Below are 115,343 nucleotides of genomic sequence, written 5' to 3'. Positions count from 1 at the left end.
CTCAATCGGGAAATCACCACTCAAGCGGCCTTCATGCATCACGATGATGCGGTCACTCATTCCCAGCACTTCGGGCATCTCGGATGAAACCAATATGATGCTCAACCCTTCTTGTTTGAACTGATTGATTAATTGATAAATTTCTTTCTTCGCCCCCACATCGACACCGCGAGTAGGTTCATCAAGAATCAGAACGTTGGGACGGGTCATCAGCCCGCGAGCGATCGCGACTTTTTGCTGATTTCCCCCTGATAACAACCCGATAGGTTGTTCCATTGATGGGGTTTTAATATTGAAAAGGCGGATAAAATCACCAACCGCCTGCTGTTCTTCCGGATGCTTGAGCTGGCCGCCGCGACGGCTGAAATAGCGTAAAGCCGTCAGAGACATATTCTCTTTCACCGACATGCCCAGCACCAATCCGTCACGTTTACGATCTTCAGAGATGTAGACGATGCCGTTTGCCAGACCATCCTGGGGCTTATGGGTGACCACTTCACGGCCATCCAGTGCGACATAACCGCCAGTGCGGGGTAAGGCGCCGTAAAGAATTTTCATCAATTCGGTACGGCCCGCGCCCATCAGGCCCGCAACGCCAAGAATTTCCCCTCTGCGCACGGTAAAGCTGACGTTATCAACTCCCGGACCGGAAAGATTTTCAACCTTAAGACGTATGTCGCCCGGCGCCTGATTTAGCCGCGGATACTGCTCTTCCAGTTTACGCCCCACCATCATTTCAATTAGCGTGTCTTCCTGTAGTTCACCGACCGGGCATTCACCAATGAATTGGCCGTCGCGGAATACGGTGACGTCATCGCATATTTCAAAAATTTCTTTCAGACGATGGGAAATATAAACAATGCCGCGTCCCTGAGACTGGAGCTCTCTGATAACGCTGAATAGTGAGGCCGTTTCGGTGTCCGTCAGCGCATCGGTAGGTTCATCCATCACGATGACTTTTGATTCAAAACTCAATACCTTGGCGATTTCTACCATTTGCTGATCGCCGATCGACAGATCGCCCACAAGGCGGCGGCTGTCATAGCGCAGATTCAGACGCTTCAGCAGCTTGTCCGCTTCCGCATACATCTTATTCCAGTCAATGCGACCAAAACGGTTGGTAAATTCACGGCCCAGGAAAATGTTCTCGGCGATCGTCAATTGAGGTATCAGGTTCAATTCCTGATGAATAATGCCAATCCCGGCTTCCTGAGAAGCTTTGGGGCCGCTGAAATTCACTTCCTCGCCAAGGAAATGAATACTGCCGGCATCTTTGCTGTAGATCCCGGTCAGTACTTTCATCATGGTGGATTTACCCGCCCCATTTTCGCCCACCAGCGCCATCACTTTTCCCGGATAAACATTTAATGCGGCATTAGATAGCGCCTTAACGCCGGGGAAAGATTTCGTTATTCCTTGCAGTTGCAGTAAAGGTTGCATTGATGCCTCAGAACGTTACACCAGCACAAAAGATGACATTGGCATACGGAGAACACTCTCCGCTGCGAATAATGGCCCTGCTTTTCCCGCTTTGGATCTTAAAATCTTCATGGCTGACATAATGCAATGCAATTGAATTTCCCTGGTGTTGTTCAAGTTGCTTTAATTGATCAAGTAATGCGTCATGGAGTTTTGGATTATTTTCGATAATTTCTTCCGCCAGGATTGCGGCTTCAACCTGCATCTCACTGATTACCGCGTTAACCACCTGCAAAAAGGTGGGCACATTGTGCGTTAACGCCAGATCAATCCGGGTTGTGGTCTCAGGGATGGGCAAGCCCGCATCGCCAATAACCAACCGATCGGTATGTCCCAACCGGGAAATAACAGAAGAAACTTCAGAATTCAGTAATACCGCTTTTTTCATTGCCTTCCCCACTAGCGAAACGTTTCGCTGATAAACATTGTAGAAAGAGATAACGCGAAAAGGCAAAGAGGACATAACGAAAATGTGATCGTTATCGAAACGTTTCGCTATCACAATAAAATTGAATAACCGCTGTTGATCAAACTAGCCAGAGATAGGGTGATGACGGGAAAATAGGTTGGAAGAAACTCGTTTCGTCTTTCTTGAAGCAATCGGCCTAAGTCATCTACGTTGGGAAAGCGGGCGGCGCGTCGTCCGCCCTTCAGGATGATTAAGAGAGGTCATTACCCCTGGATTTTCTTCACCTGCTTAACATCCAGCTCGGCTGAATTGAACCCTTTATCGAGTTCTCCCTGTAACTCAACCTTGTCCTGAGGCGTAATCGTCTGTCCGTTCCAGTATTTGTCATCAATCTCGACCGTCATGGTGCCGGACTCGTCGCGGAACAAATAGTCTTCATCCCCGATGCGTTGTTCAATGGTGCCGCGCAGGGTAACCCAGCTATCATCTTTCATTTCTTTCGCTTTCGCGACAGTCGTTACGCTCCCCTGAGAGGCGACAAATCCACCAGCGGTGTTCTGACTATTGGTGTTCGGTGCTTTAGGGTCCGTAAACCCACCGGTTTGTGCGGCGAAAACCGGGGCGGTACACAATGCGGCGATAGCGAATACCGTTGCTACTTTTTTCATAGGTTATTTCCTTTTTCTTTCCATTTGCTGAACAGTAATACTGCGCGATATCTGTCTTACGTTAGGAAGTAGAACAAAATGTTCTTAACAGAATCTTAAGAATAGTTCAGATTTCCTTATAGATATGAATACTGCGAAGCACGCCGCAATTAGCCGTCTTCAGGTTGTCAGTTCTGTGCGTAAACCGTATAACATCGCTATAGGCAATGAAGGTGGACGGTAATGAGAATATTGTTAATCGAGGACGACCGCTTAATCGGTGATGGCCTCAGGGCCGGGTTAATTAAGCTTGGTTTTAGCGTTGATTGGTTCACACAAGGTAAAGAAGGCTTAGCTGCGATGGATGCCGCCCCCTATGACGCAGTTGTTCTCGATCTCAGCCTGCCGGAAATTGACGGGCTGGACATCCTGCGCCGCTGGCGTCAGGCTGGACACGATGAACCCGTATTGATCCTTACCGCACGAGATGCGCTGGAACAACGGGTTGAAGGCTTACAACTTGGCGCGGATGATTATCTGTGTAAACCTTTTGCACTGGCGGAAGTAGCCGCCCGTCTGCAAGCGTTAATCCGCCGTCGGCATGGTCAATTACAGCCAACGCTGACGCACGGCGCCGTGTCACTTGAGCCCGCTTCACGTACCGTGACATTCAACAATGAACCGCTAATCCTTAAATCCCGCGAATTGTCATTGCTGGAGCTATTTTTGATGAACCCCAACCGCGTGCTGACTCGCTCACAGTTGGAAGAAAAGCTTTATGGCTGGGACGACGACGTTTCCAGCAATGCCGTAGAAGTTCACATTCACCATTTGCGTAAAAAACTGGGCAGCGACTTTATCCGCACCGTACACGGGGTTGGCTATATTTTAGGGGATGCGGCATGACGCACCTCAGCCTGCGCTTGCGTCTGATTGCTGGCTTCATTCTACTGACACTGACCTGCTGGGGAATAGCCGGGCTGCTTTCGTGGTACCAAACTCGCCATAATGTGAACGAACTGTTTGATACCCAGCAAATGCTATTTGCCAAACGTTTGGCCACCATGAATCCAGCTGAAATCAAGCCGGAGTCACCTTCACTACCCAAAACGAAAAACCTGGTGCGCAATCATCACGGGCAACAGGAAGACGATGCGCTGGCCTTTGCCATTTTCACCCGCCGTGGTGAGATGGTGCTGAACGACGGTGAAAACGGTAAAGACTTTATTTTTAACTATTCACGCAACGGCTTTACCGACGGCAGGTTAAGGGATGACGACGACAAATGGCGACTGGTATGGCTGTCAACAGCGGACGATCGTTATGTGGTCGTTGTGGGGCAAGAATGGGAATACCGCAAGGATTTGGTGTTGGATATTGTCAAAACCAATCTGATGCCTTGGCTTTTCGCTCTCCCCATCATGCTGCTATTGCTGTTCTGGCTGATTACCCGCGAGCTGTCACCACTGCAACGCATTACCACGCAGTTGCGCCAACGGACGCCGGAAGAAGGTACGCCATTGGACATCCACAACGTCCCACAGGAAGTTCTCCCGCTGGTTAACGAACTGAATCATCTGTTTGCCCGAGTCAACGATATGCTGGTGCGTGAACGTCGATTCACCTCCGATGCGGCTCATGAACTGCGCAGTCCGTTAGCGGCGCTGAAGGTACAAACGGAAGTCGCTCAGTTGGCACATGATGATGAAGACGTCAGACGTCATGCGCTGACTAATCTGGACAAAGGGATCGATCGGGCAACCCGGTTGGTGGATCAGCTATTAACGTTGTCACGACTGGATTCTGAATCGCTATTGAACGGGCAACAAACCATTCAACTACAAGCACTCATGCGACAGGTTGTCATCGACCATTATCATCAGGCGAAAACAGCGGGAATTGAATTGACGCTGGATTTACCAGACAACCCGGTAAACCGCCAGGGTCATCCGCTGCTGCTGACGCTTTTGATTCGTAATCTGTTGGATAATGCCATCCGCTATAGCCACGCTGGCAGTATAATTCGTTTGCAACTCACGCCTCACGGTTTCCAGGTTACCGATGAAGGCCCGGGAATAAGCGATGAAGCGCTGACTCGGATTGGAGAACGCTTTTTCCGTCCTCCCGGACAGGAGAAGTCCGGCAGCGGTTTGGGCATTTCTATTGTAAACAATATCGCCAAACTGCACGGTATGCGGGTGAACTTTGCCAATCGGCCTGAAGGGGGATTGCAGGTATCAATAAATTGGTAACGGTCTGGTTTCCCAGACCGTTACGCGATTTAAATCTCTACCTGAATACCCAGCTCAATCAGCCTGTTAGGCGGTATTTCAAACTGATCCGCCGCACGCAGCGCGTTACGGCTGAGCATCATGAAGAGTTTGCCACGTAGTCGCAGATACCACGGGCGTTTCCCCATCGTCAGTGATTCATTGGACATAAAGAACGATGTCTCCATCATCTGGCAGGTTAATCCATCCTGCCAGCAGCGATGAAACACCTCTTCCACATTGGGTGTTTCGCGCCAGCCGTAATTGGCAATGACCCGCCAAAACGTGGGAGAAAGCTGTTCTACCGTCACCCGACGAGCGTTAAGTACATAGGGCGCATCTTCGGTTCGCATGGTTAACAGCACCACGCGCTCATGCAATATCTTGTTATGTTTGAGGTTATGTAAAAGTGCGAATGGAATGACATGAATCGCGCGAGACAGGTAAACCGCCGTTCCCGGTACGCGTACCGGCGGTGATTTTTCCAGTGAAGTAATCATCGCATCCAGCGAGTTGCCGTGCTCGTGCAAACGGCGCAATAACCGGAAACGTTCACTTTTCCAGGTGGTCATAATGATAAACATCACCATGCCCAACGCCAGCGGCAGCCAACCACCTGAGAATATTTTCATCACGTTGGCCAGGAACATCGGAACATCAATAAACAGCAGGCAGGTCAGTAATACCCACACCAGATAGCGGTGCCAATGCCAGTTCTTAATCGCCACCGTACAGAACAGAATACTGGTTAACACCATCGTTCCCGTTACCGCAATGCCGTATGCCGCCGCCAGATTGCTTGAATGCTCAAAGCTGACAATCACGATCACCACGGCGATATATAGCAACCCGTTAACCGCCGGGATATAGATCTGTCCGGACTCCATATCAGAGGTATGTACAATGCGCATCGGGGGCAGATACCCCAGACGAACCGCCTGACGAGTCAGAGAAAATACGCCCGAAATCACCGCCTGAGAGGCGATGATCGTCGCCAACGTCGCCAATATCAGCAGCGGAATCAGCGCCCAATCGGGAGCCAGCAAGAAAAAAGGATTCTTAATGGCCTCCGGGTTTTTCAGCAGCAACGCGCCCTGACCAAAATAGTTCAACACCAGCGATGGCAACACCACGATAAACCAGGCGAGACGAATAGGAAATTTGCCAAAATGCCCCATATCCGCGTACAACGCTTCAACCCCGGTGATGGCCAGAACCACGGCCCCCAGAGCAAAAAAAGAAACCATTCTGTATTCGGCGAAGAAGTGAACGGCACACATCGGATTCAGCGCCCGCAACACGTCGGGGTTATCAATGATACTGCGCGCACCGAGCACCCCAAGCGTAAGAAACCAAACCAGCATGACCGGGGCAAATAATTTCCCCATGCTGCCGGTACCGTGCTTTTGAATAATAAACAGCAGCGTCAGAACAATGATCGATAGCGGAACGATATAGTTGTCCATGGAAGGCGCGGCTATTTTCAACCCCTCCATGGCAGACATCACTGATATCGCTGGCGTAATCACCACCTCGCCATAGAAGAAACTGCCGCCAATCAACCCCAAAATCACCAACACCGACGTCATTCGATCCGACGTATTACGTCCGGCCAACGACATCAGGGTGAGTATCCCGCCCTCGCCAGCGTTATCCGCTCTCATCACATAGGTCAGATACTTAAGCGAGACAATAATAATCAACAGCCAAAAGATTAAGGAGAGAAAGCCAAATACTGAATCGGGTTCGACACCAAAACCGAAATGTCCGGATAAACACTCTCTCAGGGTGTAAAGCGGACTGGTCCCGATATCGCCATAGACCACGCCAATCGCCGCCAGCGTTACCGCCGGAAGCGAACGTTTATGTTCTGAGCTCATAGACCTTATCTTCTGTTATCCATTCTGTCAGCGAATAGCGAAATTCCGCTTTTGCTCGCTCAAAAACGCACATATGCATAACGCCATGTTATGCATGAAACAAAATGCATATACACAAAAAAATGTAAAAACCTATTTTTATATCGAGTACGAAACATCCTGTAAAAAGTGGTTTATTGATTAATCGGCTCAGAAGGGGGAATAATCGGTAACAACATACTAATAAAAATCTGTGATCTGCCGTTTATTATTACTATTGTCTTTGTAAAGTTCAGGCTTTCCTGAAAACGACGGTTCTCCTTCTGAACAACACCATGAGAATGATTGGTTATGCTTCAATCCGCCACGCTGGCTGAAAGAATTTCGCGTCTCAGTAATGCGCTTGAGCATGGTCTGTATGAACGGCAACATGCCATTCGTTTGTGCCTGTTGGCTGCGCTAAGCGGAGAAAGCGTCTTTTTACTGGGTCCTCCGGGCATTGCGAAAAGCATGATCGCCCGACGTCTCAAATTCGCTTTTCGACATGCGAATGCTTTCGAATACCTGATGACCCGCTTCTCCACGCCGGAAGAAGTCTTCGGCCCGCTATCGATTCAAGCGTTAAAAGATGAAGGCCGCTACCAGCGCTTGACAGAGGGCTATCTGCCGGAAGCTGAGATCGTCTTTCTGGATGAGATCTGGAAAGCGGGTCCAGCCATTCTGAATACGCTACTCACCGCCATTAACGAGCGCCGTTTTCGTAACGGCAACAGCGAAGATCGCATCCCGATGCGCCTTCTGGTCACCGCCTCCAATGAATTACCCGAAACCGACAGCAGCCTGGAAGCACTGTACGACCGCATGCTCATTCGCCTATGGCTGGATAAGGTTCAGGAAAAACATAACTTTCGCGCCCTGTTGGTTAATAGCAGCAATGACCGCGATAACCCCGTCAGCCATTCACTCAGCGTCAGCGATGAAGAATATCAACAATGGCAAGGCGAGATTGATCGGGTTTCACTGCCGGAAAACTGTTTCGAACTCATTTATCAACTGCGCCAGCAGCTGGATACCCTGGAACAGGCCCCTTATGTTTCCGACAGGCGTTGGAAGAAAGCGCTGCGCCTGCTTCAGGCCTGCGCCTTCTTCAGCGGACGGGAAAGTATCACTCCGATTGACATCATTCTGCTGAAAGATTGTCTCTGGCACGATCACGATACGCTGGTGTTGATAGAACAACAGCTTGAACAGTTGCTCACCGAGCAGGCTTACCAGCAGAAGAATTTGTTGTTCCGCCTGCAACAGCTGAACATAAAACGTCAACAGTATCAGATGCAGCAGAGCGAATTGCAGGCTTTATCGGTAGAGAAACAAGGCGCTTTTCTCGGCCGGAAATTCCACTATTCTCTGCCTGAAACGCTCACGGCGGATTCACTGAGTCTGGTTCTGCAACGGCCGTTAATCCTGAATGAAATTGAAGTCAGCCACCTGATTATTGACCGTCATGCTCTACAAAACTGGTTACAGAAAGGGGGAGAAATAAGAGGAAAACTCAATGGCATTGGCTTTACCCAACGATTGGATCTGGTGGTAGACGATCGCCTGCACCTGACTATCCGGGATATCAGCCTGCAATCTTCCATTCTTTCTCTGCCTGAAAAACGTGATTGCACATTGCCGGCAGAAATCACCGATGAATATGAAAAACTGCATATCCAATTGCGTGAGCAACGGCGGTTATTTGGTCAGCATCAGCCCTGTCTGTTCGTTCCGGGCGAATGGCTGGCCAAAATAGAAGCCAGTCTGCAACTGGTGGCCGAACAGATCCAACAGTCAGAACAGGATTAAACCAGGATGATAACGCTCGAATCACTGGAATTGTTGCTGTCGATAGACGAAAACGAGCTATTGGACGATCTGATCGTCACGCTATTGGCGACGCCACAGCTGGCCATTTTCTTTGATAAATATCCCACCCTTAAATCCGCCCTGCTTAATGAACTGCCTGACTGGAAAGAAAACCTGAAACAACGCCTGCGCAATACGCAAGCGCCACAGGAGCTGGAAACGGAATTCAATTGTTACCAACGCTCTCAGGCTGTGGATAATCAGGGATTTCAAACGCGTCTTCCCAGGATCATGAACATGCTGGATGCGGTTGAATCCCCTTTCCTCACGCAGGCGGATCGGTTGGTCAATACGCCGGAGCAGACCCTCGGACAAAAAATCAGTAGCGGATTGCACTCGCTGTTTTTACAACGCTGGCGGCTGAGCCTGACGCTGCAAACGCTTTCTCTGCATCATCAGATAATGGAACAGGAACGCGAGATTCTGTTGGATGAGCTGCAACAGCGGCTTACATTGAGCGGAAAACTTGAACCGATTCTGGCCGAGAATGAAAACGCGGCAGGACGGCTGTGGGATCTCAGCGCCGGAAAGCGCATCCATACCGACTATCAGCCGCTGTTGGATTTTGGCGCGTTCCTGCAACGACAGCCAGATTTGCAACATCTGGCAGAGCGTCTGGGACGCAGTCGCGAAACCAAATCCATCATCAGTCAGGATACCCCCAGAGAAGCCTTCAAAGTGATGGTGCGCGAACCTGCTACCGTACCGGAAGAAGTGAGCGGGATTCATCAGAGTGACGATATTCTTCGCTTATTACCGGTAGAACTGGCGGCCATGAGCATTGGCGAACTGGAATATGAGTTTTACCGCCGACTGTTGGAACACCGTTTACTGACCTATCGTTTGCAGGGCGAAAACTGGCGTGAAAAGACTACCGAACGGCCGGTTATTCATCAACAGAACGAACAACAACCGCGCGGACCCTTTATCGTCTGCGTCGATACGTCAGGTTCGATGGGCGGATTTAACGAACGCTGCGCCAAAGCATTTTGTCTGGCGCTGTTACGCATTGCGCTGGCGGATAATCGACGTTGCTACATCATGTTATTTTCAACGGGCATGGTGAGATATGAGCTAACTTCGGCCAACGGTATCGAACAGGCGATACGTTTTCTCAGCCAGTCTTTCCGCGGAGGCACCGATCTGAGCGCCTGCTTGTCGGCGCTGCTTGAAAAAATGGATGACACACTCTGGCATGATGCCGATGCCGTCGTAATTTCGGATTTTATTGCTCAGCGTTTACCGGATGAGGTGGTTAACAAGGTACGCCATCGTCAAAGACAGTTTCAGCACCGGTTTCATGCCGTAGCGATGTCCGATCACGGGAAACCCGGCATCATGCACATTTTCGACCATATCTGGCGCTTTGATACCGGGTTGAAAAGCCGCCTGATGCGCCGTTGGCAGCACAGGCTCGCGGATTGATTAAAGCAGGTCGGGAACCGACTCCCGCACCGACAGCGGCCAGACACCGCACTGAACCTGACCGATATGAGACAGTTGCAGCAACAGCATCACCAGTCGTGACTGACCGATGCCGCCGCCGATGGTCTGCGGCATTTCCCCGCGCAACAGCGCCTGGTGCCATTCCAGTTTCAAACGATCTTCATCCTGTGTCAGAGACAATTGACGCTTCAGCGTAGCGGCATCAACACGAATTCCCATGGAAGAAATTTCAAAAGCATCGTTCAGAACGGGGTTCCATACCACGATATCACCGTTCAGCCCCGCCAGCCCCTGCTCTCCCGGCGTGGTCCAGTCATCATAATCAGGCGCTCGTACATCGTGGGACTGACCGCTGGACAGCTTACCGCCAATCCCTATCAGGAATACGGCGCCCAGTTCCCTGGCAATCGCGCGCTCACGTCCTTTTGCATCCAGATCGGGGTAGCGCTCCAGCAACGTTTCAGTATGTACAAACTGAATGTTATCCGGCAGGAAAGGTTGAATGCCAAAAGCCTGATGAACGGCGGCTTCCGTTTCCTTAATTCCCTGATAGATTTGCGTAACGATCGATTTCAGGTAGTCAACATGGCGCTCGCCATCGCCCATCACGCGTTCCCAATCCCACTGATCAACATACACCGAGTGGATCGGACTGAGGCGATCTTCATCAGGGCGCAAGGCTTTCATGTGAGTATAGATCCCTTCACTCGCGCCGAAGTCGTAAGTGCCTAATGTTTTGCGCTTCCACTTAGCCAGAGAGTGAACCACTTCAAAGGAAGCATCGGGTAAGGCTTTTACTTTAACCTGTACCGCTTTTTCCGTACCGGACAGGTTATCCTGAGTACCATCACCGATGCGGCTGAGAATAGGCGCCTGAACTTCAATCAGCCCCAGCTTCTGCTCCAGCTGGCGGGAGAAAAATGATTTGACGAAGCTGATCTGCCGTTGTTTTTCAATGTACTGTTTTTTCATTGCCGTTTCTCATTGACCACTTTAGTCACTCATTAAGCAATAAAAACAACGTGCCATTCAATAATCTTATGGATAAATTGCCTTTATAGATTTAATCCATCATTTTATAGCGCTATAAAATGATAATTTGATAATTCAGGAGGCGAAAAATGGCGGAAATTTATCAGATCGATAATCTCGATCGCGGCATCCTTTCGGCACTAATGGAAAATGCACGGACACCTTATGCTGAACTGGCAAAGCAGTTTACCGTCAGTCCAGGTACGATTCACGTTCGGGTAGAAAAGATGAAACAGGCAGGAATAATTGTCGGAACGCGCGTGGACGTAAATCCAAAGCAGCTGGGTTATGACGTATGCTGTTTTATCGGTATCATTTTGAAAAGCGCCAAAGACTATCCCTCCGCGCTGGAAAAACTGAACAATCTGGAAGAAGTGGTTGAAGCCTATTACACCACAGGCCATTACAGCATCTTTATTAAAGTCATGTGTCGTTCAATCGATGCCCTGCAACATGTACTTATCAACAAGATCCAGACCATTGATGAAATCCAATCCACAGAAACGCTGATCTCCTTGCAGAACCCCATTATGCGGACCATCACGCCATAAGGCTTTTTTACTATACCCATATTATCCACAGGTAGATCCCAGACAGATCACAGCGTACAATGTCCCGTCTTTTATCTGGTGGGATGGTTATGGCAGACATTACGTTAATCAGTGGCAGTACGTTGGGTGGTGCGGAATACGTGGCTGAACATTTGGCCGAACTGCTGGAAAAAGAAGGTTTCTCCACTGAAATGCTGCATGGCCCCGAGCTGGATGAACTACCGGATAGGGGTCTCTGGCTGGTTGTGACCTCAACGCATGGCGCCGGCGAACTGCCCGACAATCTGCAACCGCTGTTTGAACAGTTGGAGCAACAAAAACCCGATCTTTCACAGGTTCGTTTTGGTGCTATCGGCATTGGCAGCAAAGAATACGATACCTTTTGCGGCGCGATCCAGACAGCGGATCGTGTACTGACCCAGTCGGGAGCAAAAAGGATCGGGGAGATATTGCAGATCGACGTTACCGAACATGAAATTCCCGAGGATCCAGCGGAAGTATGGCTGGGATCCTGGGCTGATTTACTCAAATAAGGCGAAATAATCAGCGATTGAATGTGGATAACTATGCTTTATTTAGGTGTAAAAGCAGTAGTTATCCCAATAACAACCCATGTACGTTTTTCGTCCTGTGCATAACTAGCCATTAAGATCCCAGCTTATACGTTATAGGATCACCGATCGTCCACAGCTAGTGATCCCGGATAATTAATTGATCATAAAAGTAAATAGACACTTATGCACAGGACATGTCGATCCTAATAAGAGATCTAATAAAGAGATCTTTAAATAAAAAGATCTTTCTTTAATTAACGACGATCCAACGAGCTTGGTCGTTTGAACAAAGTTGAGTAGAATCCCCCACCCCAGGCAAGCAACGATCATTCGCAACCATGCGAGGAGCAGTACCATGTTTTATCCAGATCCATTTGACGTCATCGTGATCGGTGGCGGTCATGCGGGAACCGAAGCAGCCATGGCTTCAGCCCGAATGGGACGCAAAACCCTTTTACTTACGCATAACATTGATACGCTGGGACAAATGTCTTGTAATCCGGCGGTTGGCGGCATAGGGAAAGGCCATCTGGTTAAAGAGATCGATGCCATGGGGGGACTGATGGCCCGCGCTGTCGATCAGGCCGGCATTCAGTTTAGGATACTAAACATCAGCAAAGGACCCGCGGTCAGAGCGACACGGGCTCAGGCCGATCGCGTACTGTATCGTCAGGCGGTACGTACCGCACTGGAAAATCAACCCAACCTGATGATCTTCCAGCAGGCGGTGGACGATCTGATTGTTGAAAACGATCGTGTGGTGGGTGCCGTAACCCAAATGGGGCTGAAATTCCGTGCCAGCGCCGTTGTTTTAACCGTAGGCACCTTCCTTGACGGAAAAATTCATATTGGTCTGGATAATTACAGCGGCGGACGTGCGGGCGATCCGCCATCCATCCCATTGGCGCGGCGTCTGCGTGAATTGCCTTTACGGGTAAATCGCCTTAAAACCGGGACGCCGCCGCGTATTGACGCCAGAACAATCGATTTCAGCGTATTGACCCAGCAGCATGGCGACAACCCCATGCCGGTTTTCTCTTTCCTGGGTAATGCCGGCCAGCATCCGGCGCAGATGCCATGCTATATCACGCATACCAATGAAAAAACGCATGAAGTGATCCGCAATAACCTGGATCGCAGCCCCATGTATGCCGGGATCATTGAAGGGATCGGGCCGCGCTATTGCCCGTCGATCGAAGACAAGGTGATGCGTTTTGCCGATCGTAATGCGCATCAGATCTTTCTGGAGCCAGAAGGTCTGACCAGCAATGAAATTTATCCAAACGGCATTTCGACCAGTTTACCGTTCGATGTGCAATGGCAGATTGTCCGTTCGATGAAAGGCATGGAGAACGCGCGAATTGTTCGTCCGGGTTATGCCATCGAGTACGATTTCTTCGATCCGCGAGATTTAAAACCGACTCTGGAAAATAAATTTATCCATGGGCTGTTCTTTGCTGGCCAAATCAATGGAACAACCGGTTACGAAGAAGCGGCGGCGCAGGGCATGCTGGCAGGACTTAACGCCGCCCGCCTGGCTTTCGAACAGGAAGGTTGGTCTCCGCGTCGCGATCAGGCCTATTTGGGCGTACTTGTCGATGACCTTTGCACATTGGGGACAAAAGAACCCTACCGCATGTTTACCTCGCGCGCCGAATATCGTCTGATGCTGCGTGAAGACAACGCCGACCTGCGTCTGACGGAAATTGGTCGCGAGCTGGGCATGGTGGACGACAATCGCTGGGCTCGTTTTAATGAGAAGTTGGAACGCATTGAGAAAGAGCGTCAACGTTTACGCGATATCCGGGTTCATCCGCAGTCGGAACAACGGGATCAGGTCAATTCCCTGCTTAAAACGCCGCTGTCGCGGGAATCAAATGGGGAAGAGCTGTTGCGCCGTCCGGAAGTGGATTATGCCATGCTGACCAACCTGCCGTTGTTTGCGCCAGCGTTGACCGATGAACAAGCCGCTGAACAGGTTGAAATCCAGGTTAAATACGAAGGTTATATCGCCCGCCAGCAGGACGAGATCGAAAAACAGCTGCGTAATGAAAATACCATTCTGCCAGTCGATCTGGATTATCGTCAGGTAAATGGTCTGTCCAATGAAGTTATCGCCAAGCTGAACGATCACAAACCTGCTTCCATTGGCCAGGCGTCGCGTATTTCGGGGATCACCCCTGCCGCCATCTCTATTCTGCTGGTATGGCTGAAAAAACAAGGGTTGTTGCGTCGCAGCGCCTGATTTAGCGTACACTTGTCTCTCTCAGAACAGCCGGTGATCCGGCTGTCTGTAGCGTCTATGAATATTTTCAGGGATCTTATTTGTGCACAACACTCTCGATAATCTGCTGAACCGTGCTGGGATTGTGATCTCAGATAAGCAAAAACACTTGCTGATACAGTATGTTGAGATGCTGAATAAATGGAATAAGGCCTATAACCTGACTTCCGTTCGCGATCCCAGACAAATGCTGGTCCGTCATATCATGGACAGCATCGTGGTTGAACCCTATTTGCAGGGGCAAAATTTTATTGATGTGGGGACGGGTCCGGGCTTACCGGGCGTTCCTCTGGCGATTATGCGGCCTGAATCGCATTTTACGCTGTTGGACAGCCTGGGAAAACGCATCCGCTTTTTGCGTCAGGTACAGCATGAATTAAAGCTTGAAAACATTACGCCGGTACAGAGCCGGGTGGAAGATTTTGACGCTGAACCGCCTTTTGACGGCGTAATCAGCCGCGCCTTCGCTTCTTTGCAGGATATGGTCGAGTGGTGCCGTCATTTGCCCGCCAGACCTTCTGGGCGTTTTTATGCGTTAAAAGGAATCCTGCCTGAGGATGAACTGTCTGCTCTGCCGCAAGGCGTTGAGCTGGAACAGGCGATCCGTTTGTCAGTGCCGGAATTGGCAGGTGAGCGTCATTTGGTGGTACTTAAACCAAACTAATTTTGCTTTTTATCAAAAAAATTATAACTAATTGCATTACCCGTACCGACTCATAGACGGAATAAATATGCGTTCGCCAGCTACCGGAGATCACCTAATTTTTACATATGAGGTTTTTTTCCGGCGTTTGGATTGCTTTCATATTGAATAATAACGGGCGAAAATAAATCAACGTTGTCAAAAGTTAGCTGCTTTTTTGTTAATTGAGTAAAAAAATAATATCAATAATGTCAATAGATGGTTGAAACCGCGTTTATCAGGTGTTTTGATTGTGTTTTTTTATAATCTATTGAAATTAAATAAAATAAACCCCTTTTTTTGCTAAAGACAAAAAAAAACGCAATAGGCTATAAATAGTTCGGCATGCTTTTATGTGAGTCATATCACACATTAGAAGCCTTTAGAAATGAATGCCGCCACGTTGGTGTGATGATGATAGTTAGTAAAAACGAGGCTCCAGAAAGAAATTTAAATAATTGTTCACCTTTTCGCTACTTATCGATTGAATTCGCAGGTATGACCCGTATAATTTGCTCGTTTTTTGCTGCTTGACTCAATGGTGTAAAGGCAGTTTTATACGTCATTCAGCATACCTCTGGAAGGTACGGAGAGAGCGAACGTCATGTCTGTGTCCCTTTACAGCGGAAAAACGGCTTTAAAGCTGCTGTTGTTGCAGTTAGCCACTTTTGTTCTGTTAAGCGTTGTTTTCAGCGTTAACAGTGCTGAAGCCGGTGCTTCAGCGTTGGGTGGGGGATTGGCGGCCTGGTTGCCGAATGTTTTGTTTGTTCTGTTTGCCTTGCGCCATCAGTCGCATAAACCAGCTGATGGACGCGTTGCCTGGTCATTCGCTATCGGTGAGGCACTCAAGGTATTGATCACCATTGGATTGTTGGTGGTGGCGCTGGGCGTATTCAAAGCGGCTTTTTTTCCGCTTGGCCTGACTTATTTATCGGTGCTGGTTATGCAGGTAGTGGCACCGGCCGTAATTAATCGTTACCGTAATTAACAACAAAAGGGTAAGAGACATCATGGCTGCTGGGGAAATCTCTACTCCGCAAGAGTATATCGGTCATCATCTGACGCATTTGCAGGTGGGAACGGGATTCTGGTCGATCAACATCGATTCGATGTTTTTCTCTGTCGCGCTTGGGATCCTCTTTCTGGTTATCTTCCGTCGGGTTGCGAAAAACGCGACCAGCGGCGTGCCGGGAAAATTGCAAACGGCGGTCGAATTGATTGTCGGTTTCGTTGATAGCAACGTGCGCGATATGTTCCACGGCAAGAGTAAACTGATCGCTCCTCTGGCGCTGACCATTTTCGTCTGGGTATTTCTGATGAACCTGATGGATCTGCTGCCAATCGATTTCCTGCCTTATATCGGCGAGCACGTTCTGGGATTACCTGCGCTGCGCGTGGTGCCTTCTGCCGACGTGAACATTACGCTGTCCCTGGCGCTTGGGGTATTCGCCCTCGTTCTGTTCTACAGCATCAAAATGAAAGGCGTTGGCGGTTTTGTGAAAGAACTGACCATGCAGCCGTTCAATCATCCAGTTTTTATTCCTATCAACCTGATTCTTGAAGGTGTCAGCCTGCTGTCCAAACCGATTTCTCTTGGTTTGCGACTGTTTGGCAACATGTATGCGGGTGAGTTGATCTTCATCCTGATTGCCGGCTTGCTGCCGTGGTGGTCGCAATGGTTGTTGAATGTGCCCTGGGCCATTTTCCACATTTTGATTATTACGCTTCAGGCTTTTATTTTCATGGTTCTGACGGTTGTTTATCTCTCGATGGCATCTGAAGAGCATTAATTTTCTTTCAACACAATAACGTTTTAACTGAAACAAACTGGAGACTGTCATGGAAAACCTGAGTGTGGATCTGCTGTACATGGCTGCCGCTTTGATGATGGGTTTGGCGGCTATCGGTGCTGCGATCGGTATCGGCATTCTGGGTGGTAAATTCTTGGAAGGCGCTGCTCGTCAGCCTGACCTGATTCCTCTGCTGCGTACACAGTTCTTTATCGTAATGGGCCTGGTTGACGCCATCCCGATGATTGCTGTTGGTCTGGGTCTGTATGTGATGTTTGCGGTGGCCTAAGCGGAAATGTTTTCTGCTGGGGTTGGAAACATCAACTTATTTAACTTTGAAAGAGGCATTGTGCTGTGAATATTAATGCAACAATCCTCGGCCAAGCCATTGCGTTCGTCCTGTTTGTCTGGTTCTGCATGAAGTACGTATGGCCGCCAATTATGGCTGCCATCGAGAAGCGTCAGAAAGAAATTGCTGACGGTCTGGCTTCTGCTGAACGTGCCAAAAAAGATTTGAACTTAGCGCAGGCCAATGCGACAGACCAACTGAAAAAAGCCAAAGCGGATGCACAGGTTATCATTGAGCAGGCGAACAAACGCCGCGCTCAGATCCTGGATGAAGCTAAAGTTGAAGCGGAAGCTGAACGTAACAAGATTGTGGCGCAAGCGCAGGCTGAAATTGAAGCCGAACGTAAACGTGCGCGTGAAGAGTTGCGTAAGCAAGTCGCCATGTTGGCTATTGCCGGTGCCGAGAAAATTATTGAACGTTCCGTGGATGAAGCTGCTAACAGCGACATCGTTGATAAACTGGTCGCTGAACTGTAAGGAGGGAGGGGCCGATGTCTGAATTTGTCACGGTAGCTCGCCCCTACGCCAAAGCAGCTTTTGACTTTGCGGTTGAGAATCAGGTTATTGATCGCTGGCAGACCATGCTGGCGTTTACGGCCGAAGTAACGCGTAACGATCAGATGGCCGAGTTGCTTTCTGGTGCGGTAGCACCGAGCGAACTGGCCAAAACGTTCATTGCCGTTTGTGGTGATCAACTTGATGAAGCCGGTCAGAACCTGATTAAGGTGATGGCCGAGAACGGACGTTTACTGGTGCTTCCTGAAGTACTGGAACAATTTATTCAACTGCGGGCAGCACAGGAATCGACGGTTGATGTCGAAGTCATTTCTGCCAGTGCGTTGAGTGAGCAGCAGCTATCGAAGATAGCGGCCGCGATGGAACAACGTCTGTCACGCAAAGTGAAGCTGAATTGCAAAATTGATAAGTCTGTCATCGCCGGCGTGGTTATTCGCGCGGGTGATATGGTGATAGATGGCAGCATTCGCGGTCGTCTGGATCGTCTGGCAGACGTCTTGCAGTCTTAAGGGGACTGGAGCATGCAACTGAATTCCACCGAAATCAGCGAACTGATCAAGCAGCGCATTGCTCAGTTCAATGTGGTGAGCGAAGCTCACAATGAAGGTACTATTGTTTCCGTCAGCGACGGGATCATCCGCATTCACGGTCTTGCCGATGTCATGCAGGGGGAGATGATTTCTCTGCCGGGCAACCGTTATGCGATTGCACTGAACCTGGAGCGCGACTCCGTTGGTGCGGTAGTGATGGGTCCGTATGCGGACCTGGCCGAAGGCATGAAAGTAAAATGTACCGGCCGTATTCTTGAAGTACCGGTTGGCCGTGGTTTGCTGGGGCGCGTAGTGAACACGCTGGGCGCGCCGATTGATGGTAAAGGCCCATTGGATCACGACGGTTTTTCTGCGGTTGAAGCGATTGCGCCCGGCGTTATCGAACGTCAGTCCGTCGATCAGCCGGTGCAGACGGGTTATAAATCCGTCGACGCCATGATCCCGATCGGTCGTGGTCAGCGTGAATTGATCATCGGTGACCGTCAGACGGGTAAAACCGCACTGGCTATCGATGCCATCATCAACCAGCGTGAATCCGGCATCAAATGTGTGTACGTCGCTATCGGTCAGAAAGCGTCCACCATTTCCAACGTGGTACGTAAACTGGAAGAGCATGGCGCACTGGAAAACACCATTGTGGTGGTGGCGACGGCATCTGAATCCGCCGCGCTGCAATATCTGGCGCCGTATGCCGGTTGCGCAATGGGCGAGTACTTCCGCGACCGTGGCGAAGATGCGTTGATCATTTATGATGACCTGTCCAAACAGGCCGTCGCTTATCGTCAGATTTCCCTGCTGCTGCGTCGTCCGCCAGGTCGTGAAGCTTATCCGGGTGACGTTTTCTATCTCCACTCCCGCTTGCTGGAACGTGCTGCGCGTGTAAACGTTGAGTACGTGGAAGCCTTCACCAAGGGTGAAGTGAAAGGAAAAACGGGTTCTCTGACTGCTTTGCCAATCATTGAAACCCAGGCTGGTGACGTTTCGGCGTTTGTTCCGACCAACGTCATTTCCATTACCGATGGTCAGATCTTCCTGGAATCCAATCTGTTTAACGCCGGTATCCGTCCTGCGGTTAACCCGGGGATCTCCGTATCTCGTGTGGGCGGCGCGGCACAGACCAAGATCATGAAAAAACTGTCCGGTGGTATCCGTACCGCGCTGGCACAGTATCGTGAACTGGCCGCGTTTTCTCAGTTTGCATCCGATCTTGACGATGCAACGCGTAAACAGTTAAGCCATGGTCAGAAAGTGACCGAGTTGCTGAAACAGAAACAGTATGCGCCGATGTCTGTCGCGCAGCAGTCTCTGGTTCTGTTTGCGGCGGAACGTGGTTATCTGGAAGACGTCGATCTGGCAAAAGTCGGTAGCTTTGAAGCGGCACTGCTGGCTTATGCAGATCGCGAGCATGGCGAACTTCTGCAACAAATCGACCAGACTGGCGCTTATAACGATGAGATCGAGGGCAAGTTTAAGAATATCCTCGATACTTTTAAGGCAACCCAGTCCTGGTAACGCCCGGTGGCCTGCTGTAAAGCAGGCCGCAAGGCATTGAGGAGAAGCAAAAGATGGCCGGCGCAAAAGAGATACGTAGTAAGATCGCAAGCGTCCAGAACACGCAGAAGATCACCAAAGCGATGGAAATGGTCGCCGCTTCCAAAATGCGTAAATCGCAGGATCGTATGGCGGCCAGCCGTCCTTATGCGGAAACCATACGCAAAGTGATCGGTCACCTTGCGTTAGGAAATCTGGAATATAAACACCCGTACCTGGAAGAGCGTGATGTGAAGCGCGTTGGGTATTTGGTGGTGTCTACTGACCGTGGCCTGTGCGGTGGTTTGAACATTAACCTGTTTAAAAAGCTGCTGGCTGATATGAAATCCTGGAGTGAGAAAGGCGTTGAAACCGATTTAGCGCTGATTGGCTCCAAAGCGGTCTCTTTTTTCGGTTCAGTAGGCGGTAACATTGTTGCTCAGGTCACCGGCATGGGGGATAACCCTTCCGTGTCAGAATTGATCGGTCCGGTGAAAGTTATGCTGCAAGCCTACGACGAAGGTCGTCTGGACAAGCTGTACATCGTGAGTAACAAGTTCATCAATACCATGTCTCAGGAACCGCTTGTTGTTCAGCTGTTACCGTTACCGCCTTCGGATGACGGTGAGTTGAAGAAAAAAGCCTGGGATTACCTGTATGAGCCCGATCCTAAGTCGCTGCTGGATACCCTGCTGCGCCGTTATGTGGAATCTCAGGTTTATCAGGGCGTTGTGGAAAACCTGGCCAGCGAACAGGCCGCGCGAATGGTTGCAATGAAAGCGGCGACTGACAACGGCGGTAGCCTGATCAAAGAGTTGCAGTTGGTATACAACAAAGCTCGTCAGGCCAGTATCACCCAGGAACTCACCGAAATCGTCGGGGGAGCCTCCGCGGTTTAAAGCAGGTTTACGAATTACGTATTGTCGAATTACGTAGAGGATTCAAGATGGCTACTGGAAAGATTATCCAGGTAATCGGCGCCGTGGTGGACGTCGAGTTCCCGCAAGATGCCGTACCGAAAGTGTACGATGCGCTTGAGGTAGAGAACGGTGCTGAAAAGCTGGTGCTGGAAGTGCAGCAGCAGTTGGGCGGCGGCGTTGTTCGTTGTATCGCAATGGGCTCTTCCGACGGTCTGCGTCGTGGGTTGACGGTAACCAACCTGGCCCACCCGATTGAAGTACCGGTTGGTAAAGCGACGCTGGGCCGTATCATGAACGTTCTGGGCGAACCAGTCGACATGAAAGGTCCGATCGGCGAAGAAGACCGCTGGGCGATTCACCGTCCGGCGCCAACCTATGAAGAACTGTCAAACTCACAGGAACTGCTGGAAACCGGCATCAAGGTTATCGACCTGATGTGTCCGTTTGCCAAGGGCGGTAAAGTGGGGCTGTTTGGTGGTGCGGGCGTAGGTAAAACGGTAAATATGATGGAGCTGATCCGTAACATCGCGATCGAGCACTCCGGTTACTCCGTATTTGCCGGCGTGGGTGAACGTACCCGTGAAGGTAACGACTTCTACCACGAAATGACCGATTCCAACGTTATTGATAAAGTATCACTGGTGTATGGTCAGATGAACGAGCCGCCGGGCAACCGTCTGCGCGTTGCGCTGACCGGTCTGACCATGGCGGAAAAATTCCGTGATGAAGGCCGTGACGTACTGTTGTTTGTCGATAATATCTATCGTTACACCCTGGCCGGTACCGAAGTGTCCGCACTGTTGGGCCGTATGCCTTCAGCGGTGGGTTATCAGCCGACGCTGGCGGAAGAAATGGGTGTGCTGCAAGAACGTATCACGTCCACCAAAACAGGGTCTATCACGTCCGTTCAGGCGGTTTACGTTCCTGCGGATGACTTGACTGACCCGTCGCCAGCCACCACCTTTGCCCACCTGGATGCAACCGTGGTACTGAGCCGTCAGATCGCTTCGCTGGGTATTTATCCGGCCGTTGACCCGCTGGATTCCACCAGTCGTCAGCTCGATCCGCTGGTTGTCGGTCAGGAACACTACGATGTTGCGCGTGGCGTACAGTCTGTTCTGCAACGTTATCAGGAACTGAAAGATATCATTGCGATCCTGGGGATGGACGAACTGTCGGAAGAAGACAAACTGGTCGTATCCCGTGCCCGTAAGATCCAGCGCTTCCTGTCGCAGCCGTTCTTCGTGGCGGAAGTGTTCACCGGTTCTCCGGGTAAGTATGTTTCGCTGAAAGATACCATTCGTGGTTTTAAAGGTATTATGGATGGCGAATACGACCACCTGCCGGAGCAGGCGTTCTACATGGTTGGTTCCATTGAAGAAGCAATGGAAAAAGCCAAGAAACTGTAACGCCTTGTAGGAGGGTGATATGGCTGCTATGACTTACCATCTGGATGTCGTTAGTGCGGAACAGCAAATGTTCTCCGGTCTGGTACAGAAAATCCAGGTGACGGGGAGCGAAGGCGAACTGGGTATTTATCCGGGACATGCCCCTCTGCTCACTGCCATTAAACCTGGTATGGTTCGTATTGTTAAACAGCACGGCGAAGAAGAGTATATCTACCTGTCCGGCGGCGTCCTTGAGGTGCAGCCGAATATGGTAACGGTACTGTCAGATACCGCCATCCGTGGGCAGGATCTGGATGAAGCGCGTGCGTTGGAAGCGAAACGTAAAGCTGAAGAGCATATCCGTAACTCGCATGGCGATGTGGATTATGCTCAGGCTTCCGCAGAGCTGACCAAAGCAATTGCGAAGCTGCGCGTTATCGAACTGACCAGAAAAGCGATGTAACAGATAAGCGTCTGATAAACAAAAGCCAGTCAATATCAACTGACTGGCTTTTTTTATAACGGGTGTCCTGCCCGTCACCCTGCGGGCCGCCGCAAGCGACGTTGAAAAACGTTTTTAGGCGTCAGGATGTCGCCGTGCAGCCTTCAGTGCGCGTCGCTTCTGTTTTTCCAGGAAAAACATCACCTCCAGCTTTAATCCGTCTGGATCGAGAAAATAAACCGCGTAATACCCCTCGCCGTAATCGGGATAGTCGGCTGGCGCATCCACGATCGTCACGCTTTCTTGCTGAAGAAAGGTATAAAGCGCATCAACATCCTCACGTTTCTCTACCTCGAATGCGTAATGATGATATCCCACATCACCTGTCCGGTGCTGGTGTTTACGGCCTTGCGCGTCTGCCTCGGTAATCCAGAACATAGTTTCGCCATTGTTCCAGCCGATCACGCGATCGAACTCCCACTCAATCGTGAATCCCAGGAAGCTGAGGACGCGATCATAAAAATGTTTCGACCGTTCCAAATCACTCACGCGAATGGCAAGGTGATCAATACCCACCACATTCACCATATCCGGCTCCTTTGTTATAACGTTGCGTTCGTTTCATGCCGGCGAAAGCAGGCATTCGTTAAACTTACTTATTCAGTGTTGATCTTTTCAGAAAAAACTCACGAAAAATTGTCCGCGTTATGCGCTAGTTTCGGTAAACTCTGACCCTATGGGCCGTAACGGGCTTACCTTGTCCACTCTTTTTGATTGTCTGCCAATCAGTTTTTGTCAGGATGCTTATGTCGAATAGTGCTATGAGTGTGGTTATCCTTGCTGCTGGTAAAGGAACCCGCATGTATTCCGATCTTCCCAAAGTTTTGCACCCGTTAGCGGGTAAGCCCATGGTACAGCATGTGATTGATGCCGCGATGACAACGGGTGCGCAGCATGTTCATTTGGTTTACGGGCACGGTGGCGATTTGCTGAAGCGCGAGCTATCCGATCCGGCATTAAATTGGGTATTACAGGCCGAGCAGTTGGGGACCGGTCATGCCATGCAGCAGGCTGCGCCCTACTTTGCTGACGATGAAGATATTCTGATGTTATACGGCGATGTGCCGCTGATTTCACCGCAAACGCTGGGCCGGTTGTTACAGGCAAAGCCACAGGGTGGAATTGGTTTGCTGACGGTAAAGCTGGACGATCCGACGGGTTATGGCCGTATTGTGCGTGAAAATGGTGCTGTTGTAGGGATTGTTGAACATAAGGATGCCAGCGAAGAACAACGCCGGATTAATGAAATCAACACCGGTATTCTGGTCGCTAACGGCAAAGATTTGAAACGCTGGCTTGGGCGGTTAAATAACAATAATGCGCAGGGTGAATATTACATCACCGATATCATTGCCATGGCCGCGACCGAAGGCAATCAGGTTGAAACGGTTCATCCGGCGCGTTTAAGCGAAGTTGAAGGCGTGAATAACCGTTTACAGTTGTCGGCGTTAGAGCGTGTTTATCAGCGCGAACAGGCGGAAAGGCTCCTGCTGGCGGGGGTCATGCTGCTTGATCCAATCCGGTTTGATTTGCGCGGTGATGTGGTGCACGGTCGTGATGTGACAATTGATGTCAATGTGGTGCTGGAAGGTAACGTCAGACTGGGTAACCGCGTCAAAATCGGTATGGGATGCGTAATTAAGAATTGCGCGATTGGTGATGATTGCGAAATCAGCCCATACTCAGTATTGGAAGATGCCGTTCTGGACGCTGACTGTACCGTAGGGCCATTCGCCCGTCTGCGTCCCGGTGCGGAGCTGGCGGAAGGCGCCCACGTGGGTAACTTTGTCGAACTGAAAAAAACGCGTTTAGGAAAAGGATCGAAAGCGGGTCATCTTAGCTATCTGGGTGATGCGGAGATTGGTTCTGGTGTTAATATTGGTGCAGGTACGATCACCTGTAACTATGACGGCGCCAATAAACATAAAACCATTATTGGTGATGATGTGTTTGTCGGGTCCGATACCCAACTGGTGGCGCCGGTCAATGTGGCTAGCGGTGTTACTATTGGTGCGGGCACCACCGTGACGAGCGACGTGGCAGAAAACGATTTGGTGATCAGCCGTGTGAAGCAGCAGCATATCAAAGGCTGGAAACGGCCGGTGAAGAAGGCATAATCGCTAATCCTGTGCCTCCGTGAGCGACGGAGGCCGTTTTGTCCTGTGCTTTTGCCATCCGAAAGTACAGGGAAAAACATAATAATCCCCAACTCTCTACAAGGCTCGGGGAACCCGGAAAAACCGGGACAATCAGGTCTAAGACATCTCAGGTGACACAATATGTCACTTTTATAGGAACAACAATCGATGTGTGGAATTGTAGGCGCTGTGGCGCAACGTGATATTGCAGAAATTCTGTTAGAAGGTTTACGCCGCCTGGAATATCGTGGCTATGACTCGGCGGGTCTGGCTGTGGTTGACGGTGAAGGGCGAGTTTCTCGCCTGCGTCGTTTGGGTAAAGTTCAGATGCTGGCTCAGGCTGCCGAGGAACACGAGCTGCATGGCGGTACGGGTATTGCCCATACTCGCTGGGCAACGCACGGTGAACCTTCTGAGGAAAATGCGCACCCGCATGTTTCTGAACACATAATCATCGTCCATAACGGGATTATTGAAAACCACGAACCTTTGCGTGAGCTGATGATTGAACGCGGCTATCGTTTTGTGTCGGAAACGGATACCGAAGTCGTTGCTCATTTGGTTCACTTTGAACAAAAGCAGGGCGGTTCGCTGGTTGACGTGGTTAAGCGTGTGATCCCTCAACTGCGCGGTGCTTATGGCATGGTGGTTCTGGATAGCCGTGACCCGAGCGTACTGGTTGCCGCTCGTTCCGGTAGTCCGCTGGTTATCGGTCGTGGTATGGGGGAAAACTTCATTGCTTCTGACCAACTGGCGCTGTTGCCGGTTACCCGTCGCTTTATGTTTCTGGAAGAGGGCGACGTGGCGGAAATCACCCGCCGTGACGTTCGCGTATTTGATAAATCCGGCCAGCTTGCCGTGCGCGAAGAAATCGAATCGAAAGTCAATTACGATGCCGGTGACAAAGGGGCCTACCGTCATTACATGCAGAAAGAGATTTACGAGCAGCCGATGGCTATCAAGAACACCCTTGAAGGGCGTTTCAGTCACGGTGAGGTCAATCTTTCTGAATTAGGCCCGAAAGCGGATGAACTGCTGGCGAAAGTGCAGCATGTTCAGATCATCGCCTGTGGCACATCTTACAATTCAGGTATGGTTTCCCGCTATTGGTTTGAAGCTTTGGCGGGGATTCCGTGTGATGTGGAAATCGCCTCCGAGTTCCGCTATCGCAAACCGGCGGTACGACAGAATAGCCTGATGATTACCCTGTCTCAGTCAGGTGAAACAGCAGATACGCTGGCAGCGCTGCGTTTGTCTAAAGAGCTGGGATATCTGGGCTCACTGGCCATTTGTAACGTTGCGGGATCGTCGCTGGTGCGTGAGTCCGATCTGTCACTGATGACCAAAGCCGGTGTGGAAATCGGTGTGGCTTCTACCAAAGCGTTTACTACTCAGCTCACCGTTCTGCTGATGCTGGTGGCCCGTATTGGTCGTCTGCGCGGTATGGATGCCGAAATTGAGCATGATATCGTACACGGTTTGCAGGCGCTGCCCGCTCGAATCGAGCAAATGCTGTCGCAGGATAAGCTCATCGAATCTCTGGCCGAGGGTTTCTCTGATAAACATCATGCGCTGTTCCTGGGCCGTGGCGATCAGTATCCGATCGCGATGGAAGGGGCGTTGAAGTTGAAAGAAATCTCCTATATCCATGCGGAAGCCTATGCGGCAGGCGAACTGAAACATGGTCCGCTGGCGTTGATTGATGCGGATATGCCGGTCGTGGTCGTAGCGCCTAATAACGAACTGCTGGAAAAACTGAAATCCAATATTGAAGAAGTCCGCGCGCGCGGCGGCGAGCTGTATGTGTTTGCCGACGAAGATGCCGGCTTTACCAGCAGCGAGAATATGAGAATTATTCCTCTGCCGCATATTGAAGAGGTGATTGCACCGATTTTCTATACGGTACCGCTACAGTTGCTGTCTTATCATGTTGCCCTGATCAAAGGTACTGATGTCGATCAGCCGCGTAACCTGGCCAAGTCGGTAACGGTTGAATAATTTAGGTTTTTTTTACTAAATCCGTCTTGTGGTGACTTGCTCTATGAGTTTCATAAGGCGGATTTTTTTGTCACTTAATCCTATTGGTAATACGTCTAAGTCGTTATCTTCGTTTAGTTCTTTCCCTGTTCTTTGAATCTGCATAGCAGAAACCGATGTTTTTTTGTCAACGTATATTCATTTTGTGTAAAATAGTTTAAATAATGCGTTAGTTCTTATTCATCGCATTAGGCACTGCTTCGTCACTGCAGTTTAAATGTTGATTTAATTGACAGGGATTTTATGAAAAAACATTTTATTTTCTTAGGGTTGGCGTGTGTTTTGGCTGTGACTGGCTGTGCTCGCACGGCTCCTGTGGCAAATGTAACTAAAACGATTGCAGCACAGCAAACGGCCGATCAGGTGAAAAGGGCCATTCTTCAGGCTGGTTTGGAGCGTGAATGGGTGATGGTGCCGGTGTCCCCCGGTGTTATCAATGGACACCTTGATCAACGCGGCCACATAGCAGATATCCGCATAACCTATTCGCAAACCAGCTATTCCATCAATTATGTCAGCAGTCAGAATCTGATGGCCGGAGGTGGGAAGATCCACCGTAATTATAATCGCTGGATAAACAATCTGGACCGAGAAATTCAATTAAAACTCGCAGGCCAGCAAATTAAATAATTTTAAGGGCCGAATATTTCTTCGGCCTTATTTTTTATTTGTAATCATTCGACCTCAAGGGAAACACTCGTGTCTTACGGATATGACAGAGATAACGTCAGTGCACTGGATGCTATTACCGAAGCCCAGCGTATTGCTTTTGCCCCCATGCTGTTTCAGGCCGCTCTTAATTTACGCAATCACGGTATCTTGGCTTTTCTGGACAAAAGTGGTTCCAAAGGCGCCATGCTTAATGAGATTGTTGATGTCACTTCATTGAATCGCTATGCCATTGAGCTTCTTTTGGATGTCGGACTGAGTGGGCGTATCGTCATTCAGCGTGACGAACACTATATTCTGGCCAAGGTTGGGCACTATCTTCTTCATGATCGAATGACCCGTGTCAATATGGATTTCACTCAGGATGTTTGTTATCAGGGAATGTTTTATCTTGATGAAGCATTGTCAAAAAATGAGCCTTCCGGGTTAAAAGTTTTTGGCAAGTGGTCAACGATATATCCGGCTTTAAGTCAACTACCGCAGCAGGTAAAGGACAGTTGGTTTGCATTCGACCATTTTTATTCTGATGCCGCGTTTGATGCCGTATTGCCACATGTGTTTCGACTAAAACCGAAACATATATACGATGTTGGCGGGAATACCGGTAAGTGGGCAATGCGCTGCTATGACTATGACTCAGAGGTGAAGGTCACCATTCTGGATTTACCGGAACAAATCGCACTGGCGACAGAAAATATTGCAAGATCAGGAAAACTCGATCGTATTCAGGGTACTGCTGTCGATATGTTATCTGATAGCCCATTACCTGAGGATGCGGATATATGGTGGATGAGCCAGTTTCTCGACTGTTTTAGCGAAGAGCAGATTGTGGCTATTTTGCGCAAAATAGCCAGTGCTATAAAAGTAGATGCACGGGTCTGTATTTTAGAGATTTTCTGGGATCGTCAGCAGTGGGAGGCTGGCGCCTTTAGCCTTAACGCTTCTTCACTCTATTTTACCTGCCTTGCTAATGGTTCCAGCCGTTTTTATGCGGCCAGACGATTTTTGCCGTTGTTGAGTAAAGCAGGATTTATCGTGGAACAGCAGATCGACAATATTGGTATCGGTCACACGCTGCTTATTTGTAAAAAGCAATAATAAACAATAGGCATAGACGGAATATCGAAATGATATCGCTGTGTTATGTAGCACCGGAAGAAGACTGGTATGAGATTAGCGTTTTCAATCCTTGACTGGCAGGCCAACGCACCCGGCCTCAGCTGTACCGATGATTGGTTGAATTGGGCCAGACAGTCGGCTGCGATAGATACCGCCCGGCCGCTGGATAAATGTCGTCAGTTGCCGATGATGATGGCGCGTCGCCTAAACAATGGTAGCCGTTTAGCGGTGGACTGCGGATTAGCGTTGTTGCATCGTCAGTCAGTTGACGCGATTGTGTTTACGTCTCGTCATGGTGAGTTGGAGCGCAACCTGAGCATTCTGAAAGCGTTGTCAAACAACGACAATATTTCTCCTACCGATTTTGCCATGTCAGTACACAATGCCGCGGTAGGCAGTCTGACCATCGTGGCAAAAGCACCGCTGGTTTCCGCGTCGATTGCAGCGGGAAAGGACTCTTTCCAACAAGGACTCGTTGAAGTAAAAGCCCTTCAGGCTGCTGGTTACAAGCATGTCCTGCTGGTTGATTTCGATGGCGCGATCCCAGAATTTTACCATCGGCACATCCCTATCATGATGCCTCGCTATCCTTATGCGGTTGCGTTGTTATTGGGCGATGGAGACGAGGTCTGCTGTAATCCGATGGTCGGTGGTGGTGGCAAGGACGAAGGGGTGCCGCAAAGTTTGCAATTTTTACATGCCTTTCTCGCCCGTCAGCCGATATTTCATATCACAGGCGATCGTCTTGGCTGGCAGTGGGAGAGGTGTGATGTCTGAATCGTCACTGGTGCCGCGTTCATCATCCTACATAAACCGTTTATGGCGGCTAGTGATGACGGGTTGCTGCTTCGTGATGTTTAGCGTTGGTGGCTTACTGCTGTCGCTGGTATGGTTCAATCTGTTGCTGGTTCAGCGTGACACCATGCGACGCCGCCAACAGGCGCGCCGCAGTATCTCTGCCAGCTTCCGTTTCTTTTTACGAAGTGCACGCTGCCTTGGTGTATTGGATTACCACATTGATGGTATTGATATCCTACAAGCCGATAGGGGCTGCCTGGTTGTCGCCAATCACCCGACATTGATCGATTATGTTTTGTTGGCCTCAGTGATGCCGGATGCAGACTGTTTGGTCAAAGCGGATTTACAAAAGAATCCGTTTTTCTGCGGCGTTATTCGTGCTGCAGATTATCTGCTTAACAGCCGGTCCGATGCGCTACTGCCTGACTGTCAGAAGCGGCTGGACAAGGGAGATGCGATTATTATTTTCCCTGAAGGTACGCGTACACGCTATGGAGAACCCATTGTTCTGCAACGCGGCGCAGCCAATATCGCCGTTCGTTGCGGCTGTGATTTGCGGGTGGTGCATATTCATTGTAGTCAGCAGACGCTGGGAAAACAAAGCCGCTGGTACCACATTCCACCCGAAAAACCTTATTTTACCGTTAGTGTGCGTGAACGTATTCGCAGTCAAATTTTTATGGCGCCTGAAGAGGCGCATTCTTTGGCGGCTCGCCGTTTGAACCGCCTTTTACAGCAATCTTTAACACCAGAACATTGATCATTATACGGAAATATCTATGGAAAGTTTATTTATTGAAATCAAAGAAATGATTATCGAATCTCTGAACCTTGAAGACATTGACGTTGATGACATCGAAACGGACGCACCGCTTTTTGGTGAGGGGCTCGGTCTGGATTCGATTGATGCACTTGAATTGGGGCTGGCGGTAAAAAATCGTTATGGCGTCGTTCTGTCCGCAGAAAGTGAAGAGGTGCGTCAGCACTTTTTTTCAGTTGCCACCCTTGCTGCTTTCATCAACACCCAGCGCGCTGTGAGTGCCTGATAGTGAAATAATGAGTTAATGATGAATAAAAACGAAATTTATCAGGAAATTACAGGATTACTGGTTAAGTTGTTCGAACTGGATGCGGATGAGATAAAACCGGAATCCCGTCTCTATGAAGATCTTGAGCTGGATAGCATTGATGCAGTGGATATGGTTGTCCATTTGCAAAAACGCATCGGTCGAAAAATTTCACCGGAAACCTTTAAGTCAGTGCGTACCGTACAAGATGTTGTTGATGCGGTAGAACAGCTGATCCATGAATGCTGACGATCCAGCAACGTGATGCGCATGTTGATAAGCAGTCTGAATGTGCTGGTGATGCTCACCTGGCCTTTTCTGGTCTGGTTTAGCATCACCCACCCGGATCGCCGTTGGTTGCTTCTCACGCTGGTACTGATGTTTGTTCTGCGTTTCGCTACCCTGCGCGGTGAGAGAAACTTATTCAAAGGGACGGCTTTGCTACTGGCTGTGACGGGCGCAGCGCTTTCCGTCGCTAGTTTTTTATTGCGCGAAGATCATTGGTTACTGTGGTATCCCGTTGTGGTAAATGGCGTCATGCTGCTGCTGTTTGGTTGCTCGCTTTACAGCGGTATGCCGCTGGTGGAACGCCTTGCCCGCCTTCGTGAACCGGATCTTCCAATTCAGGCGATAGCCTATACGCGTTGCGTGACGCAAATCTGGTGCCTGTTTTTCATTTTTAACGGCAGCGTTGCCGTGCTGACCTGTCTTGTCGGCGATATTCATTGGTGGACGTTATGGAATGGCATAATCAGCTATGTGCTGATGGGGCTGTTGATGGGGGGCGAATGGTTGATACGCCAGCGTTTAAGAACACACGCATGAACCGTGTCGATGTCCGTGGTATCAATGACTGGTTGACGGATAATGACGATCCGCAGCGCATTGTCGCCAGTAATGGCGTAAGTATGTTTACGCTGGACATGCTGAAACAGCAGGTTGCTGCCCTTTGTCGGCAGCTACTTGAGCGTCGTGAGCGACGTTGGGCGTTGTGCTTTGAAGATAGCTACCGTTTTATGATCGGACTTCTCGCCGCTCTGCATGCCGGAAAGGTTCCGGTGGTGCCGGGACATTGCCGTCAATCTGTATTACAAGAACAGGCGGATGAGTTTGACGGCCTGTTGACCGATGTACCGCTGAGTCTCGATTGTCCGCGATTTACCCTCACGGAAAGCGCTGAAGGTGCGTATAGCGAGTTACCCGCCATACCGGATGATGCTGTTATCGTGCTGTTTACGTCAGGCTCGACCGGTAAACCGCGTCAGGTTATCAAACCGGTACGCTGCCTGGATGAGGAATCGAACTGGCTGGCTAATCTCTGGGCTTCTCACCTGCAAGACTGTGATGTTATCGCCTCTGTTACTCATCAGCACTTGTATGGGCTTACCTTCCGTATCTGGCTACCAATGGCGCTGGGCCTATGTTTCGACAGCCGTCAGTTGCTTTATACCGAGCAACTCACTGCTCAGAATCGGCAACGGCGTTACGTGTTTATCAGCAGTCCGGCCTTTTTGCGGCGAATAGATCATGCGCTTGTGGCACCAACGTGTCAGTTGATTGTTTCTGCGGGTGGGACATTGCCTTGGACAAATGCCATTGCTGCAATGAATTGGTTTACTCAACCGATCAATGAAATTTATGGCAGCACGGAAACGGGTGTGCTTGCCTGGCGTTCTCGGGAATCAGAAGACACGCCCTGGCAGTTATTCTCTGGCGTGTCGTTGCTGCATGACGAACAAGATAACTGGTGGGCCAGGTCGGCGCTTATCCCATATCCACAAGGACACAAATTGGATGACCGGTTGGCGTTTGACGATGCAGGAAATTTTCAGCTGTGCGGCCGACACGATCGTATCGTGAAAATAGAAGATAAACGCATCTCCCTGAGTGAGATTGAGCGGCGCTTACTTGAACTTCCCGAAATTGCTGATGTGGTCGCGCTACAGGTGACGCGTCCGGAACGTAGCGGTATTGGCGTGGTTCTGGTGCTGGTCTCACCGGACATGATCGCTGATTTGCCACGCTTAAAGCGTCAATGGCGGCATGAGTTGCACAAATGGCTGGAACCTTTGGCTATGCCGCGTTTCTGGCGTGTCGTTGATGTCATTCCCCATAATAGCCAGAGTAAACGCGCCTGGCCGCAGATACAGGAACTGTTTCATGCTACCCGTTGAGCTTGCCCGGAGCGGTGTAAAAAACACAGGTGAAGAATCTCAGGTAGAGCTAACACTGCGGGTGGCTCCCGATCTGTTCTGGTTCAAGGGCCATTTCTCTGATCAGCCTTTATTGCCGGGGATCGCGCAGTTGGATTGGGTGATGCATTACGCTGTTATGCTATTGGCGACGGGCTGGCGGTTTTCGTCTGTTGAAAGTATCAAATTCCAGCAGCCGATTTTGCCCGAAAATACGCTGCGTCTGATGCTAACGTGGAATGCCAGCAAACAATGGTTGACCTTTAGCTACCATATTCTGGTCGAGGACGCTGAGCGAACCGCCAGTAGCGGAAAAATAAAACTCACGCCAGCTACGGAACATCGACTATGTCAGTAAACGGTGCTTTTTCCCCTTGCGTCGTGATCCCTTGCTATAACCATGGCGACATGATGTCTTCAGTGCTGGCGCGTTTGGCGGCGTTTTCTCTACCGATATTCATCGTTGATGATGGAAGCGATACGGTAACACAGCGGATACTGAATCAGCTGGCGGTGGAAAACAACTGTGTGACGTTGATTCGCCTGACTCATAACAGTGGAAAAGGCGCAGCGGTGATCCGTGGCGTTGAAGCGGCGGCACAAGCTGGATTTACTCACGCCTTACAGGTGGATGCCGATGGGCAGCACCAGATTGAAGATGTGCCGCGTTTGTTGGACGAAGCAAAGCATTACCCAGACAGCCTGATCTCCGGTCGGCCTCGCTACGATGCGTCTGTGCCCAAATCGCGCCTTTACGGGCGCTATATCACGCATGTTTGGGTCTGGATTGAAACGCTGTCCTTCTCGTTGAAGGACAGTATGTGCGGATTTCGAATCTACCCTATCGATGCCACGCTTTCTCTGACCGCCAGACAACCTATAGGCCGTCGCATGGATTTTGATACGGAAATCATGGTTCGGCTCTACTGGGCGGGGACGCCCAGCCGCTTTGTCGATACGGCGGTGATCTACCCTGAGAACGGTCTATCACATTTTGATGCTCTGCACGATAACCTGCGTATTTCCTGGATGCATACGCGATTGTTTTTCGGCATGTTGCCGCGTATCCCTTCACTGCTGATGCGGCGCCGTCAGCGGCACTGGGCTGGTATAAAGGAGCGCAAGGGCTTGCTGGGTATGCGGTTTATGCTGGCCGTATATCAATTTCTGGGACGTGGAGGGGTTACGCTATTTCTCTGGCCGGTGATCGCGTTCTACTGGCTGACTGGCAGTGCGTCACGTCGGGCGTCGCAGGAATGGCTGCGGCAAATTGGGGATTACGCGCGACGGCACGATATCGTATTACCTAAGCCGCTTAACAGTTATCACCATTTTCTACGCTTTGGTCAGGCGATGTTGGATAAAATCGCCAGCTGGCGCGGGGATTTGCAGTGGGGGCGCGATATTGACTTTGCGCCTGGCTCTAGAGAAGTCATTGAGCAGGGGAAGCAAAAAGGGCAGCTGATTCTGGCATCGCATCTTGGTGACATCGAGGTTTGTCGGGCACTGGCGCAGCAGGTGAGCGGAATGGTGATTAATGCGTTGGTGTTCACCGGGAATTCTCGGCGTTTCAAGCAGATATTAGAAGAGATCGCGCCGCAGGCGGGAGTGAATCTCATTCCTGTCAATGACATCGGTCCGGACACCGCCATGATGTTGCAACAAAAGCTGGAGGTGGGTGAGTGGGTTGCGATCGTGGGTGACCGCACCGCGGTGAATCGTCAGCGTGGCGGAGTGCGCCGGGTGATCTGGAGCCTATTCCTGGGACGCTCAGCGCCTTTCCCTCAGGGCCCTTTTGTACTGGCTGCGGCGCTGAGATGCCCGGTAATGCTGATGTTTGTGATACGCGAGCGCGAAAAGCTGCGCGTTTATTGCGAGCCGTTTGCCGATCCTCTTGCCTTACCGCGTGCGACCCGTCAGCAGGCATTGCAGCAGGAGGTTGATCGTTATGCCGAACGGCTGGCCCACTATGCACTGAAATCCCCCCTCGACTGGTTTAATTTTTTTGATTTCTGGAGCCTGCCTGGTGAAGAACGGCCCTCTGGGAAAAAGGAGTAACAGTGTTAAACGATCCCCGCTTAAGCCATGAGGTAGAACTAACGGTTTCTTTTCATGACTGCGATCCGATGGGCGTGGTATGGCACGGTAACTATTTTCGCTTTTTTGAAGTGGCTCGCGAGGCCCTGCTGAGCAAATTCAATTATGGCTACCGTGAGATGAAAGCGTCGGGCTATGTTTGGCCCGTGGTGGATACGCGAGTGAAGTATCGCGCAACGCTGAGCTACGAACAGCGTATCCGTGTCCGAGCTACGATCGAAGAAATTGAAAATCGTTTGCGCATCGCTTATCAGATTTTCGATGCTGAGAGCAACCAACGCACGACGACCGGTTATACGATTCAGGTAGCGGTACAGGAAGGAAGCCGCGAGCTGAGTTTTGTTTCTCCCGCCATTTTGTTTGAGCGCCTTGGAGTGACGCCATGATAAGGATGATTGCTACGGTTTTGATGTTGTTGAGTGGAGTGGTGCAGGCCGTCACGCTGGACGAACTGCAACAGAGATTCAGCAGCCAGCCGGTTGTGCGGGCTGAGTTTACCCAGTTGCGTGAAATCAAAGGAATGGCGAAACCGCTCAGATCCAGTGGACAGTTGCTGATCGCGCAGGATAAAGGATTATGGTGGCATCAGGCGACGCCATTTCCCCTGACAATGGTTCTGGACGATAAGAGAATGGTTCAGGTAATGAACGGGCAATCGCCCCAGATTGTCACCGCGGAAAACAATCCGCAGATGTTTCAATTCAATCATTTGTTGCGGGCCTTGTTTCAAGCGGATCGCCGCGTTTTGGAGCAGAACTTTGCGATCGATTTTACCGAGCGGGGAAATCAGCAGTGGCGGTTGGTGCTAACGCCGAAGACATCACCGTTGGATAAGCTGTTCAACACCATCACGCTGAATGGCGGTGAGTTTCTTGACGGTATCGACCTCGACGATCGTCAGGGAGATATGACCAGAATTACCCTTAGTAATCAACAGCTCACCCCCAGGATATTAAGTGATGATGAGCAGCAGCGTTTCGTTTTCTAACTACGTGCGTCGTGCAGCCTTTATCTGGATGGGTTGTTGTATCGCGATGATGGTGACGTTGGTATTGCTGCTGCCGAAGGCGCAGATTAACAGCAGCGTGTTGGCTCTGCTGCCCAGGCAGTCGATGGGGGCTATACCTCCTGAATTACAGCAAGGTTTCATGCAGCGTCTCGATCGGCAGATGGTGTGGTTGGTCACGTCGGGCAAGCAGGAGAACCCGGCCGTGGCTGATTGGTGGTTGAAACAATTACAAGCGCTTCCTGATTTGTATGATGTCAAAGGCCCCATTGATGCTGAGCAGCAACAGCGGTGGGGAAAATTTGTTTTTGAACACCGCAATGGACTGATCGATCCCGCCACGCGCGCGCGTATGGAAAACGGCGGTAACGCGCAGGCCGACTGGGTACTGGCGCAGCTTTACTCCGCTTTTGCCGGGGTAAGCGGCAAGGAATTGAATCATGACCCATTGATGTTGGTGCGCGGTTCCCAGTTGGCGTTGCAGCAAAATGCCAGTCAACTGGGACTATCACAAGGCTGGCTGACGGCGAAAGATACGCAGGGTCGAACCTGGTATTTCCTGCACGGCGAGCTGAATGGGAGCTCATTCGACATGGCTCGCAATCAGCAGCTTATCGATAAACTCGATGCGTTAAAGGTGTCGCTCAACGCGCAATTTCCCAATGCCGAGGTGTTGACGCGCGGAACAGTGCTGTTCAGTAATTATGCCAGCCAGCAGGCAAAGCAGGATATATCCACCCTCGGCGTAGCAACCGTAGCGGGTGTGCTGCTGCTTATTTTTTCAGTGTTCCGTTCTTTTCGACCGCTGTTGCTGTGTACGCTGTCTGTAGGGATAGGTGCATTGGCGGGGACGATCTTTACGCTACTGGTATTTGGTGAACTGCATCTGATGACGCTGGTCATGAGTATCAGTATTGTGGGTATTTCGGCGGATTACACGCTTTACTACCTGACCGAGCGTATGGTGCATGGTGGTTCTGTCTCCGCATTGGAAAGCCTTAAAAAAGTGCTGCCTGCGCTTCTTCTTGCGCTGGGGACGGCAGTCGTAGCCTATCTGATGATGGCGCTGGCGCCATTCCCCGGTCTACAGCAATTGTCGGTATTTGCCGCGACAGGGCTAACGGCCTCGTGCCTGACGGTGGTGTGCTGGTATCCTTTTCTGGTTAAGGGATTACCGGTGAGGCCCGTTCCCGCCATAGTGTTGATGGGGTGCTGGTTGGCTGCATGGCGACGTCAGCGCAGCGTCCGTCTTGGGATTCCACTGGTATTATTGGCGCTTTCCGTTGCAGGATTGCTGCGGCTGGAAGTGAATGATGATATTTCACAGTTGCAGGCGCTGCCGCAGGCTCTCCTGCAACAGGAGCGCCAGATCACGTCGTTGACGGGGCAGAGTGCCGATCAAACCTGGTTTGTTGTCTATGGCGATAGTGCTGAGGAAACGTTACAGCGATTGGAGAAGCTTGCTCCCAAATTGCATGATGCGCAGCAACGGGCATGGTTAACCACCTATCGTCTGTTACCGCTCTCGTCGTTGGCGCAGCAGCAGCGCGATGTACAGCTTATTTCTTCGGCAGCGCCCACGGTGATTGGTCGTCTTAATGAGGCGGGTGCGGAGGTTGCGTTGCCAAATACTCAAGCGATGTCAGTGACGCCTGAAATCTGGCTGAATAGCCCGATAAGCGAAGGATGGAGACTTCTGTGGCTGACGCTCCCGGCAGGACAGAGCGGTGTTTTGATACCGGTAAGCGGTGTCAGGAATAGCGCTGAGCTGGCGCGGTTGGCAAAAACATTACCCGGCGTTGAATGGGTTGATCGAAAAAACACATTCGACGAACTGTTCGGTTTTTATCGCGTCATGCTGGGTTGGTTGTTGGCAGCGGCGCTGGTGGTGATTGCACTTAGTTACGTCATACGCATGGGGTTCCGCCGCGGGCTGCTGAGCGTGGTGCCTTCCGTGTTATCCCTGGGGGGAGGACTGTCGATACTGGCGCTGAGTGGTCATTCACTGAATTTATTCTCACTGTTAGCCTTGGTCTTGGTATTGGGTATCGGCATTAACTACACGCTATTTTTCAGTAATCCGCGTGGAACGCCGATGACCTCGTTGCTGGCCGTTACGTTGGCCATGTGTGTGGCGCTGTTGACGCTCGGCATGTTGGTTTTTAGCAGTACGCAGGCGATCAGTAGCTTTGGTATTGTGCTGTGCAGCGGTATTTTTATCGCCTTTTTGCTGGCACCGCTGGCGTTGCCTGATTCAAAAGGGAAAAGAAAATGAAATACTTGCGACACGGCATTTTGTTTGTCTGCGTGCTGTTATTGAGCAGTTGTGCCAGCAAAAACCAGGATAACAATCTTCCGCAGGCATGGCTTAAGCCAGGAGTGAAAGTTACGCTGCCGGCACCGGGTATTTCGCCGTCTGTCAGTGAGCAGCAATTGTTGACGGGCACATTTAAAGGAAAGCAGCAGTCGCTGCTGGTGATGTTGAGCGCTGATGATAAGCAGCTTTCGCTTGTCGGGTTGTCTTCGATTGGTATCCGGCTGTTTCTTGTCACTTATGACGCCGAGGGTATTCATACCGAGCAGTCGATTGTCTTACCGCAGTTGCCGCCGGCCAGTCAGGTGCTGGCGGATATCATGCTAAGTCACTGGCCCATTGCCGTGTGGCAGGAACGACTACCCGCAGGTTGGACGTTGCGGGATAACGATGACAAAAGACAACTGCGCGATAACAGCGGTAGTCTGATTACTGAAATCCGTTATATGACCCGTAATCATCAGCGGGTTCCTATTAGTGTTCAGCAATTTTCATTTGGTTACCACATCGTTATTCAACATCTGGATGACTAGCATGATTTACATTAACGCCGTTGGGGCGCTTAACGCATTAGGTAATAATCTGGACGAGATGGCAGGTAATCTTGCCTGCTGCACATCGCCAGGTATGCGTCCTGACAATGGATGGCTGCTGCATGATAAGCCGTGTTGGACAGGTAATGTCGATGCCGTGCTGCCCGACATACCCGTTGAACTGACGGAGCATAATAGCCGTAATAACCGGTTGCTTCTGGCCGCGTTGCAACAGATTCAACCTCAGGTGGATGCAGCTATCGCCACGTTTGGTGCTGAACGGGTTGCGGTCATCCTCGGAACCAGTACCTCCGGTTTGGACGAAGCCGATCGCTATGTCAGTTATGCGTTGTCCACCTATTCTTATGCGCAGCAGGAACTTGGCGATCCTTCTCGTTTTCTTGCTACCTACCTGGGATTGAATGGGCCAGCCTATACGATTTCTACCGCCTGTTCCTCCAGCGCCAGAGCGCTGATTAGCGGAAAAAGATTGATTGATGCCGGGTTGGTGGATGCGGCAATCGTTGGCGGCGCGGATACGCTAAGCCGAATGCCGCTCAATGGCTTCGACAGTCTGGAGTCTCTCTCGCCGACGCGTTGTCTGCCATTCAGCGAACAGCGCAATGGCATCACAATTGGCGAAGGGGCGGCGCTTATGTTGATAAGCGCTCAGTCTGATGGTGTAGCGGTATTAGGTATCGGCGAATCCTCCGATGCGTATCATATGTCGGCGCCTCATCCTGAAGGGGAAGGCGCTGTCCGCGCGATTAGCATGGCATTAAAACATGCAGGGCTCCAGCCTGAAGATATTGGCTATATTAACTTGCACGGCACGGCTACGCGCCTGAACGATCAGATTGAAGCAAAAGTGATTCACGCTATTTTTGGTGAGCGGGTTCCTTGTAGCTCGACCAAATATCTTACCGGTCATACGCTTGGCGCGGCGGGGATTTGTGAAGCGGTTATCTGCTGGCTGTTGCTGACGCGTGATATGCCTTTACCGCCGCAGGATTTTTTACACAGTGTCAGAGATGCGTCGTTACCCTCCTGTGGTTTGCTCAACGAACCGGGTCATCTGTCTCGTCCGGTAATATTGTCTAACTCCTTTGCTTTCGGCGGTAATAATGCCTGTCTGATTTTGGGGAAGGTTAATGACTGATTATTTTACGACGGACCGTTTATCTGCGACGGACTATCAGCCAGCCGAGAGTTATCTACCCCACGAACACCCGATGGTGCTGGTGGATGAAGTGATCCACGTTGATGATGAACACGCCCATTGTCGGGTGATGGTTAAAAGCGACAGTATTTTGGCCCCGTTTCTGGATGAGAAAGGGCATTTGCCCGCCTGGTTCGGTATTGAAATCATTGCCCAAACCATCGGGGTATGGTCTGGCTGGCATCGCCGACGGCAAGGTGATCATCAAAATCATGATAAAAAACCACGGCCTGGCATGTTGCTGGGCGGTCGCGGCTACCGCTGTAAGCAGGATGTTTTTCCAGAAGGTTCGCGGCTTGATATCTATGTGACACTGCTGATGCGTGATGAAAAGATTGGTAGTTTTGACGGTGAAATCGTGATTGATGGTGAAAAGTATGCCACGGGCCGACTGAATACCTATCAGCCTGATGACAGTGAATTACAGCAACTTTTAGAACAGGGAAAACAGCAATGACGCGTTCCGTGTTAGTCACCGGTGCCAGTAAAGGTATTGGTCGAGCCATTGCATTGCGTCTGGCGGCAGATGGTTTTACGATCGTGGTGCATTATCACCGCGACAAGAAAGGCGCAGAAGAAACCTTAAATAAGATTGTTGATAATCGCGGAACAGGGCGAATTGTCGGGTTCGATATCGCCGACCGTGAAGCATGTCGCGCCGTTATCGAACAGGATATCGGGATGTACGGAGCCTATTATGGGGTGGTCAGTAATGCCGGAATTACCTGTGACGGGGCATTTCCTGCATTGGACGATAATGCCTGGGATAGCGTGATTCACACCAATCTCGATAGCTTCTATAACGTGATTCATCCTTGCGTGATGCCGATGATTGGCCTGCGTAAAGGGGGACGTATCATCACCTTGTCTTCCGTTTCCGGGATCATGGGGAATCGTGGACAGGTCAACTATAGTGCGGCAAAAGCCGGTATTATCGGTGCATCCAAGGCGTTGGCTATCGAGCTGGCAAAGCGGAAAATTACCGTCAACTGTATTGCTCCCGGATTGATTGATACTGGCATGATCCAAATGGAACCGATGGCCGTCGAAGAGGCGATGAAAATAATCCCGATGAAACGCATGGGACAGGCGGATGAAGTTGCGGGATTGGCGAGTTATCTCATGTCGGATATCGCGGGATACGTGACGCGTCAGGTGATTTCTATTAATGGAGGGATGCTGTGATGCGTCGTGTGGTCGTAACGGGAATGGGCGGCGTGACCGCGTTTGGTGAATCCTGGGAAAGCGTGTCTAACCGTCTTCGTGAGAGGCGAAATGCTATACGTAAGATGCCTGAGTGGCGGGTGTATGACGGACTAAATACGCAACTGGGTTCGCCGATTGATGATTTTACTCTGCCGGAACATTACACCCGGAAACGTATTCGATCTATGGGGCGAGTGTCGCTAATGGCGACGCGCGCGACCGAACTTGCGCTGGAGCAGGCCGGATTGCTGGGGCATCCGGTATTAACCAATGGAGAAACGGGTATCGCCTACGGCTCCTCAACGGGCAGCACCGGCCCTGTCAGCGAGTTCGCCACTATGCTGACTGAAAAGCATACCAATAACATTACCGGCACAACTTATGTTCAGATGATGTCGCACACTACGGCAGTGAATGCGGGATTGTTTTTCGGACTGCGCGGCCGTGTTATTCCCACATCCAGCGCCTGTACCTCTGGTAGTCAGGCGATTGGCTATGCCTGGGAAGCGATTCGCCACGGCTACCAGACCGTAATGGTGGCAGGTGGAGCGGAAGAGTTGTGCCCATCGGAAGCGGCGGTGTTTGATACGCTGTTTGCCACCAGCCAACGTAATGATGCCCCGGAAACCACGCCGTCGCCTTTTGATGCTAACCGCGATGGACTGGTGATTGGTGAAGGAGCAGGAACGTTGGTGCTAGAAGAACTGGAACATGCTCTGGCGCGTGGCGCGACCATCTATGCCGAGTTGGTTGGTTTTTATACTAACTGTGATGCGGCACATATTACTCAGCCACAGCGGGAAACAATGCAGATTTGTATAGAAGGTTCACTGCGCAGCGCGGGATTGCAAGCCAGCGACATTGGTTATATTAATGCTCATGGAACAGCAACCGATCGTGGCGATATCGCTGAAAGTCAGGCAACGGCCGCCGTTTTCGGTAAATCGACGCCCATCTCTTCGTTGAAAAGCTACTTTGGCCATACGCTGGGCGCTTGCGGTGCGCTGGAGGCCTGGATGAGTATTGAGATGATGCGTGAAGGCTGGTTTGCGCCAACGCTTAATCTACAGCAACCGGCGGAAGATTGCGGTGAATTGGATTACATCATGGGTGAGTTGCGCCATATTGATACTAATTACATACAGTCCAATAACTTCGCTTTTGGCGGTATCAATACATCGCTGATTTTCAGTCGTTGGCAATAAATGGTAATAACCAGGTTCACTGGTTGTAACGTCTTTCCCCAGCCGGGTTCCGACTCTGGCTGGTTTTATCCGAATTCTGCCGATTTCTATTTCCTTGTCATAAAACCGTCACATTAAGTACATTTTACTGTCACTGAATTGTCCTATTTTTCCTCCTGCAAACTACACTCTGATTAATAACGACTCTGGGTCTACACTTCCAGTATCCCACAGGAGGGATTATGAAACTGATGCGTACCACAATTGCCAGTATCGTTGCGGCAAGTTTTTCACTGACAGCGGTATCCGCTTTTGCTGCTGCCAACCTCACCGGCGCTGGTGCGACATTTCCTGCGCCAGTTTACGCTAAATGGGCTGACACCTATCAAAAGGAAACTGGTAATAAAGTTAACTATCAAGGGATTGGCTCTTCAGGTGGTGTAAAACAAATTATTGCCAAAACCGTAGATTTCGGTGCATCTGATGCTCCGCTGACTGACGACAAATTAGCTCAGGACGGTTTGTTCCAGTTCCCTACCGTTATCGGTGGTGTGGTGCTGGCAGTAAACATTCCGGGTATCAAATCTGGCGATTTAACGCTGGACGGCAAAACGCTGGGTGATATTTACCTGGGCAAAATCAAAAAATGGAACGATCCTGCTATTACGGCATTGAATCCGAATGCCAAACTACCGGATCAGGATATCGCTGTCGTTCGTCGTGCGGACGGTTCCGGTACATCTTTCGTGTTCACCAGCTATCTGGCGAAAGTTAACCCTGAATGGAAAGAGAAGATTGGCGCGGGTTCTACCGTAAACTGGCCGACTGGTCTGGGTGGCAAGGGCAACGATGGTATCGCGGCGTTCGTGCAGCGTCTGCCGGGGTCCATTGGTTATGTGGAATACGCTTACGCCAAGCAAAATAACCTGGCTTACACCAAACTGGTTTCCGCAGACGGCGACGTTGTCAGCCCGACCGGCGCCAGCTTCAGTAATGCCGCTAAAGGCGTGGATTGGAGCAAATCTTTTGCTCAGGATCTGACGAACCAGAAAGGCGCGGATGCCTGGCCAATCACTTCTACCACTTTTATCCTGGTACAAACGGCACAGGAAAAACCGGAGCAAGGGACTGAAGTGCTGAAGTTCTTCGACTGGGCTTATAATAAAGGTGGCGAGCAAGCCACGGCGCTGGATTATGCCACGCTGCCTAACGAAGTCGTTGAGCAAATTCGTGCCGCATGGAAAACGCAGGTAAAAGACAGCAGCGGTAAAGCATTATATTAAAATTATTTCTTCGATATTCTTTGCGCTGGATTGCAAGGACGTTCGCTGAAAGGTTAAAGGTTGTATCAGGGCGGGAAGGTGGCATAACCTCTCCGCCTTAAGCAGCTTCTGTGCTATCAAATGCAGTTAAATCGAGAAGAGAGACGCATGGCTGAGTATAAGCCAACTATCAAAGCCCCTGGAAAACACGGCGATATCATTTTTGGCGCGCTGGTAAAATTGGCTGCGTTGATAACGCTGTTGTTGTTAGGGGGCATTATTGTTTCCCTGATTGTGGCGTCCTGGCCCAGCATTGAAAAGTTTGGTTTTGCTTTTCTGTGGACGAAGGAGTGGGATGCGCCTGCCGAACAATTCGGGGCTCTGGTGCCGATCTACGGCACAATTGTTACCTCACTAATTGCTCTGATTATTGCGATCCCCATTAGCTTCGGGATCGCACTGTTTCTGACCGAACTGGCGCCCAACTGGCTGAAGCGTCCTCTGGGCGTTGCCATTGAGTTGCTGGCCGCCATCCCGAGTATTGTTTACGGCATGTGGGGCTTGTTCATTTTCGCTCCGTTGTTTGCCAGATATTTCCAGCAGCCGTTGGGTAATGTGCTGTCGGGTATTCCGATTTTGGGAACGCTATTCTCTGGCCCGGCTTTTGGTATCGGTATTCTGGCGGCTGGCGTGATTCTGGCCATCATGATTATTCCGTATATCGCTGCGGTGATGCGTGATGTGTTTGAACAAACCCCGGTGATGATGAAAGAGTCCGCATACGGTATTGGCTGCACCACCTGGGAAGTGATTTGGCACATTGTTCTGCCTTATACCAAAAATGGCGTGATTGGCGGCATTATGCTGGGATTGGGACGCGCGTTGGGGGAAACCATGGCGGTGACCTTCATTATCGGTAATACCTACCAGTTGGATAGCGCATCGCTGTATATGCCGGGCAACAGTATTACGTCGGCATTGGCCAATGAGTTTGCTGAAGCCGAATCAGGTCTGCATACGGCGGCGCTGATGGAACTGGGTCTGATCCTGTTTGTGATTACCTTTATTGTTCTGGCGTGTTCAAAATTGATGATTATGCGTCTGACAAAAAATGAAGGAGCGCATTGATGACTGCGTTAGGCATGGAACAAGAAGCGGAGCTGGCGCGTTCACGGCTAAAAATGCAGGCCTGGCGGCGGAATAAGAACCGTATCGCGCTGTGTTTATCGATGATCACCATGGCTTTTGGTCTGTTTTGGCTGGTTTGGATCCTGTTCTCAACCATTACCAAAGGGGTTGACGGGATGTCGCTGGCGTTATTTACCGAAATGACGCCACCGCCTAATACCGCCGGTGGCGGATTGGCGAATGCTATTGTCGGAAGCGGATTGCTGATTTTGTGGGCCACGGTGATAGGGACGCCGCTTGGTATTATGGCCGGTATCTATCTGGCGGAGTATGGTCGTAAATCCTGGATTGCTGAAGTGATCCGTTTTATTAACGACATTTTGCTCTCGGCGCCGTCAATTGTGGTCGGGCTTTTCGTCTACACGCTGGTAGTGGCAAAAATGCAACATTTCTCCGGCTGGGCCGGGGTGATTGCACTGGCGCTGTTACAGATTCCGATTGTTATCCGCACCACGGAAAACATGCTCAAGCTGGTGCCGGATAGCCTGCGTGAAGCGGCCTATGCGCTGGGTACGCCGAAGTGGAAAATGATTTCTGCCATCACGTTGAAAGCCTCGGTGTCCGGCATTATGACAGGGATTTTGCTGGCGATAGCGCGTATTGCGGGGGAGACCGCACCGCTGCTGTTCACCTCGCTGTCGAATCAGTTCTGGAGTACGGATCTGATGCACCCTATCGCTAACCTGCCGGTCACCATCTTCAAATTTGCCATGAGTCCGTTTGTGGAGTGGCAACAGTTGGCCTGGGCTGGCGTGCTGCTGATCACCCTGTGTGTTCTGCTGCTTAATATTCTGGCGCGCGTTATTTTTTCTGCCAAGAAACATTAAACAAATTCAAGGCGTTGCCTGGCAGCGCCGGTGTAAAAGAGAGAAGTCTTGATGAGTATGGCGACAAAGACATCCACCAGCAAAATCCAGGTCCGTAATCTGAATTTCTATTATGGGAAATATCACGCGTTAAAAGATATTACGCTGGATATTGCCACTAATCAGGTTACGGCATTTATCGGTCCTTCCGGCTGTGGAAAGTCCACGCTGCTGCGAACCCTGAATAAAATGTATCAGCTTTACCCGGAGCAGCGCGCCGAAGGCGATATTCTGCTGGATGGCAATAACATCCTGACGGATAAGCAGGACATCGCGCTGCTGCGTGCGAAAGTCGGTATGGTTTTCCAGAAACCGACGCCGTTCCCCATGTCGATTTACGACAATATTGCGTTTGGCGTGCGGCTGTTTGAAAAACTTTCCCGTGCAGATATGGATGAACGTGTGCAGTGGGCGCTGACCAAGGCGGCATTGTGGCATGAAACCAAGGACAAGTTGCACCAGAGCGGGTACAGCTTGTCCGGTGGTCAGCAGCAGCGTTTATGTATTGCGCGTGGTATTGCGATTCGTCCGGACGTTCTGTTGCTGGACGAACCCTGCTCTGCGCTCGACCCGATCTCCACCAGCAGAATTGAAGAGCTGATTTCTGAACTGAAAACAGATTACACCGTGGTTATTGTTACCCACAACATGCAGCAGGCGGCGCGTTGCTCGGACCATACTGCGTTTATGTATCTGGGTGAACTGATTGAATTCAGCGATACTGACACCCTGTTTACTGCACCACGGCAGAAACAGACTGAAGATTACATCACCGGCCGTTACGGTTGATTAGGAAGCATTATGGATAACCTGAATCTGAACAAACATATTTCCGGTCAGTTTAATGCGGAACTGGAACATATCCGAACCCAGGTATTGACCATGGGCGGGCTGGTGGAACAACAACTGACCGATGCCATCACCGCGATGCATAATCAGGATGGGGAACTGGCTCAGCGAGTGGTGGAAGCCGACGCCAAGGTTAACATGATGGAAGTGGCCATTGATGAAGCCTGCGTGCGGATTATCGCCAAGCGCCAACCTACCGCCAGTGATTTGCGTCTGGTTATGGCGATCATCAAGACGATTTCCGAGCTGGAACGCATTGGTGATGTGGCTGATAAAATATGCCGTACCGCGCTGGAGAAATTCTCTCATCAGCACCAGCCGCTGTTGGTTAATCTGGAATCTCTGGGACGGCACACGGTGCAAATGCTGCACGATGTACTGGATGCCTTTGCCCGTATGGATCTGGATGAAGCGATTCGCATCTACCGTGAAGATAAGAAAGTCGATAAGGAATACGAGGGCATTGTACGTCAGCTGATGACTTACATGATGGAGGACTCCCGTACCATTCCAAGCGTGCTGACGGCGTTATTCTGCGCCCGCTCCATCGAGCGTATTGGCGACCGCTGTCAGAATATCTGCGAATTTATCTTCTATTTCGTTAAAGGACAGGATTTCCGCCATCTGGGTGGCGACGCACTGGAAAAGCTGTTGATTGCAAAGGATGCGAAAGACGCGAAGGACAGTGACGGCGAATAATATTATTCGCCGTTGTTTGTTCTGAAAAACGCCCGGCAATGAACTGCGCTTTAATCAGTTGGTGTCCAACTTTTGAGGTGTGGTTCATTGCCGGGCGTTTTTCTTTTTTCAGCTCTTTATGTTAGAGAAATGCGTCGGTGTAAGATAAATACATGCTATTTTGAATGAGCTTGATAAACGCATTTTTTGTGGTAGTAAAAATATTTACTCTCCATGTTTCTTCTTTCGTTAAATCCGTTTTACGGTCTAAATATAATTTATTTTTATATTTAATCGCCCCGGTATTTTTTTCAGTGCAATAACCCGGTTTTGCTTTTATATAGTGCAACATCAACATGACATGCACTATCAGCGAACCGTGAGTAAAAAAGAAAATCTTATATTAAAAATTGAGTTTTTAATTTATTGACAAGCAGTATTCAAAAATAAAGCACGTCACGCCTGCGGTTTCTTATTTTTAGAAAGGTATCGCCTAAAATCAGTAAGGATATAAACCGTCGATTGGCTTCAGTCTTGCAATGAATACATCGTGGAGACTCAACATTTACCCTTCATCTTTCTCGTTGCAGGCGTAGCGGCAGTTTGCCACCCATCCCGGTCACTGCGTTGTCTCAACGTCCGGGGGCACGATAGCTGCCTTACTGCATCTTGAAATCTATGGGGTATCGCTATTTTATTTTTTCATTGATGGTATGGAGAATAGCATGACTCGTTCCCTGGCAAGACTGATAAAGAAATATGCTTTATCCGCGTTACTGATGGGTTTCGCATCACACAGCTATGCGGGAAAACAAAACGACACGTTAGTTTATGCCTCGGATAACGAGGTAGAGAATGTTAGCCCTTATCACAATACCCTGCGTGAAGGCGTCATTCTTTCAAATTTGGTATGGGACCGTCTGATATATCGCGATCCCAAAACCGGTGAATACGAACCTCAGTTAGCGGCTGGCTGGGAATGGGATTCGCCGGAAGTATTAGTGCTTCGTTTGCGTAAAGGCATCAAGTTCCATAATGGCGATGATTTTACCGCTGATGATGTGGTTTATACCTTTAAAAATATTGCCGGCGATAATACTGGTTCGGTGATGCCGCAGAGCGTTAACTGGATAAAAGAAACCGAGAAGGTGGATGATTACACGGTAAAGCTGCATCTGACGAAACCGTTCCCGGCGGCACTGGAGTATTTGTCCGGTCCAACGCCGATTCTTCCTGCCAAATATTTCGAACAGGTCAAACTGGCGGGTTTCAGCAAAGCGCCTATCGGTACCGGCCCGTACAAAATAACCAGCGTTACGCCGGGCCAGGGTGTCACGATGGAAAAGAATCCCGACTACTTTAAAGATAGCCCGATCGGACAACCCCAAATCGGCAATCTGAAATTTGTTGTTATCCGCGATCCGGAAACCCGGCTGGCGCAGTTGATGACCGGGCAAGTTGACTGGATCTGGCGGGTGTCTGCGGATCAAATGCCCTCACTGGAAGTGATGCCAAACGTCACGGTGAAGAGCGGCGAAACCATGCGGGTGGGCTTCCTGGCGCTGAACACCAATGCCAATGGTCCCGAAGGCGCGCCGTTGAAGGATCTGCGCGTCCGTCAGGCGATTAACTACGCCATTAACCGTAAGGGAATTGTCGATAATCTGGTGCGCGGCGGCAGTCAGCCGGTTTATTCCGCCTGTTTCCATGCTCAGACAGCCTGTAATACCAGCAACGTGATTCAGTACGATTACAACCCGGAAAAGGCTAAACAGCTGTTGGCCGAAGCGGGCTATCCCGATGGTTTTGATACTGATATCTGGGCTTATCGTGAACGTGATTATGCTGAAGCGATCATCGGTGATTTACGCAAAGTCGGTATCCGCGCCCGCCTGCATTATGTGCAATATACGGTGATGTCGGCCGATCTGATTTCCGGTAAAGCGCCAATCGGAATACGTACCTGGGGATCGTACTCTATTAACGATGCTTCCGCATTTGTCACGCCTTACTTTGGCGGTCAGGGCGATGATATCTGGAAGGACGCCGAAGTCACCGGCATGTTGGAAAAAGCCGACCAAACTATCGATCCCAAACAGCGTAATGCGCAATATGCCGACTTGTTGGGTCGTATTTCTTCTCAGGCCTATCTGGCTCCCTTGTTTTCCTATTCAACAAACTATGCGTTTACCTCCGATCTGAACTTCGATAGCTGGCCGGATGAATTGCCGCGTTTTGCATTGGCCAGCTGGAAGTAACACGTTGCCGGGGAATCAATCATCGTATTGGTTCCCGGTTTCCATAGGCATCTGGCGAGAACGAGGAACCGTTCATGATTATCTACATTTTACATCGGCTTCTGGTTGCGCTGGCGGTGCTGTTTACCGTCGCAGTAGTCAGTTTCTCTCTCTTGAACCTTTCCGGCGATCTGGCGGCGGCTATAGCAGGGCCTGATGCGTCCGCTGACGTGGTTGAAAGTATCCGGGTGCAATATGGTTTGGATCAGCCGTTAACCACGCAGTTTATGCACTGGATGTGGTCGGCGTTGCATTTCGATTTCGGGCGTTCTTTCTATTTTGAAAATACGGTCATGGAGCTGATTGGCCAAAGAATGCCGGTTACGCTCAAACTGGGCGTGGTTTCCCTGCTGCTTGCGCTGGTTGTGGCAATACCGCTTGGCGTACTGGCGGCGGTGTTTCGTGATACCTGGATCGACAGATGCTCCATTTTCATTTCGGTTATCGGTCAGGCCATGCCGAACTTCTGGTTCGCCCTGATCCTGATTCTCATCTTTGCCGTTGGGCTTAAATGGGTGCCAGTGGCAGGGAACACCAGCTGGCACAACTTTGTGTTACCGGCGGTGGCATTAGGGTATTACGCAATGCCGTCGCTGATGCGTCTGACCCGCTCCGGCATGTTGGATGTGCTGGGTTCGGATTATATCCGTACCGCACGAGCAAAAGGGCTGAGCACCTTCAAGGTGATTGTGAAACACGGTCTGCGTAATGCCATCATTCCCGTGGTGGCGCTGGCCACGGTTGAACTGGGCTTTATGTTGGGCGGCTCGGTGGTGATTGAATCCATCTTCGCGCTACAGGGATTGGGGCAACTGGCGTGGGATTCCATCTCCCGTAATGATTTCCCGGTGGTGCAGGCCATCGTATTGATTATTTCAGTGTTTTATATCGGGCTGACATTTTTGGCGGATGTCCTTAATGCGGCGTTAGATCCGCGCTTACGTACCCAATAAGGAGCTTCCATGAAAACGTCATCATCACTTTCTTCAACACTGGCAGAAAAAACGCCGGTTATCGAATCGGGGTTGGCCCCGGAACCGACCCCCATGCGGCGCTGGCTGGGAACGATTTTGGGACATCACAGCATGATGCTGGGCCTGATTATTCTTGGCGTCGTTATCGTGGCGGCGATCTTCGCTCCTTTTATCAGCCCGCACGATCCCTATGCGCAGGATGTCAGCCAGCGTCTGATCCCTCCGGTATGGCATGAAAAAGGAAGCTGGGAGTATGTATTGGGAACCGACAAGCTGGGGCGCGATTACCTGAGCCGCCTGCTGTACGGCGCGCGGGTATCGATGATTATCGGGCTGGTCGCCGTGGTGGTCTCGGGATTTATCGGCGTCACGCTGGGGGTTATGGCGGGCTACTTCGGCGGCCGGGTGGATTCTGTCGTCAGCTATATCCTGACCGTTCGCCTCTCAATGCCGGTCATTCTGGTGGCGCTGGCGACAGCCGCATTGGTGGGCGGATCGGTCAAGGTGGTCATTCTGCTGCTCGGATTACTGCTGTGGGACCGTTTTCTGATTGTTTCCCGGTCGGTTACCCGCCAACTGCGCGAGGCTGAGTTTATCGCCGCGGCCAAAACGCTGGGAGCATCGTCGTTATTTATCATGCTGCGTGAGATTCTGCCCAATCTGATTGGACCGCTGACGGTGGTGGCGACGCTGGAAATTGCACACGCCATTCTGCTGGAAGCGACGCTTTCCTTCCTTGGGCTCGGGGTTCAGCCCCCGATGCCGTCCTGGGGGCTGATGATTGCGGAAGGCAAGGCTTACATGTTCTTTCAACCCTGGGTGATCCTGATTCCGGGCATTGTGTTGGCGGTCGTGGTGTTGGGGATCAATCTGGTGGGCGATGGCCTGCGGGATATTACCGCGCTGGACGGACGTAACTGAGGAAATGGCCATGAAGAATGACATTTTGCTGGATGTAAAAAACCTGCGGGTTGATTTGCCCACCTCTCGGGGGACGCTGCACGCGGTGCGGGGCATTGATTTTGCGGTAAAGCGGGGTGAAATGCTGTGTCTGGTGGGCGAATCCGGTTGCGGTAAATCCATGACCTCGCTGGCGTTGATGGACTTGCTGCCGCGCAAAGCGGTACGCACGGCCGACAGTATGCATTTCAAGGGGATGGATATGCTCTCGATGAAAAAACGCGATATCACCGCGCTGCGCGGCGATCAGATGTCGATGATTTTTCAGGAGCCGATGACGTCACTCAATCCCTCTTTCACCCTGGGTAATCAGCTCTGTGAAACCCTGATGGCGCATCGTAAGGTATCGATGGCGGAAGCCAAAGACCGGGCCGTGTATCTGATGGAGCGGGTCGGGATCCCGATGGCGGCCGCCCGGCTGAATCAGTACCCCCACCAGCTTTCCGGCGGTTTGCGGCAGCGCATCATGATTGCGATGGCGCTAATGTGCGAACCGGATCTGATTATTGCCGATGAACCCACCACCGCGCTGGACGTGACGATTCAGGCGCAGATCCTGCGGATGCTGCGTGAGCTTCAGCAGGAACTCGGTACGGCGGTGATTTTTATTACTCACGATCTGGGCGTCGTGGCGCGTATCGCCGATCGGGTGGCGGTGATGTATGCCGGACAGATTGTAGAAACCGCGCCGGTGATGGAACTGTTTACCCAGCCACAGCACCCCTATACCCGCGCGTTGCTCGACTGTATTCCCGTGCAGGGAAAAACCGTGCCGGGGCAGCCGCTGAAGGCGATTCCCGGCGTGGTGCCCAGCCTGGTTGGGGTACAAAAGGGCTGCGCATTCAGTAATCGCTGCTCTCATTGCAGCGATGCCTGTAGTCAGGAAACACCTTATGTTCAGGTGACATCCCATCATGAAGTGCGTTGCGTCCGGGCGTTGAAGAAGGCGGAGGTGGCATGAACAGTCAAGTGAATCAATATGCTGGCATCAATTGCGAGCCGATACCCGCCGTGTTGCCGACGCATATTCCGGGTAATGATGATATTGCACTGGAGCTGTGTGCGTTGACCCGGGTGTTTCGACTGAATCGCGGCCTGTTTTCCCGCGCCGGTGAAATTCGCGCGGTGGATAACGTCTCTTTGCGCGTGCGTCGGGGCGAAACGCTCGGCCTGGTGGGGGAATCAGGATGTGGAAAAAGCACGTTGGCAAAGATGCTGCTGGGGTTGCTGGAGCCAACATCCGGCAATGTGCTGATCGAAGGACGCGAAATTGACGTCAGCCAGCGCAAGGAAATGGCCTCCCGTATCCAGCCTATTTTTCAGGATCCCTATTCGTCCCTGAATCCACGGCGGACCGTTTCCGACATTGTGGAGGTGGCTCTGAACCTTCATGGGCTCGGCACGCCGGATGAAAGAAAAACGCGCGTCAAAGAGATGCTGGACGTGGTGGGCATGCCCGCCCGTACGCACAGCCAGTATCCCGGCCAGCTTTCTGGCGGTCAACGTCAGCGCGTGGCGATTGCCCGTGCGCTGATTATGCGCCCCGACATTCTGATTTGTGATGAACCGACATCCGCGCTGGATGTTTCCGTTCAGGCGCAGATCCTCAATTTGCTGCTTGAGCTCAAACAGGAGTTTGGCCTCACTTATCTGCTCATCAGCCACAACCTGTCGGTGGTGGAACATCTGGTTGATCATGTGGCGGTGATGCAGAAAGGGGCGATTGTTGAACAGGGAACGCGTGAGCAGATTTTTCACTCACCGCAGCATCCCTATACCCGATCGCTGCTGGCTTCCGTGCTGACGCCAGAGCCGGGGTTGGGTATTCCCGATATCGAACGCCATTAATTTATAAACGCGCGATACGCATACCGTTTAAAGAAAGATTGATATCCCCGGGTTTGCCTCGGGGAGAGACCTCCCTGCGAGCGTCTCCCCCCATTATTTAGCTGAATAATGGCTTGCCGGGGGCCGAATAACAGGCGCGGTAATACGCCGGAAAGTATTGCTGAAACAGGCATGCTTGTGTTTGCTCCAGGCATACTGCGATCCATGAATATCCAGAGAAGAGGACAGACTGAATATGAAGCGTGAAGAGATGATCCAGGCAACCGTTGATTATTTTGGTTCAGGAAAATTCGAAGAGACGCTGGCGCGCCGGGTGGCATTTCGAACGGAAAGTCAGAACACTGACAGTGGGCCGCTTCTGATGTCTTATCTGACGGATGAAATGATCCCGACGTTGCAGGCTCTGTCATTTGAATGTCTGCTGGTTGAAAATCCGGTTAACGAAAGAAGCCCTTTTTTACTGGCCCGACGCATTGAGCCTCAGGCGGAATTGACGTTGTTAACCTACGGTCACGGCGATGTTGTGCGGGGATACGATGAACAGTGGCGTGAAGGTTTATCGCCCTGGGAAATGGTCAAAGACGATAATCGCTGGTATGGCCGCGGCACGGCGGACAATAAAGGTCAGCACACCATTAATCTGGCGGCGCTGGAACAGGTATTGAAAGCTCGGGGCGGCCAATTGGGCTACAACGTGAAAATCATTCTGGAAATGGGTGAGGAAGACGGTTCACCGGGGCTGGACGCGATCTGTGAGCAATACCGTGACTGGCTGGCCGCCGATCTGTTCATTGCCTCGGACGGCCCGCGGGTGTCAGCCTCCCGGCCAACGCTGTTTCTCGGGTCCCGCGGGGTGTTCAACTTCGAGCTACAGTTGAATTTACGCGAAGGCGCCCACCATTCCGGTAACTGGGGCGGCCTGTTGAGCAATCCGGGCATTCGGCTGGCGCACGCGATTGCCAGCATGGTGGATGAGCATGGCCGGATCCTGATTCCGGGTCTTCGTCCTCCTGCGCTCTCCGATAACATGCGTCAAGTGCTGTCGGATATTGAATTGGGCGGCGGGCCGACTGACCCGGTCATCGACGCCCAATGGGGTGAACCCGGTCTGACCGCCGCCGAGAAAGTCTACGGTTGGAATACGCTGGATGTACTGGCGTTCGTCACCGGCAATCCGGATAAACCGGCCCATGCTATCCCGCCGCAGGCGAAAGCGCATTGCCATATGCGCTATGTTATGGGCTGCGACGTGGCGAATTTTACCCGGCATATTCGACGCCATCTTGATGCCAACGGCTTTGAAGATGTTGAAATCATGAACGATGCCAGTCATTACAAGGCCACCCGGCTGAATCTTAACGACCCGTGGGTGGCATGGGGCATGACGTCAATTCAGCATTCGGTCGGTGCCAGGGCGGCGGTATTGCCTAACTTTGGCGGGGGGCTACCCAATGCCTGCTTTTCGGAGACGCTGGGATTGCCAACGCTGTGGGTGCCGCACTCTTACCCGGCATGTTCTCAGCATGCCCCGAACGAACATATTTTAGTCGATATGACGCTTGAGGCGCTCAAAATCATGGCCGGCCTGTTCTGGGATCTGGCGGAACAAGGGGCGGATATCGCCAGGGCACGCTTACAGATGGAGAAACCGCAGTCGGTAGCGGCGCTATAAACCAGCCGGTTGGCTGTCGGGGACGAGGCGCATGGATGCCGCCTCGCTCCGGAACGGTATTGAGCCGTTCAGCCAGAACAGATGAGTATTATTCTCCCGATCCGCATTTGTCTATGATGAGCCTATTGCGGTTGAGTCATCGTTAAACACAAGGCGGAGAGCTCATGCATAGCAACGAAATTCGTTATTTTATGGCGGTGGCGAGTAGCGGGTCACTGAGTGCGGCCAGCCAGCAGCTGTTTGTGGCCGTATCGGCGATCAGCCGGCAGATCCAGATGCTGGAAACCCGTCTGGGGGTGCCTTTGTTTGAGCGACATGCCCGCGGTATGATCCTGAACGATGCCGGGCATATTCTGGAAAATCATGTCCGCCGCAGTATCGTCGATATGGAATTGGCGATTGCCGAAATTGAGGGGCTAAAATCTTCCCGTCAAACCACGATTCGCATCGTGTGTACCGATGGTATCGCGTTCAATCTGTTGCCGACGCTGCTGGCGAAATACCGGCTACAGCATCCCGAGGTCAATTTTGTACTGACGGTTGGCAGCGCCAGACAGGTGCCCGAACTGGTTCGCCACGGTGAATGCGATGTGGCGCTGAAGTTCAGCCTGTCCCCTGAACACGGTATTAAGGTGATGTCGTCATTTTCCGCTCCGTTTATGGTGGTCATGAAGGACGATCACCCGCTGGCGTCCAGAGATTTTCAGCTGGCTGACCTTAATGCGTTCCCTGTCGTGTTGCCCGATCAGGCGGCAACGGTGCGCCAACTGTTTGATCTCTCATGTCGTATGAGCGGTGTTTTCATCGATCCCGTTTTTACCTGCAATCACTTTTCGACGCTGTATACCTTTTTGCTTAATACCCCGAATGCGATCGCCATATGCAGTCATTTCTCCGTGCTATACAGCGCCCGGCGCGATGGTTTGCAGGTGAAGTCCGTCAGTCTGGAGCAGCTGGGCCAGCGGGCTTTGCAGATCCAGACGGAGGTCAACAAACCGGTGACCGCGGTGCTGAGAAGCTTTTTTGATTTCTTACACGATGAGCTGATGTTGCAGGATGCACTGTTTCGTCAGGAGTACCAACTTCAGGCATGATGGTTCTCCGGCAAAACGGGTACATCGGCATCATGGGCGTCAGTCCGGTTCTGGTTGCGGTTTGATTGGCAGTAAGGCGGCCTGTTTCGCAGCCGGTCGTGATTTGTTCAGCGTAACGACCAGCATGCCGGCAACAATGGCGGTGACGCCCAGCACCAATCCCGGCGTTAACGATTCACCGAGAAACGCCACGGAGATAAACAGCCCGACGAGCGGGACGCACAGCATGGAGGATGCCATGCTGGTGCTGGAGATCCACTGACTTGCCGCGTTAACCGCGCAGAAACAGAACGCGGTGGCGAGCGGCCCGACAAACAGCGAAATTTCCCATAAACGCGCGGAGTTGTCCCCGGTATAAGGGCCTTCTTTGTACCAGGCGATGATAATCAAGGGGAGGGTGGCAATCAGCATTTGCCAGGGCGCGAGATGATAAGCGCTGGAGGCTCCCCGGTAATAACGCAGATGCAGAATGCAAATGGCCCAGCACAGCGAGGCGAGTAACAGCAGTACGTTGGCCCACAGCACGTTACTGTCCGTCCAGTCCAGCGTCAGAGGATTGAACAGAATGGCGACCCCGGCGATGCCCATCAACGTCCCCATCAGTTCCTGACGGGTTACTTTTTGCCGGAAAAACAGAATGGCGCCTGGCAGTACCCACAGTGGAGTGGTATAGGCAAGAATGGCGGAGCGTCCGGCGGGGATCTCGATCATGGCGATGGCGCCCAGCGCGGTAAAACTCAGCATTTGCAGCAGTCCGACGCTGAATAACAGCGGGATGTCTCGACGCCTGGGCAGCTTTAGCGTGCCGGTCACGATCTGGATAAAGAACAGGCACAATCCGCCTAATGCGAAGCGTAATGCGGAAAACCAGAGCGGAGTAATATGCTCCAGCCCAAGCTTCATGACCGGCCAATTAGTCCCCCAGACCAGAATGGCCAGGAGCAGCAGGAAAAGGCCGCCAACCTGACTGAGTGATAATCCCGCTGGCAATATTGCGGCCAATGGTTGTTTTTGCCAGATAATTTTCTTATTTCTTAACGAGGGATAAATCATTTTATATTTCCGTTCGTCATAAAATATCTTAATGGCTAACCTTCGGTTTTTGATATCTAAAACCGCGCTGATTTTCAGAACAAAAAAATAAGGTTGCCAGAAGATGGGATAAAACTAGTTTATTATTTTTCTGACGGAAGTTTTTTCTGTTATTCGCTGTGATATGTTTATTTTCAGAATGATTTTCTCGATCAACCGTTCATTGACAGTAAAGGTTTTCTTTTATGCGTAAACTGGATAAAACCGATATCAGTATCCTTAATAAATTGCAGGAAAACGCCAAGATCACACATGTTGACCTGGCCCGTGCCGTGAATCTTTCCACCACCCCTTGTTTTAACCGGGTGAAAGCGCTTGAGGAACTCGGCCTTATCCGCCAACAGGTCACGCTGCTCTCGCCCGAGCGCCTGGGGCTACAGGTTAATGTGTTTATCCATGTCAGTCTGGATCGGCAGGTGGAAGCGGTGTTGCAGCAGTTCGAACAGGCTATTTCGGCGTGTCCGGAAGTGATGGAGTGCTATCTGATGACGGGCGATGCGGATTACCTTCTTCGCGTTCTTGTTAAAAATATCAATGAGATAGAACACTTTATTCTTCATCATCTGACGCGAATTCCCGGCGTAGCCAATATTCGCTCCAGCTTTGCGCTTAAGCAGGTTCGCTACAAAACGACATTGCCTTTACCCCCGGAAGGGATGCTGCTGCCGTAGATGGATATGAGGGTGTTAATTTTATTTCGTTTTTTTTGTTTTTGTGGAAATTACTTCATTGGTAGTTGGTTTTTTATGAAATTTTTATGAAAAAATCAGAGTGATTTAGCAATTTAAATTTATTCGATTTTAGGTAATATGACCAACATGGCGTGACGGTATTTCCCTGCGAAATATTCACAACCTGCGGCTAATTCTACCCATTATTTACCGGAGCCTTATTATGAATCTGGAAAAATTCCCACGTTATCCATTAACTTTTGGCCCCTCTCCTATTACGCCAATGAAACGGCTCAGTGAATATTTAGGCGGGGATGTAGAAATATATGCCAAGCGTGAAGATTGTAATAGTGGTCTGGCATTTGGCGGAAATAAAATACGTAAACTGGAATACCTTATTCCGGAAGCATTAGAACAAGGGTGTGATACGCTGGTTTCTATTGGCGGTATTCAGTCTAACCAGACGCGACAAGTTGCCGCTGTCGCTGCGCATTTGGGAATGAAATGTATTCTGGTGCAAGAGAACTGGGTTAATTATGCCGATGCCGTTTATGATCGCGTCGGTAATATAGAATTATCCCGTATCATGGGCGCGGATGTTCGTTTGGATGCCGCCGGTTTTGATATTGGTATTCGTGAAAGTTGGAAAAACGCCATGGAAGAAGCATCACAAAATGGCGGTAACCCGTTCCCTATCCCTGCCGGTTGTTCTGAGCATCCCTATGGTGGTTTAGGTTTCGTCGGCTTTGCCGAAGAAGTGCGCCAGCAGGAAAAAGAACTGGGCTTCAAGTTTGACTATATCGTGGTGTGTTCCGTTACCGGCAGTACCCAGGCGGGTATGGTGGTCGGATTTGCCGCAGATGGCCGCTCACGGAACGTCATCGGCATTGATGCATCGGCAAAACCGGAAAAAACCAAAGCGCAGATTCTGCGTATTGCGCAGAACACCGCCAATCTGGTCGAACTGGGCCGGGAAATCACTGAAGAGGATGTCGTGCTGGATACCCGTTATGGTGGCCCTGAATACGGTCTGCCGAATGAAGGTACGCTGGAAGCCATTCGTTTGTGCGCCCGTATGGAAGGGGTGATGACCGATCCGGTGTATGAAGGCAAATCCATGCAGGGCATGATTGGGATGATCCGCAACGGTGAGTTTCCGAAGGGATCGAAAGTTCTGTATGCCCATCTGGGCGGGGCGCCGGCACTGAGCGCTTACAGCTATATTTTCCGTAATGGCTGAGTTGCAGAACAACGTCAGGCCCGGTTATCGGGCCTGAACTTTTTCAGAACGTCAGCTGCGTGGTGGAAAGCACTTCCCTTAGCCCAATAAAGGAACGGATCTGACGAACACCGGGCAGAAAGAGCAATTGTTCCGCGTGCAGGCGGTTGAAGCTCTGATTGTCTTTTGTCCTGATCATCAAAATGTAATCGAACTCGCCCGTCACCACGTGACACTCCATACAGCCGCTGATCTTCTGGACGGAAGCCTCAAAATCTTCAAATGAGCTTGGCGTCGAACGATCCAGCACCACCCCGATCAATACCACCAGACCAGCATTAAGCGCTGCCGGGTTCAGTAACGCCACAAATCCTTTTATCAGGCCAATTTGCCTGAGTCGCTCAACACGCCTCAGGCAGGCCGGCGGACTGAGATTGACTTTCTCCGCCAGCGCGACGTTGGAGATGGAAGAGTCGGCCTGCAAAATCCGCAGGATCGCGGTATCAAAACGGTCCAGCTCGTAAGACTTCTTGTCGTCTGCCGAAGGTAGGGTGCTCGGGGTTTTCTCTTTCATTCAGGACGTCCTGCTGGCGTATGGCGATGTTTGATTTTGTTATCACATCGGTTCAGATAATTAATCTACGGGTTTTTAGTCATGAGGTTAATAAAAATAAGAAAAACATCTGTCTGAACGCAATAAATCGCACAAATCGTGGCGGTGGTTTCCCGCGGTTGCCTGAAGCCTGGCGGATGAGGTTTCTGGTGCCAATAAATACGGACAGTCGTATGTTATCTGTCAGAATAATCTGCCAAAAACCCAATGTAACATAAGGTTATATTATAGCTGTTTATGTTATTTCCCGGTTTTTCTCCCTGCTGATAGCCTGCAATCAATCACTTAAACGCTCAGGGGCTGGGAATGAAAAAACGTATTGTGGCATTGGCATTGATGGCGGGATTCGCGTCTCTTTCAGGTGTGGCGCAGGCGGACAAGCTGGACGATATTCAAAAAGCCGGCGTGGTCAGGATTGCGGTTTTTGACAGCAACCCACCGTTTGGTTACGTCGATCCGCAGAGCAAAAAGCTGGTGGGGTACGATGTTGACATTGCCGAAGAGATTGGCAAGGCGCTGGGCGTGAAAGTGGAATTGCGAGCGACTAACCCAGCCAACCGTATTCCGCTGCTCAGTTCCAATAAGGTGGATCTGATCGCGGCAAACTTTACCATTACCGATGAGCGTGCCAAACAGGTTAATTTCAGCATTCCTTATTTCGCAACCGGACAGAAATTCATTGCCCGTAATGGGGTTCTGAAAACGCCGGAGGACATTAAGGCGCTGCGTATCGGTGCGGATAAAGGCACGGTGCAGGAAATTACGCTGCGGGAGCATTATCCTACCGCGAAGGTGATCTCCTATGATGACACGCCGCTGGCGTTTGCGGCGTTACGCAACGGCAACGTTCAGGCCATTACTCAGGATGATGCGAAACTGGTCGGGTTGCTGGCTAACGTGCCGGATGCGCAAAAAGCCGATTTTGAGATTTCTCCTTTTAGCATTACCAAAGAATATCAAGGTGTTGGCATTCCTAAAGACGAGGAGCGCCTGACGGATAAAGTTAACGAAACCCTGTTGAATCTGGAAAAACAGGGTGAGGCGAAAACGATTTACGATCGCTGGTTTGGACCGGCGACAAAATCAGCGCAGCCGCGTGGCGATTTCACTTTCGCCCCGCTGGATCAGCAGCCGAAAGCCTGATTTTTAGACTGACGACGTCATTTTTAGCCCTCTGCTTTGCAGGGGGCGCTTTGTTTTATGGTAATAATCGTTGTTTATGGCGTGTGATTGATAAAATTAGCGGCTTATGAAACTGACAAACACGGCACTGCAATACATTGAGGAATGGCTGCTGGCTCCTCACTATCTTGGCTGGCTCTGGCAAGGTTTTCTGATCACGCTGTGGATTTCCCTTTGTACGATCGTTCTGGCGACCTCGCTGGGCTTCATACTGGCGACGGTCAGAGATAGCCAGGTGAAGGCGCTGCGCTATGCGGTGATGGCATACAGCTCTCTTTTCCGTAATACCCCTTTATTGATACAGCTTTTTTTCTGGTATTTCGGCGCAGGCCAGCTGTTTCCCTCGGTAATGATGCAGTGGTTGAATACGCCGCATGACATCACCCTGTTCGGGATAAGCCTGGCGTGGCCATCATTTGAATTTCTGGCCGGCCTGTTTGGACTGACGCTCTATTCCAGCGCTTTTATTGCGGAAGAAATCCGTGCGGGCATTGGCGGCGTGGCGCGCGGACAAAAATATGCGGCACAGGCGCTGGGGCTCACGGTCTGGCAATCCATGCGTCATGTGGTGCTGCCACAGGCATTGAGAATCGCTTTACCGCCGCTGCTGGGGCAATACATGAATGTCATCAAGAACTCTTCTCTGGCGATGGCGATCGGCGTCGCCGAACTGTCTTACGCCTCGCGTCAGGTGGAAACCGAAACCCTGCGTACTTTTCAGGCGTTCGGCGTCGCTACCGTGCTGTACATCGCAATTATTGCGCTGATGGAAGGCTGGGGTATGTGGCGTCAGCAACGTAATCTGGCAGAGAGACACTGAGATGGATTTTACGATTATTACCGACAACCTCAGCTACCTGATGTGGGGCACCTTTCCTGACGGCCCGCTCGGCGGGGCGGGGCTGACGCTGTTGATGAGTCTGCTGGCGGGCGTCGTCTCCGCACTGCTGGGCACCCTCATGGGGATTGCGTTGGCCATGTCCCGCGGCGTGTGGGCGGCGATTCTGGCGACGATTCTTGGTTTCTTCCGCGCCATTCCGGTAATCATGCTGATTTTCTGGACCTATTTTCTACTGCCGATTCTCTTTGGCGTGGATATTCCGGAGATCACCACGGTGGTGTGCGCGCTGGCGCTGATTGCGTCGGCCTATCTGGCCCACGGGGTAAAAGCGGGGATTGTCGCGATCGGTCGCGGACAGTGGCAGGCGGGTTTATCGCTGGGATTCACGCGTTGGGAAGTCTTGTGGACTATCGTGTTGCCACAGGCGCTGCGGATGATGGTGCCGTCGTTTATCAACCAATGGATTTCCCTGATTAAAGACACGTCGCTGGCTTACATCGTTGGCGTGGGTGAGTTGACGTTCCTGGCGACGCAGGTGAATAACCGCAGCATGGTTTATCCCATGGAGGTGTTCCTGTTTGTCGCGCTGGTCTATTTTGTGTTTTGTCTGTCTCTGGAACTGCTGGCAAACGGGGTTAACAAGCGCTTTAGCCAGCAGGAAAAACAGCCAAAACGCTCGTGGTTACGGTGGCGAAACACGCCGGCCTGATGACATTACGACACGATATCCCAGCCTCTTTCCCGCCATAGCTGCGGCAATGCCTTCATGTCATCAAATGGGGTGACCAGCGCGTGGTGAATCGGCATGTTGTGCGGATCGGCGCAGTAGTAGAAAACCGGGATCCCGGCGGCGATACCGGCCTGGACGCCGGATGGCGAGTCTTCCACCAGAATACCGTGTTGAACCGGCACCTGCATTTGCTCGGCGGCATAGAATATCACGGCGGGATCGGGCTTCCATTTTTGCAGGTCATAACCGCTGTAGAGGTGATCGCCAAAGAATTGGAGCATATCGGTCAGTCCCAGCGAGTGCTGCATCTTGCTGACCGGGCCGTTGGATACTACCGCCATCGGCACCTTGATCGACTGAACCAGCTCGCGCGCCCCGTTGATCGGTCGCAGCGATTCGTCAAACAGGCGCTTAACGTCTTGCCGATAATGGCGCTCTGCCTCTTCCATGGATATCGTCAGCCCGTATTGCTGGCTGATACGGGCAATAATTTCGTGCAGCTTCACGCCCTTGTAGGTTTTTATCATCTCATCCAGAGATAACTCCACGCCATAAGGGATAAAAACATTCACATAAGCCTGACAGCACAACACTTCGCTATCTACCAGTGTGCCGTCACAGTCAAAGAATACGCACTCAATACGGGACATGAAGGATCCTTATCGATGAAATTAAAGAGTCAGTCCCTACTTTAACCAACTGGCTCAATATTGCGACTACAACCCGTCATCTTTTCAGTCTATAGATAGGTTGTTCTTATAGAATGAAAAAAAATGAGGAATCAGCGCTATATAGACTGCATTTTGTTATAGGATACGCGACGACCATCATTCCCTTCATTGGATCGTTGATAATGAATAAATCACAAACTGGTCGCGCTTCTGAGCAAGGCTTGCTGGAGCGCGTATTTAAGTTACAGCAGCATGGCACTACCGCACGAACTGAAACGATAGCGGGCTTCACCACGTTTCTGACGATGGTATACATCGTTTTTGTTAACCCGCAAATTCTGGGCGCGGCTGGCATGGATACCAAAGCGGTATTTGTCACCACCTGTCTGATTGCGGCATTCGGCAGTATCCTGATGGGCCTGCTGGCTAACCTGCCGGTGGCGCTGGCGCCGGCGATGGGGCTGAACGCCTTCTTTGCGTTTGTGGTGGTCGGCGCCATGGGGCTTTCATGGCAGGTTGCCATGGGTGCTATTTTCTGGGGCGCAATCGGTTTCCTTTTGCTGACGGTTTTCCAGATCCGTTACTGGATGATTGCCAATATTCCACTCAGTCTGCGCCTTGGTATTGCCAGTGGTATCGGCCTGTTTATCGCCATGATGGGGTTAAAAAACGCCGGCATTATCGTGCCTAACGCTGAAACGCTGGTGACTATCGGTAATCTGACGTCGCACAGCGTACTGTTGGGCGCACTGGGTTTTTTCATTATTGTGGCACTGGCGTCTCGTAATATTCACGCGGCGGTGCTGGTTTCTATCGTGGTGACCACATCAATTGGCCTGCTGCTGGGTGACGTTCAGTTTTCTGGTGTCTTCTCGATGCCGCCCAGCGTGACCTCCGTCGTGGGACAGGTTGACCTGGCCGGTGCACTGAATCTGGGTCTGTCCGGGGTGATTTTCTCTTTCATGCTGGTTAACCTGTTCGACTCTTCCGGCACCCTGATCGGCGTGACGGATAAAGCCGGTCTGGTGGATGCCCGTGGCAAGTTCCCTCGCATGAAGCAGGCGCTGTATGTGGACAGCATCAGTTCTGTCGCCGGCTCCTTTATCGGTACGTCATCGGTAACGGCTTATATCGAAAGCTCTTCCGGGGTATCCGTTGGCGGTCGTACCGGGCTGACCGCGGTTGTCGTGGGTCTCTTGTTCTTGCTGGTTATCTTTCTATCGCCGCTGGCGGGGATGGTGCCGGCTTACGCTGCGGCTGGCGCGCTGATTTACGTTGGCGTGTTGATGACATCCAGTCTGGCGCGGGTGAAATGGGATGATTTAACGGAAGCCGTACCGGCCTTTATTACGGCCGTGATGATGCCGTTCAGCTTCTCGATTACCGAAGGTATTGCATTAGGCTTTATCTCTTACTGCGTGATGAAGCTGGCAACGGGCCGCTGGCGTGAAATCAGCCCATGCGTGGTGGTTGTCGCGCTGCTGTTCCTGTTAAAAATCATTTTTATCGACGCGCATTAATTTTCTTTGACTCCGGGGATTTCCCCCCGGGGCCGTTGTTCAGACCGCGTTTTAATTTATCGCCATGTGCCGGTCCCTACAGGATAGGATGGGCGTTTTGTGTCGTGCGCTACTGAGACAAGGCGGAGGTCGCCTTTTCAATCGTGTGGCTGGTCAGTTTCATATAACGTACGGACTGACGCTGTTGGTGTACGATTTCTCCCGTCTTCTTCACTCCCGATTCCGATGCGTATTCCCACATTACCAGCCGATTTAGCGTTGGAACATGTGCGCATGCCCATGCCAGATAATCATCAATATCACTGATCACTTCAACGGCGGGCACCCTGTTTGACCGCAGTCGTCCGGATGCGGGATGCAGTTTAAGGCTTTCCGGGCGACTGCCGTTCAGGCCGGGGATTTTCATCAGGGACTGGCGAATGGTGCATAGTTGTGTGGCGGCCTCAAGGGGATCGCGTTGTGCATCAATCCAGGCTTTCTCCGCCAGTGTCTGGGCCTGCATATGCGGCGGGGTCTGGTTATTGGGCCGAACGTGCACAATTTCGATATCCATACCGACAAAACCGTCTTCGCTCAACAGAATGGCAATGGTATTGCCCGCATAGCCCAGGCTGAAGTTGGGAAGCTGGGGATCGGCAAAGTAGGGGCGGCCGTCAGGGGATGAAAGCAAAGGCGGTAATCGCGGATAGCCAAAAAAGTAGAACATCATCTCCGCCAGCAACGCCCGGCTTTTCAAATAACGCTCGCGGCGCTTGGCTGAAAAGCCCTGCGTCGATGAAATGAGTTCATCTGATAATCTTCGCAGATCGGAAAGCGCTTCCGTGCTGGTCCACCTGACAAAATGACCGGTCATTGTTCACTCCGTGATAATGATAAAAATTACGATTCGGTTGGATCTTACTCAGAGACAGATACCCGGCCTGGGTCAAACAGGGTATATCAGATGCATATTATCAGACTAATATATGAACTAAAGAAAAATAGACGGATAAATCGGCGATTATTTTTTATTAAGTGCAACGATTTTCCGGTGTCCCCCCCTTCATCCCTGTGAGTGCTCAATATCCGCGCAGAGTTTCAGAAATCGCGCCCCGGTTACCCGCCTATTTCAGGGGCTTTTATCCTCGGACCAACACCCCGGATATTTTTGTGCGCGGGAATGCCGCGGCTAAAACAGCCGGATATCCCGGTAACCTTGTGCCGAACGCCGCTGCTTCTCATACGTTCTCTGATGCAATTCATCCGATGTCACCAGCCTGAGCGCGGATGTTGGACAGACCCTGACGCAGGAAGGGCTATCAGCCACGCCGACACATAAATCGCATTTATGCGCTTCACTTTTCGTCGCCGTGGCTTGTTCACTGGTTACCACGATGTTGATGGCCCCGAAAGGACAGGCGATGACGCAGCTTTTGCAGCCGATGCAGCGTGATTGGATCACCTGAATACTGTCATGGTCGCGGACCAGCGCATCATGAGGACAAGCGCTGGCGCATGGGGCGTTCTCACACTGATGACAAAGAACGGGTACGCTGACGCTTGCGCTTTTTATCACTTTTAAGCGGGGAAAAAAGTGTGTGGATCGCAGTTTCGCGCTATTGCCGCCAGCGTGTGCCACCGCACAGGCTATTTCGCAGGTTCGACAGCCGATACACTTCTCCGCATCGGCGATAACGAATTGATTCATTACAGCGTTTCCTCTCGGGATGAGTTGAAATCGGATGCGAGCGACGTTGCCGGCATGGCTGATGGGCGGGTTTTTAATCCCATGGCTTCAATCATCCCCATTGCTGCTTTACGGCCATCGGCAATCGCGGTGACCACCAGATCGGCTCCGCGTACGGCGTCGCCTCCGGCAAAGATCTGCGGGTGATTGGTCTGGCAAGGGATACGTCCACTGGCTGGCGCGGTAATGTGTCCCCAGCTATCCAGCGCGACGTCCGCTTCTTCCAGCCAGGGCATACTGTGCGCCTGAAAGCCGAAAGCGGTAATGACGGCATCGGCAGGTTGTACAAATTCGGACCCCGGAATGGGACGGGGGCGACGACGCCCGCTGGCATCGGGTTCGCCCAGTTCGGTGCGAACCAGACTGATGCCGCAGACTTCTCCCTGTTCATTCAGGCAAATTTTCTGCGGTTGCACGTTGAACATGAATTCAACGCCTTCTTCCCGCGAGTTTTTCACCTCTTTTTTCGAGCCGGGCATATTGGCTTCATCGCGGCGATAGGCGCAGGTGACGGACACGGCCCCCTGACGGACCGAGGTGCGCAGACAGTCCATGGCGGTATCTCCACCGCCCAGCACGACAACCCGTTTTCCCTCCATAGAGATATAGGGTTCATCTTCAAGCTCGGGTAATCCCATCACGCGCTTGGTATTGGCAATCAGGAACGGCAGCGCATCGAAAACGCCGGGCGCATCTTCATTTTCAAGACCTGCCTTCATCGAACGGTAGGTTCCCACGCCGAGAAAGACCGTATCAAACTCATTCAGGAGCTGGGCGAGTGAAATATCTTTGCCCACCTCGGTATTTAATTGAAACTCGATGCCCATCGCGCTGAAAACCTCACGGCGGCGAGTCAGCACTTGTTTATCCAGTTTGAAGGGAGGAATGCCGAATGTCAGCAGGCCGCCGATTTCCGGATGACGATCGAATACTACGGCCTGAACGCCATTGCGGATCAGGACATCGGCACAGGCCAACCCTGCCGGCCCGGCGCCAATAATGGCGGCGCGTTTGCCGCTGGGCGCAACCTGCGTTGTGTCCGGAATCCAGCCCATTTCCATAGCGGTGTCGGTAATATAACGTTCAATGTTGCCGACGGTGACGGCGCCGTACTCTTTACCCAGCGTACAGGAACCTTCGCATAACCGATCTTGCGGACAAACCCGGCCACAGATTTCCGGCAGGCTGCTGGTCTGGTGAGACAGTTCGACGGCTTCCAGAATCCGCCCCTGTTTGGCCAGTTTCAGTAATTCCGGAATGTTGTTGTGCAGAGGACAGGTCCACTCACAGATGGAATGTTTCCCGCAGGCGAGGCAGCGATCTGCCTGATCCTGCGTCTGCTGAGGCGTAAAGCCGTGATAGATTTCATCAAACGTGGTTTTTCGTTGTGTCAGCGGTTTTTTTTCTGCCTCGAGCCGGGGCCAGTTTTTCCTGTGGTTCAACGGGTTGCGGGACTCGGCTTTACCGGCGGGTATGGCTCGCTGCCAATGTGCTGATGAACGCAGCGCCATGTTTTGCTGCTTTTCACGACGGCGCGCTTCCAGCGTTTGTTCGCTGACCAATTGCAGGGCTTGTGTCGGGCAGGCTTCCACACAGGCTTGTCCCTGCGGGCGATCGGCGCAGAGATCGCATTTATGTGCCGTCGTGGCGCGAGTCGCGGCGTTGGTGACAATCGACATGGCGCCAAACGGGCAGGCCAGCACACAGGTTTTGCAACCAATACACCTTTCTTTAATGAGTTGAATGCTATTGTCTTTTCTCACCAGCGCCTGAGTCGGGCAAACGCTGGCGCAGGGCGCGTCTTCGCAGTGGCGACAGGTAACCGCGGAGCGCAGTTCGTGTGTGTTGAAGGCTTTTATTCTGGGCTGGAACAGCCCGGCGCTGGTTGGGTATTGTTCATTGTTGTGTGAAATAACGCAGGCGATTTCACAGGCGCGACAACCCATACAATCCTGAGCATTGGCAATAACAAACCTATTCATAACCTCTCCCGACACAATATACCTGAAAGGAACACAGAGGCGACGAAGCCCAAACCGCCTATACCCTTCATCTTGCAAGTTGCAGATGCGACGGCCTACAAGGGGCGGGCATGGATGCCGTCAGAAATCTATTGGGTATATCTGGCGTATTTTTGCTGCGTACGAATGCGTCAAATGTAAGTAATCACTCACATCCAGAACGGCATTTTCTGCTGTTTAGCGTTCGATTTTTTGTCTGGTCACCCAGAAAGTGGTTTGGAAGGGGTTGGCAAGGATCTCGTCAGGAGAAAATACAACTATCCCCCCATTTATTACTTCCATCCTAATGATTTTGATGTGCTGTTACTTTGATGTAGCGCATGTAAAAAGCTGGTTAATGTAAAAGAATGTAATGAAAAAATAGTGAATCGATTCAGTTAGTTGTCACCCGGTTTTTACCTTTATGTTACCTTAAAGAACACCTTGATTTTTCCCCGGTTTTTACTCGAACGATCTGTTTCTGAACATAAAGTAAAAGGGCCATTTATTTGTTGGTTGAGTGACGAAATAACTGGTTACTTTTACTTACAATACTCATAATATCATGCGCTATTCAACGGCGGTATTCATCACGGAAGCTGAATAGTCATTCATGACATTTTCGTTGTAAACGAATAACAGAACAGAGCTCAGCTCAGCGTTAATGGATTTTCATCAAGGTAGATACATCATGAATAAAAAGGTTATTTTTTGTTCTTTTTTAATGACTACGGCCCTGTTAAGCGGATGTGCGACTGAGTCATCCCGTACTGTTGAAGCGCAGAAAGTCGCTTCTTACAGCACGCCTTATCAGGGGGTTCGCAGCCCTATTTCCGTCGGAAAATTTGAAAACCGTTCTAACTATATGAACGGCATTTTCTCTGATGGTGTCGATCGCCTGGGTAATCAATCTAAAACCATTCTGGTCAGTCACTTACAGCAAAGCGGCCGCTTTAATGTTCTGGACCGTACCAACATGGACGAGTTGAAAGCTGAAGCTGGAATTAAAGGGCAACAGCAGACGCTGAAAGGCGCGACCTATGTCATCACTGGCGATGTAACCGAATTCGGCCGCAAAGAAGTTGGCGATCATCAACTGTGGGGCATTCTTGGGCGTGGTAAAACTCAGGTTGCTTATGCTAAGACCACGTTAAACGTGGTGAATGTGCAAACCTCTGAAGTCGTTTATTCCGTACAGGGCGCGGGTGAATATACGTTGTCAAACCGCGAAATTATCGGTTTTGGCGGAACGGCCAGCTACGACTCTACGCTAAACGGTAAAGTGCTGGATCTGGCGATCCGTGAAGCCGTAAACAATCTGGTTAATGGTATTGAAAGTGGTGCATGGCGCCCGACTAACTAATGGAATAGGAAGATATACACATGTTATCTCATAAGAAAATTGTCCTGCTGTTGGCAGCGGCAGTGTTGACTGGCTGTGCCTCTGAACCGCAAACCATTTATCACTGGGAAAAATACCAGCCGACGCTTTATGAATATTATCAGCAGGATAAAGTCAGTCCAGAAGAGCAGATTGCTTCCCTGAAAGAATCGATAGAAAAAGCGAAGGCAAAAAACAAGCCTGTTCCACCTGGACTTTACGCTCAACTCGGCTTGCTGTACGCCAATACTGGCCACGATGTGGAAGCGCGCCAACAGTTTGAAACTGAAAAAGCGCATTTCCCGGAATCAGCACCGTTCATGGACTTTCTGTTGAGTAAAAATAAAGGAATATCAAATGAATCGTATTTTAGGATTATGTGGTCTGTTGTGTGCATTGGTGTTGACCGGGTGTGCCAAACCAGTACCTTATGACTACACTGCGTTCAAGGAAAGCAAACCCCGATCTATCCTGGTGTTACCGCCGGTCAACCACTCTCCAGATGTGAAAGCGAGTTATAGTATGCTGTCTCAGGTGACATATCCGTTGGCAGAATCTGGATACTATGTGCTGCCTGTTGCGGTGGTTGAAGAAACCTTCAGGCAAAACGGTCTGACGACAGCGCAGGATATTCAGGCTGTCAACGTATCGAAACTTCATCAAATCTTTGGTGCGGATGCCGCGTTATACCTGGATGTAAAAGAGTACGGCACCAAATATATCGTCATCAACAGTGAAACCCGTGTGACGGCTGATGCACGGCTGGTTGACCTGAGAAACGGTAAATTATTGTGGAGTGGCAGTGCGACGGCATCCAGCGATGAACAGCAGTCAAGTAACAGTGGCGGTATTATCGGTATTCTGGTGCAGGCTGCCATTGACCAAATTGCCAGTACGATGAGTGATAAAGGGCATGATATTGCGGGTATCACTAGCGGACGCCTGCTTGCAGCCGGACACCCTCGCGGTATGCTCTACGGCCCGCGCTCGTTGCAATACGGTAAAGAAACCTACTAATTGATTTTGTGGTCAGTAAAAACGCCGCCGCCTCAGTTGGGCGGCGGCGTTTTTTGTGTTTCGATAACCTGATCCCCGTTAGCGGCACTGAATCCAGTGCCGCTCCACTGACTGAACCCGGTTAAACAAGCGTCAGCGTGACGTCAATGTTGCCGCGCGTGGCGTTTGAGTAAGGACAAACGGTATGCGCCTTTTGCACCAGTGCTTCCGCTTTGGCTTTGTCAAAGCCGGGAATAGAGATTTTCAGTTCCACTTCAATGCCGAATCCGGTTGAGATCTTGCCGATGCCGACGCTGCCTTCGATAGACGTATCAGACGGCAGAGAGACTTTCTCACTGGAGGCTACGCTTTTCAGCGCCCCGAGAAAGCAGGCAGAGTAACCTGCGGCAAACAGCTGTTCAGGGTTGGTGCCCGCACCGCCGCCGCCACCTAACTCTTTTGGCACATCGAGCTTCACATCGAGATGGTTGTCTGATGAAACGGCGCGACCATCGCGCCCACCCGTCGCTTTAGCATGAGCAACATAGAGAACTTTTTCGATAGACATACTTTCTCCTGTGGTTTACGAGAACAGGTTTAAGCGTAGACCATATGGCGTGTCTCTACCCGGCGTCTTTCAGGTTACGGCTATCAGGCGGTCTGTTTTTGATGATGGCGTTCCCGCGGCGAGCTTCGTACTTATTGGGCGACGTTGTTCTGCTGAGCGGTGACGATAATATCGATATTATCCTCTATCCAGCCTGCCAGCACTCTGACTCTTTCGCTCACTTCTCTGCCCAATGGAGTCAGGCTGTACTCCACGTGCGGCGGGACGACAGGATAAGCCGTGCGCAGGATAAACCCATCGTTTTCCAGATACTGTAAGGTTTGAGCCAGCATACGTTCGCTGACCCCCCCTATTCTGCGCCGCAGCTGACTGAAACGGTGCGTGCCATCCATGAGTGCAACCAGTATCAGCACGCCCCAGCGGCTGGTGACGTGGCTGAGAACCTGGCGAGACGGGCACTTTTCAGCGAAAAGATTGCCCTTTGGCATCACGGCGACAGAAGGATCCGCATGGTTTATTTTTTCGGTCACTATACTTACCTTTATGTGCGTACTTACTTAAAGTTAGCTTTGTGGGTATTATGCCAGTCTGTGTTAATCAAAGAAAGGAACTTAACGATGATCGCAATTACGGGTGCATCCGGCCAGTTGGGCCGCCTGGTCATTGAACAACTGTTGGTTAAGGTTCCGGCGCATGAAGTTCTGGCGCTGGTGCGGGACGTGAATAAAGTTGCCGATTTAGCCGCTCGCGGCGTTCAGGTGAAAGCGGCTGACTATAATCAGCCAGAAGCGCTGTTTTCCGCACTGCAAGGTGTTGATAAGGTGCTGCTGATTTCTTCCAGCGAAGTAGGGCGGCGTGCTAGCCAGCACCGCAATGTGATTGAGGCCGCGGTAAAGGCGAAAGTACCATTATTGGCTTATACCAGCCTGCTGCATGCGGATACTTCACCACTTGCGTTAGCGGCTGAACACCGTGAAACGGAAGCGTTGTTAAAACAATCCGGCCTGCCGCATGTTGTACTGCGCAACGGTTGGTACACGGAAAACTATGCCGGCGGCATACCGGCTGCATTAGCGCACGGTGTCTTTATCGGTAGTGCGGGCGAAGGGAAGATAGCCTCCGCTACGCGCGCTGACTATGCCGCCGCTGCGGTGGCCGTTCTGACGCAGGAAAATCAGGCTGGCAAGATTTATGAGCTCGCGGGCGATGAGCCTTATACGCTGGCAGAGCTGGCGGCTGAGATCAGCAAACAGTCCGGTAAGAATATCGGTTATCAAAATCTGCCGGAAGATGAATACCAGACGGTATTGGTTGGCGCAGGCGTACCGGAAGGTTTTGCCGGTATCATTGCCGATTCCGATACCGGCGCATCCAAAGGAGCGCTGTTTGATGATAGCCATCAACTGAGCAGCCTGATTGGGCGAGCAACGACGCCTCTGGCGACGGTGGTGAAAGCGGCGCTTCAGTAGCAGCAGGTTGGGCCGCAGTCGTCCGGTTGACGGTGAGCGCTGTTTGCGTGACGCGGCGATTGCGGCTAAGATTTATCGCATCGACTGAGTGGCAACTAGGGTTCCGAACGGCGTTCAAGCGCTGTTGTCTGGTCCGAGCGTTGTAGAAACTGCGGTTTTGCCGTAGCTGCACCCGAGGGAGAAAAGCCCAGAGGAGGAGACGTCGAGTCTTCTCTATGGCTTTTTGAACCGGAGTGATTATGTCCTTTCTTACTTTTGCGCTGGTCGTTCTGGCTGCGCTTATCCATGCTATATGGAACCTGCTTGCTAAACGCGCAGCTTCGGCGGGCGCCGCTTTCGTCTTTGCCTACAGCGGCATCGCTTGTATCTGCTACACGCCTTGGGTGATCTGGCTGTTTGTTACAGATACGTTGCGATGGGATCCTTTCGTCATCGTCTGTGTGGTTTTAAGCGGTGGGTTGCATTTGGCCTACAGTCTGTTTTTGCAACGCGGATATCTGGTCGCCGATCTCTCCGTTATCTATCCCGTCGCCCGTGGTTCCGCTCCCATGCTGTCTACGATCGGGGCATTTCTTTTATTTGGAGAACAACCAACAATATCGGGTGTTGCGGGTCTCGGCGCGATCGTGGCGGGCATCGTGTTGATTTCCAGCCAGGGAAGTTTCGTCAGGTTTCGACAGCCCGCCGCACAGGCAGGGATACGCTGGGGTACGGCGACGGGGGGGATGATTGCCGGCTATACCGTCGTTGACGCATATGGTGTCAAGATGCTGGGAATCCACCCCGTAATCCTGGACTGGTGTTCGCAAACCGTTCGCCTTGTGATGATGCTGCCCTGGTTAACCACTCATCGCCATGAGGTGCTCAAACTCATGAGAGGGAAATGGATGATCGCGATTGCGGTAGGCATTCTTTCCCCCCTCTCGTATATTCTTGTGCTCGTAGCACTGCAAATGGGCGCGCCGCTTAGCGTTGTCGCTCCGGTACGTGAGATGTCGATGATGGTCGGAGTACTGCTCGGTATGTTCATCCTGCGTGAACCCGTCGGGATTTGGCGGTTGGCCGGCTGTCTGGTGTTGGTGGCCGGCGTGATGCTGCTTGGTCGCTCGTAGTCGAGAAAACAATTTGTCTTCTGGCTGTGTATTTGTGGTCGAACCATTAACGGGGATTTTCATTGCGTTCAGGCTACATGATAAGTTTGTACAAAAAGACGGCGCAGCCAGCCAACAGTACCATTTCATGACGAAGGAGAGTCCGATGAACAGTAAAATCCAGATAACGATATTTCAGGGGGCGGTAGGCGATCGTAACGATCTGGCGAGGCCCGGCGCGATGGCGATCGGCAAATTGCTGGCGGAAAGATTAAGCATAACGCCTGAAATTGTCGGTGCATCGGGAGGGATGAGTCACCGTGAAGGATGGCGGGACGCGCTGGAAGCCGCCAGACCTTCGTTGAATGCCTTGTCTGCGCGCCTCGATCATCTTTTCACCGCAAAGCGTAAACCCCTTACGGCATCCAGCCGTTGCGCGACATCACTGGCAACATTGCCGGTGGTTGCCCGTCATCATCCCGACGCTTGCGTAGTCTGGCTTGATGCCCATGCCGATCTGAATACGCCAAGCACCTCTGCGACGGGCTATCTCGGCGGTTTTTCCATCGCGGGGCCGGTTGGTTTATGGGATTCAGGTTTAGGCAGCGGTTTGGATTTATCGGCGGTGATATTGGTGGGCGCGCGAGATATCGACCCGCCGGAGCAAAAGCTGATCGATGACGGGAAATTACAATGGGTGCCGGCAGGTGACGGGTTGGTTGAAAGATTACGTTGCGCTATCAATGGCCGGGCGGTTTATATCCATCTGGATTGTGATGTCCTGAACCCCGGTATCGTACCTACGGAATATGAGGTTACGGGAGGATTGTCACTGGATGACCTTTATCATCTCTGTCAGGTCATGGCGGAAAATGACCTCATCGGTGCAGAACTCGCTGAGTTTCAGATCTCTCAGACTGAAAACGGTACTCCGGTTTCTCCTGCTTCACTGCTTGATGCCTTGAGTCCGATGATTAATGGATTGAATAAGTAGGCAGCAGCACGCCGCATAATGTCCCCGGCACTGTTGCCGTGCCGTTTGCTCCTGCGGGAATGATGTTTTCAGGCTGCGCGAACGCTGTTACGCTCTTGGTGGCACATTCTCCTGACATCAATCGCCCTGGTTGTTTTCGCCAACATTCTGATTTTTCTGCTCGGTCGCTATCCCGGTCTGGGCACACAAAATAGAGAGGCCCTGCCATGACTATATCCCGTGATGCCGTATTCCCTGCCGGGCGACAAGCCCTGTACGAACGCAACCGCTATTCACCGGCCGTCCGCTCGAACGGTTTTCTTTTCGTCTCGGGCCAAGTCGGCAGCCGGGATGATGGCTCGCCGGAGCCAGAACTGGAAGCGCAGATCCGGCGAGCCTTCGATAACCTGAACTCGGTGCTTGAGGCTGGCGGTTGCACTTTCGATGACGTAGTCGATGTCACCGTGTTTCTTGTCGATCCTCAGTCCACGCTCGACACCGTCTGGAAGGTGCTGCCGGAGTACTGGGGCGATGCGCCATACCCAGCTCTGACGGGGGTTGGCGTCACATGGCTTTATGGCTTCCAATTCGAGATCAAGGTGGTCGCACGCCTGCCTGAAGGTACGAAATAAGCCAGACTGACCTTCCTGTGCTACTTAAAGGTCTTCAGGAGCGACTGCGGGATGTGGTCCTCCTCCATCACCGCACTCATTTATCGATCCAATTCCACCGAATACGCAATGTCCTTCTGCGCGTCGAGAGCCGCGAGCCGCTGCTGGAGCGCGGTATGGATATTGTCGAAAGCGGATGCTCCGAGCGTCAGACGCAACGGCGTCGTACCCCTATCGATCATTTCGATCATCCGATCGACCACTTTGTCCGCATCGCCGGTGACGGCGAACGCGCCCGAATCAATGCCGCGCTGCACGTCGCCGGCAGGCGTGCCGTCGTAGACCGGCGGCATGGCGGGACGAACCAGGCCGGCCTTGAAATTGGTGGCGGTCGGCCCCGGCTCCACGAGGGTGAAGGTGATGCCGAAGGGTTCCAGCTCCTTGGCCATCGTCTCGACGAAGCCTTCGATCCCCCATTTGGTGGCGTGGTAGAGGCTGAACCCTGGATAGGCGATCTGTCCCCCTTCCGAGGAGATTTGTAGCACGCGCCCGCCGCCCTGATTGCGCAAGTGCGCGATCGCGGCGCGGATGAGCGTGATGGAGCCGATGAGGTTCGTATCGATGATCTGGCGGATTTGTTCATCAGGCACGGCTTCCGCCGGACCGAGGATGCCATAACCGGCATTGGACACAATGACATCGATGCGGCCGAGAGCGGCAAAGGCACGATCGGTCACGGTACGCACCGCGTCCGCATCGGTCACGTCGAGCCTGGCGACCCACAGCCTGTCACCGTAAGTCGCGACGAGATCGTCGAGTGTATCAGGGCGACGCACCGTGGCAGCCACTCGATCGCCGCGGGCGAGCAGACGTTCGGTGAGAAGGCGGCCGAGACCGGCCGATGTTCCGGTAATGAACCAGGTTTTACTCATGACAGACTCCAAATGAGAAAAAAGATGGGTGACAGGATTAGATCATAGGGTCATATCATTGTTACGATAAGAGTGAATTAACCACATGGGTTGGTGTATAAAAACGACCAATGAGCAAACCGACGCTAGCTGATCTCAAAGCCTTCATGGCGGTCGCCGAGCACCGCAGCTTTCGGCGTGCTGCCGATTTGCTGGGGATCGCCCGCCCCTCAGTGAGCCATACCATTCAGGGCCTGGAAAACAGCCTGGGAGTCCGCCTGTTTCACCGGACGACGCGCAGCGTGTCCCTGACTGAAGCAGGGAAGCGCCTGCTAGGCCGCCTCGATCCGCTGATGCGCGATCTCGATGCGGCGTTGGAAGAGGTCACCGGCGAACAAGGGAATCTGCAAGGCCAACTGCGCATCAATGGTAATGATGCCGCGATCAGGTTGCTGCTGCGGACGGTGGTGCCGGAATTTCTGGCGCGCTATCCCAGCGTCGAGTTGGATCTCGTCGCCGAGGGGCGCCTGGTGGACATTGTTGAGCAGGGGTTCGACGCGGGCATCCGCTTGCGTGAAGCCGTGCCCAAGGACATGGTGGCGATCCCCCTCGGGCCGGACATCCGCTTTCTGGCGGTGGCCTCGCCACGCTACCTGGCCGCACGGCCCGCACCGGAAGTGCCGGATGCGCTTACCCAGCACCAGTGCATCCGGCAGCGTTTGCCCAGCGGCAAGCGCTACCGCTGGGAGTTCAGCAAGCGGGGACAGGTGGTGGAGATCGACGTGCCCGGTACGCTGACGCTCGACAGCAGCCCGTTGATGCTGGAAGCCGCCATCAAGGGTCTTGGCATCGCCTACATGCCCGAACCCTATGCCCGCGCCGCGCTGGAGGATGGGCGTCTGGTGAGCGTACTGGAAGATTGGTGTCCCCGGATACCGGGGCTGTCGCTGTATTTTCCCGGCCATCGCCACGTTCCGGCGACCCTGCGGGCCTTGATCGATACGATCCAGGCGCTGCGCCATCAATTCGACGATCTGGCTCCATCGACGCCTCTGCGCAAATCCCCGCCCGCCGTCCAGCCACGCTGAGACGCAACCGCGGCATCGCTCACCATCAGCCTCCTCGCTGGCGGTATCCGCAGTTGAGTGCGGAACTCGAGGGGGGTCATGGTTGTAACTGCTTTGAAGCGTGGACGATAGGAAGCTGGAAATCGTGGATATCTGATTGATTTGCAATTGTATTTGTTGTCGTATTTTTGTGTGGTGGGCAAATTATGGACACAAAACGGAAATTGCTTATAACACAATGATTTCTTGCGGATTAATACCCTGCTTCTTTCTGATGGCGAAAGGCCAGCATATAAATACGGTCTTCTATTTTCTCGTAGCGGTACAACGCCACATAGCCGGAATCGCCGAATTCAATCATCAGTTCTCGCAATACCGGCAGTTCGGTTAAAGGGCGACCCATTTCTGGGCTATTTCCCAGTTGCTCAAAATGCGCTTCGAGCACCTGGCCGGCCCTGATGGCTACCAGCGGATTTTTATTGGTCAGAAACTCACGACAGCGAGTTAATCCCGTTGCCGCTCGTTGAGTGATGATCACTTGTGGCATTCAGGAATGTCCGTTTCCGCTTCTGTTCCCCAACCACGCAGCCAGGTTTTGATTTCATCTCCAGTCAGATGCAGGCCGGTTTCCTGATATTCACGCCAGGAATCAAGCGCTTCCTGTTTAAAGCTTTCACGCGCCTCTTCACGCTCAATGTATTGAGTGATAGCGGTAATCATCAGATAATGCGGGCTACGATCGCGTGAAGCCGCCAGTTTTTTAACACGTTCTTTAAGGCTGTCGTCGATTTTGAGTGTGGTGCTTGATGTTGACATGTGCCGGCCTCATAAGGAGTACAAGGTGTTACCTTTTACTAGTTTATCTTGCACATCGCGATAGAACAATATTTGAACAAATAATTATAGTTGATGCGGAAGATGCAGAAGCTGGAATATGGTTTTATCTATTTGATTAATAATGTTATTTATTGGTGCGCTTCTGTTTGATGGGCCAGATCAATAGCGTAAGCGCCAGACCTTACGGCCCGTGACACAGGGAAAAATGGCTATGGACACAAAAATCCCTGGCTCTCGATGGAAGCGAACAGACATCGATGGAACAAAAAATCCCGCATAACAAGGCGCTATGCGGGGTCAGTGGAAGTGAGTGGACGCTTACAGACTCAGCGTTACTTGCCGATGCAGAAGCTGGAGAAAATACGCCCCAGAAGATCGTCAGAAGTGAATTCGCCCGTGATTTCGCTCAGAGCCTGCTGAGCCAGCCGCAATTCCTCAGCCAGTAGCTCCCCCGCATAGGCGCTTACCAGTTGTTCTTTACCCTGAATCAGATGCTGGGCGGCCTGTTCCAGTGCCTGCAAGTGGCGGCGACGTGCCAGAAAGCCACCCTCAGTGTTGCTGGTGAATCCCATGCTTTGTTTGAGGTGATCGCGCAGCGTGTCGATACCTTCCCCGGTACGCGCGGAGAGGCGAATAAGTGAGTAAGTATTCACATTCTCAATGCCCAGCTTCTCGCCGGTGATATCGGCTTTGTTACGCACCACGGTAATCGGCAGGGTTGTTGGCAAGCGCGCCATGAATTCGGGCCAGATGGCGGCAGGTTCAATCGCCTGGGTGGTGGTGCCGTCGACCATAAACAGCACGCGGTCGGCCTGTTCGATTTCCTGCCAGGCGCGTTCAATACCGATGCGTTCGACTTCATCGTTGGCGTCGCGTAGGCCGGCAGTATCAATGATGTGCAGCGGCATACCGTCAATATGGATATGCTCGCGCAAGACATCGCGGGTGGTGCCGGCAATATCGGTTACGATGGCGGCTTCTCTGCCTGCTAACGCGTTGAGCAAACTTGATTTGCCGGCATTTGGACGTCCCGCTATCACGACTTTCATTCCTTCACGCAGCAGGCTGCCTTGATGCGCTTCGGTTCTGACTGCGTCCAAATCGTCCATCACATTGTTGAGCTGAGCTTCAATTTTGCCATCAGAGAGAAAATCGATTTCTTCATCCGGAAAGTCGATGGCGGCTTCAACGTAGATTCTCAGGTGCGTCAACGCTTCAACCAGATGATTAATCCGGTTGGAAAAGGCGCCTTGCAGTGAGTTCAGCGCAGAACGCGCTGCCTGTTCGGAGCTGGCATCAATCAAATCGGCGATAGCTTCGGCCTGTGCCAGATCGAGTTTGTCGTTAAGAAAGGCGCGCTCAGAGAACTCGCCGGGGCGTGCAATACGCACGTCGGGCAACGTCAGAATACGTTTCAACAACAAATCAAGAATGACGGGGCCACCGTGTCCCTGTAGTTCCAGCACGTCTTCACCGGTAAAGGAGTTCGGGCCGGGGAACCAGAGAGCAATACCCTGATCGAGCGTCGTGCCATCAGCATCCCGAAACGGTAGATAGTCGGCGTAACGCGGTTTGGGAAGTTTGCCTAAAACGGCTTCGGCTACGGCTGAAGCCGACTGCCCGGAAACGCGTAAAATACCTACCCCGCCGCGTCCCGGTGGCGTGGCTTGGGCAACGATGGTATCGGTATGACTCATGATGTTCTCTCTGTATTGGCACCTGTTGTCAGGCTATTTTACGTGTCGTTGCGGGAAACGCAGCCGATAAAAAACAAGGCGGTCAATGACCGCCTTGTTTTCGTTATTGTCGTGGCAATCCCGGAATTATTTCTTCTCGCGGCTATGCAAGCCACGTTTTTCCAAACCACGGTAGATCAGCTGCTGCTGAATGATGGTCACCAGGTTGCTGACGATATAGTACAGCACCAGACCAGACGGGAACCACAGGAAGAACACCGTGAAAATGACCGGCATGTAAGTCATGATCTTCTGCTGCATCGGGTCGGTAACGGTAGTCGGCGACATCTTCTGAATGAAGAACATCGTCACGCCCATCAGAATCGGCAGAATATAGTACGGGTCTTGCGCGGACAGGTCATGAATCCACAGGGCGAACGGCGCATGACGCAGTTCAACGGAGCCCATCAGCATGTAGTACAGCGCCAGGAAGATTGGCATCTGAATCAACAGCGGGAAACAGCCGCCCAGCGGGTTAACTTTTTCTGACTTGTACAGCGCCATCATTTCCTGACTCATGCGCTGTTTGTCGTCACCAATACGCTCACGCATCGCCTGCAATTTGGGTTGCAGCATGCGCATTTTCGCCATGGAGGTGTATTGCGCTTTGGTCAGCGGGTACATGATACCGCGCACGATAAAGGTGATGGCAATGATGGAGAAGCCCCAGTTGCCGATAAAGCCGTGCAGGAATTTCAGCAGTTTAAACAGCGGCTGAGAAATAAACCACAGCCAGCCGTAATCCACGGTCAGGTCCAGATGTGGCGCAACAGCGGCCATCTTGTCCTGAATTTCCGGGCCAACCCACAGAGTAGCGTTCAGATTTTGCTGGCTGCCTGCCGGTACGACAACCGGTGTGGATTTGAAGCCGATAGCCGCCTGTCCATTGCCCAACCGGGAGGAATAAAATGTGTTGTCGCCTGCGGTTGTCGGGATCCATGCGGTAGCAAAGTATTGTTGCAGCATGGCGACCCAGCCACCGTTGGTGGTGATGTTCAGGTTCTCATCCATGTCGCTGAAGCTATATTTCTTGTATTTATCTTCGCTGGAAGAGAACGCGGCGCCACGATAAGTATGCAGGGCAAAGTTGCTGCTGCCGGTATCGCGATGTTTGGGTAAATCGATGGATTGCTTCAACTGGCCGAACAGGGTCAGTTCCAACGGCTGTGCACTGGCGTTGTCGATGCTGTAGTCAACATTCAGTGCATAGTCACCACGTTTCAGAACAAACGTTTTGGTGTAGACAACGCCGTCCTCTGCGGTGTAGGTCATCGGAATACGCAGTTCGTTTTGACCCTCAGCCAGTTCAAAATGATCCTGGGTGACGGTAAACAATGGACGCGGACCATTCGCCGGGTTATCCGGACCGTTCTTGCCGGTCAGACCGCTTTGCGCCTGATAGACAAACTCTGGCGTGGTTTCCAGCAGCAGGAAGGGATTATCTGAACCCAACGTGTCCGGATAAGTCAGCAGATGTGCTTGCTCAATGTCACCACCGCGGGTATTGATGGTCAAAGACAGCACGTCGGTTTTCACCGTGATCAGTTGACCTTGACCGCTGGCCGGTACGCCCTGATTGGTAGCATCACCGGTTGCTGCATTCGTCGCCTGCTGTATGGCCTGCGTGGTCGCCGGCGGATTTTTGTCCGTTTCCCAGGCTTGCCAGATCATAAAGGTCACGAATAGCAGAGCGATGAGAAGAAGATTGCGTTGCGAATCCATCGTTAATGTTCTCTGTTATTGTCGGTTTTTGGCGGTACGGGATCATCACCACCAGGGTTCAAAGGGTGGCATTTTAATACGCGTTTGAGCGTCAACCAACTGCCTTTTATCATGCCGAACCTGCGTATTGCCTCAATTCCGTATTGTGAACACGTTGGCCGGAACCGGCAATGTGGTCCAAGTAACGGACTGATAACGAGTTGATAACCGCGTATCAACCCGATCAGCAGGCGAGAGCCAAACGACAGTGCCGACGCCATAGTTTTTCCAACGCTTCCGTCAGTGTTCGGTTATCCAGTTCAGACACCCCTTTTTTCGCAATGACCACAAAATCCATTGATGGCAATGAATGTTGATGCAGGCGAAAGCTTTCGCGCGTCAGGCGTTTAATCCGATTGCGTTCATGAGCACGTTTGACATGCTTTTTGGCGACGGTAAGACCGATGCGGGGATGCCCCAGCGTGTTCAGGCGGCCGAGGATAGTGATTTGCGGCGTGCCAGCCCGTTGCGGTTGCTGGAAGACGAAAGTGAAATGGCTGGGAGTTAACAAACGTAACTCCCTGGGAAAAGCGAGCTTAACCACTCGGTGGGTTAGCTTGTATTACTTAGAAACAGTCAGACGAGTACGGCCTTTCGCACGACGGCGGGCCAGAACCTGACGACCATTTTTAGTGGCCATACGAGCACGGAAACCGTGGCTACGGTTACGCTTCAATACGGACGGTTGGAAAGTGCGTTTCATGGCGATTTCTACCTAAACTTGGATAATTAACGGTCTATCCCTGCTGGTGCGGGGAATAAACACGACTTCACAGTAAACGCGTTTGGCTACTCGGCGTGACAATGACCGACGCCTCAATCGCATATAACAAAGAGGCGGGATTGTAATAATTGTACAGTCCCGAGTCAATTAACATCACACTTTACCTGCCAGCCATGCCAATTATTTTTTGGATTTCTGTCTGGCCGAGCACAGAAAACAGGCGTGGACGCGCGGGCAGGGAATTATACGGACTCTATAATAAAGCGCAAGGATCCTACGACGATCTCTCCCGCAAGATCATGATCGCGGTCACCGTAACGATCTTATCATCGGGTTTATTCTTGAGCACGTCCCGCACCGGCTGGCATAAGGTCAGCAGAATCCGATCGTTATAGTTTGTCTCACAGGCTGCTATAAGAATAGCCTGTGGATAAAAAGGATCGAAACTGTGCAGAAGGGGAGGATCTCTTCTCCGGATTAGGTTATGATCCGCCGTCCCGTTGGCGATCCTTCGTCGGGATCGTCACGGTAAACCGCTTATGGGTAACGCGGTGCGTCTGTCTTCCATTACATTGAGTGGGAGAGGGCGCCAAAATCATGAGTCACATAAATAACGTTTCTTATTCTTTTCTTTTTGATCGTTCTTGTTCGAGTGGAGTCCGCCGTGTCGCTTTCGCTTTGGCAGCAGTGTCTTGCCCGTTTGCAGGATGAGTTACCTGCCACAGAATTCAGTATGTGGATACGCCCGTTACAGGCGGAGCTGAGTGATAACACTCTGGCGCTCTACGCCCCTAATCGCTTCGTTCTGGATTGGGTTCGTGATAAATATTTGAATAACATCAATGGATTGCTCAATGATTTTTGCGGGATGGACGCCCCTTTGCTGCGTTTTGAGGTTGGGAGCAAACCTTTGGTTCAGGCCGTGAGCCAGCCGGTCAATCACCATAATAATAGTAATGTTAGTATGGCCGCCGTATCGCAGACCCGTTTGGCGCCGGTACGCCCAAGCTGGGATAATTCGCCGGTGCAGGCTGAACATACCTATCGTTCCAATGTGAACCCCAAGCATACGTTTGACAACTTTGTTGAAGGTAAGTCAAACCAGCTGGCGCGCGCCGCCGCCCGCCAGGTCGCCGATAATCCGGGCGGCGCCTACAATCCGCTGTTTTTGTATGGCGGCACCGGGCTGGGGAAAACGCACTTGTTGCATGCGGTAGGCAACGGCATTATTGCCCGCAAAGCTAACGCGAAAGTGGTTTACATGCATTCTGAACGCTTTGTTCAGGATATGGTGAAAGCGTTGCAGAACAATGCGATTGAAGAGTTCAAGCGTTATTACCGCTCTGTCGATGCGTTACTGATTGATGACATTCAGTTTTTTGCCAACAAAGAGCGTTCTCAGGAAGAGTTCTTCCATACGTTCAATGCCCTGCTGGAAGGTAATCAGCAAATCATTTTGACATCCGATCGCTATCCGAAAGAGATCAACGGCGTGGAAGATCGCCTGAAATCCCGTTTTGGATGGGGTCTGACCGTTGCCATTGAACCGCCGGAGCTGGAAACGCGCGTGGCGATTCTGATGAAGAAAGCGGATGAAAACGATATTCGTCTGCCCGGCGAAGTGGCTTTCTTTATCGCCAAACGCCTGCGCTCCAACGTGCGCGAGCTGGAAGGCGCCTTGAACCGGGTTATCGCCAATGCCAACTTTACCGGCCGTTCCATCACCATTGATTTTGTGCGTGAAGCGCTGCGCGATCTGCTGGCATTGCAGGAAAAACTGGTTACTATCGACAATATTCAGAAGACAGTGGCGGAATATTATAAAATCAAAGTTGCCGATCTGTTGTCTAAACGTCGTTCCCGTTCAGTGGCGCGCCCACGTCAGATGGCGATGGCGCTGGCCAAAGAGCTGACCAACCATAGCCTGCCGGAAATCGGCGATGCGTTTGGTGGACGTGACCATACTACGGTGTTGCATGCCTGTCGTAAAATCGAACAGCTGCGTGAGGAAAGTCACGACATCAAAGAAGATTTTTCCAATTTAATCAGAACCCTATCTTCATAACATGATGAAATTTATTGTTGAACGCGAACATCTGTTAAAGCCATTGCAGCAGGTCAGCAGCCCGTTGGGCGGCCGGCCTACGTTACCTATTCTGGGCAACCTGTTGATACAGGTGACCGAAGGGGCGTTGTCACTGACCGGTACCGATCTCGAGATGGAGATGGTGGCCAAAGTCGCGCTTACGCAACCGCATGAGCCGGGCGCGACGACGGTACCGGCCCGTAAACTGTTTGATATCTGCCGTGGTTTGCCGGACGGTGCGGAAATCACCGTCATGCTGGATGGCGATCGCATGTTGGTGCGTTCCGGCCGCAGCCGTTTTTCGCTGTCGACCCTGCCTGCGGCGGATTTTCCCAATCTGGATGACTGGCAGAGCGACGTTGAATTTTCACTGCCTCAGGCAACGCTGAAGCGTCTGATTGAGGCCACGCAGTTTTCGATGGCGCATCAGGATGTGCGTTACTACCTTAACGGTATGCTGTTTGAAACCGAAGGCGAAGAATTGCGCACCGTAGCGACCGACGGTCATCGGCTGGCCGTTTGCGCAATGCCGGTAGGACAGTCTCTGCCGTCGCATTCGGTGATTGTGCCGCGTAAAGGCGTGATGGAGCTGGTTCGTTTGCTGGATGGCGGTGATGCGCTGCTGCAACTGCAAATCGGCAGTAACAATATCCGTGCGCATGTCGGCGATTTTATCTTTACTTCCAAGCTGGTTGACGGTCGTTTCCCCGATTATCGCCGTGTTTTACCGAAAAACCCGGATAAAACGCTGGAAGCCAGCTGTGATTTGCTCAAGCAGGCGTTCTCGCGCGCCGCCATTCTGTCGAATGAGAAGTTCCGCGGCGTACGTTTGCACCTCATCCACAACCAGTTGAAGATCACCGCGAATAATCCTGAACAGGAAGAGGCGGAAGAGATTCTGGATGTGCAGTATGAGGGGACCGAGATGGAGATCGGGTTCAACGTCAGCTACGTTCTGGACGTACTGAACGCGCTGAAGAGCGAGGATGTTCGCCTGTTGCTGACCGACTCTGTTTCCAGCGTGCAGATTGAAGATGGCGCCAGCCGGGCGGCCGCCTATGTCGTTATGCCCATGCGCCTCTAGTATTATGGCGGGCTATTTTACTTGCCAGATTGGGATTGGCCGTGTTCGCTATTGCCGCGGACATGGGTTCGGCGCGGCGCCCGTTCCCACTCTGTCTGCGACAATCACGTCTTTGACCACATGAAGTAGTCGCATGGCGCTTACTCGTCTTCTGATTAAAGATTTCCGTAATATTGAAGCGGCCGATCTGGCGCTGGCTCCCGGCTTTAACTTTTTGGTCGGGGCGAACGGCAGTGGCAAAACCAGCGTGCTGGAAGCGATTTATACGCTGGGGCATGGCCGGGCGTTTCGCAGCGTGCAGGCGGCGCGCGTTATCCGCCACGATCGGGATGAATTTATATTGCACGGCCGTATCGACAGCGCGGAAAAAGAGCGATCTGTCGGGTTGAGTAAAAACCGTCAGGGCGACAGTAAAGTGCGCATTGACGGCAGCGACGGCCATAAAGTGGCTGAGCTCGCGCAGCTGTTGCCGATTCAGCTGATCACTCCCGAAGGTTTTACCCTGCTGAATGGCGGGCCGAAATTCCGCCGTGCTTTTCTCGACTGGGGCTGTTTTCATAACGAACCCGGTTTTTTCTCCGCCTGGAGCAATATGAAACGCCTGCTGCGTCAGCGTAATGCGGCGCTGCGTCAGGTGAGCCATTATGGTCAACTCAGGGCCTGGGATCAGGAATTGGCGCCTTTGGCTCAGCGTATCAGCGAATGGCGGGCGCAGTATAGTGAAGCGATTATTGAAGATATCACGGCGACCTGTATGCAATTCCTGCCTGAGTTTTCTCTCGGGTTTTCGTTCCAGCGAGGTTGGGACAAAGAGAGTGAGTATGCCGAACTGCTGGAACGTCAGTTTGAACGTGACCGGCTGTTAGGCTACACGGCGCTTGGGCCACATAAAGCCGACTTTCGCATCCGCGCCAGCGGCGTGGCCGTTGAGGATATGTTATCCCGCGGTCAGCTAAAGCTGCTGATGTGCGCATTAAGATTGGCCCAGGGTGAGTTCCTCACCCGTCAGAACGGACTGCGCTGTCTGTATCTGATCGATGATTTTGCTTCCGAACTGGATAGTACCCGCCGCCGTTTGCTGGCTGAACGGTTAAAAGCCACTCATGCACAGGTGTTTGTGAGCGCAGTCAGCGCTGAACAGATAGACGACATGGTTGGTGAAAAGGGCAAGATGTTCCGCGTGGAACAGGGTAAAATAACGGTTCAATCACAGGACTAAAATAAGCGGGAAACGTTGATGTCGAATTCTTATGACTCCTCAAGTATCAAGGTATTGAAAGGGCTGGATGCGGTACGTAAACGCCCAGGAATGTATATCGGCGATACGGATGATGGTACCGGTCTGCATCACATGGTATTCGAGGTTGTGGACAACGCTATCGACGAGGCGCTCGCTGGCTATTGTAAAGATATTGTCATCACCATCCACGCTGATAACTCCGTCTCGGTACAGGATGATGGCCGTGGTATTCCTACCGGTATTCATGAAGAAGAAGGGATATCCGCCGCGGAAGTGATCATGACGGTGCTGCATGCTGGCGGCAAGTTTGATGACAACTCCTATAAAGTCTCCGGCGGTTTGCACGGCGTCGGGGTGTCGGTCGTTAACGCCCTGTCTGAAAAACTGGAACTGGTGATTCGCCGCGAAGGCAAAGTCCATGAACAGACCTATCGCCACGGCGTCGCCCAGGCACCGCTGAAAGTGGTGGGCGATAGCGAGAAAACCGGTACGACGGTCCGTTTCTGGCCGAGCCTGGAAACCTTCACCAACGTGGTGGAATTCGAATATGAGATTCTGGCCAAGCGTCTGCGTGAACTGTCGTTCCTGAACTCCGGCGTATCGATCCGTCTGATTGACGAACGTGAAAAAGACAAGGCCGATCACTTCCACTATGAAGGCGGGATCAAAGCGTTTGTCGATTATCTCAACCGGAATAAAACGCCAATCCATCCGACCGTGTTCTATTTTTCCACGGTGAAAGACGATATCGGTGTTGAAGTGGCGCTACAGTGGAATGATGGTTTTCAGGAAAATATTTACTGTTTTACCAACAACATTCCGCAGCGTGACGGGGGGACGCACCTGGCCGGTTTCCGCGCCGCGATGACCCGTACGCTGAACACCTACATGGATAAAGAAGGCTACAGTAAAAAGGCCAAGATCAGCGCCACCGGCGACGATGCGCGCGAAGGTCTGATTGCTGTGGTATCGGTGAAAGTACCCGATCCCAAATTCTCCTCACAGACCAAAGACAAGCTGGTTTCCTCCGAGGTGAAAACCGCGGTTGAATCGTTGATGAACGAGAAGCTGGTGGACTATCTGATGGAAAACCCATCGGACGCCAAGATTGTCGTGGGCAAAATCATTGACGCCGCCCGCGCCCGTGAAGCGGCGCGCAAGGCGCGCGATATGACGCGTCGTAAGGGGGCGCTCGATCTGGCCGGTCTGCCGGGGAAACTGGCGGACTGTCAGGAACGCGACCCGGCGCTGTCCGAACTCTACCTGGTGGAAGGGGATTCGGCGGGCGGCTCTGCCAAGCAGGGACGTAACCGTAAGAATCAGGCGATTCTGCCGCTGAAAGGTAAGATCCTGAACGTTGAGAAAGCGCGTTTTGACAAGATGCTGTCTTCACAGGAAGTGGCGACGCTGATTACGGCGCTGGGTTGCGGCATTGGCCGGGATGAATACAACCCGGACAAACTGCGTTATCACAGCATCATTATCATGACCGATGCCGACGTCGATGGTTCTCACATCCGTACGCTGCTGTTGACCTTCTTCTATCGTCAACTGCCTGAAATCATTGAACGTGGTCACGTGTATATCGCGCAGCCGCCGTTGTACAAAGTGAAGAAAGGTAAGCAAGAGCAGTACATCAAAGACGATGAAGCCATGGATCAGTACCAGATTGCGCTGGCGCTGGACGGGGCGACGTTGCACGCCAATGCTCACGCCCCGGCGCTGGCTGGCGAACCGTTGGAGAAACTGGTTTTAGAGCATTACGCGGTGCAGAAAATGATTGGCCGTATGGAGCGTCGGTTCCCGCGCGCATTACTCAATTGCTTAATCTACCAGTCGACGCTGGCTGAAGCGGATTTGAGCGATCGGGCAAAAGTACAGTCGTGGATTGAAGCGCTGGCTGCCAGCCTGAATGAACAGGAAGTGCATGGCAGCGCCTATAGCTTCGTGATTCGTGAAGATCAGGAACGTCAGATTTTTGAACCGGCTTTGCGCGTACGTACCCACGGCGTGGATACCGACTATCTGCTGGGCGCAAGCTTCATCGCCGGTGGCGAGTACCGTAAGCTGAATCAGTTGGGCGAAAAACTGCGTGGCCTGATCGAAGAAGATGCTTACATTGAGCGTGGTGAGCGTCGTCAACCGGTAGCCAGCTTTGAACAGGCGCTGGATTGGCTGGTGAAAGAGTCCCGTCGCGGCTTGGCCATCCAACGTTACAAAGGTCTGGGAGAAATGAACCCGGAACAGCTGTGGGAAACCACCATGGATCCGACCAGCCGTCGTATGTTACGGGTTACGGTTAAAGATGCGATTGCGGCGGATGAGCTGTTTACCACGCTGATGGGGGATGCGGTTGAACCTCGCCGTGCGTTTATCGAAGAGAACGCGCTGAAGGCGATGAATATCGATATCTGATACACCTTTTCGTCATGTTACTGACTAAGCCGGCATCCTGCCCGACAGGATGCCGGCTTATTATTGGTGTCGATTTTGCGGCGAGATTTCTCCGCCATTCAGTAAAGACTAAAAAACCGCTTTCCCCGGCGAAAGCGGCCTGGCAAAAAAGGCTTAACGATAAACAATACCGCCATCAATCAGGATAGATTGTCCGGTGATATAGTCAGAATCCGGCCCAGCCAGATACGACACCAGACCTGCCACATCATCCGGCGTTTCTGCGCGGCCAAGTGCAATACCGTCAACATACTTTTTGTAAGTTTCGCCAAGAGGCGTTCCGGTAATTTCTGAGAAACGGCGATCGATCTCCTGCCACATGCCGGTACCGACAATCCCCGGGCAATAAGCATTCACCGTAATTCCCCGGCTGGCATATTCTTTGGCTGCGGCCTGCGTCAACGCGCGCACGGCAAATTTCGTTGCCGAATAAATACCGAGTAAGGCAAAGCCATCATGACCCGCAATGGAACAGGCATTAATGATTTTGCCGTTCTGTTTTCTGTCGATAAATTTCTTCGCCGCGGCCTGAATCCCCCAGAGCGTCCCCTGAACGTTGACCCGCATGATGCGATCGACTTCTTCCGGGGTAACGTCAGCCAGTGCCTGCACCTGCGCCATGCCTGCATTGTTGACAATAATGTCAAACCCTCCCAATTGTTGTTCGGCCAGATCGATAGACTCATAAACCTGAGCACGATCGGTAATATCAGCAACAAAGGTTGCCACTTTACGCCCCAATGCTTCCACCTCGGCGGCTACCGCATCCAGCCCGGAACGGTTAACGTCGACCAGCATCAGCGATGCGCCATCTCTGGCCATACGCAATGCGATGCTACGTCCAATACCTTGCCCGGCGCCGGTCACCAACGCTACTTTATTTCCGATAGCCATATTTTGTATCCACCTCGTACTGATTAAAAAAAACCAATGATTGCTTTACCGTTTCCCCGATAGGCAAATTTGCCGATTTTCAGCGTGCAGGCGCTCTTCAAATTCACGCATTTCGCGCATTTTGCGATAAGCCTGTAACAACGGTTGTTTATTCAGCTTCCCTCTTTCCGTCCTCAATGTTGTCCCTCGCCGGTACTGTTGACCGAGGCGTTGAACACCGGTTGCGGAAGACAATTCACTTTATAGGCGCCTGCAAACGCGGCATAACCCCTCTGGTGGGGGGGTATGGGGGGGCAAATGCGGATGGGGACAAGTTATTGCGGGTTAATCTTGGTTCCGTTTACCTCTATTGGGTACACTTAAAATACAGACTGAATAAAGAGGTATTGGCACGTATGGAGCGCTTGCCCCCAACACATTACCCGCTTGCGGCATTCGCTAATGAAGAACCTTTTCGCTTTACGCGCAAGCTCCCGCTGATCCTCACCAAACTTACACCCCCGCGCTCGCCGGGGATGTTGTTGCAGCGCGATCGCTTATTGCAACGGCTTGACGCAGCAGAGTCATGCAGCCTGACGCTGGTTTGCGCCGCCGCAGGATTTGGCAAAACCACGCTGCTTGCGCAGTGGTATCGCCGCCGCCAGCAGCAGGGCGATGCGGTCGCCTGGCTAAGCCTTGAAGACGACGACAGCGCGCCGCTGCTATTTATGCGTTATCTGCTGGAGGCGTTGCGGCCGCTGTATAACGGCTGGAGCACCGCCTTCCGGCGGTATCTGCTGGGGGATCTACCCGCTGATTTTTCGATGTTTCTGGCGGAGCTCATTAATCAATTACACCTTTGTCCGCACCCACTTTACCTGATTCTGGATGATTATCAGGATATTAGCCACCGTGAGGTACATGACGGACTGGCGTACCTCCTTAACCATGCCCCCTCTTCTTTGCACCTGATTATCGGTAGCCGTTTTCGTCCCCCGCTGGCGCTGAGCCGTTTGCAGGTTCAGGGGCAACTGGCGGAAATAGACGATAATGACCTGCGTTTCACCTGCGTGGAAGCCAACGCCTACTTTATGGATTCAGCGCCGCAGACGACGAGAAAGCAGGATATTCAGCGTCTTATCTCTCTGACCGAAGGCTGGATCGCGGGTATGAAGATTGCCACCCTGTCAGCCGGCTGGCGCATCAACGCCAGCCACTTTATGGACAGCCTGAGTGAAGGTTCACGGACTATCACCCGCTATCTGGAAGAGGTGATTTTTGAACCGTTGCCACCCGATGTGTTCGATTTCCTGCTATGTACCTCTATTCTCAATCGTCTTAATCCCGCGTTGTGCAATGCCGTGACCGGACGGAGCAACGGTGAGGCGATGTTAGCCTGGATAGAGCAGCACAATCTGTTTCTTTCCGCGCTGGACGAAGGCGGATTCTGGTTCCGTTACCATCCGCTTATGCGCGATACGTTGCTTAACCGGTTGCAACACGCTGCGCATAAAGATAGCCGGGTCTTGCATGAGCGGGCCAGTAACTGGTTTGCCGGCCAACAGCTGTGGGCTGAGGCGGTGCGTCACGCCCTGGCCGCAGGCAAAACCGGCAGTAAGCATGCCGAGGCGGGGGCGCAATCACTGGCCGAGGAAGGAGACATTGATACGCTGGTGCGCTGGATGCGCTATCTGCCCGCCAGTCCGGACCCTACCCGCATTGACCTGCAACTCAACCTGGCCTGGGCGCTGGCGCATCATTTTCGTTTTAACGATTCCCGCCAGTTGCTTGATACGTTAGACGTCTTGGTTGAAGCCAACCGCGGCGATCTGGCCCACAGCACCTGGGTTAAGTTGCGCGTGGTGCGGGCCATTTGCGAAGCCTTCGCTGAAAATATTCCTCAAAGTATCGCCATTGCCGAGCCGTTACTGCGGGAAGTGCCCTGCGGCGACATCTGGGTCGATGGCCTGGTGTGCAATATTCTCAGCTATTGTCATTTGGTGGATCTACGTCCGGAAAAGGCGCTGGATGTGCAATGCCGCATGCCCGGCACAAAAGTAGTGAACCGCAACCTGTTCGTTGAGGTTTACCGTGCTTTCGTTGTGGCTCAGGGCTATCTCCGTCAGGGCAACCTGTTGGAAGCCGAGCGTCAGGCGTCTCAGGCATTGCGTTATGCGGAACAGCATACCGGGACCCATTCCAGCAGCGGTGCAACGCTTGCGCCGATTCTGGCTGAAATCGCCTGGGAGCAAGGGGAGGTGAGCCGGATTGATGCGTTGCTCACGCTGCGGCTGGAGATGATCGATAACTTCTCTCCGCCCGATGGCCTTAGCCGGTGTTATATCATTCTGGCGCGTCAGGCACAGCTAAACGACCAGCCGGAGGAAGCAGAGCCGTTGCTGTTTCATGCTGAAAAACTGACTATTAGCCGGGGATGGTCTCGGGCGAGGGGGCCGTTGCTGGCAGAGAGGCTGACGATTCGTCTCCGGCAAGGGGATGTTGACGGCGCCAGACTCCTGCTGGGTCAGTTGCAGACGTTAGCCGGAGAAGCCGGGGCAGAGAAAGATACGCTGGGTCTGAAAGTGATTTCCCATCATCTTCGCTTAAGCCAGAGCCGTTTGCTTATTGCCGATGGCGACCCGCTGGCCGCGGCCGATATCATTCACTCGTTGGCAAGCGAGCAGGAACAATGCGGGGAATGGTTATCCGCCTTGCGTTTAAGGGTTCTGCAATCGGTCGCGTTATGGCAGGCAGGCGAGGAAGAGCAGGCGGGTGCGGTTTTCAAACCATTGTTACAACGGGCGATGCAGCAAAAACTCCAGCGTAGCCTGTTGGATGCGGGCCCGGATCTGTTGCCTCTGCTAAACCATGTCCGCAGGAAACTGGCGCCCAATGGTGAACTGGCCAACATGGCCGCGGAATTACTGCAACAGGCCGCTGACGACGTCGGACGTTCGCCGGATAAAGACGATATCGCGCAGTCTCAGTGCCGGCGCTTAACCGAACGAGAGCAACAAACGCTACAGCTAATCGCCGATGGCTATTCAAACAAAGGTATCGCCCGCTCGCTGGGCATCTCGGTCGAGACCGTAAAGTGGCACCTGAAGCAGGTATATGCAAAACTCCAGGTGAGCGGCCGCATTCAAGCGATTAATCAGGCGCGGGAATGGCGTTTGCTGAATTGATTTTTCTGGTAATGCCCGCCAACGTACTGATAGCTCCCGACCATAGCCGAGCCCGGTATCAGAGGCCTGATAGCCGATATTCTCCACTAACGGAAACGCTATTACCTTTTGTTTTGATCAGGCAATGGCGCGTTGTCTGGCGCCGCGCAGCTCCTGTCGTAGCGTGATAAGTGCGGTAATCAGCATAAAAATCACCGCCGACCAGAAAATGGCCCGCGGATAACCATGATCGAGCAACCATCCAAACAATATCGGACCGGTCGCCCCGCCGATGTTAAAGCCGGTGGAAACGATGCCGAAAACACGCCCCTCCGCACCGACGGGTGACGCGGCGCGTACCAGCATGTCGCGTGATGGCGCGATCATGCCGGACAGGAAGCCTGCGATAGCCAGCAGTGGAATCAATACCGATGCCGGCAGCGGATAAATGGCGACGATGCTGATCAGGCAGGCGGTTAATGCCAATGCGGCGGTCGCCACCAGGCCGTGACGACGGGTTTTATCCGCCAGCGCGCCGCCAGCCAATACGCCAAAAGCACTGGCAAACAGGAAAGCCGTCAGCACCACGTTGGCCTGTGATAAAGGCAAATCGTAGCCGGTGACAAAGGCGGTCACCGAGAAATTCTGAATCGAACCGGTGCTCAGGTTTAACAGCAGGAATAACACCAGCAGCGCCATGATTGGCAGGGTAAATAGCGGTATTCGCGGCTTGTCTGCCGGTTTGGCGCCCTGCGTTGCATTCGGAACGCGGGCCGGGCGATCGCTTTCGGTTAATAACAACGGAATCGTCGCCAGCCCAATGATGCCGGAAACGATAAACGCACTGTCAATGCCGCTGAAAGCGGCAATCGTCAGTAGAATACCGGGAGCAATGGCGGTGCCGAAAAAGCCGGAGAAAGTGTGAACGGAGAACGCTCTTCCCATGCGTTTCTCGTCGATACCGCGTGATAGCAGGGCATAATCCGCCGGGTGATAGACGGCGTTGGCAACGCCGGCCAGCGCCATGGACGCGATCAGCCAGGCATAGCTGTTGGAAAAACTCAGCGAAAGAAAACACAGGCTGCCGAGCGTGAGGCCGGCAATCAGGGTACGCCGGGCGCCGATGCGATCGACCACAAAGCCAATCGGGGTTTGTACGCACGCGGAAACGATGTTGAACACGCTAAGGGCGAAACCCAACTGGACGAAACTGATATCCCGCTGCTCTGACAGCAAAGGAATAAGTGCAGGCAACACCATCATGTGAAAGTGACTCACCAGATGGGCCGATGAAATTTGCGCCAGTAGCGGAAGTTTTATCAATTTCATTTTATTTATAGCGGATTAGGTTGGGTTATCGAGAGAGCAGACACAACAGCGGGGCGTCGCTCCCTGGGGCAGATAGGGAACAAGATTAGCATATTGCTCATATTATTAGCGTCCTATGCTCTAAATAATTCGAGTGGCAGCAAGACGGCAACCGAGAGCGCCTTCCCCTGACAAACGCTGTCTCCTGGTCACTTTTTTATGCGGACTCAGCGGCAGTGTCGTGCGCCGCAATGCCGCCATTTCTATACTATATCGTAGTTCGCGCCCGACACAGGGGGCTCAAACGCCAGCCCCCTATGAACCCCGGCTTCCGGCTGAATTATGCCGCTGCGCGGTGCCTTCGTCGGTAACGGCCAACCCCGTCAGCGTCCCTACATTGGTGTATAAGAGACGGCTGAAACAAAGGGGAGGCCAATGGCAACGCCCCTGACGTTGTTCGCTCTCCGGGCTGGCGGAGCCGGCCGGAGAGCGATCAGGAGAGCTTGAAGACCAGCACGGTTTGCGCGAGCCGTTTGGCCTGATCTTCCAGTGACGCCGCGGCGGCGGACGCTTCCTGTACCAGTGCGGCGTTTTGCTGGGTTACGCCATCCATTTCATGCACCGCCTGTGTGACCTGACTGATACCGCGCGACTGTTCGTCCGATGCCGAAACAATTTCATCCATGATGTCTTTTACTGACGTAATTGCTTCCAGCATTTCCTGCATCGTGGTGCCCGCGTTTTGCACCAGTGAGACCCCATTGTCCACCCGGTTGGCGGATTCGGCGATAAGTCCGGTAATCTCTTTCACGGCATCCGCGCTGCGCTGGGCAAGGTTGCGTACTTCATTGGCAACAACGGCGAAGCCGCGTCCCTGTTCACCTGCCCGGGCCGCTTCCACCGCCGCATTCAGCGCCAGAATATTGGTCTGAAAGGCAATACCGCTGATGATGCTGGTTATCTCGGCGATTTTCTTCGAACTGTCGTCAATCTCTCCCATGATGTTAACAACCTGACCCACGATCGCATCGCCTTTTTGCGCGATTTGCGCGGCGTTTTGCGCCAGATTCGTCGCGTTATGCGCATTATCCGCATTCTGTTTCACGGTCGCCGTAATCTGCTCCATGCTGGCCGCCGTTTCTTCCAGTGCCGCAGCCTGCTGTTCGGTACGTGAGGCCAGATCCGTGTTGCCCGCGGTGATTTCGGTTGCTCCGTGGCTGACGGATTCGCTGGTGGTGATCAGTTGCTCCACGATATCTCTCAGCTGCGTCTGCATGGTGTACATGGCGTAAAAAATGCTGCTCTGGTCTTTGGCCTGCACCGGGATGGTGTTGGTCAAATCGCCTTGCGCAACGGACAGCGCAATCTGTGCGGCCTGAGCGGGTTCACCGCCAATGGGACGCGCCACTTTACGAATAAAGATTACGCCCAGAATACCGGAGACAACCACAATGCTGAGTACCATCAGCAGTAAGGCCAGATTACGCTGACGCGCCGTTTCCGCCATCACCACATCCACCGGCGCTGACAGGCCGAGCATCCACGGCGTGCCGGTATTTCCAATGTGAATCGGGACATAAACGTCGAACGCCGGAGTATTTAACACCGGATTGTCTTGCTCGATATGGTATGGATTGCCGGTAGTCACGTGTTCCAGCAGCGTTGGGTCATCCGCGATTTTTTGGGTAATCCGGGTTGGATCGGGATGAGAAATGTATGCCCCGGTGTGCGACAGAAGCTGTGCATACCCGGTGCCTTGATAGGGTTTAATTTGATTTGTCAGCTGTTGCAGCGTATCCAGGGCAAAATCCGCCGTGACCGAACCATAAAACTTATTGTTTATCATGATCGGAACGGCCAAAGACGTCAGCAACACATCGACGCCGTTATAAGGGTAGCTGTACGGCTCCAGAATCACTTCTTTCTGAAGTTTTCTCGGCAACAGATAGTAATCGCCGCTGCCGGGGGTCTCATAATCAACCAGATTATGCAGGGCAATATTTCCCGCATTATCACGATCAACATAACGGACAAATCGCCCGTTAGGGTCCTGATCGGGTTGTCCGGCATAGATTTGGTCTTTCCCATCAAAGGCATCCGGTTCCCATGCCAGTGACATGGAGAGGAAATCCGGGTGACTTTTCAGTGCATTCTTCAGCAGTGTTTCTGCGATTTTTCGATCGGCATTACCCGATTCCTGCAAGCTGATGACGCTTTGAACCAGATTGCGCGAAGCGGAGATGGCCAGATCCAGCTTTTGTTGAATCAGATAGCTATTGGTGTAAGCCGTCTGCTCCAGATATTGCTGAGCGATGGTTTTTTGCTGCTGGCTGGATTGCCAGATCAGCAAACCGATAGTCAGGATGAAGCCGAGAGCGATAGTGACGATACCCGTGGATAACATCAACACCTGTGTACTGCGCTTTCTTTTTATTGAAGGAGTGTGGGTTGAAACGATGGTTTGATTGCTGTGTTCAATTGGAAATAATTTATTTGACATATGCATAATATCCCCCCGGGATATAAGCGCTTGTATGGCGCTTTTTGTTTACATAAAAATCAATCAGTTACTGTGTCCTTCAGTATTATTAGGAATTCCTTTATGTGATCTGTGTCATTTTTTTGTGATGCGAGTCACATCGATATCATCGGCCTGAAGGGCCTATGGCTTTAACTTGTTTACAAAAAAAGCGTGGAGTTTCATATATCTTTAATATGACGCGCAGGCATAAAGGCAGGATCGAATGATGAAATACGCCTGTCGGGTAGTCACGCATGGCAATGAAGGGAATTGGGGGGCTAGCGAGCCGCCGGGCCTTTACCAACCGATTCGCGAATGATCAACGATCCCTGAAATGTGGGAGAAGGCGTGGCGGTTTTACCGTCCAGCATACAAAGCAGTTTCTCAAGCGTGCATTTAATCATTTCTGCAACCGGGACATGTACGGTCGTCAAAGGCGGATGCGACCAGGACGCCATCGGCAGGTCATCGAATCCCAGCAGAGAAACATCATCCGGTATCGTGATGCCTTTTTCGCGAAAGGCTTTTGCCGCGCCAATGGCCATATCATCATTACTGGCCACCAGTGCGCTGAAGGTAACACCTCGTTGGTACAGCGTTTTCACGGCGGCGTAACCACTTTCCGGCGTCCAGTCGCCCTCAACCAGCCGTTCGTCATTGACGGCTATCCCTTGTGCCGCCAGTGCTTGCCGATAACCCGCAAGGCGGCTCTCCCCCGTGGGCGAGCCTGACGCGCCAAGGATAAACGCAATATCCCGATGTCCTTGATCAATCAGGTAAGTAACGGCGTCAAAGCAGTGCAGCTGATGGTTGGCACAGATGCCGTTTTCCTCATGATGGTTCAGTTTCCGGTTTACCACCATAATGGGCTGTTCGTGCTGCTCGATGATGCTTTCCAGTGCGGCAATGGACAGAAAACGCGGGTAGATGATGACCGCATCACAGCGTAGATCGAGCAGGAATTCGATGGCCTGCCGCTCTTCTTCCGCACTGTGTTTGCCATCAGCAAGGATTAACTGGCGTCCGTGCTGCTCGGTCATGGTTGCTGTCTGAAACAGTAATTCGTTGAAATAAGGGCCGTTGTATAGGGTGTTGGTAACCACCAGGCCAATGCTCTGGGATTTGTTGGTGGCGAGTTGACGCGCCAACAAATTTGGCCGGTATCCCATTTCTTCGATGGCCTTGAAAACCCGGTCTTTGGTGGTCTGACGGACGTAGTTATTCCCTGTCAACACGCGTGATACGGTTGCTTTTGATACGCCTGCTCTCTTGGCTACATCAAGCATGGTTATCATTTTTTATTCCTAAAAAGTGGCTACTGGCCGTAGCGTTAACATAAAACGCGCCCGACATTATAAAGAAAAATTCATCATTTTTATCATCATGGAACAATAAACGTCATCGTTTTATCACCGGGCACGTCTGTTTATGATCGTGTTCAAAGATTATGAAACTTCATATGAAACCGGTTGCATATTGTTCCCTATGTTGCTTGAATAATAAACGTCAGCTTTTGAACCAGTAAAAAAAGACAGTGAAAACCGGGGAGAGTGACTGATGGAACTTGATGAAAACACCGTCATGGAACTGATTATTTATGCCGGAGAAGCGCGTTCGGGCGCCATGGAAGCACTGCGCGCGGCCAGAGAACATGACTGGGAAAAAACAGAGCAGATGCTGAGTGCGGCATCCGTGGCGGCTCGCAAGGCTCACCATATTCAAACGGCATTGATTGGCGCGGATGAAGGCCGCGGGAAAATTCCGGTCAATCTGATTCTGGTTCATGCGCAGGACCACCTGATGAGCGCGATGCTTTGCCGCGATCTGGTGGAGGAATTGGTTTATTTGCATCGGGAATTGGCTGCTCTGAAGCAGGGCGATACCGTTCGCGGCCCATGATTTTTCAACGGCGTATGTCGATTTTCAACATAACCTAAAAAGGATATGAGATGTCTATTCAGCAATTACCGAAAGACTTTTTGTGGGGCGGCGCGGTAGCGGCGCATCAAGTTGAAGGTGGTTGGGATCAAGGCGGGAAAGGCGTCAGCATTTGTGACGTATTGTCCGGCGGCGCGCACGGCGTGGACCGCGTGATTACCGATGGCGTGCAGCCTGGATTCAGCTATCCGAATCATCAGGCGGTGGAGTTCTATTCCCACTATAAACAGGACGTTGCGCTATTTGCGGAAATGGGCTTCAAATGCTTCCGCACCTCCATCGCCTGGACCCGTATTTTCCCCAACGGAGATGAGCTGGAACCCAATGAGGCCGGACTGCAATTTTATGACGATCTGTTTGATGAACTACTGAAACACAACATTGAGCCGGTTATCACGCTTTCCCACTTCGAGATGCCATATCACCTGGTTAAACACTATGGCGGCTGGCTCAATCGTAAAGTGGTGGATTTCTTTGTGCGCTACAGCGAAGTGGTGATGAAGCGCTACCAATCCAAAGTGAAATACTGGATGACCTTTAATGAAATCAATAACCAGCGTAACTGGCGTTATCCGCTGTTTGGTTATTGTTGTTCCGGCGTGGTGTTCACCGGGCACGAGAATCCTGAACAGGCCATGTACCAGACGCTGCATCATCAGTTTGTGGCCAGCGCCAGGGTGGTGAAATTGGGGCATGACATCAATCCTGACTTCAAAATTGGCTGCATGCTGGCGCTGGTGCCGCTCTATCCGTGGTCGTGCCATCCGGATGATGTGATGTATGCGCAGGAAGCGATGCGCGAACGTCATCTGTTTGGCGACGTGCAATTACGTGGATATTACCCGGCGTATATTTTGAAAGAGTGGGCCAGAAAAGGCTATCACATTGATATGCAGGCGGAAGATGAGAAAACCTTGCGCGACGGCTGCACCGATTATCTGGGTTTCAGCTACTACATGAGTAATGCCGTACAACATGTCGCTCAACATCAGGCCGTTGATGATGCTATCGCCGGCTTTCCGGGCGCGGTGAAAAACCCGCACGTTTCCGCATCGGAATGGGGCTGGCAGATTGACCCGGTGGGCCTGCGTTACACGCTGAACAGCTTCTACGAGCGTTATCAAAAACCGATGTTCATCGTCGAGAATGGCTTTGGCGCGGTCGATAAGGTAGAAGCCGACGGACAAATCCATGACGATTACCGTATCGATTACCTTAAGGCGCACATCGAGCAGATGAAAAAAGCGGTGCTGGAAGACGGCGTCGAACTGATGGGCTATACCCCCTGGGGCTGTATCGACTGCGTTTCGTTTACCACCGGGCAGTACAGTAAGCGCTATGGTTTCATCTATGTGGATAAACATGATGATGGTACAGGGACGTTACGGCGCTCCCGTAAAAAGAGTTTTAACTGGTATAAGCAGGTGATCGCCAGCAACGGCGCGGCGCTATAGAGAAAAAACGTAACGATGACCATCCTCATTTCAGTCGCTGATGGGGATCGTTCTCGATGTAAGCCGTGCGGTCGGCACGGCTTTTTACTTGGTCTGTCATGGGAGCGCCATCATGCCGCATTTCACTGGCGACTTCATCGCTGAATCGCGTTAGCATGAAAGCAGGTTATTAATGCTGAGAAAATTATGTCTATAAAACTGATCGCAATTGATATGGATGGGACGTTGCTGACGCCGCAAAATCAAATTTCTCCCGCAGTGAAAGCGGCTATCGCCGCGGCAAGAGAGAAAGGCGTTCAGGTGGTGCTGGCGACGGGCCGTCCGTTCATTGGTGTGGAACGCTATCTGGCAGAACTGGATTTACAGCAGGAAGATTGCTTTTGCGTCACCAATAACGGCGCACTGGTGCAGCGTGCGGCAAATGGCGACTGTGTGGCGCAAACGACGCTGAGCTTTGATGATTATCTCTATTTTGAAGCGCTGTCCCGTAAGCTGAATGTTCATTTCCATGCGCTGGATTTCAATTTCGTCTATACCGCCAACAAGGACATCAGCCGTTATACCGTCCATGAGGCGCATCTGACCGGTATGCCGCTGAAATACCGTGCGGTGGAAGAGATGGACCGTAACCTGACATTCCCGAAAGTCATGATGATTGATGAGCCGCCGGTGCTGGATCGGGCAATCAGCCAAATCCCGCCGGAAGCGTTTGAGCGTTACACCATCATGAAAAGCGCCGAATATTATCTGGAAATTCTGGATAAGCGCGTCAACAAAGGCGAAGGGGTGAAAATGTTGGCGCAACACCTCGGTATTACGCGCGAAAATGTGATGACGCTGGGCGATCAGGAAAACGATCTGGCCATGCTGAAATATGCCGGGTTGGGGGTCGCGATGGGGAATGCCACCGAAGCGGTAAAAGCCATCAGTCAGTTTGTGACCAAAACCAATCAGGAAGATGGCGTGGCCTATGCGATTGAAAAATTTGTGCTTAATCCTGAATAGGGCGGAAATCCGGTAACTTATTATAATTATTTGTTTATTGCGTTAATGATGTGAATTGGAGCGTGAGTCTTGCGATATCCCTGCCGGCTTTGGCTCGCAGACTCGTCCCCCGCCCTGAGTAAACGCATTGCCAGCGCCGCTATGCCCTGTTCACCCTAGCGCCTGGCAGACAAACCCGGGCACGTAACCCGCCCTGGTCGCCGTGCAGATTTTTCAGTTCAAACTCTCCACCGTAGAGTTGGATCAGGTCCTGCACAATGGCCAGACCCAATCCCGAGCCCGGGGTGTTTTCATCCAGCCTTACTCCACGCTGTGTGACGGCTTTCAGTCGTGAAACGGCGATGCCGGGGCCATTATCTTCTATCAGGATTTCCAGCCAGTCAGGCGTCTGCGGTAGCGTTGACAGAGTGACGGCAATGCTGGAATGAGACCATTTGAAGGCATTTTCCAGCAGGTTGCCCACAATTTCCTGTAGATCCTGTTCTTCTCCGGCAAACCAGATGGGTTGAGAAGGCGCTTGCATGCTCACCTGAATCGGTTTGTCAGCGAACACGCGGTCCAGCACCCTCAGTAAACCTGACACCGTTTCCGTTACGTTGGTTTGTTGTGCGGACAAACCGTGTACGGCGGCCACCCTTGCCCGCATCAGATGCCAGTCGATATGGCGGCGTATCTGAGCGAGCTGCTCCTTGATGATTTCAGGAGGAATGCTGCCGTGGCGAGTCTGTGCCTGATCGGCCTCGTTCTCAAGAATAGTCAGCGGCGTTTTGAGCGCATGCGCCAGATTGCCGGCCTGCGTGCGGGCCCGCTGTACGGCGGTTGCATTGGCGGCGAGCACCTGATTGAAATCGTCGACCAACGGCTGCACTTCCTGTGGAAAACGGCCTGCCATCTGGGGCGCGCCATCCCGCACGGATTTAAGCGCCTGCTGTAGCGCCTTCAACGGCTTAAGGCCGATGGCGACCTGAGCCCAGGCTGACAGGGTTAATAGCAGCAGCAGGAAGATTTCGGCAAGGGCCAGCGCGCGGCCGAAACGCTCCGTGGCTTCCAGATTGAAACGCAGATTGCCAGCGACGATCAGGCGGTAGTGGCGGCCCGGCGAGTCTGGCGAGGAGACAATGCGTTGCAGAACGAGCAGCGATTCTCCCGCGGGCCCTACCGTTTCACTGACGGCCAGTTCGCCGGGAGGCGGCGTGTGGTTATCAAACGGCAAAGAGAGATTGGCATCCCATAGCGAACGAGAGCGCAGTATGCCAATGACGGGAGAACCCGCGTCAGGAAATTCATCTATCTGCCAGTAAAAGCCGGAATACTGTTTCTGTAAGCGCGGATCAAACAGCGCTGTCGCATCGACTTCCGGATGACCGGTGTCATCGAACTCGAGCGTCACCAAAAGCTGATCCAGTTGGCGCGTTAATGCTGCCTGAAACTGATTTACGACATGATCTCTGAACAGGGTCGTCAGGGCCAGACCGGAAAGCAGCAGCGCCAGCGCGATCCCTCCCACGGTGGTCCAAAACAGCCGGACCCGCAGCGATCCCGCGCGTTTGCGGTCGGGGGGCGCGTTAGTCTGGCTGTTCATTGTCGATCAGCCGATAGCCCAGTCCCCTTACGGTCTGGATGATGGAAGGATGAAGTTTTTTACGCAGGCGTCCAACAAATACCTCGATGGTGTTTGAGTCCCGATCGAAATCCTGCGCATAAATATGTTCCGTCAACTCGGTTCGTGAAATGAGCCGTCCTGGCCGATGCATCAGATATTCCAGCAGTTTATATTCATGACTGGTGAGGGCAACGGGCTTCTCTTCATAGGTAACGCTGCCGTTACGCGTATCCAGTGTGACGGCGCCACACTTCAACACCGATGATGCCAGTCCGGCGGCGCGGCGAATCAGCGCCCTTACGCGAGCCAGCAGTTCCGATGCATGAAACGGCTTGGTCAGGTAGTCATCCGCGCCGGCGTCAATACCCGCGACCTTTTCATGCCAGTTGCCCCGGGCCGTCAGCACCAGTACCGGCATATTGCGCCCGGATTCACGCCATTTTCTGAGTATGTTCAGCCCGTCCATCACCGGCAGGCCGAGATCCAGCAATACGGCGTCGAAGTCTTCCGTATCGCCGAGATAATGGACATCCTGCCCGTCGGCACTGGCCTCCACAACATAACCTGCGGTTTTGAGCATCTCGACAAGCTGCCTTTGCAGCGTCATGTCGTCTTCCGCCACCAGGATCTTCATCTGCACGCTCCCCTTATTTTTGTTCTCAATTCTTCCAGCCCTTGTTTTTCATGCGCAGGATATTGCCGGAGCGTGCGTCCATCTCCAGCTTTACGATCCGCCCGTTCGGGGTAATGGCTTTAATCTCGTAGATAAACCATTTGTTGTCATGCTTCTTTTCAGAATGCAGCTTGGCTTCCAATACCTGGCACTGGCACTCCTCCATCAGACGCGACTGCACGGTGGCAAAGGGGATCACCTGGCCTGACTGTAACGCCGAGCGAGCCAAATCCTGCTCGTGTTTGTCCCCTGCTAAAGCCGATCCGGCATGAAGGGCCGGACCAAGCATAAACAGTATTGGGTAAAGAGAGAGGTAGCGCGAAAATCCGCTTTTTTTCATATCCGTACCTGTGGCAGAGAACGCATAGGACATTTTGACAACATGAAAATGAACCTGACATGAACAGTGCTGTGGTGGCGTGTATTCGCCGCCGGGCGCCTTTTTCAGTATTCACCTGCCGTTCATTTTCGTTCATTTATTCTTTCCCCATAGCAGCGACAGCGTCGCTTTCTGCGGTAACTGTCACCGCGTTTAACAGAAGGGATATAACATGAAATCACGTTTTATTATTGGCGCCTTCATTCTGGCCATCAGCAGTTCCGCCGCCTGGGCGCAATATATCGGCCCCAATGGCTCCCCCACCTCCGTCAAAACGCTGCTTGAATATGGGCGCGACCATGACTTCGTGGTTCTGAAAGGCAATATCATCAGACGCGCGGCCTATTATGACGATCTGTATGAATTCAGCGATGGCACGGGAACGATTTTAATCAAAATCGATCACAAACGGTGGCCTATCAATCTTCGAATCGATGATAAATCAACAATTGAGATCGCTGGAAAATATGATCGGGAATTCGTTCGTTTCAACAAGATAAAGGTGATGAATATTCGGGTCGCGGACTGAGCGCTTCGGCGCTGAACGGTGAGGAGGGAAGGACATGTGCTATCGTCTTGTTCTGGCCGGATTGATGCTGCTGCGAATCTCACTGGTGCCGTTGATGCAGGCCGATCAACTGGAACTGGCTGGCCGGATGTTGCTGGCCCAATACGGCGTACTCAATAAGGTGATGGTTTCCGATGGGATGCCGCGGTGGAAAAACCGCCACGACCGCGCTGTCCGGCAAGCGATGTCATCCAGAATGATAGTATGGAAAAAAACGCATCACGATATATAAAGCGATTTGACGTCGCATCTGCCGGCATGCGTGAAATTAACGGATTCAATCCGTTTTTTGTCGCGGCCGTACCTGATTTCGTTACTCTTCCCCGCTCTGGGCCAGTTCCGCCAGCGTAATGGGTTTGATGGGGAAGCGGTTGCGTTGATAACCCACTCCCGACATATCGCGCTGTTGCGTATGAGCCAGCAGCTGCGCGGCATTTTGCGCGCACATGCGTCCCTGACACGGCCCCATCCCGCAGCGGGTAAAGGCCTTGAGCTGGTTGGCGCCGCTGCATCCCATTTTAGCCGCCAGACGAATATCACCTGCGCTGACCTGTTCGCAGCGGCAAATCATCACGTCATCCGCTGGCTGGTAAGCCGCTTGCGGTACGGGATAGCACGCGGCAAGAAAGGGCCTGATGGCCAGTTCCTTATGCAACGCCGCCTGTAAATCATGCCCCTGTTTGTCCCGTTCCTGAAAACTGATGACGCCCGCGGCTTGCAAAATGCCCAGCGCGGCGAGGTGTCCGCTCAGCGCCGACGCCGCGGCGCCGACGATACCGCTGGCGTCGCCGGCAATGTAAACCCCCCGCTGACTGGATTGTAGATACGCGTCCAGGCAGGGTTCCCAATATTGATATTGCGCGTTCCATTGCAGTCGGCACCCCATGGCATTGGCCAGTTGGGTGGCGGGCGTCACCCCAATGTGGCTCAGCACCGTGGGGGTTTCCAGCCGGTGCGTTTTACCCTTTCGGGTGAAACCGATGGCGCTCACCTGCGCTTCGCCTTCGATCGCCAGATTGCTGACTCCGGAGAAATACGGAATACGCGCCCGTTTTATTTCGCGCAGCAGCTGCCAGCCTTTGTACAGATAGCCTGACGTGTGGCGCAGGGCCGAGGGCAGAAACGGCAGGGCGCGCAGGTAATGGCGCGACGTGCTGGTGTCGAGAATCGCCTGAATACGCCCGCCTGCCCGGATAACCTGCGTGGCAAACAGCAGCAATAGCGGGCCGTTTCCCACCAGTACGCTTTGTGCCGGCGGCAACAGACCGGCGGATTTCATCAGCAATTGTGCCGCGCCGACGGTCATGGCGCCCGGCAGCGTCCAGCCCGGCATCGGGAACGTGCGCTCCTGCGCGCCGACCGCCAGCAAAATGAAGCGTGCCTGAATCTGGTAGTTGCGGGTGGTTTCGCCTTTTTCCAGCAGAAAAACCTGTTTCTCCGGCGTGATTTGCCAGACCAGCGTGTTGGGCAGATAGCGAATCCGCGGCGAAAAGGCCTGCCCGGCCAATTGACGTCCGGCACGGTAATCGGGGCCGAAAATGGCGTCTGCATGGCTGATGGGCGAGCGGGTGACGTGACGATAGATTTGTCCTCCCGGCAGCGGGTTTTCATCCGCCAGCCAGACGCTCAGCCCTGCCTGGCTGGCCTCCTGCGCCGCTTTTAACCCGGCGGGACCGGCGCCGACGATCAATAAATCGATGTTATTCCGCTTGAGGTCGGGTGCGCGGGAGGCGTCCGACTCAAAAGAATGCGTATCTGCTGTTTGCGTCATCGCGTCAGTCGTATTCATTGTACTGTTCTGGCTCCCTGTGGAAACGCAATGTGCATGCCGGCACGCACTGGCGTCATGCAGGCCTGAATGTTCGGTACGTCATCGACGGTAACCCGGCATTCGAAACAACTCCCCATCATGCAGAAAGGCCCGCGAGGCTGTGCATCAATGGCCGTTGTCCGACAGGCCGTCAAGCCATTGGCGAGCAGCGCCGCGGCGATCGTCCAGTCAGATCGAGCCGGCAATGGGTTGCCGTTAACCCAAATGGTGACAAACGTGGCGTCAACCGACGGCAGAGGGTGAAAGAATAAATCGCTGGACATTGAACGCCTCAAAAAGATGATGAAGTTTCCCGCCGAGTATCCAGTCGGGCAGGAGGGTACTGTGCAACGCCGCCAGCGTGACCCCGCTGTGACAGGTGACGGCAAACGCGCCGGGATGACTATCGGACGTGTCATAGACCGGCAGACCGTCCGGCGTCATGATGCGCAATGCTCCCCAGGTGCGAACGATACGTACATTTGCCAGCGCGGGGAATGCGGTCAGCGCCCGCTGTGCCATACCGCGTTGAATATCCGGCCGCGTACCGTTATTCAGGCCGACATGTTCATGCGAGTCGCCGATCATCACGGTGCCTTCCTGCGTTTGACGCAACATATTGCTGGGATAGTCAATCAATGGCGCCAGACGTTCGGTGACCAGCACCTGTCCGCGAACCGGTTCGATCGGAATGGGTAAACCCACCTGCATGCCGAGCCGGGTGTTTTCCAGTCCCGCCGCCAACACGATCCGCCGGGCGCGGATTTCTCCCTGTGCGGTATGCAGGCGAAAATTGTCGCCGTCGCGCTCAATGTCGTTGACCGGCGTATTGGGAAAGTAGCGGCCGCCGGCCTGTATAAACGCGTGCGACAGCGCCCGCAGCGTCAGCAGAGGATTGGCGTGTCCGTCATGGGGGGAGTAGATGGCGCCCGCCACCTGTGGTGAAATGACCGGCACATGCCGGCGTAACGCCGCAGAATCCCAAACCTGATAGCAGAATGAGGGATTGCCGCGTTGCAATTGCCGCATTGCCTGTTCAGCCTGCGCCAGCGCATCGGCGCTGATGCAGATATTCAATCCGCCGGGGCGGCGAAAGCCGCAATCGATGCCGGTTTCTGTCTGTAGGCGCCGGGCGAAATCCGGCCATTGCTGGGAGGCCAGCCGGGATAATTCATTATACGGCGGACATGTCAGCCCTTTGCCTTGCACCCAGACCAGACCGAAATTACCGCGTGAGGCGCGAAAATCACTGTCGCCGCCATCACAAATCGCTACGCTGATTTTTTTCTGGCTCAACCCATAAGCCACGGCGTGACCGACAATCCCGCCGCCGATGACCACAACATCGTAATGCCGATCGTTCATCGTGGGTTACACCGCCGGCGTTCGTTGACTAAATGCACCATTTTTCACCGCCATCATAAGCCTTAGGTTGTAATGCCGCCTGAAACCCGTTCACCAGCGTAACGGTATCGAATACCGGCAGACCGAGATGGTCATGCAGCGAGGCACTGAACGGCGCGAGATTAGTACATTCCAGCACCAGCGCGCCCGTGTTGGGAAAGCGGAGTAGCGCCTGTCTGGCCATTGCCAGCACTTCCTGTTCCAGCGTGGCATAGGAAACGCTGTCATCCCCCTGACCGATAGCGCGGACAAATTCCGAATCCGGCGGCATGCCGGACACGGCGGCCCGCGCCGGGATACCGACTTTTTCCAGATAATCGCCCCGCAGCGTCCGATCGTCAAACGTCAGAATCAACGGCTGTTTTCCCGCCGGTAATAATCGTTCCACCAGAGGATACTGAAGCAGGCTACTGGTGACGATCGGCACCGACGACCAGGCGGCCAGCTCCTGTTGGTAATAGGATAAATAACCGCAGCTGGTGGTCAGTCCGTCGACGCCTTCATCAATCAGCGATTGCGCCGCCCGTTTAAACGGCTCCAACAGATTGTGCTGATCCAGATGCCCCATCCGCTGGGGAATGGCTTCTTCCACCACGCGGTAACGTACGGGGAAGGACCAGGTTTCGGCATTGCCAATGTCACCCAGATAGCGACGGAAATGCGTTTTTACCATCAGGATCCCGATGGTCGCGGAGGTGGCGCGGTCAGGACGGGGATCGTTGCTCATCTTTTCTCTCCGGTGCGGTCTCAGTGCGGCGTGGCGTCGATCAGCGTTTCCAGTATCTGCTGCAAAATCTGCTTTGACGTGGCGAAATTGAGTCTGGCGAACGATCCGCCAGATGGAATAAAGGTTTCCCCGGCGCTGAGCGCCAGTTTGCCGTGTTGCAGATAATGGCTACCCGCCGCGGTGGGCAGCGATAATGCGCTGAAATCAAGCCAGGCAAAGTAGGTTGCCTGCGGTGCGTACAGTTTTACGGCTGGCAAGGCGTGTTGTAATGTCGCGATCGCCTGCTCGCGGCGCTCGTAGAGGTAGTGCCGTAAGCCCGTCAGCCAGGGTTGTCCGCGATCCCATGCCGCAACGGTGGCGTCAATGCCAACGCCGGAAGGGTAGCCGAGCACTTTGGCGGGAAGCCGCCGGGTGAAGCGCTGTTTTAGCTCGCCGTCGCCAAAGTACATCAGCCCGCAGCGTAATCCCGCGATATTAAAGCTTTTACTGGCCGAATTGAGCGTCACGGTGCGGGATGCCAGATCCGGGCGCAGCGAACCAAACGGAATATGCTGGTGACCCGGTAAAACCAGATCGGCATGGATTTCATTGGCGATCACCAGCAGGTCATGGGCCTCTGCCAGCGCCGCCAGTTTTTCCAGCTCTTCCCGACGAAAAGCCCGCCCGGTAGGGTTATGGGGATTGCACAGCAGGAGAATGCGCGTGCTGGCGTCGATCTGGCGTTCAAGATGGTCAAAATCGATTTCGTAACCTTGTCCGTTATCCACCAGCGAACTGGCCTGTAAGCGCCTGCCGGTTTCGCGAATGGCATCGTAAAAAGGCGGATAGCTGGGCGTTTGCAATAATACGCCGTCGCCCGGCTGGCTGAATGCCAGAATGAGCAGGTAAACCGCCTGAACCAGTTCATTTACCGCCAGCACATTTGTCGGATCGGTTTCCCAGCCAAAATCCCGCTGCATATAGCGGCTGAACGCTCGGGCCAGCGTGTGTTCGGCGCGATCGCGCTGGCGGTAAGGGTAGCCGGTATCCTGATCCTGATGCCAGTGGCGCAGAACATCGGTAATCGCCGGTGCCGGGGCATAATCCATTTCCGCGACCCAGGCGGGTAAAATATCGAGCGCATAATGTTGCCACTTCATGCTTTGCCGACGGCGCAGGACGTCCAGCGACAGGATATTTTGCTCGGCGAACTGCTGGGCCAAACGGGAATCAAAGGATGAACTCATTTTAACGGGCGTCCAGATAGGCTTCGACATTTGGCTTGACGCCAAGTGCGCTGTTCAGACGGTTGCTATAATTGAAATAGCTGGCGATGGCCGCCGCGTCCAGAATATCCCGCTCGGTCAACCCTGCCTGACGTAGGGCGTCCAGATGTTCCGGTTCGATATTTTGCGGCGCCTGGGTGATTTGCCGGGCATAGTCGGCCAATGCCCGCTCGCGTAAGGTCAGCGACGCATGACGGTAGTTGACTTCAATCTGGCCAACCCACACAGGATCGCCGCTGATCTGGCGCAGCGTGGCGGCATGGGCGAACACGCACGGAGCGCAGCGATTTTCGGCGCTGACGACGACGGCGATTAACTCTCTTTCCTGCGCGGTGAGTCCGCTGTCTTGCGGCTGATTCAATGCCCGGCTGAGCGCGTCTTGCGCAATCAGCAAATCCGGATAATGCGCCAGAATCAATTGCGCATTGCGGCGGTGGCCGACTTTGGCTGCGGTACGCTCGATAACTTCCAGCACGTCGCCGGTCAATGGTGTTTCCGCCAGTTTAAGCCATGAAAGGGAAGCCGGTTGTTCGCCAGGTTCATTACGGGGCTTACTCATGGGAAATTCCTTCTGTTTTTTGACGTTGACAAGCCAACGTCCGTTGGCTAAGTTGCAGTCAAATTAACAAATATATATTTTATATTGTATAAACTTTATCAGCTATCCATTCCCATTTATTGCATATGCCGTGTGGGATTTTCTGCGGTGAATATCCGTCAGGAATCGGGGATGCTGGCGGCATTGAGGGCGCTATGGCACAGATGAATGATTCAGAACAGGATGGCGTGGTTACGCTTCCCGCGGTAACCGTAGATCGTCGGCCGCTTACCGATCAGGTGGCGGATTATGTGCGCGATTTAATTATTCAGGACATCCTGAAGCCCGGCGATCCCATTAATGTACAGTCGATTTGTGAAACCCTGCAAATCTCCCAGACGCCGCTGCGCGAAGCGCTGAAAATGCTGGCGGCCCAGCGTCTGGTGGATATGAAGCCAAACAAACGGGTGGTTGTGGCATCGCTGGATGCGCGTGAAGTGGAAGATATGCTGGTGGTCTATACCGAAATGGAGAAGCTGGCGGGGAGGCTGGCGGCCCGGCATGCGACGCCAGCCGATATCAAGGTGTTGCAGCAGCATGAAAACGCGTTGATGGCGGCGTTCAACGCGGGCGAGTCACTGCGCTATTTTCATGCCAATCAGGCATTTCATCTGGCGCTGGTACGTGCCTCGCACAATGAGACGCTGATCGAGGTGCATGCCAACCTGAATGCCCGTCTTTACCGTATCCGTTTTAAAGGTAACCAGCTTAACGATCGCCGTGGCGACTGGAAAGTGGTGGCGGAAGAGCACGCGGAAATTCTGCGCGCCATCGTCGAGCAGGATGGCGAACGCGGTGCGGCACTGCTTTCGCAACACCTGAACGGCGCGCGTTTTTCGCTGCGCGAGCAGGCGGAGTAATAGCCTCCGCCTGTCAACAAACACCTTAGCGTTTAGGCTCCACCCACACGCCCGACAAATTCCCTTCCACGCCATCGGCGGTGAGCGAGTGATCGTGTACGCGCGGGTTGTAGATGGTGATGAACAGCGGCGATATCAGGTTGATATCCGGGGCGTCGTGCATCACGATTTTCTGGAATGCGTTAAATTGCTCGATACGTTTTGCGGGATCGTTTTCCGTCTGTGCGGCTTCCAGCAAGCGATCGACTTCCGGATTGACGTAGTGGGAAGCATTGGAGAATGGCAGTCCGATGCGGAAATTCTTCGACCAGTAAAGACGCTGTACGCCGACTGTCGGATCGTACAGATTGGCGAACATGCCAACGGCCAGTGAAAAATCGCGATCGGTATAGACGCGTTTGGTGTGGGTGGAAATATCGGATGAGCGCAGGGTTATCGCCACCCCGATTTTTGCCAATGACGAGCGGGTAAAGTCAGCAATACGGCGAAACGCGTCGTCATAGGTGTTGTAGTCGAGGGTGATAGGAAAACGGACGCCATCGGCGCCGCGCGGATAACCCGCTTCATCAAGCAGACGGTTGGCGGCATCGATATCAAACGGATAAGGCGACGGCGATGGGTCGTGGAAGGTTTTCAACCCGGGAGCGATAGGCGATGCGGTGACGACGCCTTGCCCAAAATAGGCGATTCGCAGCAGCGCATCACGATCGATCGCGTGTGAAAACGCCTGACGTACTCTGAGATCCTTAAAGTATTGATTGTCCAGATTGAATTGCAGTGACGCCACGCTGTAAGAGTAGTTGTTCCCCTTGGTTTCAAAGCCCAGTTTCCCCTCTTTTTTCAGCCGCGCGATATCACTCAGGGCGACCGGAGTCCGGTAGGCGATATCCGCTTCACCGGTTTCCAGCGCCAGCGACCGTACAACGGCATCCGGCGAGAATTTCACAATCAGCTGATCGATATAGGGTTTCGGGTTATCCCAATAGTCCGGGTTACGCTTATACACAATGTGACTGCCGCGCACCCATTCGCTGAATACGTACGGGCCGGTGCCAATCGGCGCGTTGTTGTTGGCGCTTTTCAACGGATCCGTGCCGGCAACGTCGTAAATATGTTTGGGAATTATCGGCGTTTCGCCCGCGGCAAATGCGCGAAGTAAATACGGAGCGGGATGGGAAAGTTCAAACACGGCGGTTAACGGGTCGGGCGTTTTGATATCCGTCACGTTGGCAAAAGTGCTGCTGGCGCGCGGATGCACTTTCTTCAGCAATTGAATGGAGTAAGCGACGTCCGCCGAGGTGAAGTCCTGTCCGTCATGCCATTTCACGCCTTTACGCAAATGAAACGTATACGTTTTGCCGTCCGGGCTGATTTCCCAGGACGTCGCTAACTGCGGCAGCGGGTTGAGATCGTAGTCGTATGTCAGCAAACCTTCGCTGACTTTGCCGCTGACGGCAATGGCCGGCTGCGCCACCGTTGCCAAAGAAACCAGTGAAGAGGGTTCGCTGGAGAGTATTAACGTCAGCGTGCCGCCGTGCTGCGGCGTAGCGGCCAGAGCCTGCGCCGCCGTCAGACTTAGAACCAGTAATGTATATCGTCCCCAGCGGGACAGTTGGGTGAACCATGACATAAAACCCCCTGATGAATTCTGTTCTGCCCGCCATCTTTCCGGATTTGCTGCACTTTGAAAGTGGTTGGGCGCTATTGGTATTGGCTTGTGCTTGTGAACAGAATTCAACCTAACAAATATATATTTTATATTGTATAAACTTTATGGGATAACGATTCTCAGAAACTGCAAATGCGCGCAGGCCTTGCTGTGCGGGCAGATTGAACGTGGATAGCGGGAAAAATCGCTGTCGTTACGACGGCGTGATGAGCACAAGATCGGCCCGCATAAAGGGGTAAACCGCGGGCTTAAAGCGGATGATGGGCCGGTACGGTCTGCGGATCGGTCGGTTGATTCTCTTGCTCGCGGTGTAAAACGCGTTCGCGCATCGACGTGTCATTACTCCCCAGCCGGTAATAGTCATAGGGTAGCAACAGCGTATCGGCGACGGCGGAAAACGGCAAATCAAGCACCACCAGCGGCATCATCGCCCAACTGGTATCGTCATCGCGCAGGATATTCATACTGGCGCGCGTACCGGGGTAATATCCCTGGTCTCCCCCCGTGTGCGTCATCACGCTGGAACAGCCGCTAAGCGACGCAATACCGCTGCCGGTGATGATGAAAGAGAAGAAAGCACTTTTCAGCATGGTCTTTTTTCGCATGGTAATCGTATCGTCCATCCGGGGATAGGCAGTTGTTATGCGACGGTACCTTGTCTGTCGCATTATTGAGTGTATGTGATAACACTCGATTTATGGGTGAATTTTGCATGAAAAGCACGAATTTTTCTTTTCATGCCATTGAAAGTCTGAGAGGGGTCACCATATTGATGATAAGCCTGATGAAAAGGATATGCCGTAAGGGTATCTGTTCAGGCCGTGCCTGTCCTGATGGAAGGTTGATTGTTAATCCTCGCTGAATATTTTAGGAGGCTGTTTTATGCGTAACCCTGATTTTTCTCCGCTTTACCGTTCCGCTATCGGTTTTGATCGCCTGTTTAATCTGCTGGAAAGCGGTCAGGCCCAAAGTAATGGCGGCTATCCCCCGTACAACGTCGAGTTGGTTGACGAAAACCAATACCGTATCGCCATTGCTGTCGCCGGTTTTGCCGAACAGGAACTGGATATTACCGCGCATGACAACCTGTTGATGGTGAAAGGTGCGCATGCTGGTGAACAAACGGCCCGCAACTACCTGTATCAAGGCATTGCCGAGCGCAATTTTGAACGCAAGTTCCAGTTGGCAGAGCATATCCAGGTGAAAGGCGCCAATTTGCAAAACGGTCTGCTGTATATCGATCTGGAACGTATCGTGCCGGAAACGATGAAGCCGCGTCGGATTGAAATCAAATAACCGGCGTTGACCTGCCGTCGGTGGCGGCGGCATGGCAGTAAAACAAATGAATAAACCTGTTTCGTCCGCCGAATGGGGGCGAACCCGGCCGCGCTTCGCCGCGACCGGGAGAGATTGTCTCGCTTCATAGAAGGAGTAAATATTATGCGTAACTATGATTTATCACCGCTGCTGCGTCAGTGGATTGGTTTCGACAAACTAGCCAGTTCGATGGGCGGTCAGGAACCGATTGAGTTCCCTCCGTATAACATTGAGAAAAAAGACGATAACCATTATCGCATCACACTGGCTTTAGCGGGATTCCAGCAAAGCGAACTGGATATTGAGGTAGAAGGCCCGCGCCTGACGGTGAAAGGTAGCCCGACGCCGGCAGAGAAAAAAGTGGAATACCTGCATCAGGGGCTGGTGTTGAAGCCATTCTCTCTGAGTTTTACTCTGGCGGAGCATCTGCATGTCTCCGACGCACATTTTGAACACGGCCTGTTGCACATTGATCTGGTGCGTGAAGTACCGGAAGCGCTGCAACCGCAGCGGATTGCGATTGGCGGCAGCCGGCCGGCGTTAACCCAGTCAGCCGAAGAGAGTGAATCTAACGGATAAGCCGACGGCGTTCATGATCCCGGTTTTGTTTGTTGTGCCCGCGACTTAGCTAAGCCGCGGGCATTTTTTATGGCCCGCCGTCCCCAATGCGAGGTCAAAAAACGCTCCCGGCGTTTTTTTGTGCTGCCCGCCACGTTTCCCCCCGAACCGTTCTGCCAGAATCAATGGCAGTAAAAGCCCAGACTCAGACGAGTTGTCGGCTTTTGTTTTTTTCTCAAGAGGATAAGTCCGCACAAAAAGGATACAGGGTATGAGTGATATCGCGCTTACCGTTAGTATGCTGGCGCTGGTAGCTGTTCTGGGCTTATGGATCGGTAACTGGCGGATTTACGGTGTAGGTTTAGGGATTGGCGGGGTCTTGTTCGGAGGGATCATCGTCGGGCATTTTGCCCAGAGCTATCAGTTCACGCTGAATAGCGACATGCTGCATTTTATTCAGGA

Annotated in this window: 113 protein-coding genes and 2 pseudogenes (2 of these 115 running past the window's edge); 77 read left to right on the top strand and 38 right to left on the bottom strand. The window is 52.4% G+C overall.

The genetic code is table 11. The annotated features are described in order from the left end of the window. The 3 genes from rbsA to DDT52_RS11910 form a co-directional block, all read right to left on the bottom strand. Positions 1-1,440, bottom strand: partial view of a ribose ABC transporter ATP-binding protein RbsA gene (rbsA, locus tag DDT52_RS11920; protein WP_136156544.1) — the 5' portion only. Its footprint begins 66 nt before the window's first position; 1,440 of the gene's 1,506 nt are visible here — the first part of the coding sequence; its start codon is at positions 1,438-1,440; the stop codon falls past the left edge of the window. Positions 1,441-1,447: 7 nt separating this feature from the next. Continuing rightward, positions 1,448-1,867 (bottom strand): D-ribose pyranase, encoded by a 420-nt coding sequence (gene rbsD, locus DDT52_RS11915; RefSeq protein ID WP_136156543.1) that lies wholly within the window; start codon positions 1,865-1,867, stop codon positions 1,448-1,450. Between the two features lie 284 nt (positions 1,868-2,151). Next, complete coding sequence (locus DDT52_RS11910) at positions 2,152-2,556, bottom strand: YgiW/YdeI family stress tolerance OB fold protein (protein WP_136156542.1); 405 nt, start codon at positions 2,554-2,556, stop codon at positions 2,152-2,154. A gap of 222 nt (positions 2,557-2,778) precedes the next feature. On the opposite strand from DDT52_RS11910, the gene qseB reads away from it, so the two are divergent. Further along, positions 2,779-3,441, top strand: a complete 663-nt coding sequence (gene qseB / locus DDT52_RS11905; protein ID WP_136156541.1) for a quorum sensing response regulator transcription factor QseB — start codon at positions 2,779-2,781, stop codon at positions 3,439-3,441. Further along, positions 3,438-4,787 (top strand): quorum sensing histidine kinase QseC, encoded by a 1,350-nt coding sequence (qseC, locus tag DDT52_RS11900; RefSeq protein ID WP_136156540.1) that lies wholly within the window; start codon positions 3,438-3,440, stop codon positions 4,785-4,787. Before qseB ends, qseC begins: the two co-directional genes overlap by 4 nt. 29 nt (positions 4,788-4,816) lie before the next feature. On the opposite strand, the gene kup is transcribed toward qseC, so the two are convergent. Next, positions 4,817-6,685 (bottom strand): low affinity potassium transporter Kup, encoded by a 1,869-nt coding sequence (gene kup, locus DDT52_RS11895; RefSeq protein WP_136156539.1) that lies wholly within the window; start codon positions 6,683-6,685, stop codon positions 4,817-4,819. 330 nt (positions 6,686-7,015) lie between these two features. Between kup and ravA the strand changes: the two genes are divergently transcribed. Next, positions 7,016-8,512 carry an ATPase RavA gene (gene ravA, locus DDT52_RS11890; protein ID WP_136156538.1) on the top strand — a complete coding sequence of 499 codons (1,497 nt, stop codon included), beginning with the start codon at positions 7,016-7,018 and terminating at the stop codon, positions 8,510-8,512. 6 nt (positions 8,513-8,518) lie between these two features. Beyond that, a complete protein-coding gene (gene viaA / locus DDT52_RS11885; RefSeq protein ID WP_136156537.1) occupies positions 8,519-9,997 on the top strand; it encodes an ATPase RavA stimulator ViaA in 1,479 nt (492 codons plus the stop codon). Here the strand turns inward: viaA and asnA are convergent, their stop codons facing one another. Continuing rightward, the gene (gene asnA, locus DDT52_RS11880) at positions 9,998-10,990 is read right to left on the bottom strand and encodes an aspartate--ammonia ligase (protein ID WP_136156536.1); all 993 of its coding nucleotides are present in this window, start codon (positions 10,988-10,990) and stop codon (positions 9,998-10,000) included. It abuts the gene before it with no gap. A 149-nt stretch (positions 10,991-11,139) separates the two neighbouring features. Between asnA and asnC the strand changes: the two genes are divergently transcribed. The 13 genes from asnC to DDT52_RS11815 all read left to right on the top strand — a co-directional run bounded on the left by asnC (position 11,140) and on the right by DDT52_RS11815 (position 22,627). Beyond that, complete coding sequence (asnC, locus tag DDT52_RS11875) at positions 11,140-11,601, top strand: transcriptional regulator AsnC (protein WP_109491488.1); 462 nt, start codon at positions 11,140-11,142, stop codon at positions 11,599-11,601. A gap of 89 nt (positions 11,602-11,690) precedes the next feature. Beyond that, positions 11,691-12,134: an FMN-binding protein MioC gene (gene mioC, locus DDT52_RS11870; protein WP_136156535.1), complete on the top strand. Its 444-nt coding sequence runs from the start codon at positions 11,691-11,693 to the stop codon at positions 12,132-12,134. A 376-nt stretch (positions 12,135-12,510) separates the two neighbouring features. Next, a complete protein-coding gene (gene mnmG, locus DDT52_RS11865; RefSeq protein WP_136156534.1) occupies positions 12,511-14,400 on the top strand; it encodes a tRNA uridine-5-carboxymethylaminomethyl(34) synthesis enzyme MnmG in 1,890 nt (629 codons plus the stop codon). Positions 14,401-14,482: 82 nt separating this feature from the next. Beyond that, positions 14,483-15,103 (top strand): 16S rRNA (guanine(527)-N(7))-methyltransferase RsmG, encoded by a 621-nt coding sequence (gene rsmG, locus DDT52_RS11860; RefSeq protein ID WP_136156533.1) that lies wholly within the window; start codon positions 14,483-14,485, stop codon positions 15,101-15,103. 622 nt (positions 15,104-15,725) lie between these two features. Continuing rightward, a complete protein-coding gene (gene atpI, locus DDT52_RS11855; protein WP_136156532.1) occupies positions 15,726-16,109 on the top strand; it encodes a F0F1 ATP synthase subunit I in 384 nt (127 codons plus the stop codon). Between the two features lie 22 nt (positions 16,110-16,131). Further along, a complete protein-coding gene (gene atpB / locus DDT52_RS11850) occupies positions 16,132-16,911 on the top strand; it encodes a F0F1 ATP synthase subunit A (protein WP_136156531.1) in 780 nt (259 codons plus the stop codon). 49 nt (positions 16,912-16,960) lie between these two features. Continuing rightward, the gene (gene atpE / locus DDT52_RS11845; RefSeq protein ID WP_005976545.1) at positions 16,961-17,200 is read left to right on the top strand and encodes a F0F1 ATP synthase subunit C; all 240 of its coding nucleotides are present in this window, start codon (positions 16,961-16,963) and stop codon (positions 17,198-17,200) included. A gap of 65 nt (positions 17,201-17,265) precedes the next feature. Then, a complete protein-coding gene (gene atpF, locus DDT52_RS11840) occupies positions 17,266-17,736 on the top strand; it encodes a F0F1 ATP synthase subunit B (protein ID WP_109491494.1) in 471 nt (156 codons plus the stop codon). Between the two features lie 14 nt (positions 17,737-17,750). After that, positions 17,751-18,284: a F0F1 ATP synthase subunit delta gene (gene atpH, locus DDT52_RS11835; protein WP_136156530.1), complete on the top strand. Its 534-nt coding sequence runs from the start codon at positions 17,751-17,753 to the stop codon at positions 18,282-18,284. Positions 18,285-18,296: 12 nt separating this feature from the next. Next, positions 18,297-19,838: a F0F1 ATP synthase subunit alpha gene (gene atpA / locus DDT52_RS11830; RefSeq protein WP_136156529.1), complete on the top strand. Its 1,542-nt coding sequence runs from the start codon at positions 18,297-18,299 to the stop codon at positions 19,836-19,838. Between the two features lie 53 nt (positions 19,839-19,891). Further along, entirely contained in the window at positions 19,892-20,755 is an 864-nt protein-coding gene (gene atpG / locus DDT52_RS11825; RefSeq protein WP_136156528.1) for a F0F1 ATP synthase subunit gamma, read from the top strand. A gap of 47 nt (positions 20,756-20,802) precedes the next feature. Beyond that, complete coding sequence (gene atpD, locus DDT52_RS11820; RefSeq protein ID WP_136156527.1) at positions 20,803-22,185, top strand: F0F1 ATP synthase subunit beta; 1,383 nt, start codon at positions 20,803-20,805, stop codon at positions 22,183-22,185. 28 nt (positions 22,186-22,213) lie between these two features. Continuing rightward, positions 22,214-22,627, top strand: a complete 414-nt coding sequence (locus DDT52_RS11815; protein ID WP_168709767.1) for a F0F1 ATP synthase subunit epsilon — start codon at positions 22,214-22,216, stop codon at positions 22,625-22,627. Positions 22,628-22,741: 114 nt separating this feature from the next. On the opposite strand, the gene DDT52_RS11810 is transcribed toward DDT52_RS11815, so the two are convergent. Beyond that, positions 22,742-23,194, bottom strand: coding sequence for a VOC family protein (locus tag DDT52_RS11810; RefSeq protein WP_136156526.1), 453 nt, complete (start codon positions 23,192-23,194; stop codon positions 22,742-22,744). 218 nt (positions 23,195-23,412) lie between these two features. Between DDT52_RS11810 and glmU the strand changes: the two genes are divergently transcribed. The 32 genes from glmU (at position 23,413) to DDT52_RS11650 (ending at position 55,933) form a co-directional block, all read left to right on the top strand. Next, positions 23,413-24,783: a bifunctional UDP-N-acetylglucosamine diphosphorylase/glucosamine-1-phosphate N-acetyltransferase GlmU gene (gene glmU, locus DDT52_RS11805; RefSeq protein ID WP_136156525.1), complete on the top strand. Its 1,371-nt coding sequence runs from the start codon at positions 23,413-23,415 to the stop codon at positions 24,781-24,783. Positions 24,784-24,972: 189 nt separating this feature from the next. Next, positions 24,973-26,802 carry a glutamine--fructose-6-phosphate transaminase (isomerizing) gene (glmS, locus tag DDT52_RS11800; protein WP_136156524.1) on the top strand — a complete coding sequence of 610 codons (1,830 nt, stop codon included), beginning with the start codon at positions 24,973-24,975 and terminating at the stop codon, positions 26,800-26,802. A 282-nt stretch (positions 26,803-27,084) separates the two neighbouring features. Then, positions 27,085-27,471 (top strand): hypothetical protein, encoded by a 387-nt coding sequence (locus DDT52_RS11795; RefSeq protein ID WP_136156523.1) that lies wholly within the window; start codon positions 27,085-27,087, stop codon positions 27,469-27,471. A gap of 69 nt (positions 27,472-27,540) precedes the next feature. Further along, complete coding sequence (locus tag DDT52_RS11790) at positions 27,541-28,608, top strand: methyltransferase (RefSeq protein ID WP_136156522.1); 1,068 nt, start codon at positions 27,541-27,543, stop codon at positions 28,606-28,608. Between the two features lie 69 nt (positions 28,609-28,677). Further along, positions 28,678-29,406 carry a beta-ketoacyl synthase chain length factor gene (locus DDT52_RS11785; RefSeq protein WP_136156521.1) on the top strand — a complete coding sequence of 243 codons (729 nt, stop codon included), beginning with the start codon at positions 28,678-28,680 and terminating at the stop codon, positions 29,404-29,406. Then, positions 29,399-30,187 (top strand): lysophospholipid acyltransferase family protein, encoded by a 789-nt coding sequence (locus DDT52_RS11780; protein ID WP_136156520.1) that lies wholly within the window; start codon positions 29,399-29,401, stop codon positions 30,185-30,187. The genes DDT52_RS11785 and DDT52_RS11780 overlap by 8 nt, the downstream gene beginning before the upstream one ends. 19 nt (positions 30,188-30,206) lie before the next feature. Beyond that, complete coding sequence (locus DDT52_RS11775; RefSeq protein ID WP_136156519.1) at positions 30,207-30,473, top strand: phosphopantetheine-binding protein; 267 nt, start codon at positions 30,207-30,209, stop codon at positions 30,471-30,473. An 18-nt stretch (positions 30,474-30,491) separates the two neighbouring features. After that, the gene (locus DDT52_RS11770; protein ID WP_136156518.1) at positions 30,492-30,743 is read left to right on the top strand and encodes an acyl carrier protein; all 252 of its coding nucleotides are present in this window, start codon (positions 30,492-30,494) and stop codon (positions 30,741-30,743) included. Between the two features lie 15 nt (positions 30,744-30,758). Continuing rightward, positions 30,759-31,319 (top strand): COG4648 family protein, encoded by a 561-nt coding sequence (locus DDT52_RS11765; protein WP_210732705.1) that lies wholly within the window; start codon positions 30,759-30,761, stop codon positions 31,317-31,319. After that, complete coding sequence (locus DDT52_RS11760) at positions 31,316-32,668, top strand: AMP-binding protein (RefSeq protein WP_136156516.1); 1,353 nt, start codon at positions 31,316-31,318, stop codon at positions 32,666-32,668. Before DDT52_RS11765 ends, DDT52_RS11760 begins: the two co-directional genes overlap by 4 nt. Next, positions 32,655-33,044, top strand: a complete 390-nt coding sequence (locus DDT52_RS11755) for an ApeI family dehydratase (protein ID WP_136156515.1) — start codon at positions 32,655-32,657, stop codon at positions 33,042-33,044. Before DDT52_RS11760 ends, DDT52_RS11755 begins: the two co-directional genes overlap by 14 nt. Then, on the top strand, positions 33,035-34,744 hold the full coding sequence (locus DDT52_RS11750) for a glycosyltransferase family 2 protein (protein ID WP_136156514.1): 1,710 nt from the start codon (positions 33,035-33,037) through the stop codon (positions 34,742-34,744). The genes DDT52_RS11755 and DDT52_RS11750 overlap by 10 nt, the downstream gene beginning before the upstream one ends. A 2-nt stretch (positions 34,745-34,746) precedes the next feature. Then, a complete protein-coding gene (locus DDT52_RS11745; RefSeq protein ID WP_136156513.1) occupies positions 34,747-35,169 on the top strand; it encodes an acyl-CoA thioesterase in 423 nt (140 codons plus the stop codon). Beyond that, positions 35,166-35,771, top strand: coding sequence for a LolA family protein (locus DDT52_RS11740; RefSeq protein ID WP_136156512.1), 606 nt, complete (start codon positions 35,166-35,168; stop codon positions 35,769-35,771). Before DDT52_RS11745 ends, DDT52_RS11740 begins: the two co-directional genes overlap by 4 nt. Further along, entirely contained in the window at positions 35,743-38,064 is a 2,322-nt protein-coding gene (locus DDT52_RS11735; RefSeq protein ID WP_136156511.1) for an MMPL family transporter, read from the top strand. Before DDT52_RS11740 ends, DDT52_RS11735 begins: the two co-directional genes overlap by 29 nt. Then, the gene (locus DDT52_RS11730; RefSeq protein WP_136156510.1) at positions 38,061-38,636 is read left to right on the top strand and encodes a DUF3261 domain-containing protein; all 576 of its coding nucleotides are present in this window, start codon (positions 38,061-38,063) and stop codon (positions 38,634-38,636) included. The genes DDT52_RS11735 and DDT52_RS11730 overlap by 4 nt, the downstream gene beginning before the upstream one ends. Before the next feature lies 1 nt (position 38,637). Further along, complete coding sequence (locus DDT52_RS11725; protein WP_136156509.1) at positions 38,638-39,795, top strand: beta-ketoacyl-[acyl-carrier-protein] synthase family protein; 1,158 nt, start codon at positions 38,638-38,640, stop codon at positions 39,793-39,795. Beyond that, the gene (locus DDT52_RS11720) at positions 39,788-40,312 is read left to right on the top strand and encodes a hotdog family protein (RefSeq protein ID WP_136156508.1); all 525 of its coding nucleotides are present in this window, start codon (positions 39,788-39,790) and stop codon (positions 40,310-40,312) included. The genes DDT52_RS11725 and DDT52_RS11720 overlap by 8 nt, the downstream gene beginning before the upstream one ends. Then, positions 40,309-41,040 (top strand): 3-ketoacyl-ACP reductase FabG2, encoded by a 732-nt coding sequence (locus DDT52_RS11715; RefSeq protein WP_136156507.1) that lies wholly within the window; start codon positions 40,309-40,311, stop codon positions 41,038-41,040. Before DDT52_RS11720 ends, DDT52_RS11715 begins: the two co-directional genes overlap by 4 nt. Further along, positions 41,040-42,266, top strand: coding sequence for a beta-ketoacyl-ACP synthase (locus tag DDT52_RS11710; RefSeq protein WP_136156561.1), 1,227 nt, complete (start codon positions 41,040-41,042; stop codon positions 42,264-42,266). Before DDT52_RS11715 ends, DDT52_RS11710 begins: the two co-directional genes overlap by 1 nt. Before the next feature lie 221 nt (positions 42,267-42,487). Further along, entirely contained in the window at positions 42,488-43,528 is a 1,041-nt protein-coding gene (pstS, locus tag DDT52_RS11705; protein WP_136156506.1) for a phosphate ABC transporter substrate-binding protein PstS, read from the top strand. 147 nt (positions 43,529-43,675) lie between these two features. Beyond that, complete coding sequence (gene pstC / locus DDT52_RS11700; protein ID WP_136156505.1) at positions 43,676-44,635, top strand: phosphate ABC transporter permease PstC; 960 nt, start codon at positions 43,676-43,678, stop codon at positions 44,633-44,635. Next, entirely contained in the window at positions 44,635-45,522 is an 888-nt protein-coding gene (gene pstA / locus DDT52_RS11695) for a phosphate ABC transporter permease PstA (RefSeq protein WP_136156504.1), read from the top strand. The genes pstC and pstA overlap by 1 nt, the downstream gene beginning before the upstream one ends. Positions 45,523-45,573: 51 nt before the next feature. Continuing rightward, positions 45,574-46,350 (top strand): phosphate ABC transporter ATP-binding protein PstB, encoded by a 777-nt coding sequence (pstB, locus tag DDT52_RS11690; protein ID WP_109054465.1) that lies wholly within the window; start codon positions 45,574-45,576, stop codon positions 46,348-46,350. Positions 46,351-46,362: 12 nt separating this feature from the next. Next, complete coding sequence (phoU, locus tag DDT52_RS11685; RefSeq protein ID WP_136156503.1) at positions 46,363-47,109, top strand: phosphate signaling complex protein PhoU; 747 nt, start codon at positions 46,363-46,365, stop codon at positions 47,107-47,109. A gap of 704 nt (positions 47,110-47,813) precedes the next feature. Further along, entirely contained in the window at positions 47,814-49,346 is a 1,533-nt protein-coding gene (locus DDT52_RS11680; RefSeq protein ID WP_247595518.1) for an ABC transporter substrate-binding protein, read from the top strand. A 74-nt stretch (positions 49,347-49,420) separates the two neighbouring features. Further along, complete coding sequence (locus tag DDT52_RS11675) at positions 49,421-50,338, top strand: ABC transporter permease (RefSeq protein WP_136156501.1); 918 nt, start codon at positions 49,421-49,423, stop codon at positions 50,336-50,338. A gap of 9 nt (positions 50,339-50,347) precedes the next feature. Further along, positions 50,348-51,280 carry an ABC transporter permease gene (locus DDT52_RS11670; protein WP_136156500.1) on the top strand — a complete coding sequence of 311 codons (933 nt, stop codon included), beginning with the start codon at positions 50,348-50,350 and terminating at the stop codon, positions 51,278-51,280. 10 nt (positions 51,281-51,290) lie between these two features. Next, a complete protein-coding gene (locus DDT52_RS11665) occupies positions 51,291-52,280 on the top strand; it encodes an ABC transporter ATP-binding protein (protein WP_136156499.1) in 990 nt (329 codons plus the stop codon). Beyond that, positions 52,277-53,167 (top strand): ATP-binding cassette domain-containing protein, encoded by an 891-nt coding sequence (locus DDT52_RS11660; RefSeq protein WP_210732704.1) that lies wholly within the window; start codon positions 52,277-52,279, stop codon positions 53,165-53,167. The genes DDT52_RS11665 and DDT52_RS11660 overlap by 4 nt, the downstream gene beginning before the upstream one ends. Positions 53,168-53,402: 235 nt before the next feature. After that, complete coding sequence (locus DDT52_RS11655; protein ID WP_136156498.1) at positions 53,403-54,839, top strand: M20 family metallopeptidase; 1,437 nt, start codon at positions 53,403-53,405, stop codon at positions 54,837-54,839. Positions 54,840-55,003: 164 nt separating this feature from the next. Further along, positions 55,004-55,933, top strand: a complete 930-nt coding sequence (locus tag DDT52_RS11650) for a LysR substrate-binding domain-containing protein (protein ID WP_136156497.1) — start codon at positions 55,004-55,006, stop codon at positions 55,931-55,933. Positions 55,934-55,972: 39 nt separating this feature from the next. On the opposite strand, the gene DDT52_RS11645 is transcribed toward DDT52_RS11650, so the two are convergent. Beyond that, complete coding sequence (locus tag DDT52_RS11645; RefSeq protein ID WP_136156496.1) at positions 55,973-56,986, bottom strand: DMT family transporter; 1,014 nt, start codon at positions 56,984-56,986, stop codon at positions 55,973-55,975. Between the two features lie 224 nt (positions 56,987-57,210). Between DDT52_RS11645 and DDT52_RS11640 the strand changes: the two genes are divergently transcribed. Together DDT52_RS11640 and DDT52_RS11635 are read left to right on the top strand one after the other, a co-directional pair. Further along, on the top strand, positions 57,211-57,696 hold the full coding sequence (locus DDT52_RS11640; RefSeq protein ID WP_136156495.1) for an Lrp/AsnC family transcriptional regulator: 486 nt from the start codon (positions 57,211-57,213) through the stop codon (positions 57,694-57,696). Between the two features lie 223 nt (positions 57,697-57,919). After that, complete coding sequence (locus tag DDT52_RS11635) at positions 57,920-58,936, top strand: 1-aminocyclopropane-1-carboxylate deaminase (RefSeq protein ID WP_109054456.1); 1,017 nt, start codon at positions 57,920-57,922, stop codon at positions 58,934-58,936. A 43-nt stretch (positions 58,937-58,979) separates the two neighbouring features. Here DDT52_RS11635 and DDT52_RS11630 read toward each other — a convergent pair whose 3' ends face one another. Continuing rightward, positions 58,980-59,489, bottom strand: coding sequence for an Lrp/AsnC family transcriptional regulator (locus DDT52_RS11630; protein ID WP_109054455.1), 510 nt, complete (start codon positions 59,487-59,489; stop codon positions 58,980-58,982). A 345-nt stretch (positions 59,490-59,834) separates the two neighbouring features. Between DDT52_RS11630 and DDT52_RS11625 the strand changes: the two genes are divergently transcribed. From DDT52_RS11625 to DDT52_RS11615, 3 genes are all read left to right on the top strand, one after another. After that, positions 59,835-60,671, top strand: a complete 837-nt coding sequence (locus tag DDT52_RS11625; RefSeq protein ID WP_136156494.1) for an ABC transporter substrate-binding protein — start codon at positions 59,835-59,837, stop codon at positions 60,669-60,671. 106 nt (positions 60,672-60,777) lie between these two features. Beyond that, entirely contained in the window at positions 60,778-61,530 is a 753-nt protein-coding gene (locus tag DDT52_RS11620) for an amino acid ABC transporter permease (RefSeq protein WP_136156493.1), read from the top strand. A 1-nt stretch (position 61,531) separates the two neighbouring features. Further along, the gene (locus DDT52_RS11615) at positions 61,532-62,260 is read left to right on the top strand and encodes an amino acid ABC transporter permease (RefSeq protein ID WP_136156492.1); all 729 of its coding nucleotides are present in this window, start codon (positions 61,532-61,534) and stop codon (positions 62,258-62,260) included. A gap of 5 nt (positions 62,261-62,265) precedes the next feature. On the opposite strand, the gene yieH is transcribed toward DDT52_RS11615, so the two are convergent. Continuing rightward, complete coding sequence (gene yieH, locus DDT52_RS11610; protein WP_136156491.1) at positions 62,266-62,931, bottom strand: 6-phosphogluconate phosphatase; 666 nt, start codon at positions 62,929-62,931, stop codon at positions 62,266-62,268. A 203-nt stretch (positions 62,932-63,134) separates the two neighbouring features. Here yieH and DDT52_RS11605 point away from each other — a divergent pair, with 203 nt between their 5' ends. Further along, entirely contained in the window at positions 63,135-64,472 is a 1,338-nt protein-coding gene (locus DDT52_RS11605; RefSeq protein WP_109054450.1) for an NCS2 family permease, read from the top strand. Positions 64,473-64,581: 109 nt separating this feature from the next. Here DDT52_RS11605 and DDT52_RS11600 read toward each other — a convergent pair whose 3' ends face one another. From DDT52_RS11600 to aegA, 3 genes are all read right to left on the bottom strand, one after another. Beyond that, positions 64,582-65,325, bottom strand: a complete 744-nt coding sequence (locus DDT52_RS11600; RefSeq protein WP_136156490.1) for a 4'-phosphopantetheinyl transferase family protein — start codon at positions 65,323-65,325, stop codon at positions 64,582-64,584. A 315-nt stretch (positions 65,326-65,640) separates the two neighbouring features. Continuing rightward, the gene (locus DDT52_RS11595) at positions 65,641-66,159 is read right to left on the bottom strand and encodes a 4Fe-4S binding protein (RefSeq protein ID WP_136156489.1); all 519 of its coding nucleotides are present in this window, start codon (positions 66,157-66,159) and stop codon (positions 65,641-65,643) included. Next, positions 66,159-68,180: a formate-dependent uric acid utilization protein AegA gene (aegA, locus tag DDT52_RS11590; protein WP_136156488.1), complete on the bottom strand. Its 2,022-nt coding sequence runs from the start codon at positions 68,178-68,180 to the stop codon at positions 66,159-66,161. The genes DDT52_RS11595 and aegA overlap by 1 nt, the downstream gene beginning before the upstream one ends. A gap of 709 nt (positions 68,181-68,889) precedes the next feature. Between aegA and DDT52_RS11585 the strand changes: the two genes are divergently transcribed. The 3 genes and pseudogenes from DDT52_RS11585 (at position 68,890) to DDT52_RS11575 (ending at position 70,596) form a co-directional block, all read left to right on the top strand. After that, positions 68,890-69,561, top strand: a complete 672-nt coding sequence (locus tag DDT52_RS11585) for a CsgG/HfaB family protein (protein ID WP_136156487.1) — start codon at positions 68,890-68,892, stop codon at positions 69,559-69,561. 20 nt (positions 69,562-69,581) lie between these two features. Beyond that, positions 69,582-69,929: pseudogene (locus DDT52_RS11580) on the top strand (DUF4810 domain-containing protein); the annotation flags it as partial. 7 nt (positions 69,930-69,936) lie between these two features. After that, positions 69,937-70,596 (top strand): DUF799 domain-containing protein, encoded by a 660-nt coding sequence (locus DDT52_RS11575; protein WP_136156485.1) that lies wholly within the window; start codon positions 69,937-69,939, stop codon positions 70,594-70,596. Between the two features lie 121 nt (positions 70,597-70,717). On the opposite strand, the gene DDT52_RS11570 is transcribed toward DDT52_RS11575, so the two are convergent. Beyond that, on the bottom strand, positions 70,718-71,143 hold the full coding sequence (locus DDT52_RS11570) for an organic hydroperoxide resistance protein (RefSeq protein WP_109054443.1): 426 nt from the start codon (positions 71,141-71,143) through the stop codon (positions 70,718-70,720). A 131-nt stretch (positions 71,144-71,274) separates the two neighbouring features. After that, positions 71,275-71,631: a winged helix-turn-helix transcriptional regulator gene (locus DDT52_RS11565; protein ID WP_136156559.1), complete on the bottom strand. Its 357-nt coding sequence runs from the start codon at positions 71,629-71,631 to the stop codon at positions 71,275-71,277. Positions 71,632-71,760: 129 nt separating this feature from the next. Between DDT52_RS11565 and DDT52_RS11560 the strand changes: the two genes are divergently transcribed. The 4 genes from DDT52_RS11560 (at position 71,761) to DDT52_RS11545 (ending at position 75,308) form a co-directional block, all read left to right on the top strand. Next, a complete protein-coding gene (locus DDT52_RS11560) occupies positions 71,761-72,612 on the top strand; it encodes an SDR family oxidoreductase (protein ID WP_136156484.1) in 852 nt (283 codons plus the stop codon). Positions 72,613-72,851: 239 nt separating this feature from the next. After that, a complete protein-coding gene (locus DDT52_RS11555) occupies positions 72,852-73,724 on the top strand; it encodes an EamA family transporter (protein WP_136156483.1) in 873 nt (290 codons plus the stop codon). Positions 73,725-73,869: 145 nt separating this feature from the next. Then, complete coding sequence (locus DDT52_RS11550) at positions 73,870-74,697, top strand: arginase family protein (RefSeq protein WP_136156482.1); 828 nt, start codon at positions 73,870-73,872, stop codon at positions 74,695-74,697. A gap of 206 nt (positions 74,698-74,903) precedes the next feature. Then, positions 74,904-75,308, top strand: a complete 405-nt coding sequence (locus DDT52_RS11545; protein ID WP_136156481.1) for a RidA family protein — start codon at positions 74,904-74,906, stop codon at positions 75,306-75,308. Positions 75,309-75,388: 80 nt separating this feature from the next. Here DDT52_RS11545 and DDT52_RS11540 read toward each other — a convergent pair whose 3' ends face one another. Continuing rightward, positions 75,389-76,219: an SDR family oxidoreductase gene (locus DDT52_RS11540; RefSeq protein ID WP_136156480.1), complete on the bottom strand. Its 831-nt coding sequence runs from the start codon at positions 76,217-76,219 to the stop codon at positions 75,389-75,391. Positions 76,220-76,329: 110 nt separating this feature from the next. On the opposite strand from DDT52_RS11540, the gene DDT52_RS11535 reads away from it, so the two are divergent. After that, on the top strand, positions 76,330-77,286 hold the full coding sequence (locus DDT52_RS11535) for a LysR family transcriptional regulator (RefSeq protein WP_136156479.1): 957 nt from the start codon (positions 76,330-76,332) through the stop codon (positions 77,284-77,286). Between the two features lie 232 nt (positions 77,287-77,518). Here the strand turns inward: DDT52_RS11535 and DDT52_RS11530 are convergent, their stop codons facing one another. The 7 genes from DDT52_RS11530 to rpmH all read right to left on the bottom strand — a co-directional run bounded on the left by DDT52_RS11530 (position 77,519) and on the right by rpmH (position 82,302). Beyond that, positions 77,519-77,812 (bottom strand): type II toxin-antitoxin system RelE/ParE family toxin, encoded by a 294-nt coding sequence (locus DDT52_RS11530; RefSeq protein WP_136156478.1) that lies wholly within the window; start codon positions 77,810-77,812, stop codon positions 77,519-77,521. Further along, positions 77,800-78,081 (bottom strand): CopG family ribbon-helix-helix protein, encoded by a 282-nt coding sequence (locus DDT52_RS11525; protein WP_136156477.1) that lies wholly within the window; start codon positions 78,079-78,081, stop codon positions 77,800-77,802. The genes DDT52_RS11530 and DDT52_RS11525 overlap by 13 nt, the downstream gene beginning before the upstream one ends. A 353-nt stretch (positions 78,082-78,434) precedes the next feature. Further along, positions 78,435-79,799 carry a tRNA uridine-5-carboxymethylaminomethyl(34) synthesis GTPase MnmE gene (gene mnmE / locus DDT52_RS11520; protein WP_136156476.1) on the bottom strand — a complete coding sequence of 455 codons (1,365 nt, stop codon included), beginning with the start codon at positions 79,797-79,799 and terminating at the stop codon, positions 78,435-78,437. Between the two features lie 126 nt (positions 79,800-79,925). Further along, positions 79,926-81,560: a membrane protein insertase YidC gene (gene yidC, locus DDT52_RS11515; protein WP_136156475.1), complete on the bottom strand. Its 1,635-nt coding sequence runs from the start codon at positions 81,558-81,560 to the stop codon at positions 79,926-79,928. Positions 81,561-81,562: 2 nt separating this feature from the next. Then, positions 81,563-81,820, bottom strand: a complete 258-nt coding sequence (yidD, locus tag DDT52_RS11510; RefSeq protein ID WP_009115145.1) for a membrane protein insertion efficiency factor YidD — start codon at positions 81,818-81,820, stop codon at positions 81,563-81,565. After that, entirely contained in the window at positions 81,784-82,143 is a 360-nt protein-coding gene (rnpA, locus tag DDT52_RS11505) for a ribonuclease P protein component (protein WP_109054433.1), read from the bottom strand. Before rnpA ends, yidD begins: the two co-directional genes overlap by 37 nt. A gap of 18 nt (positions 82,144-82,161) precedes the next feature. Next, the gene (gene rpmH / locus DDT52_RS11500) at positions 82,162-82,302 is read right to left on the bottom strand and encodes a 50S ribosomal protein L34 (RefSeq protein WP_004093983.1); all 141 of its coding nucleotides are present in this window, start codon (positions 82,300-82,302) and stop codon (positions 82,162-82,164) included. A gap of 685 nt (positions 82,303-82,987) precedes the next feature. Between rpmH and dnaA the strand changes: the two genes are divergently transcribed. The 4 genes from dnaA (at position 82,988) to gyrB (ending at position 89,148) form a co-directional block, all read left to right on the top strand. Next, positions 82,988-84,388 carry a chromosomal replication initiator protein DnaA gene (gene dnaA / locus DDT52_RS11495; protein ID WP_136156474.1) on the top strand — a complete coding sequence of 467 codons (1,401 nt, stop codon included), beginning with the start codon at positions 82,988-82,990 and terminating at the stop codon, positions 84,386-84,388. A 4-nt stretch (positions 84,389-84,392) separates the two neighbouring features. Further along, positions 84,393-85,493: a DNA polymerase III subunit beta gene (dnaN, locus tag DDT52_RS11490; RefSeq protein WP_136156558.1), complete on the top strand. Its 1,101-nt coding sequence runs from the start codon at positions 84,393-84,395 to the stop codon at positions 85,491-85,493. Positions 85,494-85,626: 133 nt separating this feature from the next. Then, a complete protein-coding gene (recF, locus tag DDT52_RS11485) occupies positions 85,627-86,712 on the top strand; it encodes a DNA replication/repair protein RecF (protein WP_136156473.1) in 1,086 nt (361 codons plus the stop codon). Positions 86,713-86,730: 18 nt separating this feature from the next. Further along, positions 86,731-89,148, top strand: coding sequence for a DNA topoisomerase (ATP-hydrolyzing) subunit B (gene gyrB / locus DDT52_RS11480; RefSeq protein WP_136156472.1), 2,418 nt, complete (start codon positions 86,731-86,733; stop codon positions 89,146-89,148). Positions 89,149-89,301: 153 nt separating this feature from the next. Here the strand turns inward: gyrB and DDT52_RS11475 are convergent, their stop codons facing one another. Together DDT52_RS11475 and DDT52_RS21175 are read right to left on the bottom strand one after the other, a co-directional pair. Next, on the bottom strand, positions 89,302-90,081 hold the full coding sequence (locus DDT52_RS11475) for an acetoin reductase (protein ID WP_136156471.1): 780 nt from the start codon (positions 90,079-90,081) through the stop codon (positions 89,302-89,304). 75 nt (positions 90,082-90,156) lie between these two features. Then, a pseudogene (locus tag DDT52_RS21175) lies at positions 90,157-90,237 on the bottom strand (hypothetical protein); the annotation flags it as partial. Between the two features lie 239 nt (positions 90,238-90,476). On the opposite strand from DDT52_RS21175, the gene DDT52_RS11470 reads away from it, so the two are divergent. Further along, positions 90,477-93,245 carry a winged helix-turn-helix domain-containing protein gene (locus DDT52_RS11470; RefSeq protein ID WP_136156470.1) on the top strand — a complete coding sequence of 923 codons (2,769 nt, stop codon included), beginning with the start codon at positions 90,477-90,479 and terminating at the stop codon, positions 93,243-93,245. A 117-nt stretch (positions 93,246-93,362) separates the two neighbouring features. On the opposite strand, the gene DDT52_RS11465 is transcribed toward DDT52_RS11470, so the two are convergent. The 3 genes from DDT52_RS11465 to DDT52_RS11455 all read right to left on the bottom strand — a co-directional run bounded on the left by DDT52_RS11465 (position 93,363) and on the right by DDT52_RS11455 (position 98,348). Continuing rightward, positions 93,363-94,553 (bottom strand): MFS transporter, encoded by a 1,191-nt coding sequence (locus DDT52_RS11465; protein ID WP_136156469.1) that lies wholly within the window; start codon positions 94,551-94,553, stop codon positions 93,363-93,365. A 472-nt stretch (positions 94,554-95,025) separates the two neighbouring features. Continuing rightward, positions 95,026-97,032: a methyl-accepting chemotaxis protein gene (locus tag DDT52_RS11460; RefSeq protein WP_136156468.1), complete on the bottom strand. Its 2,007-nt coding sequence runs from the start codon at positions 97,030-97,032 to the stop codon at positions 95,026-95,028. A gap of 299 nt (positions 97,033-97,331) precedes the next feature. After that, positions 97,332-98,348 carry a LacI family DNA-binding transcriptional regulator gene (locus DDT52_RS11455; protein ID WP_136156467.1) on the bottom strand — a complete coding sequence of 339 codons (1,017 nt, stop codon included), beginning with the start codon at positions 98,346-98,348 and terminating at the stop codon, positions 97,332-97,334. A 262-nt stretch (positions 98,349-98,610) separates the two neighbouring features. Here DDT52_RS11455 and DDT52_RS11450 point away from each other — a divergent pair, with 262 nt between their 5' ends. From DDT52_RS11450 to yidA, 3 genes are all read left to right on the top strand, one after another. Next, positions 98,611-98,952: a PTS lactose/cellobiose transporter subunit IIA gene (locus DDT52_RS11450; RefSeq protein ID WP_136156466.1), complete on the top strand. Its 342-nt coding sequence runs from the start codon at positions 98,611-98,613 to the stop codon at positions 98,950-98,952. 50 nt (positions 98,953-99,002) lie between these two features. Next, positions 99,003-100,445, top strand: coding sequence for a 6-phospho-beta-glucosidase (locus DDT52_RS11445; protein ID WP_136156465.1), 1,443 nt, complete (start codon positions 99,003-99,005; stop codon positions 100,443-100,445). Positions 100,446-100,631: 186 nt separating this feature from the next. Next, positions 100,632-101,450 carry a sugar-phosphatase gene (gene yidA / locus DDT52_RS11440; protein ID WP_136156464.1) on the top strand — a complete coding sequence of 273 codons (819 nt, stop codon included), beginning with the start codon at positions 100,632-100,634 and terminating at the stop codon, positions 101,448-101,450. A 139-nt stretch (positions 101,451-101,589) separates the two neighbouring features. On the opposite strand, the gene DDT52_RS11435 is transcribed toward yidA, so the two are convergent. The 3 genes from DDT52_RS11435 to DDT52_RS11425 are packed head-to-tail and all read right to left on the bottom strand — an operon-like array spanning position 101,590 to position 104,066. Continuing rightward, positions 101,590-103,032, bottom strand: a complete 1,443-nt coding sequence (locus DDT52_RS11435; protein WP_136156463.1) for a sensor histidine kinase — start codon at positions 103,030-103,032, stop codon at positions 101,590-101,592. Further along, on the bottom strand, positions 103,016-103,687 hold the full coding sequence (locus DDT52_RS11430; protein WP_136156462.1) for a response regulator transcription factor: 672 nt from the start codon (positions 103,685-103,687) through the stop codon (positions 103,016-103,018). Before DDT52_RS11430 ends, DDT52_RS11435 begins: the two co-directional genes overlap by 17 nt. A gap of 25 nt (positions 103,688-103,712) precedes the next feature. After that, the gene (locus DDT52_RS11425) at positions 103,713-104,066 is read right to left on the bottom strand and encodes a PepSY domain-containing protein (RefSeq protein ID WP_168709765.1); all 354 of its coding nucleotides are present in this window, start codon (positions 104,064-104,066) and stop codon (positions 103,713-103,715) included. A gap of 211 nt (positions 104,067-104,277) precedes the next feature. Between DDT52_RS11425 and DDT52_RS11420 the strand changes: the two genes are divergently transcribed. After that, entirely contained in the window at positions 104,278-104,634 is a 357-nt protein-coding gene (locus DDT52_RS11420; protein ID WP_136156460.1) for a NirD/YgiW/YdeI family stress tolerance protein, read from the top strand. 34 nt (positions 104,635-104,668) lie between these two features. Continuing rightward, positions 104,669-104,905: a hypothetical protein gene (locus DDT52_RS11415; protein ID WP_136156459.1), complete on the top strand. Its 237-nt coding sequence runs from the start codon at positions 104,669-104,671 to the stop codon at positions 104,903-104,905. Positions 104,906-104,986: 81 nt separating this feature from the next. On the opposite strand, the gene DDT52_RS11410 is transcribed toward DDT52_RS11415, so the two are convergent. From DDT52_RS11410 to DDT52_RS11385, 6 genes are read right to left on the bottom strand one after another with little or no spacing between them, the layout of a single operon-like run. Continuing rightward, entirely contained in the window at positions 104,987-106,462 is a 1,476-nt protein-coding gene (locus tag DDT52_RS11410; protein ID WP_136156458.1) for an NAD(P)/FAD-dependent oxidoreductase, read from the bottom strand. After that, a complete protein-coding gene (locus DDT52_RS11405; protein ID WP_136156457.1) occupies positions 106,459-106,767 on the bottom strand; it encodes a (2Fe-2S)-binding protein in 309 nt (102 codons plus the stop codon). Before DDT52_RS11405 ends, DDT52_RS11410 begins: the two co-directional genes overlap by 4 nt. Further along, positions 106,727-107,848: an NAD(P)/FAD-dependent oxidoreductase gene (locus DDT52_RS11400; RefSeq protein WP_136156456.1), complete on the bottom strand. Its 1,122-nt coding sequence runs from the start codon at positions 107,846-107,848 to the stop codon at positions 106,727-106,729. The genes DDT52_RS11405 and DDT52_RS11400 overlap by 41 nt, the downstream gene beginning before the upstream one ends. A gap of 28 nt (positions 107,849-107,876) precedes the next feature. Next, a complete protein-coding gene (locus DDT52_RS11395) occupies positions 107,877-108,614 on the bottom strand; it encodes an aspartate/glutamate racemase family protein (RefSeq protein ID WP_136156455.1) in 738 nt (245 codons plus the stop codon). A 20-nt stretch (positions 108,615-108,634) separates the two neighbouring features. Then, positions 108,635-109,840 (bottom strand): MalY/PatB family protein, encoded by a 1,206-nt coding sequence (locus DDT52_RS11390; protein WP_168709764.1) that lies wholly within the window; start codon positions 109,838-109,840, stop codon positions 108,635-108,637. Position 109,841: 1 nt separating this feature from the next. Next, positions 109,842-110,438 carry a peroxidase-related enzyme gene (locus DDT52_RS11385; protein ID WP_136156453.1) on the bottom strand — a complete coding sequence of 199 codons (597 nt, stop codon included), beginning with the start codon at positions 110,436-110,438 and terminating at the stop codon, positions 109,842-109,844. Positions 110,439-110,632: 194 nt separating this feature from the next. Here DDT52_RS11385 and DDT52_RS11380 point away from each other — a divergent pair, with 194 nt between their 5' ends. After that, positions 110,633-111,337, top strand: coding sequence for a GntR family transcriptional regulator (locus DDT52_RS11380; protein WP_168709763.1), 705 nt, complete (start codon positions 110,633-110,635; stop codon positions 111,335-111,337). A gap of 25 nt (positions 111,338-111,362) precedes the next feature. Here DDT52_RS11380 and DDT52_RS11375 read toward each other — a convergent pair whose 3' ends face one another. Both DDT52_RS11375 and DDT52_RS11370 read right to left on the bottom strand, forming a co-directional pair. Then, complete coding sequence (locus DDT52_RS11375) at positions 111,363-112,967, bottom strand: ABC transporter substrate-binding protein (RefSeq protein WP_136156451.1); 1,605 nt, start codon at positions 112,965-112,967, stop codon at positions 111,363-111,365. Positions 112,968-113,254: 287 nt separating this feature from the next. Further along, complete coding sequence (locus tag DDT52_RS11370) at positions 113,255-113,611, bottom strand: YceK/YidQ family lipoprotein (protein WP_136156450.1); 357 nt, start codon at positions 113,609-113,611, stop codon at positions 113,255-113,257. 277 nt (positions 113,612-113,888) lie between these two features. Between DDT52_RS11370 and ibpA the strand changes: the two genes are divergently transcribed. The 3 genes from ibpA to DDT52_RS11355 all read left to right on the top strand — a co-directional run. Next, entirely contained in the window at positions 113,889-114,302 is a 414-nt protein-coding gene (gene ibpA, locus DDT52_RS11365) for a small heat shock chaperone IbpA (RefSeq protein WP_136156449.1), read from the top strand. Between the two features lie 144 nt (positions 114,303-114,446). Then, positions 114,447-114,902 carry a small heat shock chaperone IbpB gene (gene ibpB, locus DDT52_RS11360; RefSeq protein WP_136156448.1) on the top strand — a complete coding sequence of 152 codons (456 nt, stop codon included), beginning with the start codon at positions 114,447-114,449 and terminating at the stop codon, positions 114,900-114,902. 250 nt (positions 114,903-115,152) lie between these two features. Then, on the top strand, positions 115,153-115,343 hold the 5' portion of the coding sequence (locus tag DDT52_RS11355; RefSeq protein WP_136156447.1) for a putative transporter. The gene runs 1,468 nt beyond the window's last position; the window shows 191 of its 1,659 coding nt (coding positions 1-191); its start codon is at positions 115,153-115,155; the stop codon falls past the right edge of the window.

Origin of the sequence: Brenneria roseae subsp. roseae, assembly GCF_003115845.1 — a bacterium.
Lineage (GTDB): Bacteria > Pseudomonadota > Gammaproteobacteria > Enterobacterales > Enterobacteriaceae > Brenneria > Brenneria roseae.
The sequence above is the reverse complement of the archived record's forward strand: the minus strand, read 5'-3'. Positions and strand labels throughout refer to the sequence as shown.

Coding starts and splice junctions, on each gene's coding strand:
- rbsD (WP_136156543.1), bottom strand. CDS start 1,867: ATGAAAAAAGCGGTATTACTGAATTCTGAAGTTTCTTCTGTTATTTCC.
- DDT52_RS11910 (WP_136156542.1), bottom strand. CDS start 2,556: ATGAAAAAAGTAGCAACGGTATTCGCTATCGCCGCATTGTGTACCGCC.
- qseB (WP_136156541.1), top strand. CDS start 2,779: ATGAGAATATTGTTAATCGAGGACGACCGCTTAATCGGTGATGGCCTC.
- qseC (WP_136156540.1), top strand. CDS start 3,438: ATGACGCACCTCAGCCTGCGCTTGCGTCTGATTGCTGGCTTCATTCTA.
- kup (WP_136156539.1), bottom strand. CDS start 6,685: ATGAGCTCAGAACATAAACGTTCGCTTCCGGCGGTAACGCTGGCGGCG.
- ravA (WP_136156538.1), top strand. CDS start 7,016: ATGCTTCAATCCGCCACGCTGGCTGAAAGAATTTCGCGTCTCAGTAAT.
- viaA (WP_136156537.1), top strand. CDS start 8,519: ATGATAACGCTCGAATCACTGGAATTGTTGCTGTCGATAGACGAAAAC.
- asnA (WP_136156536.1), bottom strand. CDS start 10,990: ATGAAAAAACAGTACATTGAAAAACAACGGCAGATCAGCTTCGTCAAA.
- asnC (WP_109491488.1), top strand. CDS start 11,140: ATGGCGGAAATTTATCAGATCGATAATCTCGATCGCGGCATCCTTTCG.
- mioC (WP_136156535.1), top strand. CDS start 11,691: ATGGCAGACATTACGTTAATCAGTGGCAGTACGTTGGGTGGTGCGGAA.
- mnmG (WP_136156534.1), top strand. CDS start 12,511: ATGTTTTATCCAGATCCATTTGACGTCATCGTGATCGGTGGCGGTCAT.
- atpI (WP_136156532.1), top strand. CDS start 15,726: ATGTCTGTGTCCCTTTACAGCGGAAAAACGGCTTTAAAGCTGCTGTTG.
- atpB (WP_136156531.1), top strand. CDS start 16,132: ATGGCTGCTGGGGAAATCTCTACTCCGCAAGAGTATATCGGTCATCAT.
- atpE (WP_005976545.1), top strand. CDS start 16,961: ATGGAAAACCTGAGTGTGGATCTGCTGTACATGGCTGCCGCTTTGATG.
- atpH (WP_136156530.1), top strand. CDS start 17,751: ATGTCTGAATTTGTCACGGTAGCTCGCCCCTACGCCAAAGCAGCTTTT.
- atpA (WP_136156529.1), top strand. CDS start 18,297: ATGCAACTGAATTCCACCGAAATCAGCGAACTGATCAAGCAGCGCATT.
- atpG (WP_136156528.1), top strand. CDS start 19,892: ATGGCCGGCGCAAAAGAGATACGTAGTAAGATCGCAAGCGTCCAGAAC.
- atpD (WP_136156527.1), top strand. CDS start 20,803: ATGGCTACTGGAAAGATTATCCAGGTAATCGGCGCCGTGGTGGACGTC.
- DDT52_RS11815 (WP_168709767.1), top strand. CDS start 22,214: ATGACTTACCATCTGGATGTCGTTAGTGCGGAACAGCAAATGTTCTCC.
- DDT52_RS11810 (WP_136156526.1), bottom strand. CDS start 23,194: ATGGTGAATGTGGTGGGTATTGATCACCTTGCCATTCGCGTGAGTGAT.
- glmU (WP_136156525.1), top strand. CDS start 23,413: ATGTCGAATAGTGCTATGAGTGTGGTTATCCTTGCTGCTGGTAAAGGA.
- glmS (WP_136156524.1), top strand. CDS start 24,973: ATGTGTGGAATTGTAGGCGCTGTGGCGCAACGTGATATTGCAGAAATT.
- DDT52_RS11795 (WP_136156523.1), top strand. CDS start 27,085: ATGAAAAAACATTTTATTTTCTTAGGGTTGGCGTGTGTTTTGGCTGTG.
- DDT52_RS11785 (WP_136156521.1), top strand. CDS start 28,678: ATGAGATTAGCGTTTTCAATCCTTGACTGGCAGGCCAACGCACCCGGC.
- DDT52_RS11780 (WP_136156520.1), top strand. CDS start 29,399: ATGTCTGAATCGTCACTGGTGCCGCGTTCATCATCCTACATAAACCGT.
- DDT52_RS11775 (WP_136156519.1), top strand. CDS start 30,207: ATGGAAAGTTTATTTATTGAAATCAAAGAAATGATTATCGAATCTCTG.
- DDT52_RS11770 (WP_136156518.1), top strand. CDS start 30,492: ATGATGAATAAAAACGAAATTTATCAGGAAATTACAGGATTACTGGTT.
- DDT52_RS11765 (WP_210732705.1), top strand. CDS start 30,759: ATGCGCATGTTGATAAGCAGTCTGAATGTGCTGGTGATGCTCACCTGG.
- DDT52_RS11760 (WP_136156516.1), top strand. CDS start 31,316: ATGAACCGTGTCGATGTCCGTGGTATCAATGACTGGTTGACGGATAAT.
- DDT52_RS11755 (WP_136156515.1), top strand. CDS start 32,655: ATGCTACCCGTTGAGCTTGCCCGGAGCGGTGTAAAAAACACAGGTGAA.
- DDT52_RS11750 (WP_136156514.1), top strand. CDS start 33,035: ATGTCAGTAAACGGTGCTTTTTCCCCTTGCGTCGTGATCCCTTGCTAT.
- DDT52_RS11740 (WP_136156512.1), top strand. CDS start 35,166: ATGATAAGGATGATTGCTACGGTTTTGATGTTGTTGAGTGGAGTGGTG.
- DDT52_RS11735 (WP_136156511.1), top strand. CDS start 35,743: ATGATGAGCAGCAGCGTTTCGTTTTCTAACTACGTGCGTCGTGCAGCC.
- DDT52_RS11730 (WP_136156510.1), top strand. CDS start 38,061: ATGAAATACTTGCGACACGGCATTTTGTTTGTCTGCGTGCTGTTATTG.
- DDT52_RS11725 (WP_136156509.1), top strand. CDS start 38,638: ATGATTTACATTAACGCCGTTGGGGCGCTTAACGCATTAGGTAATAAT.
- DDT52_RS11720 (WP_136156508.1), top strand. CDS start 39,788: ATGACTGATTATTTTACGACGGACCGTTTATCTGCGACGGACTATCAG.
- DDT52_RS11715 (WP_136156507.1), top strand. CDS start 40,309: ATGACGCGTTCCGTGTTAGTCACCGGTGCCAGTAAAGGTATTGGTCGA.
- DDT52_RS11710 (WP_136156561.1), top strand. CDS start 41,040: ATGCGTCGTGTGGTCGTAACGGGAATGGGCGGCGTGACCGCGTTTGGT.
- pstS (WP_136156506.1), top strand. CDS start 42,488: ATGAAACTGATGCGTACCACAATTGCCAGTATCGTTGCGGCAAGTTTT.
- pstC (WP_136156505.1), top strand. CDS start 43,676: ATGGCTGAGTATAAGCCAACTATCAAAGCCCCTGGAAAACACGGCGAT.
- pstA (WP_136156504.1), top strand. CDS start 44,635: ATGACTGCGTTAGGCATGGAACAAGAAGCGGAGCTGGCGCGTTCACGG.
- pstB (WP_109054465.1), top strand. CDS start 45,574: ATGAGTATGGCGACAAAGACATCCACCAGCAAAATCCAGGTCCGTAAT.
- phoU (WP_136156503.1), top strand. CDS start 46,363: ATGGATAACCTGAATCTGAACAAACATATTTCCGGTCAGTTTAATGCG.
- DDT52_RS11680 (WP_247595518.1), top strand. CDS start 47,814: ATGACTCGTTCCCTGGCAAGACTGATAAAGAAATATGCTTTATCCGCG.
- DDT52_RS11675 (WP_136156501.1), top strand. CDS start 49,421: ATGATTATCTACATTTTACATCGGCTTCTGGTTGCGCTGGCGGTGCTG.
- DDT52_RS11670 (WP_136156500.1), top strand. CDS start 50,348: ATGAAAACGTCATCATCACTTTCTTCAACACTGGCAGAAAAAACGCCG.
- DDT52_RS11665 (WP_136156499.1), top strand. CDS start 51,291: ATGAAGAATGACATTTTGCTGGATGTAAAAAACCTGCGGGTTGATTTG.
- DDT52_RS11660 (WP_210732704.1), top strand. CDS start 52,277: ATGAACAGTCAAGTGAATCAATATGCTGGCATCAATTGCGAGCCGATA.
- DDT52_RS11655 (WP_136156498.1), top strand. CDS start 53,403: ATGAAGCGTGAAGAGATGATCCAGGCAACCGTTGATTATTTTGGTTCA.
- DDT52_RS11650 (WP_136156497.1), top strand. CDS start 55,004: ATGCATAGCAACGAAATTCGTTATTTTATGGCGGTGGCGAGTAGCGGG.
- DDT52_RS11645 (WP_136156496.1), bottom strand. CDS start 56,986: ATGATTTATCCCTCGTTAAGAAATAAGAAAATTATCTGGCAAAAACAA.
- DDT52_RS11640 (WP_136156495.1), top strand. CDS start 57,211: ATGCGTAAACTGGATAAAACCGATATCAGTATCCTTAATAAATTGCAG.
- DDT52_RS11635 (WP_109054456.1), top strand. CDS start 57,920: ATGAATCTGGAAAAATTCCCACGTTATCCATTAACTTTTGGCCCCTCT.
- DDT52_RS11630 (WP_109054455.1), bottom strand. CDS start 59,489: ATGAAAGAGAAAACCCCGAGCACCCTACCTTCGGCAGACGACAAGAAG.
- DDT52_RS11625 (WP_136156494.1), top strand. CDS start 59,835: ATGAAAAAACGTATTGTGGCATTGGCATTGATGGCGGGATTCGCGTCT.
- DDT52_RS11620 (WP_136156493.1), top strand. CDS start 60,778: ATGAAACTGACAAACACGGCACTGCAATACATTGAGGAATGGCTGCTG.
- DDT52_RS11615 (WP_136156492.1), top strand. CDS start 61,532: ATGGATTTTACGATTATTACCGACAACCTCAGCTACCTGATGTGGGGC.
- yieH (WP_136156491.1), bottom strand. CDS start 62,931: ATGTCCCGTATTGAGTGCGTATTCTTTGACTGTGACGGCACACTGGTA.
- DDT52_RS11605 (WP_109054450.1), top strand. CDS start 63,135: ATGAATAAATCACAAACTGGTCGCGCTTCTGAGCAAGGCTTGCTGGAG.
- DDT52_RS11600 (WP_136156490.1), bottom strand. CDS start 65,325: ATGACCGGTCATTTTGTCAGGTGGACCAGCACGGAAGCGCTTTCCGAT.
- DDT52_RS11595 (WP_136156489.1), bottom strand. CDS start 66,159: ATGAATCAATTCGTTATCGCCGATGCGGAGAAGTGTATCGGCTGTCGA.
- aegA (WP_136156488.1), bottom strand. CDS start 68,180: ATGAATAGGTTTGTTATTGCCAATGCTCAGGATTGTATGGGTTGTCGC.
- DDT52_RS11585 (WP_136156487.1), top strand. CDS start 68,890: ATGAATAAAAAGGTTATTTTTTGTTCTTTTTTAATGACTACGGCCCTG.
- DDT52_RS11575 (WP_136156485.1), top strand. CDS start 69,937: ATGAATCGTATTTTAGGATTATGTGGTCTGTTGTGTGCATTGGTGTTG.
- DDT52_RS11570 (WP_109054443.1), bottom strand. CDS start 71,143: ATGTCTATCGAAAAAGTTCTCTATGTTGCTCATGCTAAAGCGACGGGT.
- DDT52_RS11565 (WP_136156559.1), bottom strand. CDS start 71,631: ATGCCAAAGGGCAATCTTTTCGCTGAAAAGTGCCCGTCTCGCCAGGTT.
- DDT52_RS11560 (WP_136156484.1), top strand. CDS start 71,761: ATGATCGCAATTACGGGTGCATCCGGCCAGTTGGGCCGCCTGGTCATT.
- DDT52_RS11555 (WP_136156483.1), top strand. CDS start 72,852: ATGTCCTTTCTTACTTTTGCGCTGGTCGTTCTGGCTGCGCTTATCCAT.
- DDT52_RS11550 (WP_136156482.1), top strand. CDS start 73,870: ATGAACAGTAAAATCCAGATAACGATATTTCAGGGGGCGGTAGGCGAT.
- DDT52_RS11545 (WP_136156481.1), top strand. CDS start 74,904: ATGACTATATCCCGTGATGCCGTATTCCCTGCCGGGCGACAAGCCCTG.
- DDT52_RS11540 (WP_136156480.1), bottom strand. CDS start 76,219: ATGAGTAAAACCTGGTTCATTACCGGAACATCGGCCGGTCTCGGCCGC.
- DDT52_RS11535 (WP_136156479.1), top strand. CDS start 76,330: ATGAGCAAACCGACGCTAGCTGATCTCAAAGCCTTCATGGCGGTCGCC.
- DDT52_RS11530 (WP_136156478.1), bottom strand. CDS start 77,812: ATGCCACAAGTGATCATCACTCAACGAGCGGCAACGGGATTAACTCGC.
- DDT52_RS11525 (WP_136156477.1), bottom strand. CDS start 78,081: ATGTCAACATCAAGCACCACACTCAAAATCGACGACAGCCTTAAAGAA.
- mnmE (WP_136156476.1), bottom strand. CDS start 79,799: ATGAGTCATACCGATACCATCGTTGCCCAAGCCACGCCACCGGGACGC.
- yidC (WP_136156475.1), bottom strand. CDS start 81,560: ATGGATTCGCAACGCAATCTTCTTCTCATCGCTCTGCTATTCGTGACC.
- yidD (WP_009115145.1), bottom strand. CDS start 81,820: ATGGCGTCGGCACTGTCGTTTGGCTCTCGCCTGCTGATCGGGTTGATA.
- rpmH (WP_004093983.1), bottom strand. CDS start 82,302: ATGAAACGCACTTTCCAACCGTCCGTATTGAAGCGTAACCGTAGCCAC.
- dnaN (WP_136156558.1), top strand. CDS start 84,393: ATGAAATTTATTGTTGAACGCGAACATCTGTTAAAGCCATTGCAGCAG.
- recF (WP_136156473.1), top strand. CDS start 85,627: ATGGCGCTTACTCGTCTTCTGATTAAAGATTTCCGTAATATTGAAGCG.
- gyrB (WP_136156472.1), top strand. CDS start 86,731: ATGTCGAATTCTTATGACTCCTCAAGTATCAAGGTATTGAAAGGGCTG.
- DDT52_RS11475 (WP_136156471.1), bottom strand. CDS start 90,081: ATGGCTATCGGAAATAAAGTAGCGTTGGTGACCGGCGCCGGGCAAGGT.
- DDT52_RS11470 (WP_136156470.1), top strand. CDS start 90,477: ATGGAGCGCTTGCCCCCAACACATTACCCGCTTGCGGCATTCGCTAAT.
- DDT52_RS11465 (WP_136156469.1), bottom strand. CDS start 94,553: ATGAAATTGATAAAACTTCCGCTACTGGCGCAAATTTCATCGGCCCAT.
- DDT52_RS11460 (WP_136156468.1), bottom strand. CDS start 97,032: ATGTCAAATAAATTATTTCCAATTGAACACAGCAATCAAACCATCGTT.
- DDT52_RS11455 (WP_136156467.1), bottom strand. CDS start 98,348: ATGATAACCATGCTTGATGTAGCCAAGAGAGCAGGCGTATCAAAAGCA.
- DDT52_RS11450 (WP_136156466.1), top strand. CDS start 98,611: ATGGAACTTGATGAAAACACCGTCATGGAACTGATTATTTATGCCGGA.
- DDT52_RS11445 (WP_136156465.1), top strand. CDS start 99,003: ATGTCTATTCAGCAATTACCGAAAGACTTTTTGTGGGGCGGCGCGGTA.
- yidA (WP_136156464.1), top strand. CDS start 100,632: ATGTCTATAAAACTGATCGCAATTGATATGGATGGGACGTTGCTGACG.
- DDT52_RS11435 (WP_136156463.1), bottom strand. CDS start 103,032: ATGAACAGCCAGACTAACGCGCCCCCCGACCGCAAACGCGCGGGATCG.
- DDT52_RS11430 (WP_136156462.1), bottom strand. CDS start 103,687: ATGAAGATCCTGGTGGCGGAAGACGACATGACGCTGCAAAGGCAGCTT.
- DDT52_RS11425 (WP_168709765.1), bottom strand. CDS start 104,066: ATGAAAAAAAGCGGATTTTCGCGCTACCTCTCTCTTTACCCAATACTG.
- DDT52_RS11420 (WP_136156460.1), top strand. CDS start 104,278: ATGAAATCACGTTTTATTATTGGCGCCTTCATTCTGGCCATCAGCAGT.
- DDT52_RS11415 (WP_136156459.1), top strand. CDS start 104,669: ATGTGCTATCGTCTTGTTCTGGCCGGATTGATGCTGCTGCGAATCTCA.
- DDT52_RS11410 (WP_136156458.1), bottom strand. CDS start 106,462: ATGAATACGACTGACGCGATGACGCAAACAGCAGATACGCATTCTTTT.
- DDT52_RS11405 (WP_136156457.1), bottom strand. CDS start 106,767: ATGTCCAGCGATTTATTCTTTCACCCTCTGCCGTCGGTTGACGCCACG.
- DDT52_RS11400 (WP_136156456.1), bottom strand. CDS start 107,848: ATGAACGATCGGCATTACGATGTTGTGGTCATCGGCGGCGGGATTGTC.
- DDT52_RS11395 (WP_136156455.1), bottom strand. CDS start 108,614: ATGAGCAACGATCCCCGTCCTGACCGCGCCACCTCCGCGACCATCGGG.
- DDT52_RS11390 (WP_168709764.1), bottom strand. CDS start 109,840: ATGAGTTCATCCTTTGATTCCCGTTTGGCCCAGCAGTTCGCCGAGCAA.
- DDT52_RS11385 (WP_136156453.1), bottom strand. CDS start 110,438: ATGAGTAAGCCCCGTAATGAACCTGGCGAACAACCGGCTTCCCTTTCA.
- DDT52_RS11380 (WP_168709763.1), top strand. CDS start 110,633: ATGGCACAGATGAATGATTCAGAACAGGATGGCGTGGTTACGCTTCCC.
- DDT52_RS11375 (WP_136156451.1), bottom strand. CDS start 112,967: ATGTCATGGTTCACCCAACTGTCCCGCTGGGGACGATATACATTACTG.
- DDT52_RS11370 (WP_136156450.1), bottom strand. CDS start 113,611: ATGCGAAAAAAGACCATGCTGAAAAGTGCTTTCTTCTCTTTCATCATC.
- ibpA (WP_136156449.1), top strand. CDS start 113,889: ATGCGTAACCCTGATTTTTCTCCGCTTTACCGTTCCGCTATCGGTTTT.
- ibpB (WP_136156448.1), top strand. CDS start 114,447: ATGCGTAACTATGATTTATCACCGCTGCTGCGTCAGTGGATTGGTTTC.